The following is a 113,237-nucleotide window of genomic DNA, read 5'->3' as shown; positions in this document are numbered from 1 at the left end:
AACATCTGGGACCACGAGCCCGGCTCTGTGGCCGAGCGGTACGCCGCCATCGACGCCACCCACGAGGGCCGCTTCCTGCTGGGCCTCGGAGTGAGCCACGGTCAGCTGGTCGATCGGTACGCGCGCCCGTACTCCGCGATGAAGGACTACCTCACGGCGCTGGACTCGGCGCCGACCCCGGTCCCCGCCTCCCACCGCGTCCTGGCCGCCCTGGGCCCGAAGATGCTGGAGCTGTCCCGGGACCGCGCCGCCGGGGCGCATCCGTACCTCGTCACCCCCGAATTCACCGCCTCGGCGCGGGAGATCCTGGGGAACGAGGCACTGCTCGCGCCCGAACTCAAAGTGGTCCTGGACCCGGATCGGGAGCGTGCCCGCGCCACCGCCCGCAACTACCTCTCCTTCTACCTGGGGCTGCCCAACTACACCAACAACCTGCTGCGGCTGGGCTTCTCGGAGAAGGACTTCGCGGACGGCGGCAGCGACCATCTCATCGGGTCCGTCTTCGTCCTGGGCGACGCCGAGGCGGTGCGCCGCCGGGTGGACGAGTTCCTGGCCGCGGGCGCGGACCATCTGGCGATCCAGGTGGTGACGGCGAACGCGTTCGAGGACATGCCGCGGGCGGAGTGGCGCACCCTGGCCGAGGCGCTGCCGCTGCGCGGATGAGCGGCTGAGCCGACGCGGCGGGAGCCGTGGGGCCGGGCGAGCCGGGCGGACGATCCGACGGGCCCCACGGCTCCCCGACGCCCCACGGCACCTGAACGCCCTCGGTTTCCCGAAGGCGCCAGCTCCCGAACCGTGTCAGATCCCGAGCGGCGTCAGATCCCGAACAGCCGGGCCGCGTTGCCGTAGCAGACCGCGCGCAGCCACTCCTCGTCCTGGTCGAGCCGGGTCAGGACCTCCAGGGCATGCCCGTACGGATAAGGGAGGTTGGGGAAGTCGCTGCCGAAGAGGACCCGGTCGCCCAATGCCGCGAGCCGCCCCCGTTCCGCCGGCGGGAAGGGCCAGCGGGCCTCGATGAAGTCGGTGAAGACCATGGTGGTGTCCAGGTGCACACCGTCGTACCGTTCGGCCAGCGCCATGAAGTCCGTGTACTCCGGCAGCCCCATATGCGCGATGATCAGCCGCAGCCGGGGATGGCGGGCGAGCACCGCGGCCACCGGCTCGGGGCCGGTGTGCTTGCCCGGCGCCGGGCCCGAGCCGCAGTGGATGACCACGGGCGTACCGGTCTCGGCGAGCAGCCCCCACACCGGGTCGAGCAGCGGGTCGCCCGGATCGTAACCGCCCACCTGCACATGCGCCTTGAAGACACGGGCGCCGTTCTCCAGCGCCTCCCGCACATAGCCCTCGACGCCGGGCTCGGGGAAGAAGGTCGCGGTGTGCAGACAGTCGGGCGTACGCTCCGCGAACCCGGCCGCCCACTGGTTCAGCCACACCGCCATGTCCGGCTTGTGCGGATAGAGCATCGATGTGAAGGCCCGCACCCCGAACCCGCGCAGCGCCGCGAGCCGTTCGTCCTCCTCGTCGCGGTACATGACGGGCCAGGGCATGCCGACGAGCGGCCCCGCGTCGAAGTACGCCCAGACCTTGTCCAGTACACGCTGGGGCATGAAGTGCGTGTGCACATCGATGAGTCCGGGCAGCCCGAGCCCCTGCCAGAACCGCCGAACCGCGTCTGGTGCGTCCGCCATGTCTTCCGCGCCTGGATCACTCATACGGGTCACCGTACGGCTGTGCGTCCCACGCTCGCCCCGGCCCCGGCCCCGGCCCCGGCCCCGACGTCCGGTGTGCTACAGCCGCGTTTCAGCCCCGCTGCGGGACCATGACAGCCGTGACCAGGGATTTTGCCAAACGCATGAGGGAGTGGGGTACAAGATCCCTGAAGTGCCGGATCCCTGCGGGATCCTTGGGTAGGCCCGACCCGCGCCACCACCGGCCAACGGCGCCACCGCCACCACCGCCCGAGGGCAACGTCGCCCAACGGCCCACCGCCTGACGGCAGCACAGTCTGCTCTGACCACCACGGGGGACAGCCATGCACCACATACCGGTCCGCACGCGCACCGCAACCGCAGTCGCCTGCGCGATCGGCGCCCTCGGCATCGCCTCCCTCACCACCGGCTGCGCCGACGGCGGCCTGGCCGAGCGGGCGCGGCCCGCCGGTTCCGCGCACCAGGCGGCCGACGACGATGGCCGCAAACCGCTCGCCCTCGGCACCCCCACGTCCGTCACCTACCGGCGTGGGTCGGACCATCAGCGCGGTGTCCTGGAGGTGACGGCGGTGAGCGTACGGAAGGGCGCGGAGGCCGATCTGCGGAAGGCGGGGCCGCGGGCCGAGACGCGGACGGCACAGCCGTACTACGTCACCATGCGCTTCGAGAACACCGGTGACCGCTCCCTCCACTACCCCTTCCTCAACGCCCCCACCGGGCTGAGGGACAGCAGCGGTACCGACGACCAGCCGCTCGTCACCGACAACGAGGTGGCGGCGTGCCCGGGGAAGGACCCGGACGACTTCGCGGTGGGCGCGCGGATCACCCTGTGCAAGGTGTTCCTGGTGCCGAACGGGCTCAAGCCGACGGCAGTGACGTACAGCACAGGCGATGCGGCCAAGCGACCGGTGCGGTGGAAGATCAGCGAGGCGGACGCGGCGGGTTCGGCGGGGTCTACGGGCACGAGGCGCACGACGGATGTGGCGGGAGACACAGGAAGGACAAGGGCAACGGGCTGACGGCCCCGGGCCCCCGGCCCCCTGCCCTGGGCGCCAATGACCGAGGGCCCGGCACAGAAGCTGTGCCGGGCCCTCGATGAGGAGTAGCGGGGACAGGATTTGAACCTGCGACCTCTGGGTTATGAGCCCAGCGAGCTACCGAGCTGCTCCACCCCGCGTCGATGTCTGTAACCCTACGTCATTCCTTCCGCCGAGGGAAATCCATCAAGGACGGCCGGTTACTTTGCAACGGCCAGGTCCCAGCCCGGCTGCGAACGGATCCCCCCAGGCTGACCGGCACGTTTGTCGAGGCCATGATGATGTCCGGCATCACGCGTCACCGCCGCAACACCGTCACCACGACATAACTCACACTTCACAACGGGGAACCACACCATGCACAACCGATCCGCCCGCCGTACGCGGCGCACCGCCGCCGCCCTCCTCTGCGCCGCCGGTCTCGCGCTCGGCGCCACCGCCTGCAACGAGGACGCCGCCCAGGACGCGGGCAGCAGCGAATCCCCCGCCAAGGACAAGAAGCCGACCGCCCCGGCGAGCAAGGGGACGGACACGGGGGACAACGGCGACCAGGGGTCCGGCAGCAACGGTGGCAACGGCGTGGACGCCGATGCCAACAAGACCATCCCCCTCGGCCAGACGTCCGCCCTCACCTACAAGCGCTCCAACAAGACGGCCACCCTGGAGGTCACCGCGAAGAGCGTGGCCAAGGGCTCCCAGGCGGATCTGTCCGGGCTGAGGCTGGACTCCGAGGCCAAGGGGCTCCAGCCGTACTACGTCACGATGGCCTTCAAGAACATCGGCGACAACACCCTCAAGTACCCCTTCCTCATCACCCCCACCAACCTCCGCGACAGCAAGGGCAATGGGGCCAAGACCCTGATCGCCCCGGATGACGCCGTGAAGTCCTGCCCGGGCAAGGACCCGGACAACTTCGGCCCCGGCGCAAACGCCACCATCTGCAAGATCTTCCTGCTCCCCAAGGGCGAGAGCCCGTCCACGGTGCTCTACAACGGCGACTTCGACAAGGGCCCGGTCTACTGGAAGGCCACCAAGGACTGACGCCCTTCCCCTGACCACCGATGTGGCCGGTTCCCGCGGCGGAACCGGCCACATGGCTGTCAGCCCCCGTCCACATCGCACCCCCGACCTATAGAGTCCGTTCACACACGTTCACTCACGTTTACTCACTGGGTTGAGCTGGGGGAGCTCTGACATCCATGGAATCGACGCCCATCGTCCTCGTCCACGGGACACGCTTCAGCGCGGGCCAGTGGAGCTACCAACTCGACGCGCTCCGCCGTCACTTCCCGGTCACCGCCGTCGATCTCCCGGGCCACGGCGCCCGTTTCGCCGAGCCCTGGAGCCTGGGCGCCGCTACGGAGATCGTCGCGGCCGCCGTGGACTCCCTCGACCGCGGACCGGCCCTGGTCGTCGGGCATTCGCTGGGCGGCTATGTCGCGCTGGAGTTCGCGCGGCGCTTCCCGGAACGGCTGCGCGGACTGGTCCTCGCCGGAGCCAGTGCCACCACCCGCGGCCCGTTGACGGCCCCCTACCGCTTGGTCGCCGGCCTGGTCCCCCGTATCCCGGCCGACCGGCTGACCCGCTGGAACGACCGATTCCTGCGCCGCCTCCATCCCCCGGAAGTGGTGGGCGCCACGATCCGCTCCGGCTACGCCTTCCACACCCTCCCGGCCGCCTGGGGCGAGGTCCTCGGCCGCTTCGACGCGAGCGCGATGCGCCACGTCGCCGCCCCCGTGCTGATCCTCAACGGTGAGAAGGACCCGCTCTTCCGCGCCGGTGAGCGCGAGTTCGCCCGCGCCCACCCCAACGCCCGCATCGAGCTGATCCCCCGGGCCCGTCACCTCTCCAACTTCGACGCCCCGGCCGTCTTCACCGATGCCATCCGCCGCTTCGCCCGCGAACTCCCCGCAGACTGACGGAACTTCGGATGTCAGTGACTTCCCCTACCTTCGCCGTGTGACCGAACCCTCCTACCTCACCGCCGTCCGGGAGTCGTACAACACCGTCGCCACCGCCTACACCGAACGTGTCCCGCCCCCGGCCGAGCTGGATCCACTGTCCCGCGCGATGCTGGCCGCCTTCGCCGAACTCGTGCGGACCGCCGACCGCGGCCCGGTGGCCGACCTGGGCTGCGGCCCCGGCAAGGTCACCGCCCACCTCGCTCAGCGGGGCGTCCGGGCCTTCGGTATCGACCTGTCGCCCAAGATGGTCGAACTGGCCCGAGAGGCTTATCCGGGCCTGCGGTTCGCCGTCGGTTCCATGACCGCCCTCGACATCGAGAACGACCACCTCGGCGGCATCCTCGCCTACTACTCCACCCACCACACCCCGCCGGAGCTGCTACCCGTCGTCTTCGGCGAATTCCATCGCACCCTGGCACCCGGCGGACATCTGATGCTGTGCGGCTACGTCGGAGACAACGAGCGTCTGCGCCCCACCCGTGCCTACGGCGACCACCCCGTCTCCTTCGAGTCCCACCTGCTCCCACCCCATCACCTCGCCGGCCTCCTCACTCAGACCGGATTCGCGCTCACCGCCCAGCTGACCCAGTCCCCCGCCGAAGGCCGGAAGAGAACGGTGGCCTGCTTCCTGGCCCGTAAACCGGCATGACCCAGTGAGATCCATACCGATGTGGTCGGCCTCTGCCAGACCGACCGCAGTCTGTTTTCGGTGTGTGGCCGTGAAGACAGCGGCGGAATCGGCGCGTCCGGACGGGCAACGACACCCGTTGCCGCCCCGCGGGCGACCCCATATGACAACGCCACCAACCCCAGCCCCACCAGTGCACATCGCCGTTGCGGGCGCTGCCGAAATAGGTGAACTATGGACGCTGCGGTTGAGCACACCGCAAGGTCCACAAAGCTGTCCAGGTCAGTACAGACCCTATGAGAGGGGACATGGCATGAGCACCATGGCGGCCGACCTCATCGGCGAAAAGCTGGGACGAAAGTTCCAGGCACTGGACCGCAACAACGACGGCTACCTGGAGTGGGAGGACTGCCAGCTGCTCATCGACCGCTACCACCAGGTCTTTGACCTCGGCAAGGACGACACCCGTGGCGCGAGCCTTCAGGCGTTCTTACAGATGTACTGGCAGGAGCTGCTCCGCCACTCCGGAGCCAAGAACCAACGCCTGAGCCAGGAGGAGTTCGTCCAGGCCAGTCGGCTCGCCAGCGTCGACACCAGCCGGGTCAACATCGTCGACGGCAGCGCCCACGCCATCTTCGACTGCGTCGACGCCAACGGCGACAACCAGATCACCAAGGACGAGTTCGCCCACTACCTCAAGGAAGTCTGGCAGCTCACCGCGCCGGACGCGCTGGACACCTTCACCGTGCTCGACGCGGACGGAGACGGAGTCATCTCGCGCCAGGAGTTCGTCCGGGCGACCCGCGAGTACTTCTTCTCCGCCGACTCCAACGCCGCCGGCAGCCTGTTCTTCGGGCGCATCTAGCACCGGATCGAGTCGGCAGGTCCCACTCGGCCCCGACGCGATCACATGACCCCGTCGGGGCCGACCGTGTGCCCCCGTCGTCCCACCTGACCTGTCCGCCCAGCGGCTGACGTCAGTTGGGCTGTCACCACATACGCCAGTGGTCCCTTCCGGTGCTCGGAAGGGGCCACTGAGCTGCTGCGCGCTCGGCAGGATTCGAACCTGCAACCTCGTGAATGCGTAGGTTCGGGCAGCGCCCCGCACGGGCCGCCTCGGGCGCCGCGGGCGAACATCGCTCTCCCCGCTTGCGGGAGGAAGACACCTCGTACGTGAAAACCGTGAACAACCGAGACGCCAATTTTCTCGCTCGGCAGCCAAGCTTGTGGAACGTGAGACGAGGCAGGGAAGGCAAGCACCCTGCGAATATGAGGCGTACCAGCGAGTAGTCCTATCAACTTTCCACGTTTTTAAGCGGGTTGGACCTCGGAGGAAACTGCTAAATAACCCCTACTGGGAGGGATAAGGCGCGAGACCTCGCGCAAAATCCATGCCGCGAGGGGTTTTTCTGTCTACCCAGACTGTTACCTAGTCACTGCTGAAACGGCTTAGGAAAGGTCTCGCTCAGCATCGCCGGGCGACCCCCAGGGTGGCTCCCTCGGGGGCCCGGCACCTCACATGGCCTCGTCCCGATCGGGACGAGGCCATTGTTCTTCCTGGTCAGCAGCGCGTGCGCGAGGGCCGACAGGTGGTAGCGCACGGTGACCATTCCAGAGGTGGTGCCACCCATCGCCGTTATCGAGAAGCGCAGCGCAGTGCAAGTAACCACGCCGCTGAGCGCGCGTCGGGGAATGGGTCAGGATGTGAGGTGACGTTCCGTCGGAACCGGAATGATTCCCTCTGGATGGGCTTTAGTTGGACCTCTGTCTCTCGTCGGATACTCTCTGTCGATAACCGGTGGCGGAGGAGCCCTAGCCAGGTTCTCGCATGCGGCCGGCAGCAAGTGCAGAGACCTTTCCGTTCACCACGTCGTTGCGGTCGAGTTCTGGTCGCTGATCGGTGCTCGACCGCACGTTCGTCGACGCTCCTTGGAGAGCCGTTGTTCAGCATCAAGCCGCTCGACGCGGTGGTGTTGATCTTCATGATCGCACTGATATCCGCCTGCTACGCAATTCGCCGACTGGAAAACAAGCCCGCCCGCGTCGCCACCGTAATCCTTGCGCTCGCCGCGTTAGTAGGTGCGCTGGCGCCTGCCGTCAGGCTCCTGATCGGGGGGACGGGACCCGCTTCCACACACGTCGTTGTCCCCTCTGTACCCGACGAAGCCGCGTCCCCTGTGGCGTCGCCGTCGCGATCCGGTCCGGCAGCAGGGGTGGGGAAGTGACGAGTCCACCTTGGGGTGAAGCGGAGGCCATCGTGCGCTCCCCCGAGATGGAGATGATCCGGAACTACTTCGATCGATATGGCTTGCCGAAGGAGACGATGGCTGCTCTTGAGGATGCCTGTAGGGGGCGGAACTACCCCCGCGGCGGCAGCTTTTCCAACGGCGGGCGATACGTCCGCTTTGTCGTCCAGGGGTGCGTATCCGAGCACACGCCGTCGGGCGAGACACGTCTGTGGGGCAGGCATGCCGTCATCGGTGATCTCTACGTAGGTCGCCGGTTCGTGAAGAGTGGTCGGCTTCGGCCTCCTCGTGGGCGCGGCAAGTTCTTGTCTGATGCACAGGCGATCGTCATCGGCACTGGAGCTCTCCACACGATGGCGTTGCACGACCCCGCCGTGATGCGCGTGATCAACGCCCTCAACATGGAGCGGAACGCGGTGATGGAGGAGGTGTACGCCGCTAACCGAAGGTCCCCGACGGCCCGCGTGGCCACGCTCCTCGACTATCTACTCGACGATGGGGGCTCGTCCAGATTCAAGTTGGTCAGGAAGACGGAGCACGATGGAAAGGTCGTCGTGATGGGCTTCGACAGGTCTCTGGCCATTGAAGGCCCCTCGCAGTCTCAGATCGCCGAAGCCTTGGCTCTTGGGCGTGCCACCGTCGAGAAGGTCATCGCGTCTCTGCGTAAGGATGGTGTTCTCGCGACCCCAAGTCCCGGCCTGCGCACCAACCGCTACTACGAGGTCAAAGACCGTGACAGGCTGAAGGAGATCGCGCTGGGGGCATGACGCTGCCATCCGCCACCCGACGTTGACGCAACGGGGCGGTCCCGGTCCCGGTAATCGCCCGGCTCGCCCCGCTGCGTGAGACAGCTTCTGTGCGCCTACTTCGAGTCCTCAGCGCTCCGGCTCGAGTGGCAGGCTGGTCGCTGTCTGATCGGAACGCTCGGCGATGGCCGTCAATGACCGCCGTCAGCCAGAGGTCGCTTCAGCCAGGGGATTCTTGACTGTCGCAGTTCCTTGGCCCGCCGTGCTGTCCTACGGCCAAGCCCCACCATAAGCGGCTGGCGAGCGGTGGAGCAGTTGTCCGGTCCGGCCGGGTGACGCCGCGCGCGAACGGGTGATTCAGGTGCTTTTCCTTGTTTCCAGGTGGAAGGGAAAAAGTGGCATTCATGCGCGAAGAGCACGCATGAGCACCTGGGAGGAAATATGCCGATACAAGCGAGCACGCTCGTGCGCGGCTGCTCGGTGCTGGTCACCGCCGCGGCGACCGTCGCCATGCTGGCTGCCCCTGCCGAAACCACCGAAGCCAAAGCCCACGACGGGCGGCCACGCGACGGGCAGGCGGCCGAGACCAGGCAGATCGCGTCCTCGGTCCTGGACGCGGACGAGAACGTCAAGTTCACCCTGACCGCGATCCGGTCCACGGTCGACCCGCTGAGGGCCACCGTCCGCCTGAAGGCCTTCGCCCGGCAGCACGGCCGGTTCATGCTGTCGGACGAGGTACGGGTCGGTGCGGTGGACAGCTTTTTCTGGTTCCCGGTCACCGGGCGAGGCGCGATCTGCGAGTTCTCGACGGCGAGCACCAACCCCGCGCCCGTCACCGCGAGCCTGCTGATCACCCCAGCGATCGGCTGCTCGCTGCCCCAGCACTTCGAGCTGCGGGACGGGAAGTTCAAGGCCGACGGCCACAGTGCGCGGGCCCCGCACGGCGGAGTGAGCACCGGCGGTGGCGGCATGGCCCAACGGACCGCCACCCAGGGAACGCCGACCGGCGTCCAGGGCGTTGCACCCCGCACGGCCCGCCGGTCGCTTTCGTACTGACCGGAGCCAAGGCCGTTGAACCGAGGTCCGGCTCGGTAGCTTCGCCACCGAGCCGGACGTCGTCACCATCCGGCAGACGTGGGACGGTTCGGCCGTGTTGGTGCCGTTCGGTTACACAACAAGCATTCCGCGTACATCGTTCTGTACAAGGATTCCCGTCGTCGCCACACCGACCTGGTTCACGGGAATGTACGAGGGAATGCCATGCACCGTTCCATCGCGGCCGCCGCGGCGGTCGTCACACTCACCGCCACCCTTGTGGCATGCGGCGGTTCGGACGAGGGCAGCAAGGCGGGCCCCACGAAGAACACCGGTTCCAGCGGCGCCGCGAAACCCGGCGGTGAGCAGACGCCTGACGCCGGGCCCGGCAGCGCGCAGCCGCCGGTCGGCAAGCTCGGCGACACCCTCGCGCTGGAGGGAAGCCCCACCAACCTGGACTCCAAGGGCACGGGCCGGGCCGACTTCACGTTGAAGAGGTACGTGGACCGCGCCCAGGCGAAGGTCGACTACTTCAAGGCTCCCGCCGGGGAGCGCCTGGTCGCAGCGGAGTTCACGATCGTCAACACCGGCCAGGGCACCTACCACTACACCCCGTACAACGAGGCGAAGGTCGTCGACTCGACCGGTAAGAGCTACGTCGGCAAGCCCGGATCCCCCACCGCCGGCGAGTCCCTGGACATCCCTCTGATCCTCCGGCCGGGCAAGCAGGCTGCCGGTTGGGTGATCTTCAACGTGCCGGAGGACGTGAAGATCACGGCCCTGACATACCAGATGGACGCCAACGGGCTCGACGAGGAACGCATGGGCAAGTGGACCCTCGGCTAGTACTCCAGTCTGGGCTGACCACGGGTGGAGGTTGCCGCGCTACCCAACGGACCTGTCGGATGCCGAGTGGGCCGGGGTCCGGCCGTTGCTGCCGGCGCCGGGGTGGCAGCGTGGCCGGGGCGGGCAGCTGGAAGCGTGCTGCCACCGGGTGATGCGGCCTCATATGGTGTGGCGTCAGGTCCCGCAGCGTAGGCGGTGTGACGCCTGTCATGGGAACAATCCCCCATGGCCACGTCGCGCCGCGCGTTTAGCATCTGCGCAGAGAGACCACCGCTTCGTGGTCATTCAATTCAGAGAGAGCAACACGCATGCATAAGTCCATACGCCGGGCGCTGATCGCCGCCCCCGCTTCCGCCGCCGTTTGCCTCGGCCTCGCCTTCACGATCGGCGCGGGCACGAGTTCGGCCGCCACCAACAACGTGAGCGAGCGGTACGCCCAGGGCTCCATGTCGTACAACTCGGCCACCGACACTGTCACGGTCAAGGACCTCAAGGCTGACGGCCGCACCTTCGCCGTCAGTCTCTTCGGGCCCGCCTCGGACAATGTCCGCGTGTGCAAGGTGGGCGGCAAGGGCCATTCCAAGACCTGCGACTTCAACTTCAACAGCGGTCGGCTGAACGTCCTGGTCTTCACCGAGCGGGGCAACCAGCACTGGGACATCGACAAGTTCCACATGGACGCCTGATCCACGGATCCGCGGACCGGGCCGCCAGTCGCCCCGCTCCGCCTCCACCACCTCGCTCGTCGTACGAGAGCTTCCCCCACTCGTCCATCGTGGGCCGGATCTTCGTCGACTCCAGGTGGTCCGCATCGGAGAGGCGCGGCGGCTCGGGGCCGTCGCGGACACGGACTGGGACCAGGCAGAACCGGAGGATCGCAGTGCGCGATGCGCGCAGCCAACGCGGGCTCGGATGGAGCGGCGTCCCGACAGCGGTCTGACGGGCCGGGGCTGCGGCTGATGTCAGTTGCGCGGTCACCGTATACGCCAGAGGCCCCTTCCGATGATCGGAAGGGGCCTCTGAGCTGCTGCGCGCTCGGCAGGATTCGAACCTGCAACCTCTTGATCCGTAGTCAAGTGCTCTATCCGTTAAGCTACGAGCGCTTGGCTTTGCGGCGGTTTTTCTTGCCGGTCGGCGTTGCGGGGACAACATTACATGACCTGCGGCGTCACGCGAAATCCGTTTGCCGCACCCTCCCTGACCTGCGAAAACTCCATATTTGGGGGTCGGCGCGCCCGCCGTCGCGGCGCACCGTGGAGGCGAGAGGTGATCCAGGTCAGGGGCGCGATACCCCGCAGCGTTTTCACTCAACGCATTCGATCAGATACCAGCAGTCATGCCAGCTCATCGGCAGCGGCAGACCCCCGCAAACACAGGAGCCCCGGCCTATTTCGGCCGGGGCTCCTGGAGAAGCGGAGGCTGAGGGATTTGAACCCTCGATGGGCTTTAAGGCCCAAACCGCATTAGCAGTGCGGCGCCATAGACCAGACTAGGCGAAGCCTCCAGCACACCAGTCCCATCACGCGAGCGCGATGTGGTGTGTGCAGATGATGTCACAGCCCAGCGGGATGTCACCAATCGCGCCCTACGGTACTCGGCGGGCGGGCACCACCGCAAAGCCCTATTGGCGGCGCAACGCGCGCTTCGGCGGCGCGTTAGAGGAGGCAGGGGCAGCGCGCCCCGGATCGATCACTCCAGGAGTGCCCCCATGCCCCTGCTGCACCGCATCGCCGTCACCGCCGCTGTCACCGCCGCCGCCTCCGTCGCCACACTGGCCCCCGCATGGGGGACGCCGCTGCCGCTGCCGCTGCCGATCGACGGGGAGAGCGCCGACCGGCTGGCGATCACCGTGAGTGAGACCGGAGATCCCGCGGATGCCGCGCGATATGTGCTCTCCTGCCACCCGGCCGGCGGTACGCATCCGCGGGCGCGGGCGGCATGTGGGCAGCTCGACTCGCAGACGGAGTGGGGGCGGGACCCCTTCGCGCCGGTGCCGCCCGGGGCGATGTGCACGGGGATGTACGGGGGGCCGGCCACCGCGTGGGTGAGCGGGCGGTGGGCGGGGCGGCCCGTCAACGCTCGCTTCGACCGCACCAACGGGTGTGAAATCGCCCGATGGAACCGATTCTCCGTGGTTTTGCGAACCTCTGGTAGCTGATGGGTGGTGATGGGAGCGGACCGGGGGATTGGCCCAGGACGGAGAAGGGCCGACCCTCGGAGAGGTTTGTCCGGGCGTGCGTCGAGACGCGTACGTCGTGCTGCGAGCTCCCTCTCATCTACCGTCGCGCCCGCCGCAGGTGCCCGTAGACTCCCCTAGAGACACTCCGCAGACGGGGCGGCAGAATGACCGCGGGTGTCAGCAAGGTGCGGTAGTCAGGGAGGAAGCGTCGTCGTGAGCAGCAGGCCATCCCGAGGCGCTGCTCGCCTCGCAGCGATACTCGACGCCCTTCCCGACGCACTGCTGCTGGTCAACTGCAATGGCACGGTCGTCAACGCCAACCACATCGCGCTCCAGTCCTTCGAGACACCGGGAACCGCCCTCGTCGGTCGTGGTCTGCTCGATCTGCTCCCCTCCTTCGATCCCAACCGCATTCCCGGGTCGATGCGGCGCCCCGCGGACGCGGAGCGGACGAGCGGCACCAAGCCGACCCGGATGATGGCCCGGCGCACCGACGGGGCGCAGTTCCCCGTCGAGGTGACCAGCGCCAATCTGGAGGATGGCCGGACCCCCTACGCCGATCAGTACAGCTACACCGGCGATGAGCTGCTGATGCTCATCGTGCGCGACCTGACCGGGACGCTCGACACCGAGGCCGAACTCGCCCGCCAGCAGCGCCAGACCGAGATGATCCTGCGCGCGGCGGCGGAGGGCGTGGTCGGCGTGGACACCGAGGGCAAGGTGGTCCTCGTCAACCCGTCCGCGGCGCAGATCCTCGGCTACCGGGCCAGTGACTTGGGCGGTCAGGAGCTTCACTCTCTGGTACACCACTCGCGCCCGGACGGTTCCCCCTTCGCGTACGAGGAATCGCCGCTCGCCGACTCCCTGCGGTCCGGCCGCAAGCACCGGGTGCGCGGTCAGGTGCTGTGGGCCAAGGACGGCAGCCAGGTTCCGGTCGATCTGACGACCGCGCCCGTACGGGACGGCGAGCAACTCGTCGGCGCCGTGATGACCTTCACCGACCGGCGCGCCGAGCGGGACCTGGTCGCGGCTCACACCGAGGAGGTGGAGGGCCTCACCTCCCAGCACGCCGAGGAGCTGGAGAGCCTCACCGCCAAGCACACCGCGGAGCTGGAGGAGCTCACCACCCAGCACACCCAGGCGCTGGACGACCTCCGGGGGCAGTTGGCCGGGGAGCGCGAGCGGTACGCGGAGCAGCTGGAGTCCCTCACCGACCGGAACACCCAGTTGCTGGCCGTGCTCGACCAGTCGCTGCGCGGGCCGCTGCTGGAGCTCCGCCACGAGCTGGGCGTCCTGGCCGACGACCCGGCCGGACAGCTGTGGCCGGAGGCCAACCAGATCCTGCACCACCTCGCCGCCGGGTACACCCGGATGACCACGCTCGTGGACAACGTCCTGAGCTACCAGCGGCTCGACGCGGACGGCGAGGAGCTGGCCCGGCGCGCGGTCTCCATGGACGAGGTCGTGGCGGCGGGTGTCGAGGGCGCGGTCGAGCTGATCGGCCCGGGCCGGGCGCAGTTCGCCGTGCATGCGCCGCCGATCGAGGCCGAGGTGGACGCGGATCGGCTGGCTCAGGCGCTCGCCCATCTCGTCGCGGACGTGGCCGGTGTCGACTCGACCGGCAAGGCGGCCTCGGGCGGCGCGGCGTCCGGGGACTCCACGATCGTCGTCGCGGCGGCGCAGCGCGGGAACGTCATAAGGGTCGAGGTGCGCGGGCCCTACGCGGGCGGCGACCCGGTGCACGAGCCCATCGTGCGCGGGATCGTGCGCCGGCACGGGGGCGTGCTCCAGACCCATGAGATGCCGGGTATGGGCGGACACGCCTATGTCCTGGAGGTACCGATCTCGGCCGCCGCCGCGGACCTGGAGCGCGCGAACGCCGCGTCGAGCGCGGAGCGCGGCGACGGTACACAAGGGCAGGGCACCTCCGGCGGCGGCACCTCGGGGAGCAGCACCTCCGGCGGCGGCACCTCCGGCGGTGGCACGGCCGGGAACGGCACCGGCCATACGCCGACCGGGCGCCGCCGGGCACGTCCGCACCCCGACGAGACCCCGGCCCCCGGCACGGCCACCCAGGACACCGACGGCAGCGGAACGCAGAACGGCGAGCAGAGCGCGGGCGCACCGGCCGAACAGCCCGCCGTGGGTGGCGACGACACCGGCGCGCACCAGAACGAGCCGCGGCCGACCGGGCGTCGCCGGGCACGCCCGCACCCCGACGAGACCCCGGCCCCCGGCACGGCCACCCAGGACACCAACGGCAGCGGAAGCGGGCACCACCGCCACGCCCGCGCCGACGACGCACCGGAGGCAGCCGCTCCGCAGCCGGTCGGCCCCGCCGGTATGGGCGTGGTGCCGCCTCAGGGCATGGCCGGGCAGGCCCCCGGCGGGCGGCGCGCCCGGCGCGGCGCCCCGGCCCAGGAGAACGGCGCGGCCCCCCGGTCCGCCCTCGCGCTCCCCCCAGCGGCGGCCGATGCCACCGACCCGGCGCCGCAGCAGCAGGTTCAGCCTGGCGCCATGCCCGCGCTGCCCGCCGCCCGCAGCCCCGAGCACGAACAGCAGCAGCAAGAACAGCAGCCGCCGCACGAGCAGCAGGAGCGCGAGCAGCAGCAGGCGCAGTGGGGCGATGCTCCGCAGGGCACCAACGGCGGCCAGCCGCAGCAGGCTTCCGCGCCGACCGGACGGCGCCGGGCCCGCCGGGCGCTGGCCGAGGCCCCGGAACGGCCGCTGTCCGACGAGGAACAGGCCCAGCCCCAGGGGCAGCCCGCGGAGGAGCCCGGCGCCGCCCGGTCCCCCTTCGCGCTGCCGCCCGCCGCGGCCGACCGGACGCCGGAGCACGGCGGGCTGCCGCCGGAGCTGGGCCCGGCCGGGCTGGTCCCCGCGCAGCACGGTCCCCTCGGCGCCACTCAGCCACAGGGCGGTGGCGGTCTTGCCGTACGCGGCGAGCCCGTACGCCCCAACGGCGCCCCCGGGCAGGGTGAGTCGGCCATGGCAGCGCTGCCCGCCGCCCGCGGTCCCGAGCACGAACAACAGCAGGAGCAGCAGCCCACCGGGCGGCGCCGGGCGCGCCGACCGCTCTCCGAGGAGCAGCCGGGTCCGGCCGCCCAGCCCAGCGGTCCGCCGTCGGGCCAGTGGTCGGCCACACCCGCGCGGCCAGGCTCCCAGCCGCTGCCCGCCGAGGCGCCGCCGGGCGCGGACACCACAGGGCGCGCGATCAGCGTGCGCACGCTGGGACAAGGGGTGCCGTTCGCCCAGCAGGCCGGTGAGCATGCCACCGGGCAGCATCCGACGGGTCAGCACCCCATCGGTCAGCAGCCCACCGGAGTGCAGCGCCCGGGTCAGCCGCAGGGCGGCCGTCCGCAGGGGCAGCAGCCCCCGCCTCAGTCCCAGACGCCCTCCGGCGGCACGGCCACGGCGGGGTCGGGCCGACGTCGCAAGCTGGCCGCCCGACCCGATGTGCCGGGTCCGGACCAGGGCGGTCCGGCACCGGAAGCCGCGGCGGCCGCCGACCGGACCCCGCCGCCCCAGGCCGGGACACAGCCGGGAGCGCCGTCCGGCGCACAGCCCGCGACGCCGTCGCGACCGCAGCCCGGAGCGGGCGCACAGCCGCATCGCGCGCCGGGGCCGCAGAGCTCGGGCCGGGCGTTCGCGATCGGCGCGCCGGACGAGGGCGCCGAGGGTCCGGAACCGCTGGACGGGCCGAACGGCGCCATCGAGATCGTCGACGACCGCACCCCGCCCCTGGACGACGAACTGCCGCCGGAGCCGCTGGACAATCCGCGCCGCCTCCTCGTGTGGCCCGCGCCGGACATGTCCACGCAGCAGGCGCTGAGCGACCGCGGCTACCGCCCGGTGATCGTCAACTCCCGGGAGGAGGTGGACGCGCAGATCGCCGCGTATCCGGCGGCGCTCTTCGTCGACCCGCTGACCGGGCCGATCACCCGTACCGCGCTTCAGTCGCTGCGTACGGCGGCGGTCGCCGCCGAGGTGCCGGTGCTGGTGACGGCGGGGCTCGGCCAGGCGACACGGGAGGCGGCGTACGGCGCCGACCCGGCCGTCCTGCTCAAGGCGCTCGCCCCGCGCGACAGTGAGCAGCACCCGCCCCGCGTACTGCTGATCGAGGAGCACGAGCCGATCGCGGCGGCGCTGACGGAGACGCTGGAGCGGCGCGGGATGCAGGTCGCCCGCGCGGCGACGGACGCCGACGCGGTGTCGCTCGCCGGGCAGATGCGGCCGAACCTGGTGGTGATGGACCTGATGCAGGTACGCCGCCGCCGGGCCGGGATCGTGGACTGGCTGCGTGGCAACGGTCTGCTCAACCGCACCCCGCTGGTCGTCTACACCGCGGCGGACATCGACCCGGGGCAGCTGTCGCGGCTGACGTCGGGCGAGACCGTGCTGTTCCTCGCGGAGCGCTCGACGAGCGCGGAGGTACAGGCCCGGATCGTGGACCTGTTGGCGAAGATCGGCACCAACTGACGCGGTGCGTCGGCGGGCGAGGGGCGTGAGCGCGCCCCCGGCCCACCCCGGGAACAAAGGACGCGTCCGGCCCGGCCCTCGCCCCTCACCCCGCTCCCGAGTCCGGCTCCGGGCCGGGGCCGGGGGCCGGGTCAGTCGAGCTCGGTCACGTCCAGCTCCCCGTCCGCGTACTGCTTCCGCAGCAGCTTCTTGTCGAACTTGCCCACGCTCGTCTTCGGCACCGCCGGGATCAGCGTCCAGCGCTCGGGGAGCTGCCAGCGCGCGATCCGCTCGGCGAGGAAGGCCCGGAGGGCCTCGTAGTCGACGGTGGCGCCCTCCTTCAGCACCACGGCGGCGAGCGGACGCTCGCCCCACTTATCGTCCGGCACGGCCACAACCGCCGCCTCAGCGACCTCCGGATGGCCCATGAGCTGGTTCTCCAGCTCGACCGACGAGATCCACTCACCACCGGACTTGATGACGTCCTTGGCGCGGTCGGTCAGCGTCAGATAGCCGTCGGGCGTGATGGTGCCGACGTCACCGGTCTTCAGCCAGCCGTCCTCGGTGAACTTGTCGTCGGGGCGGAACGGCTCACCTGCCGCGCCTCCGTAGTACGCCCCGGCGATCCACGGGCCGCGCACCTCCAGCTCGCCCGCCGTCGTCCCGTCCCACGGCACCCGACCGCCGTCGGGCGCGGTCAGCCGGGCCTGCACGGAGGCCGGGAAACGGCCCTGGCTCACGCGGTACGGCCAGGCGTCCTCGTCCGGGACGCCGGCGGGCGGCTGGGCCAGGGTGCCCAGCGGCGAGGTCTCCGTCATGCCCCAGGCGTGCACCACACGGATGCCGTGGCGCTCCTCGAACTCCTTCATCAGGGCGGGCGGACAGGCAGCACCGCCGATGTAGACATTGCGCAGACAGGCCACGTCCCGCGGCTTCGCTTCCAACTCGGCCAGCAGCCCCTGCCAGATGGTCGGCACGGCGGCGGCGATGGTGGGGCGCACGCTCTCGATCATCTCGGCGAGCGGCTCGGGCTGGAGGAAGCGGTCGGGCATCACTATCGAGGCGCCCGCCATGAAGGCGGCGTGTGGGGTGCCCCAGGCGTTCGCATGGAACATCGGCACCACCGGCAGCAGGGTGTCGCGCCCGGAGATCGCGAACGACTCGGCGCTGTTGACCTGCATCGAGTGGAGATAGATCGAACGGTGGCTGTAGGCCACCCCCTTGGGGTCCCCGGTCGTCCCCGAGGTGTAGCAGAGCACGGCGGCCTCGCGCTCGTCGAGCTCCGGCCAGTCGTAGTGGGCGGGGCGGCCCTGGATCAGTGCCTCGTACTCATGGACCCGCGCACCGCATCCGTCCAGGAGGGAACGGTCGCCCGGACCGGTGACCACGATGTGCTCGACGGAGCCGAGGCCGGGGAGGAGCGGGGCGAGCAGCGGCAGCAGCGACCCATTGACGATGATCACGCGGTCGGCGGCGTGGTTCACGATCCAGGAGAGCTGCTCGGCCGGCAGCCGGAGGTTGAGGGTGTGCAGCACGGCGCCCATGGACGGCACCGCGAGATAGCACTCCAGATGCTCGCCGTTGTTCCACAGGAGCGTGCCCACGCGCTCACCGCGCTCGACCCCGAGCTCCTCGCGCAGCGCGTGGGCGAGCGCCGCGGATCGCCCGCCGACCTCCCGGAAGGTACGGCGCCGGGGCGCGCCCTCGCCGGTCCAGGTGGTCACCTGGGCCGTGCCGTGCACAACCGAACCATGCATGAGGATGCGGGTCACGGTCAGCGGTACATCCTGCATCGTGCTGAGCACCGGGGCCTCCAGGGGTTCCGGTTACGCGCGGGTAGAACTGCCGCTGATTTTGCTGCCGACCGGCTGTTATGTCATCCCCTGTGGATAACTCCGCTGTGGAAAACCCCGCCCCGCATGAACAGCCCTGGACTGCGGCGTGGACGTGACGATCGGGCCCGGAGCGCGCGACCGGGGAGGCCGTCAGGCCGCGCAGCAGAGGTCCGGGTCCTCGCGCAGCTTGCCGAGGGCGCGCGAGACCGCGCTCTTCACCGTGCCGACGGACACCCCGAGCACCTCAGCGGTCTGGGCCTCGCTCAGGTCCTCGTAGTACCTGAGGACGACCATGGCTCGCTGGCGGTCCGGCAGCCGGAGTACCGCGCGCCACATGGCGTCGCGGAGCACCTGCTGCTCGGCGGGGTCGGGAGCGGGGACCGGATCCGGCTCGGGCAGTTCCTCGCACACGAACTCGTCGACCTTGCGCTTGCGCCACTGCGAAGTGCGTGTGTTCACCAGCGCACGTCGCACATAGCCGTCCAGCGCCTTGTGGTCCTCTATGCGCTCCCACGAAAGGTACGTCTTCGCCAGGGCGGTCTGGAGCAAGTCCTCCGCGTCGAAGGCGTTGGCGGTCAGTGAGCGGGCGGTGCGCAGCAGAACCGGCCCCCGCGCCTTGACGTACGAGGAGAACGACGGGAACGCACCAGTGGAAGCGCCCGTGCACACGGTCGTGGTCATGTCTCAACGCTATGAGCGAGCAGCTCATCGCGGATCGGTCCCAGGTGCCGAAGCCGGGTCACTCTCAAGTTGTAGGGGTGGGGCCCGCATCACCTCCTGAGGGGGGATGGGGCAGGGCGAGGGTCGGGGATTCGCCGGAGGGGTGGGGTCATTCGACGATCGCGACCGGCGCGTCCACCTTGTTGCGGTCGATCCGCAGCGTCCGGCCGCCGTATGTGACATCGACGTTGCCCCTGTACTGGTGGACGCGGCGGTGCGGCTGCCAGGCGGCCCCGGCGAGGGCCGGTTCCCCGTTCAGCGACGCCTTCGTGGTCCAGCGGGCGAACCACATGACGGAGGGGAGGTCATCGACTCCGTCCTTCCGGGCCTGTTCCAGATGGCGCACCCCGGACTCGGCGCTGCTGTAGAAGCCGGGGAAGAAGCCCTGTGCGGCGACTTCGCGGTTCCAGGCACGGATGAAGGAGAGCGTGGTGGCGGCGCAGCCGGTGTGCGACTGGTCGTACGCCTCCATGTCGAGATAGAGCGCGCTGCGCTCCTTCATGCCCAGCGCCTTGGCGCGGGCCACCGCGTCCCTCGCCTCCGCACGCCCCTGCGACCAGGGGGAGCTGCCGATCGGTACATGTGTCTTGTCGATGTTGCGGACGCACGGCGACTGGGAGCCGACGTAGACGGGCAGCGCGTGCCATCCCAGGGCCGCGGCCCCGCGCATCCAGGAGGCGGTGAGATGGGGCTGACTCGGGCAGGCCCGGCCGCGGCCGCCGAAGTAGACGCCCAGGGCGCGGTAGCGGGAGCCGTGCCAGGCGCGCAGGGTGCTGAGGGGCGGGGTGCGGCAGGTGTCGAAGGCCCAGCCCGTGAAGACCTTGGCGCCCAGATCGCGGGGGTCGGGGAGGGCGGACTCCGCCGAGGAGAATCCACCGGTCTCGGACGGGGCAGGGAGCGCAGCCTTGGACGAGACAGGGGCGGCACCGGTGATCGAGGCCAGGGCTGTGACCAGACCCGCGGCCCAGCCCGTGATCGCCCAGCCACTCTGCTTCCTTCGGCTCATATGACAAATGAAGGAGGATGAGGGACGGCCGAAGCCGCAGACACGCGCGCGGTTCAGCCGTCTGCGCCGAGGAGAAGCCCGGATGTCGGTACCCCGGTGCCCGCGGTGACCAGGACGCGCGAGGCGTGCGGGACCTGGTTGACCGAGGTGCCGCGGATCTGCCGTACGCCCTCCGCGATGCCGTTCATCCCGTGCAGATACGCCTCGCCGAGCTGGCCCCCGTGCGTGTTGAGGGGCAGCGCGTCCTCGGCGACGAATCCGGCCGCCTCACCGCGCCCGCAGAAGCCGAACTCCTCCAGCTGCATCAGAACAAACGGGGTGAAGTGGTCGTAGAGAATGCCCACATCGATCGCGGCCGGGGCGAGACCGCTGTCGCGCCACAGCCGCCGCGCCACCACGGCCATCTCGGGCAGCCCGGTGAGATTGTCGCGGTAGAAGCTGGTCATCTGCTCCTGACCGCGCCCCGCACCCTGCGCCGCGGCCGTGATCACCGCGGGCGGATGGCGCAGGCCGCGGGCCCGCTCGACGCTGGTGACCACGATGGCCTGGCCGCCGTCCGTCTCCTGGCAGCAGTCGAGCAGCCGCAGCGGTTCGACGACCCAGCGGGAGGCGGCGTGATCGGCCGGGGTGATCGGCCGGCCGTAGAAGTACGCGGCCGGGTTGGTGGCGGCGTACCGCCGGTCGGTGACGGCCACATGGCCGAACACTTCGGGGGTCAGACCGTAGATGTGCAGATAGCGCTGTGCGGCCATGGCCACCCAGGACGCCGGGGTGAGCAGACCGAAGGGCAGCACCCAGCCGAGCGCGGTCCCCTCGGCCGAGGGTTCGCGGTGCTGCACCCCGGCCCCGAAGCGGCGCCCGGAACGCTCGTTGAACGCGCGGTAGCAGACGACCACATCGGCCACACCCGTCGCGACGGCGAGCGCGGCCTGCTGCACGGTCGCGCAGGCGGCGCCCCCGCCGTAGTGGACGCGTGAGAAGAACGACAGCTCGCCGATGCCGCACGCCTGGGCGACGGTGATCTCGGGGCTGGTGTCCATGGTGAAGGTGACCAGACCGTCGACATCGGCGGGGGTGAGCCCGGCGTCGTCCAGGGCGGCCCGGACGGCCTCGGCCGCGAGCCTCAGCTCACTGCGGCCGGAGTCCTTGGTGAAGGCGGTGGCGCCGATACCCACGACGGCCGCGGCGCCGCCCAGAGTGCCGCCCCCGCGGGCGCTCATCGGAGGTCCTCCTCGGCTCCGGGGCCCCCGGTCGGCCCGGTGGACTCCATCGGGGCGGCATCGATGGGCAGTTGCACGGTGACCGTGCCGGTCACATGGTTGCCGATGTGGTTCGCGCCGGTCACCGCGACCTCCGCGGCACCGTCGGCGACCGAGGTGACCTCACCTCTCAACACCATCTCATCGCCGGGGTAGTTGGGCGCCCCGAGCCGGATCGCGACCTTCCGCAGCCGTGCCCGCGGTCCGAAGTGGTCGGTGATGTAGCGCCCCACGAGACCATTGGTGGTCAGGATGTTCATGAAGATGTCCGGGGAGCCCTTCTCCTTGGCCGCCTCGGCGTCGTGGTGCACATCCTGGTAGTCCCGGGAGGCGAGGGCTCCGGAGACGATGAGGGTCCGGGTGATCGGGATGCGCAGCGGTGGCAGCGCGTCGCCCGCGCGGACGGTCATACGGCCTCCTCCGCCGTCGCCCGGAACACCGGGAGCTCCATGGTCCCCTTGGCGTCGTCGACCCGCAGGAACTCCAGCTCGACGGGCATACCGATGCGCACCTTGTCGTACGGCACCCCCGTGATGCCGCTGACCATCCGCACCCCCTCCGCGAGCTCGATCAGCCCCACGGCGTAGGGCGGGTCGAAGGCGGGGAAGGGCGGGTGGTGCATCACCACATGGCTGAACACCGTGCCGCGGCCGGACGCCTCGGCCGTCTCCCACTCCGGTGAGCCGCACCGGCCGCAGCCGGGCAGCCAGGGGAAGCGGAGGGTGCCGCAGTCGGTGCAGCGCTGGAGGAGCAGCCGGTGCTCGGCGACGCCCTCCCAGAAACCGGCGTTGTCCCGGTTGACGACGGGGCGGGGGCGCGCCGCTTCCGCCACGGGCTCGGGATGCGCCTTCGGCTTCGGCTTTGGATTCCGGTGGGCGGGGGCGTACGTGAGGACGCGGAAGCGGTGCGTCCCGACCAGCTCATCGCCCACATGGATATCCATCCGGGTGGTGACGAAGTGCCCGGACCCCAGCGCTGTGTTCTTCCGCGGGGAGACCGACTCGATCACCGCGTCGAAGCGGACGCGGTCACCGGGCCGCAGCGGACGCGGATACTCCTGCTCGCAGTCGGTGGCCACGATCGAGGTGCAGCCCGCGTCGTCGAGCAGCGCGAACAGCTCGTCGTACGCCCGCGTCCGGGTCGAACCGGCCGGGTGGCCCGCCAGTCCGCCCATGGTCCACGCCTGGAGCATCGTGGGCGGCGCGATGTCCGGATAGGCGGGGTTGGTGTCGCCCATCGCCTCGCACCAGTGCCTGATCATGGGCTCGTTGACGGGGTCCCGGCCCTCGCCGCCCTGTACGGCCGTCCGCCCCTCGAACGCCTTGAGGCGCTCGTACAGGTCGTCGGGCGCGGGTTTCCCGGCCGTCCTCTCACCGGTCATGGGCAGTGGACCCCCTTGACGGGACCTCGACGGGACGCCCCTGGGCGGGACGGGGATGCATGACTGACCTCAGCGAAAAGCTTTCTGACTATCCGTCAGATTATTCCGGACTGTCAAGCACGACGGCACGCACGGCCGCGCGGCGGCACCGATGTGCCACCGCGCGGCCGTACGACCTCACCCGTCCCCTTGGGTCAATGAATCACCACTGTTCGCTCTCGTCGGTCCGAACACCGTTCTCTGCCCCCCAGCGCCCCCCGGCGTCCCCCATTCCCCCGTTACGTCCCGCTCCTCGGTGGCGATCTGCCTCCGTGCGACCGGGGCACGACCCCGGACCTCCACCCGGTGGGGATGGTGCGGATCTCCGCCATCTCGCTTCCTCCGACGCTCGGGAACCATCGCGGAAGCAGAATTGCCCCACCGCATCCCGGAACAAGCGCACTGGACACCGCAATTACCACGCAAGCATGAGGAATGAGAGTTAAACGTGCCGAGCGCCTCCACTCCTTGGGAGCGCGCCCATGCGCCACCCGCTCCACCATCCACCGCACCGCGCGGGAGCGGCGGAGCACCGGTTCCGCACACTTTCGGCCATCCTTACCGCGTTCCCCGACCCCCTTCCCATTGCCGAACACTTGTCCGAAAATGGGGGTCATGGCGACCATCGCACTCGCCCACGCCCTCGCCGCCTCGGCGCGCGGCTTCCGTGTGATCCCGCTGACCCGCGCGAAGCTGCCCGCCGTGCGCTCCCCACACCACCGCGACCCCGAATCCCCGCCCTGCCGCGGCGCTTGCGGCCGGCTGGGCCACGGCATCCATGACGCCTCCGCGGACCCGGAGACGGTCCGCGCGCTGTTCGCCGCCGCCCCCTGGGCCACCGCGTACGGCATCGCGTGCGGATGCGCCCCGCACCACCTCATCGGCGTCGACCTCGACGTCCGGCCGAACGGCCCGACGGCACCACAGAACCCGCGGGGCCCCGGGGACGTCACCGGTCGGAACGGCACCGACGGCCCCGCCGCTCTCGCACGGCTCGCCCGCGAGCACGGCTTCACCGTCCCCCGCACCGTCACCGTGCTCACCCCGGGCGGCGGCCGTCACCTGTGGCTGAGCGGCCCGCCCGGCCTCACCGTCGCCAACTCCGCGGGCCGCCTCGCCCCCGGTATCGACATCCGCGGATCGGGCGGCTATCTCGTCGGCCCCGGTTCGGCCGCCGCACACGGCAGCTACCGCCTCGCCCCCGGCTCCCCCGTCTGGACCCCCGCCCCCGTCCCGCCCGCGCTGCTGCGGCTGCTGCGGCCGCCGTCTCCCGCCCGGCTGCGCGCATCGTCCGGGCGCCGCCCGTCCGAGCGGCCTCCCGCCGCGCTCACCGCCCTCGTACGGTTCGTCCGCGAGTCCCGCGAGGGCCAGCGCAACGACCGGCTGTTCTGGGCGGCCTGTCGCGCCTACGAGACGGGCGCTGGTGCACAGCTCGCACCCGACCTGGTCCAGGCCGCCGTCGACATCGGGCTGACCTGCCGCGAGGCCCGGGCCACGGTCGCCTCCGCCGCCCGCAGCGCGGCCCGCCACCTCCAGCCGCCGGCCGTCTGGCCACCACCCCTTGACGCGCGTGAAGGGCGGCGCGGGGGGCTCCCCGGCACGGCCCAGGGCGGCGCGATCCCGTGGTAAACGGAATGTGAGCCGTGCATTACGCGATCGAGGGGCACTATCGTGACCACGCGACGAGGCGCTCCGTGCACGCACCGCACACCACTCGCCGGTCCTTCCGCCCTCCGGGCGGACAGTGATGGGGCTCCCGCTCTCCCCGTGACCGGCCGCTCGCCTCCGGCGCACCGGCAGCGAGGCGCGAGCAGGGGGAGCATTGCACGAGCTCTATGCACAGGAGTGGTTCGCGCGGATCGCGTTACCCCTCGCCGCCTGCGCGCTGGTCACCTGGATCTCACTGATCCACCGTTTCGCCGACAAGGGCAGGCTGCTGGGCACCGCGCGGTCCACGGCGCTGTGCGTCGCGATCACCGGATGCACCTGCGCGGCGGCGCTGATCACCATCACGCTGCTGCTGCCCCACGCGGCCGATGTGCCGCCCGCCGTGGCCGCGGCCGCCGCGGGCGGGGCGCTCGCCCCGCGCGTACGTCAGCAGCAGAACCAGCAGTCCACACCGCCCTTCGTCGCGGTGATCACCCTGGGCATCGCGGTGCTTCTGGACCGGCTGGAGCGGCGGCTCGCCCATGACATGTACTGCCACTGCCACCGGCTGGTCCGGGACTTCGGAACGGTCGCCCAGCTGCGGATGTTCGCCTTCGACTCCCGTGGGTACCTGCGCGGCTCCACTCCGGTGACCAAGGAGCGGACGGCGATCAACACCTTGTACGAGGAGGTGGATCAGTACCTGGACGACGCCGCCAAGGTCGAGGCGGACATCGAGGCGAGCTGTCGGCAGCGTGAGCTCCAGGACTTCCCCGTCGAACTGCACAGCGCCACCCGGGAGGAGGCGGAGGACCGCCGTCAGGCGCTGGCCATGGCCAAGGAAGCCTGTGTGAAGATGCTGGAGTTCGGCTATCGGACGGGCAAGCGGAGCGCGGACCGCGACCTCGAACGGCTGCGGGACCAGGCGCTGACCGAAGAGCCACTGGCGGCAGCGGGCGCGTCGCACCCCTGATCCGCGCGCCCCGCACGGCCGTTCATGGATTCACGGGGCACAGACGAAGGAGTCGTCGCCGCGGCTAAGCGCGCGACGGCCGCCGTCGTCCTTGGGCTCAACGAAGCTGATCTTGACGTCCAGTTCAAGCGCTTCGGCCACCGCGGCCAGGCTTCTCAGGGTCAGATTCTCATCTCCGGACAGTATTTGGCTCACCCGCCCCGGACTGACGTCCATGAGCCTGGCCAGATCCGCTCTGCTCATATCCCGCTTGCCCAGCAACCCCGCCACTTCCACGGTGGCTTGACGGGCCAGCTGGGCCCCGGCGAGCTCCGCGGCCTCCCCCTTCGGTCCCTTGCCCTTCCACGGCATGCACATCACTCCCAGCCGCACCCTGTCGACGAATCTCGCTCGTCCCTCAGCCACAGGTTCCCACCTTTAGCTACAACTAAAAGCCCACTTCTCCGTGTCCCGCATCCCAACTGCCCGCCAGTCGGCCGATCCCATGGCCCTGACCTGCATCAACGACCCACACCATAGGTTTTCGGCCAGATCGCCGCCCAGCTTGGCGCCGTCCTGTGGACGCCAGGCCGGGCGGCGACGTGGTGCGCGGAGCCCACTGCCCCGTCGCGCCCAACGCGTCACAGGACAGCAACGGGGACTCGTATGTCTCTCGCTCCCCGTTCAACCCCGCCTCGCATTCCCTCGGAGAGCTGGTGGGCCGCGAGCGGACGATCGAAATCCGGAATTCCGGCACTGCCGGGAACGGCGTCCCTCCGAGCCGCATGGGGGAAGGGGCGATCGGACCCCGATTCCCCCTCAGCCTCCTTGTGAGTGGGAGTCGAGTGCCCGCAGATACCCATGGGGCGGAAGGCGGTTGGCGTCTTCGCGAAATGCAACAGGAGGTACATGATGCGTCGGATGGGAATCGTGGCGGCAGCGGTGATCGGTGCGCTGGGTCTCGCCCTCTCGTCAGCCGGAACAGCTGCCGCCGCCCAGGGCACCCTGATCGTCAGCGGCACGCCGCACAACAACCCCAGCGGCTGCTACAACACCGATCACTACCCGCTGAGTGTCGACAACCGCACCGACGAGGTGGCCCTGGTCTTCTCCGGCCCCGACTGCCAGGGAGCGCCGATCGCCCCGGTCCCGCCGGGTGAGAGCGGCATCTTCGAGTTCGGCCAGAGCGTCTACATCCCCTGACCTCCGGAATCTGCCGCGCACACAGGGTGCCTCTCCATCAGGGGCACCCCATGCGCAGTTACAGGGATTCCGTCCTCAGTGGGAACCCAGCGTGCTGCGCGCCGCCGCCATGAACGCGGACTTCCCCGCTTCGAGATGCTCGTTCACCTCGGTGTCACCGATGTTCCGCCACACCGCCTGATTGAGCGCATGCCCATAGACCCGGACCGGCTCGTGCAACGCCTCGTCGCACAGCAGCATCACATTCCCCGACGCGGTCCACAGCGCGGTCATGGCGGCCCCCGCCTGCGTCGTCCAGTCCTCGTCGTCGCCCCACTCCTCAGGACGGCTGTAAGCCGCCCGTTCGGCCATCTGCGCCTTCGCGATGAACTCCTTCAGGGCCTCGAGCTGTTCCGCCCGGCGGCTCTCCGCGGTGGCCACGACCTGGCGGGCTTCCTCGGCTCGCTCCGCGGACCGCTGAGTGGCGTGCTGGGCGAACGCCGTCAGCCCGCCCCCGAGCAACACACCCGTAAGCGACAGAACCGAAGCCCACACCTCCCCGCCCATTTCAACTCCCCGACCCTTACGTGATCACCTACGGTTTGGCGTTGTCGCTCACGGATCCGGCTTCGTCAGCGCTCAGCAGAATCGGAGCACATCTCATGACCATGTCCAACCCGCCGCCCGCATCGCACGTGCCCGCTGTATTCCCGCTTCTCTTCGGGTAGCCGCTTCTTCCGGATTCCAGTAACGGCCTGTCGCGGTGGTCTGATCAGGGTGCTTCCGGTAGAGGAGGCTCGGTTCGGCGATGAACTCACCAGGTGCGACGACCTCCGCGGCGAGAAGGAGAGCCACCCCTTCAGCTCCGGTCAGCGCATGCCAGCCCCCGAGTGCGAGCACCAGAGAACGGTGAGCGGCAAATGTGGTCGTCTGCACGGACAGACGGTTTTCCACCACTTCCTCATAAAACCGGCCGGGCTCCACCGGGCCGCCCAGAGGGTCGCGCGGTCCCGGTGAGGTACTGCCGTCCTGGAGGAGGTCAAGACATGCGGATACGCACCACGGAACTCGCTCCAACGTCTCGATGTCACGTTCGAGGGCTCCTGGCAACAGCACGTCGTCGGCGTCCAGAGTCCGGATCAACTCGCCGGTCGCACGGGTAAGCGCATGCGTTCGCGCCACCGCGACGCGCGCGGGCAGTCCGGATTCGATGGAAATCCGGGGATCCTCGGGGAGGACGGCGGCGGCGATCCCGGTGTGCCCGTCTTCTTGAACACACCATTGCCATTCCCAGTCACCGGGCAGTTTCTGCTCGCGCAGAGATTGGTAGGTCTCGTCGATGTAGTGATGGCCGCCGTTGTACACGGATGTGATGACGCTGATCGTTGGCACGCGAAATTTCCCCCTCAGAAGCCCGGGACGTGACCGCCAACGATCACGGTAGTAGGCAAAAGATGACCTGATACAGCGTCAATTTGTGCTCGGGCGCGCATACGTGTCGATCCATCGGCAGCAAAGGCCGGGGGAGGGTCGCCGGCCTCGGCGGAGGCTGAGGCATGTGGGCCCTCGGTGACATCGCTGCCACGACGGTTTCCAAAAGGGTCGCGGCCAGGACGATGGCTACAGCTCCCACCGGTGCAAACGGCCCCTCTGCCTACCCCGTAACGACGTTGGTGGTCCACCAGCGATCCACAGCGTCGAGCCAGCGGCTCAGACTCCGCACCCGCAGCCTGCGGCGGCCGTGGACTCCTCCGGGCCGGTCCGGCTCGTGCAGCAGGTGTCGGTGGCGTCGGCGGTTGCACCCTTGCCCAGGTTGTCCGCGTCGGCCTTCACCACATAGACCTCCCAGGGCTCCTTGCCGGGGCCGTGGACCCACACCTTGTCCTGGAGGGCGTAGCAGCACGAGGTGTCGTTCTCCTCGAAGGTGGCGAGTCCGGCGTCCTTGAGGCGGTCGGTGGCGGCATTGACCTGGTCGGTGGAGGTGACCTCCACACCGAGGTGATCGAGCCGTGTGTCCTGGCCTGCCTCGCCTTCGATCAACACCAGCTTCAGCGGCGGCTCGGTGATCGCGAAGTTGGCGTATCCGGGGCGGCGCTTGGCGGGCTCGACGCCGAAGAGCTTGGAGTAGAACGCCACCGAGGCATCAAGGTCGGGGACATTCAGGGCGAGCTGTACGCGGGACATGGCGGTCTCCCATCGGGCTGTATCGATGTCCTTCGATTCAAGCTTGCATCTTGGATCGAAGAACGTCAACATAGAAGAATGTCGAAACAAGACCTTGTGGTGCTCGGCCAGGACGGCGTTGACGGCTGCTGCCCCGGACTGCTGACCGCTCCGCTGGACGAAGCGCAGTCCGTCGAGCTGGCGAAGGTGTTCAAGGCGTTGGGCGACCCGATCCGGCTCCGGCTGCTGTCGATGATCGCCTCCCGGGCCGGGGGCGAGGTCTGCGTGTGCGATCTGACCCCCGCCTTCGACCTCTCTCAGCCGACGATCTCCCATCACCTGAAGCTGCTGCGGCAGGCTGGGCTGATCGACTGCGAGCGCCGTGGCACGTGGGTCTACTACTGGCTGCTGCGGAGATGACCGACCGGCTCGCGGGGATTCTCACCCGCCCCGCTGGTCAGCCGCTGCCCGAGCGCACCACGACAGCGGCTCACGCCTCGTGACCGCCGATTCCTACCCTGCTCCGGTCGCCGCCCGCCTGTCGTTCGTGGACCGCTTCCTTGCCGTGTGGATCCTGCTGGCCATGGCCGCCGGCCTCGGCCTGGGCCGACTCGTTCCCGGCCTCGGTGCCGCCCTGGCGAAGGTGACGGTCACCGGCGTCTCCTGCCGATCGCGCTCGGCCTGCTGGTGATGATGTACCCGGTCCTGGCCAAGGTCCGCTACGACCGCCTCGACACGGTCACCCGGGACCGCCGCCTGCTGGTCCCCTCACTCGTGCTGAACTGGGTCCTCGGTCCGGCGATCATGTTCGCGCTGGCCTGGCTCCTCCTGCCGGACCTGCCGGAGTACCGCACCGGCCTGATCATCGTCGGTCTGGCCCGCTGTATCGCGATGGTCATCATCTGGGACGACCTGGCCTGCGGCGACCGGGAAGCCGCCGCCGTCCTCGTCGCCCTGAACTCCGTCTTCCAGGTGATCGCCTTCTCCGCGCTCGGCTGGTTCTACCTCGACCCGCTGCCCGGTTGGCTCGGCCTGGAACAGACCGGTCTCGATGTCAGCGTGTGGGAGATCGCCCGCAGCGTGCTGATCTTCCTTGGTATCCCGCTGGTGGCGGGGTTCCTCACCCGGCGCCTGGGCGAGAACGCCAAGGGGCGGGCGTGGTACGAGACGAAGCTGATTCCGCGGGTCGGCCCGTTCGCCCTGTACGGGCTGCTGTTCACCATCGTCGTGCTGTTCGCGCTCCAAGGTGAGGCGATCACCTCGCAGCCCATGGACGTAGCCAGGATCGCGGTGCCGCTGCTGGTGTACTTCGCCGTGATGCGGGCCGGGCCCATGGCCCTGGGCAAGGCCGTGGGCCTGGACTATCCCCGCTCCACCACGCTGGCGTTCCCCGTGGCCGCCGAGCCCGCGCCCGCCCAGGAAGGCTCCACCCGTGTCTGAACCCACAACACGGTCCGTGCTGTTCGTCTGCGTCCACAACGCGGGCCGCTCCCAGATGGCGGCTGCGTTCCTCACCCACCTCGCGGGCGACCGCGTCGAAGTCCGCTCCGCGGGTTCGGCACCCGCCGAGCTCGTCAACCCCGCCGTCGTGGAAGCGATGGCGGAAGTCGGCATCGACATTGCGGCAGAGATCCCGAAGATGCTGACCGTCGCAGCCGTGCAAGCCTCGGACGTCGTCATCACCATGGGCTGCGGCGACGCCTGCCCGTACTTCCCCGGCAAGACCTACCTGGACTGGAAGCTCGAGGACCCGGCCGGTCAGGGCGTCGCGGCCGTCCGGCCGATCCGCGACGAGATCCGAGCCCGCGTCGAGAACCTGATCAGCGAACTCATCCCGGGAGACCGCGGGTGACCCTTCGCACCAAAACGATCCGGATCACCAGCCTGACGGCCGACCACACCGACGAGGTCTGGCCATCTACCAACTCGGCATCGACGAGGGCAACGCGACCTTCGAAACCACTGCGCCCGGCTGGGATGATTTCGACGCTGCCAAACTGCCCGACCATCGATATGTCGCTCTCGACCATAGCGGGCACGTCCTCGGCCGGGTGGCCGCCACCACGGCAGATGGCGTGACGTCGTCCTCATCACTCGTGCAAGAAGACAGCGGCATACACCAAGACATCGATCTGCTCGCGGGCCTCGGACAGCATGTCCACGAACGCGGACACCGGGATGTCCGCCCGCTGGTCGTAGAGCGCGCCAAGTTCAGGGCTCACCGCGAGGGCGGGTCGCTCCCTGCGCGGCGTACGCCCCGGATTTGCCCATCTCTCAACGGACTTGGGGTCTACGTCGACTTGGGAGTTGATCCAGTGGAGGTCGCCCGGTGGGCGGGGCACAGCTCGCCGTCCTGTTCCGCTTCTACGCCAAGATCCTTCGTAGCGGCCAGGACCATTCCACCAGGGGTGGGCGGCCGTTTTAGCCGCGATCATGGGGTTGCCAGGTGCGCTGGGAGGTGCCCTGGTCGGCGGGTACGCCGCGATCCGCGGGGCGCGCCAACAGCCCGGGAGGGCCCCATCATCCTGACTCCCTGCTCCTGAAGTGCCTGATCAAGGGCGTGCCTTGAGCGCGTGCGAGTACGCGGGCCGGTCAGAAGCTTGACCGGCCCGCGTAGCCCCGTCTTGGGTTACTGAGAACCGACGCAACGGGCCTGGCAGCCGTCGTAGCCGTACTCCAGCCGGTCGCCACACATGCGCTGTCTCATGTCGGCACTGTCTCGCGCTGGTCAGCGGTGCCAACCGCTCCAGCCACCACTGGAGGTTCCGCCACGGTTGTTGTACCACCAGTTGCCGTCTGTCCCGCGCACGCTCAGGGTGATGGCCCAACCGAAGCCCGTTGCGCCGACAGAGCTCCGGCCCTGACCACCTAGCGAGGTCCAGGAACTGAGGGTTCCGTTCGTCCGTGACCATCGTGTCCAGATCGCGCCGTCCGAGCCTATGCCGAAGACCTGAGCCTCACCGTTGGGAAGGTCGTAGTGAGTGCAACCGTACTGGCCTTGGATGTTTCCACCCCAGTTGCGGTCAGTGATACATGAGGCCATGACCGATGCAGTGCCAGCGGGCGCGGCGGCTGCCGTTCCCACGCCCATCAACGTGCCGGATAAGGCAAGGCCGGCGGTCGCAACGGCCGCCTTGCGCAACATGTTTGCCTTCATGGGGACCCTCCTCTGTGAGAACTGCGTCCGAAGTAGGACTGCCCCAACAGTGGCGAACGGGCATTGACCAAAACCTTGGACGAACCTTGAATAGGCCGGTCTCCCGCTTCCCGCCCGAGCGTTGTGGGCCCTGCGTCCTGACCAAGGTGGCGGAACGGGCGGATTGCCGCACCCGTCTCGATGATCGGCCGCGTTACCAGAGATCTGGTCCACGCCTGGTCCACACGCACTGGTCAACGGTGGGATTCGAGCGGCACAGGGTGAGACGGCGGACATGCGGAAGGGGTGCCCCCGAACCAGGGGCACCCCTTCTGACCAGCTAGTTCGCTGACCTCGGCGGAGGCTGAGGGATTTGAACCCTCGGTGACATCGCTGCCACGACGGTTTTCAAGACCGTTCCCTTAGGCCGCTCGGGCAAGCCTCCCCACGTCGCCCTCAGGGTGACGTGGGGATCAGCCTAGCGCGTCAACTGTCACCCTTGCGCTTCCCCAGGGTGACATCGACCGTGGACTGCTTGCCGTCCCGCTTATAGGTGAGGGTGACCTTGTCGCCGGGCTGGTGCGTCCAGATCTCGCTGATCAGGGTGGGGCCGCTGTCGATCACCATGTCGTCGAGTTTGGTGATCACGTCGCCGGACTTGAGGCCCGCCTTGTCGGCCGGGCCGCCGGGGACGATGGCGGGGGTGCCGCTGGCGCCGTTGGAGGCGATGGTGGCGCCCGCGCCGGTGTCCTTCATGTTCACCGTGGCCTCGATCACTGGGTAGACCGGCTGACCGGTTTTGATCAGCTGCTGGGCAACGTTCTTCGCCTGGTTGATCGGGATGGCGAAGCCGAGGCCGATACTGCCGGACTGCTGCGACTCGCCGAGGCCATTGCCGCTACCGGCCGACTGGATGGCGGAGTTGATGCCGATGACGCCGCCGTTGGCGTTCAGCAGGGGGCCGCCGGAGTTGCCCGGGTTGATGGAGGCGTCCGTCTGGAGGGCCGACATGTAGGAGGCGTTGCCTCCGCCGCCGTCGCTGGAGGCGACCGGACGGTTCTTGGCGCTCACGATGCCGGTGGTGACGGTGCCGGAGAGGCCGAAGGGGGCGCCGATGGCGACGGTGGCGTCGCCCACGGCGACCTTGTCGGAGTTGCCGAGGGGCAGCGGGTTCAGCTTGGCGCCCGAGGCGTTCTTCAGCTTGAGCACGGCGACGTCGTAGCCCTCGGCGCGGCCGATGACCTGGGCGGCGTACCGCTTGCCGTTGGAGAAGGTGGCGGTGAGCTTGCCCTGCTCGGCGGCGGAGGCGACTACGTGGTTGTTGGTGAGGATGTGGCCCTGCTTGTCGTAGACGAAGCCGGTGCCGGTGCCGCCCTCGCCGTTGCTGCCCTTGGCCTCGATGGTGACCACGCTGGGCAGGGTCTTGCCCGCGATGTTCGACACCGAGCCCGGCGCGCGGCTCGCGGACTTCGGATTGCCGAAGGCGGAGACGGTGGTGGTGTCGCTGTCGTCGTGGTCGGCGGCCAGATAGCCGATGCCCCCGCCGATACCGCCCGCGACCAGCACGGCGGCCAGCGCGGCGGCGATCAGACCGCGGGGCTTGCGCTCGGGTGCCCCGGACGGCGGTACCGGAGCGGTCCCCCACGGCCCGCCCGGTCCGCCGCCCGAGCCGCCCTGCGGCTGTCCGCCGCCGGCGGTCCACCACGAGGCGGACTGCCCCGCGGTGGTGTCGCCGCCCGGGCCGGAACCCGGAGTGTGGGGAGCCCCGCCACCGGGCTCGGTGCCCTCGCCGGCACCGCCGGAACCCGTACCGCCGGAGGCGGACGCGGCCGGCGGCTGGGCCGGGGGCGCGGCTATCGGTGCGTCCTGGGGGGCCGGAGCCGCGCCCGCGGTGGGCTCGAAGTCCGGCGCGGGAGGCACCGCGGGGTTCTGTTGCGGCGCCGGAGGAGCCGGGTGCGGTCCGGCCGCAGGCGGTACGGCAGCGCCCTCGTTCTCGGTGCTCACAGCTGTCTCCTCAGGTGCACGACAGTTCTTTCATGACGGCCCACGCTTACGCATTACCGTCGTCAGCTTTTCCCACGGCGCGTCAGACGGCCGTAAGGAGCGGTGGCCCGGTGGACTACCACCCTTTATCCCGGACAAATCGCCCTGCCGCCATTCCGGACAAGGATCGACGGGGCCACGTCCACCGGCTCACACCGGGCGGTGGCACCATAACGCGGTGACCTATGCGCGCCCTGCCCGGGACATCCGCCCCGGTCCGCACACCGTGTCCGTCGTCGCCCACCGCGGATCCTCCGAGGACGCACCGGAGCACACCCTGGCCGCGTACCGCCGAGCGATCGAGGACGGCGCCGACGCCCTGGAATGCGATGTCCGGCTGACCGCCGACGGCCATCTGGTCTGCGTGCACGACCGCCGCGTCAACCGCACCTCCAACGGCCGGGGCGCGGTCTCCGCGCTCGAGCTCTCCGATCTCGCCGCGCTGGACTTCGGCTCCTGGAAGGGCCAGGCCACCGACAAGGAGGCGCCGGACCGAGACCACCGCGACTCCACCTCGGTGCTCACCCTGGACCGGCTGCTGGCGCTGGTCCGGGACGCCGAGCGCCCGATCGAACTGGCGATCGAAACCAAACATCCCACCCGATGGGCCGGCCAGGTCGAGGAGCGGCTGCTCACCCTGCTGCGCCGGTACGGCCTGGACGCACCGCCGCCCGAGGGGCCCTCGCCCGTGCGGGTGATGAGCTTCTCGGCGCGTTCGCTGCACCGGGTACGGGCCGCGGCCCCCACCCTGCCCACCGTCTTCCTGATGCAGTTCATGCTGCCGCGCCACCGGGACGGGCAACTGCCGCCGGGGGTGCGGATCGCGGGGCCGAGCATCCGGATCGTGCGGAACCACCCGGGCTACGTGGAGCGCTTGCAGCGCATGGGGCACCGAGTGCACGTCTGGACCGTCGATCAGCCGGAGGATGTGAACCTGTGCGTCGAGCTCGGGGTCGATGCGGTGATTACCAATCGCCCCAAACAGGTTCTGTCTCAACTCGGCCGTACATAGTGGGCATGACACGGCGTGCACCGGCGCGTTCGGTACGCATTCGATCGTGACGAGTGCGTCACACGATGCCACTTGGCCTGTTTCCGCTCCAGCCCATTGGGGCATCCATCCCGTGGCGTGGGGCTAAGGAGGTCTCGGGGGTGGCGTTGGTGGTGGCACGGCAGGTGCCGACGTCGTCGACCATGGCCGTACCCCATGGTCCTGCGGGTGTCCGCGCGGCAAGACAATGGATGCGTGGCGATTTGGGCAGGACTGGGGTATCGGAATCGGTCATAGACGACGCTGTATTGATCCTTTCGGAATTGCTCAGCAACGCATGGCGTCATGGCCGCCCATGGCGTTCCGACCATGGTGACGACACGGTCCGGGCGGCCTGGAGCGTGGACGAGGACGAGCGGCTGACCGTCGAAGTCACGGATGGCGGCGGACCCACAAGACCTCTTCCGGCCAAACCCTCCATCACCGCGCGCGGTGGCCGTGGTCTCAACATCATCCGATCGCTGGCCGACGACTGGGGCGTCCGGGACGGCGTCGGCGAAGTCACGGTATGGGCGCTTCTTCCGGTTGACGACGGTTTTATGAAACGGGTCACGCTCCGGGCCGACCTGGACCCGCAGCTGACCGCGGGGCCGGCGAACGGCCTCGGCCCCGAGCTCGCTCCGGACATCGCTCCGGACATCGCGCCGGAGATCGAGCGGGCCGATCTCGAGCGGGCCACCGACGCGGACGTCGCTCCACGGGCGGACCTCGTTCCGCGGCCGGCCGCCCCGGGGGCGCCGCAAGCCGACATGGACATCGATCCCGATTTCGACCGCGAGCTGGGCTTCGCCGATCTGGACGAGCTCGCGTAACCGACGCGGCCCATCGCGCCGACGAGGTTCGGCCAAAGGGCTAGGCTCGCGCCCGTACGAGCAAGCCCTGCCGCACGATCGGGAGACAGCCACGCCATGGCCAAGAAGCGCCGCCCCCAGACGAAGGCCGCAGCCCCCCGGGCCACGACGGGCGACATCCCCGTGGTGGGCGCGCGCGAGCCCTGCCCCTGTGGCTCGGGCCGTCGTTACAAAGCCTGTCACGGCAGGGAAGCCGCCCACGCCGTCACCGAACTGGTGCAGCGCCCCTTCGAAGGACTCCCCGGCGAATGCGACTGGGTGGCCCTGCGCGAGCTGGTGCCCGCCGCCACCGTCGAACTGAGCCTGGCCGAGGGGCTGCCCGAGGGCGTACCGTCGGTCACCCTCGCGACCGTGCTGCCCATGGCCTGGCCGGCGCTGCGCCGCGACAGCGGCGCGGTGCTGATCGGCCTCCAGAACGACACCCCTTCCGGCGACATCAGCCGCGACCTCGCCGACACCCTGCGCCGCGCGCTGACCGCCGAACCCGGCACTCCGGTCTCCGCCGAGCGGGCGCCCGGCGACGGTCCGCGGCTTCAGGATCTGCTCGACCCGAAGGGCACTTTCACGCCGACCCTGCACGAGGGTTTCGAGTTCTGGGTCGAGGACGCCGCGAACGCGAGCGGGGAGGTCGCCGCGTCCCTGGAACGAGCCAATGCGGCCGCCATCCCGACCGCCCGGCTCTCCGGTGTGGACGCCGCCTACTGGTGCCGGACCCCGGAGAAGAACCACCTGCGCTGGGTGATGTCGCACTCGGAGGAGAAGCTGCTGGACGCACTCGCCCGGCTGCACGCCGCCGGCGCCTCCTCGCTCGGCGAGAACACCCGGCTGGTGGGCTCGTTCCGGGCCCACGGACTCACCGTCCCGGTGTGGGACCTGCCCACCGGGATGCGCGCCGAGGACACCGAGAAGCCCGCCCAGGAACTGGCCGAGCGGCTCGGTGAGGCACTCGCCTCCGACACCCCGCTGACACCCGAGCAGCGGCGTGCCCGCGGTGGTCTCACCAACCGTCAGGTGACGCTGAGCTGACCGTCACGGCCGGGCGGTGACACCCCCGTCCGGCACACGTGACCCTGCTCACAACTCACCGTTACGGCCTGGAAGTACGCGTCCGGAAATCCGCGATCGAATTTGCTAACGGCCGATCTCTTGTTACGGTTCTAAAAGCCCGGTCGCTGGTGCATCCCCCGTCGCCAGCGACCGGGCGCTTCCATGTCCGGAGCCGGACGCGACGGCAGACCGACGGCGGACATGACGCATGGCGGCGCGGACCCCGGTCGGCCGGTGCGGTCCCGACGGGCGATCAACACGCTATGGCGCCAGGGGAGTTGCCCCTCGCGGCGCAGTCGGCCTCCAGGGCCCACGGAGCCCCCGTCCACGCCCCTCGGGCGCACAAGGACACCACGACACACGAGGGCACTGACACAACGGCGACGCGGTGGGGCAGCCGCCCCACCGCGTTTGTCCTTCTGTGAATGTGCGGTTGCGCAGGGATGCGCACAGCTGCATCAGCGAACGTCCGCCGACAGGGCAGCCGTACCGCCGACGGCCCGGCCTCAGTAGGCCAGTCGGCTGCCCCCGTCGGGCGCGCTGCTACTCGCCTCCACCAGGGCGTCCACCACAGCGGACACCTCCGGCAGCCAGGGCCGCCCGCCGCGCCGCAGCGGCGCGCGCTCCCAGCGCACCCGCCCCGCGCCGACCTGGGACGGCGGCAGCACCAGATAGCCGCCCTCGCCGTGGAACCGCAGCGAGCTGGGCACCCAGTCCTGGCCGTTCAGCAGTTCGCCGAGCTCTTCGAGGGAGTACGGAGCCACCAGCAGCGACCAGCGGGTGGGTGTGGCGACCACCGGGCCGAGCCGTACCCCCGCCCGGTCGAAGTCGGCCAGCGCCCGCGCCCCGGCGACAGCGGGCAGGCTCACCGCGCAGGGGCCGCGCCCCCCGGTGGCCAGCAGCAGGGGAGCGGTGGGGCGGTTGGTCCACCACCAGCGCACCATGCGCGGGTCGGTGGTGGCGGCGAGGAGCACGGGGTCGAACGGGTGGCCGCCCGGCACCACGCAGTCCGGGTCGGGACAGCCGCACACCCGTGACCGTCCGCCACCGGGCTGGAGGCCGATGCCCGGCAGGACGGGCCACTGCCACTCGGTGGCGCAGGTGAGCGCCGCGCGGAGCAGCGGCGAGCGTGCGCCACGCCGCAGCGAGAACTTGCGTCGCCTTCCGAGGATCTCGCGCATGAGCGCTCGTTCCTTTCCGTTAACGCCGAGGGCTGTATCCGTCGCACTTCGCACTACATGGCACTACGTGGCGCTGTACGGCATCGTTCGGCCCGTCACAGCACGTGGATCACAAGTCACTGCGCGTACAAGGCAGCGCATCACGCCGCAGGCCGAGCGTGGAACGTGGCGAGGGGTGGCGCGCGCATGGCGCTTGCCGTCCTGGTGGTGCGTTTCCTCGCCACTCGGGGATGGGCGCGGCCGTTGTCGTCTATGACGCTTGGACCGGCCGCGGGGTTCCGGGGCGAAACGAACTGCCCCCCGCCCCTTCCCGATGTGTACCCGCCGCGGTGGAGACGACGCGCTGTCGATTGACGTCAGTCGACCCCAAATTGACAGCCTAACGACTTTTTTTCAGCCAAGTTCAATTCCCCCCAGACACCAACAAGACCACCCGGACAATGCTGGACATCGCCTCTTCGGTGCGTGTACATCTGGAGACAGTAGCGGCACAGTAGCGGCGCAGCACGACAGGGGGTTTGCGATGCTATTGAGCAAGCCGGACGCGGCGGGCGAAAGCAGCGGGCCATGAACTCCCCCCGCCTGCCGAAAGTGGCTGGAATCGATTCTTCCCTCCCGGCGCCCACGCAAACTGCCGACCCCATTGCGCCGCCTCCCGCCGCTCCGGACCCCGGTCCGGGTGTTCAGGACCGCCTCGCCGGCTGGGTGTCGGACCTCACCACCCTCCATGAGCTGACCGAGCGGCTGGCCCGCACCGACACGCTCGACGACGCGCTGCACGAGCTGCTGCGCGCGGGTGCCGCCCTGGTGGGTGCCCAGCGCGGGCTGGTGGCGCTCGAACCGGCCGACGGGCTCGGCCCGGTGACCACCGTCGGCCTCGGTCTCGGCCACGCCGACCTCGGCCAGATCGAGACGATCCCGCGCGGTTCCGCCTCCGCCGGCCATCTGCTCGACGGGCTCCCCGAGCCGGACGGTGAGCGGCACGCCGATGTCACCCATCCCGACATCGCGGGCGAGGCCGATCTCGACCCCCGCCACCGTGAAGTGGCGGCCCGCCTCGGCTTCGCCGCCAGCTACGCCGTACCACTGGACGCCTTCCCCGGCCCCGAAGACCCCGGCGCCGTCACGCCGCCGGGCAGGGTGATGCCCTCCCCCGCACCCGACGCGGGCACGGTCACCAGTGCGGTCGCCACCGCGGACCCGGGCGCTCCGGGCGACCCCGTGATGAGCGCGTCCGGTCCCGTCCGTCACCGCCTGGCCCGCGCCGCCGAGGGCGTACCGGGGATCGCGGCCGCCGTGGGCGCCGCCCGCCCCGCCGGACGGCTCGGCGCCGCCGCCTGGCTCTACGACGAACCCGCCGAACCCGGAGAGCGGCAGCGTCATCTGGTGGGCTTGTACTGCCGTTACGCCGCCGCCCATCTCGTCCGCCTCCTCGAGCTCGGCCGGGCCCGCGCCGCCGTGGCGACCGTCCAGGAGGAGCTGCTGCCCACCCGGCTGCCCCGGGTCCCCGGCGTCCGGCTCGCCGTCCGCCACCACCCCGGCCCGTACGGCGGCGGGGACTGGTACGACGCGCTGCCGCTGCCCGACGGCGCGCTCGGGCTCTCGGTCGGCGGGGTGACCGGCACCGGGCCGAGCGCCGTGGTCGCGATGGGGCGGCTGCGAGCCTCCCTGCGCGCGTACGCGGTGATGGAGGGCGAGGATCCGGTCGCCGTCCTCTCCGATCTCGAACTGCTGCTGCGCCTCACCGAACCCGCCCGCTCCGCGACCGCCCTGTTCGCGTACTGCGAGCCCGGGCCGCGCCGGGTGGTGCTGGCCGGGGCCGGACACTGCCCACCGCTGATCACCGGTGAGCGGCGCACCGAGTTCGTGGAGACCACGCTGTCCGCGCCGCTGGGGATGCTCTCCTGCTGGGAGGCTCCGAGTGTGGAGCTGGAACCCGCCTGTGGAGAAACGCTCCTCTTCTACAGCGACGGGCTGCTGCACCGCACCGGAGAGCCCATGGACCGCGCCTTCGCCCGGCTCCAGGCAGCCGCCGCGAGCGCGCCCAAGGCGGTCCGCGGCGACCCGGAGACGCTGCTGGACCATGTGCTGCGCGCGATGCTGCCCGGGGGTGTGGACGCCGGGGACGGTACGGAGGACCTGGTCCTGCTCGCCGCCCGCTTCGACTGAGCCGCTGCGACCGCGCCCCGCTTCGGCTGAGCCGTCCGCCGCGACGGGGCCCTCCGCCGCGACCGGGCCGCCGAAACCCCCGAACGCGTGCCGGGTGACGTCGGTGGCACCGGCGCGACGTGGCGTTCTCCGCCCTCCCGTCCGTCGGGTCCCCCCACCTACCATGGGAGAGGTCCAGTTCGAGGAGGATGTCGTGACCGAGGAGCACACTCCTGAAGCCCTGGAGACCCCGGAGGCCGAGGAGCAGCCCATCAAGCAGCGGAAGAACGGCCTTTACCCGGGCGTCTCCGATGAGCTCGCCGCGAACATGAAGTCCGGATGGGCGGACACCGAGCAGCACGACCTGGCGCCCGTCGAGCAGGCTCCGCACACCGCCCGCCGCCGGGCCGCGCTCTCCGCGCGCTTCCCCGGCGAGCGCCTGGTCATCCCCGCGGGCAACCTCCGCACCCGGTCCAATGACACGGAGTTCCGGTTCCGCGCCGCCACCGAGTACACCTACCTCACCGGCGACCAGACCGAGGACGGCGTCCTGGTCCTGGAGCCGGACGCGGGCGGCGAGGGCCACACCGCGACGCTGTATCTGCTGCCCCGCTCCGACAGGGAGAACGGCGAGTTCTGGCTGGACGGCCAGGGTGAGCTGTGGGTCGGCCGGCGCAACAGCCTCACCGAGGCCGAGCGGCTGTTCGGCGTGCCGGTGAAGGACGTGCGCACGGTCGCCGACGAGCTGAAGGCCGCCACCGGCCCGGTCCGTATCGTGCGCGGCCATGACGCCGGTCTCGAGGCCGCGCTGACCGACAAGGTCACCGGTGAGCGCGACGAGGAACTGCGCGTCTTCCTCAGCGAGCAGCGGCTGATCAAGGACGAGTTCGAGATCGGCCAGCTCCAGGCGGCCGTGGACTCGACGGTCCGCGGCTTCGAGGACGTCGTCAAGGTGCTGGACAAGGCCGAGGCCACGTCCGAGCGCTACATCGAGGGAACGTTCTTCCTCAGGGCCCGGGTGGAGGGCAACGATGTCGGCTACGGCTCCATCTGCGCCGCCGGGCCGCACGCCACCACCCTCCACTGGGTGCGCAACGACGGCCAGGTCCGCTCCGGCGATCTGCTGCTGCTGGACGCGGGCGTGGAGACCCACACCCTCTACACCGCCGATGTCACCCGCACCCTGCCCATCAACGGCACCTTCAGCCCGCTCCAGCGCACGATCTACGACGCGGTGTACGAGGCGCAGGAAGCGGGCATCGCCGCGGTCAAGCCGGGCGCCAAGTACCGCGACTTCCACGACGCCGCCCAGCGTGTGCTGGCCACCAAGCTGGTCGAATGGGGCCTGGTCGAGGGCCCGGTCGAGCGGGTGCTCGAGCTGGGTCTCCAGCGCCGCTGGACCCTCCACGGCACCGGCCACATGCTCGGCATGGACGTGCACGACTGCGCCGTGGCCCGCACCGAGACCTATGTCGACGGCACCCTGGAGCCCGGGATGTGCCTCACGGTCGAGCCGGGTCTGTACTTCCAGGCCGACGACCTGACCGTGCCCGAGGAGTACCGCGGCATCGGCATCCGGATCGAGGACGACATCCTGGTGACGGAGGACGGCAACCGCAATCTGTCGGCCGCGCTGCCGCGCCGGGCCGATGACGTCGAGACGTGGATGGCCCGCCTCACCGGCTGACCTCACGGCTCCGCGACGCCGTATCGCGAAGCCGGCGGGGGAGCGGCACCGCCGCTCCCCCGTTTTGCTGCCGTCAGCCCTTGCCGGGCACCTTGTGGGTGGTCACCGCGATCCGGTTCCAGGCGTTGATGGTGAAGATCAGCGCGATGAGCTGGGCGAGCTCGGCCTCCCCGAAGTGGCGGGCGGCCCGCTCGTAGACCTCGTCCGGGACACCGCCCGGCAGCAGGGTGACCGCCTCGGTGAGCGCGAGGGCGGCCTGCTCCTTCTCGGTGTAGAAGCCGGCCTCGCCCGCCTCCTCCCAGACCCCCACCAGGTTGATCCGCTCAAGTGCCTCGCCCGCCTTGTGGGCGTCGGTGGTGTGCATATGGAGGCAGTAGGCGCAGTGGTTCAGCTGTGAGGAACGGATCTGCACCAGCTCCACCAGGGCCGGGTCCAGGCCCTCCCGCGCGGCGGCGTCCAGACCGATGAGGGCTTTGAACGCCTTGGGCGCCGCCTTGGCGAAGTCGACCCGCGCGGGGCGGGTTCCGGTCGCCGTGGTCGCTGCTGTTGTCGCCGTCGTCGTTGATGTCATAGCGATGAATCTAAGCCTCGATGCGACAGGTTGTAGGGTGCATTTCCATGGCGGAATCGCGGGTCAATTCGGCGGAGATCCTCGGCAGTGACCTCCATCTGGAGCTGACCCGCGCGGGCAGCCGCCGCACCGCGCTGACGAGCGCGCTGCGCGAGGCGATCCGCGGCGGACGGCTGGCCCCCGGCACCCGGCTGCCGCCCTACCGCTCCCTCGCCGCCGATCTCGGCATCGCCCGCAACACGGTCGCCGACGCCTACGCCGAGCTGGTCGCTGAGGGCTGGCTCACCGCCCGCCAGGGCTCCGGGACCCGGGTGGCCCCCCGTATCGCACCGCCCCCGCCCCAGCGCGGCGGAGGCCGTGAGCGCGGCGGTCCTCGTGCGGCGGCAGCCCCCGGCACCCGCAGACGCCGGGCAGCGCCCGCCCCGCGCCCCACCCACCATCTGCTCCAGGGGCAGCCGGACGCCTCCGCCTTCCCCCGCACCGCCTGGCTCGCCTCCGCCCGCCGCGCCCTGACCGCCGCACCCAACGAGGCGTTCGGCCCCGGCGATCCGCACGGCCGCCCCGAGCTGCGCCGTGCCCTCGCCGACTACCTCGCCCGGGCCCGCGGGGTGCGCACCGACCCGGACCGGATCGTGGTCTGCTCGGGCTTCGCCCATGCCCTGCGGCTGCTCAGCGGCACCAAGGTGCTGCGCCCGGCGCTGGCCGTCGAGTCGTACGGGCTGGCCTTCCACCGCTCGCTGCTGTCCGCAGCCGGGGTGCGTACGGTCCCGCTGCCGCTGGACGCGCACGGCGCCCGCACCGAGGAGCTGGCCTCCCACCCGGGGCTGCGGCCCGTACGGGCCGCCCTGCTCACCCCCGCCCACCAATTCCCGACCGGCGGTCCGCTGCACCCCGAGCGGCGCGCCGCGGCCGTCGATTGGGCGCGCACCAGCGGGGGACTCGTCCTGGAGGACGACTACGACGGGGAGTTCCGCTACGACCGCCAGCCGGTCGGCGCCGTCCAGGGGCTCGATCCGGACCGGGTGCTCTATCTGGGCTCGGCCAGCAAGAGCCTCTCCCCGGCGCTGCGCCTGGGCTGGATGGTCCTCCCGGACCATCTCGTCGACGCCCTGCTGGCCGCCAAGGGTGAGCGGGAGGGCTGGGCGAGCGCGCTCGATCAGCTGACGCTCGCGGATTTCATCGAGTCCGGCGGCTACGACCGCCATGTGCGCCGGATGCGTCTGCGCTACCGGCGCCGTCGGGACGCGCTGGTGGCCACACTCGCCGAGCGCGCCCCGCACATCCGGGTCTCCGGCATCGCCGCCGGGCTGCACGCGGTGCTCGAACTCCCGCCCGGCACCGAGCAGTCCGCCGTCCAGGCCGCCTCCTGGCAGGGGCTGGCCCTCGACGGCCTGGCCGGCTACCGGCACCCGGACGCGACCACACCCCGGTGGGAAGGGCTGGTCGTGGGCTACGCCACCCCGCCCGAGCACGCCTTCCCGGCGGCCCTGGACGCCTTGTGCCGGGCACTGCCGCCCGAGCAGCCGCCCCCGAAGACCGGAGGCTGAACGACGGCCCACGCCATGGCGCCCCGCGCGGTCATGACGCTCTGAGCAGGGAGTCCTCGCGCCACTTGAGGATCAAACGTCCCCCAGGCATCGTGAGACGCCGTCGAGCATGCGGTGCGGCGCCCGGCGTCGACGGCGCATGGGGGTCACGCGGTGGCCGGCAAGTAGACGGACTTCAATTGGAAGTACGCCATCAGGCCTTCGGGGCCGAATTCCCGACCGAGACCGCTGGCCTTGACGCCGCCGAACGGTGCGCCGAGATCGGGCTGATAGCCGTTGATTCCCACGGTGCCGGTGTGAATACGGCGAGCCAGATCCGTGCCCCGTGCGACGTCGGAGGTCCACACGCTGCCCCCGAGGCCGTACTCGGAATCGTTGGCCAGAGAGACGGCCTCGTCCTCGTCCCGATAGGGGATGACGGCAACGACCGGGCCGAAGATCTCCTCGCGCGCGATGACCATGTCGTTGTGTACGTCGCCGAAGACCGTGGGCTCGACGAACCAGCCCTTCTTCAGGTGGGCGGGGCGCCCGCCCCCTGTGGTCAGCCTGGCACCCGCGTCGCGGCCCATGGTGACGTATCCCTCGATCCGCTCGCGCTGCCTGGCCGAGACCACCGGGCCGATGGCGGTCGCCGGGTCGAACGGGTCACCGACGGGCAGGGCCCGGGCCATGTCGGTGACCGCGTCGAGGACTTCCGCGTAGCGGAGTGCGGGAGCCAGGATGCGCGTGTTGGCGTAGCACGTCTGGCCGTTGTTCGGGAACGAGACCCGGGCCAGGCCCGCTACTGTCTCCGAGAGATCTGCGTCGTCCAGGACGATGGCAGCGGATTTGCCGCCGAGTTCGAGTGTGACGGGTCGCAACAGCCGACCGCAGACCTCTCCCACGGCACGTCCCGTGGCCGTCGAACCGGTAAAGGCGACCTTGTCGACACCGTGATGGGCCACCAGTGCCGTACTCGCCTCGACGCCACCGGGAACGACGTTGAGCACACCGGGCGGCAACCCGGCAGCGGAGGCCGCCTCAGCCATGATGTTGGCGTCGAGCGCCGTCTCCAGGGCGGGCTTGAGGACAACCGTGCACCCGGCTGCCAGCGCGGGGGCTATTTTGACCATGGCCAGGGACTGCGGATAGTTCCACGGCACGATGGCGGCCACCACACCCACAGGCTCCCGCCGCACCAAGGTGCGGCGCGCGGGCACACTCCGCCGCTCCTCTTCCAGTGGAAGTTCGCGGATCAGGCCCGCGTAGTAACGCAGCGCACCGGAGCCGCTGAAGCCGTTGAGCGGAACGGACAGGGAGAAGGGCATGCCGTTCTCGGCTGTGACGACCTCCGCCAGCAGCTTGGCTCGCTGCTCCAGCTCCTCGGCGAACCGCTCCATGACGTCTGCGCGTTCGGCAGCAGTGAGGTCGGACCAGCCGCTGCTGTCGAAGGCGCGGCGAGCCGCGTGAACAGCGGCCGCGGCATCCTCGGCATCGGCGAGCGGTGTCTGGCCGATGGCCTCCTCGGTGAACGCGGAGACGACTGTGTTGACTTCTGCGGAGTGGGGGGTCACCCACTGGCCGCCGATGAACAGAGAGCTGTAGTTGTGCTTCAAGATCGCTCCTGAGTGTGGCATGGACTGGCCCACCTGGGTCACGCTTCGGCGGGCATGCGGTAGGTGTTCCGCCCGGACTCTCCGGCGGCTTCAGCCCGGGACGGACTCGCGGATGGTGTTCGCGTAAGCCGTGCCACCCGGCACCAGGAACTCCACCAGCTCGGGGCTCAGACCGCCGCTCACGTTCTCCTCGATCGCGGCGGCGGCCGACTCGGGGGTGAACGTCTGCCAGCGCCTTGCCTGGCCGTTCAGCAGGCCTATGAGAGGCAGCAGATGCCCGGCGGCCGACTCCGGTACTCCCAGGTGGCCGGCGTGCTCGCTGCCCAACGTGAGCCGCAGCACGCCATGAGTGAGGTCGCGGTACTGCTCCTCATCCATCAGGGCGTCGGGGGCGGCGGCGAGGACCTGAGCCGTGGCATCGATCATCGCGGCCGTCAGGGCACGCGAGTTGTCGTCCGGCGGCGCGCTCGTCGAGTCCAGGAGGTCGAGCAGCCGACCGGCGCTCTCGTCGTCGGTGACGTCCTCGTAGAAGGACGGGTCCAGTCCCAGCAGGTAAGCGACGTAGGACCAGTACGCGTAGCGCTTCTGCTGCTCCTCAAGGCTGTAGACGATGCCGATGGCTGAGGTGGCACGGGAGTTGATGAGTGTGAAGTCGAGCCAGGTACGGGCCGTGTCGACCTGACCGATGGGCACACCCCAGACGGCCGGATCCCAGCCGTGCTTGAGGGCCGTGGCACGCACGCGGGCGTGCAGCAGGCGCACCTGAGCGGTGGCGACATAACCCGGTGCGCCTCGGTGCAGTCCACCGGGCTGGTTGATGGACCCCACCCACATACCCGTTTCGATCAGGCGTCGCGGAGCCATCTTCGTCAGCTGACCGGTCTGCACCAGCGTCCGGGCGATGGCCGGAGAGGAGTAGGTGTGCGACAGCGTGGTGGTGATCACGGCGATCCTGAACCACACCGGAGGCACGGAATGCGCCACAGCCTCGCCTCGGTCGAGCATCGCCGGATCAACCCAGGACGGCACGGTCTCCAACTGCTCAAGGAGGGCCTTGATGGCCTTCGGCGGCTCTTCCCCCAGCCGCTCCAGGCCCTCGGCGAGTCCTGCGTTGAGGATCCGCCGCCCCTCCTTCCCCAGTTCATCGAGTTCCGTGATCACAGCGTCCGCCAGCGGGTCCGCACCCATGACCATCTCGGCCATGTGGTCGGCCTTCGCTCCGTGGCGGAGCCGAGCCTCGTCCAGGTTGACCACCCGCTCGGGGATGGCGCCGGCATTGTTCGTGGGCAACTTCGTCAACTCCTTGAGATTGGGGGATTCGCCGCCAAGTGATGGCCCTCGGCGGGACGGGCGAGGAGCCGGTCCTCGGTGCCGCTCCATGGACCGCACGGATCGCGTCGTCAACGCCGAACCCGTTCATCCTGGCGGCGCCAACCCGATAACCGACACCTGTCAGTTTAATAGGCAAGCGATCCCCGTCAAGCCCCAAGCGGGGACAACTGAGCGGACGCCCTCACCGAGCGGAACCCTCAAAAGGCCCCTGAACAGGTACGATGCCGGGGCTCACCGACATGACCGACTGCGCTGTTCGGTGCAGGGCAGGTGGCCGTACGGCCTGGAAGACGGGAGAGGACTCGTGGCAGCCAAGCCGAGCACCACTCGGCGCCGGGGGCGCCCCAGTAGCGACACCGCCGCACTGCCCGACGAGCGGGACATCCTGCTCCGGGGACTGGAGACGTTCGCGGAGCTGGGCTACGACCGCGCCTCCGCGCGGGAGCTCGCACGTCGCCTCGGGGTCAGTCACACCTTCATCAACGACCGCTACGGATCCAAGGCGGCCTTCTGGCGCGCGGTGGTGGACGCCGCACTCGGGGCCAGGCTGAAGCGCATGGCACCTGTTGACCCCGAAGCCGACGACGAAGCCGCGGTACGGCAGTTCATCAGGGACTTCTACCGGACCGGCATCGACGAGCCGAACCTGCCTCGGCTGATCACAAACGAGTACTCACAGGACACCGAGCGGCTGGACTATCTCTACCAGCGCTATATCGAGCCGACGTTGTCCGTCATCCTGCCCAGAGTCGAGAGGTTGACGGCGTCCGGACGCATGGACCGGGTGCCGGTGGACATCCTGTTCTTCGCCCTCGTCGCCCCCATGTCAGGCCTGGTAAGTGACCCTCTTGCCCACCGTCTGGGCAATTCTTCCGGGCCGACAACGAAGGAGGAACGTCTGCGCAGGGCCGAGACCTTGGCCTGTCTGGTGGTGGACGGACTGCTGGCCCACCGGCATACGAACGGCCAGTAGCGGCAGCCGCCGGCCAAGGCGGCGGGCGCGGTACGGGGCTCGCCCACCCCCCGCCCAGGCTCGGGCGCCCGCCGGCGCCCGGACTCCTCCCCCCACCCAGCCCCGCCCCCTTACGTCGGTCAAGACGCCTTGAGCAGGGAGTCCTCGCGCCACTTGAGGATCTTGTCGAAGCTCACCACCACCCCGCCGCGGCCCGGCCGGTCGCGGTAGCGGACGTGGTCGGTGAGGGCCTCGATGAGAAACAGCCCCCGCCCGTGCTCGGCCTGCGCGGGAGCTGGGCCGTGCGGATGCTGCGGGCTGCGCGGAGTGGCGGGCCGTCGCTCACTGCGGGTGCGCTGTCCGCGACGGACGGTGCCGCGCTGGGTGAATCCGGGCCCCGAGTCGGTGACCTCGATACGGCAGGTGTCGCCGTCGATGAAGGCCGTGACCCGGTAGTCCCCGCCCGTGCCGTCGGCTCCCCCGTGCTCCACCGCATTCGCACATGCCTCGGAGAGGGCGACCGACAGGTCGTAGGAGATCTCCGGGTCCACCCCGGCCGTCTCCATCGTGCCGAGGAGTAGTCGTCGTGCGAGGGGAACGCTCGCCGCCTCGCGGGGCAAATGGAGTGACCACCAGATGCTCATGCTCCAGCCTCCCGGCCGCGGCTCGACATACCGTTACGTATTGCCTGGGTCCATGGTCCGTAAGCGTGCGATTGACGTGACTCCGCTCATTCGGCGGACGCGCACGGCAGGCGCACCGGTGTATGGGCCTGTCCCGGTGTGCGCCGGTACGCCCTACCCGCCGTAGGTAACGCATGGGCCCAGTGGGATGATGGCGCGGCCATGGCTTCCTCTGTCGCCCGTGCGGGCGCCGATCTGCGCATGCTGCGGGCCGCGGTGTTCACCGCGGTCTGCGTTGTGCTGTCCGCGGCCGGGCATGTGTTCGCCTCCTGCGCGACCGTGCCGCTGTGGACGGTGGGCGTGGGCGCGGCGACGCTGTTCTCGGTGGCGGTGCCGCTGGCCGGGCGGGAGCGGTCGCTGCCCGGGATCGCCGCGGTACTGGCCGTGGGCCAGCTGGTCCTGCACACCGTGTTCGGACTCGGCCAGCAGCAGGCGGCCGCCGCCCTGCGGGCCGACGGACACGAGGGCCGGGTGATCGGCCTGGCCGCCCATTTGCTGTGCGCCCCCGTACCCGGCCGGATGGACGCTGCCACCGCGCACCGGATCGTGGAGCGCGCGGGCATCGACCCGGCCTCGGTCCGCGACGTGCACGCCGCGCACACCATGCACTCCGCGCCCCTGGCCGCCGTACCGGGCGCCGAGCACGGCCCCGCTCTTGACAGCCTGCTGCCGTCGCTGCCCATGGTGCTGGGCCATCTGCTGGCCGCCGTCGCCATGGGCTGGCTGCTGCGCCGCGGCGAGGTGGCCGTGTGGCGGGCGGTGCGGCTCTCGGTCGACGGGGTGCGCGAGGTGGCCGAGGTGACGCTCGTCCGGGGTCTGCGCGCCGCGCTGCGGATGGTGCGGACCCTGCTCGCCGGGCTGGCCGGACTGCCCTCGGCCGGGCCCCGGCGGCCGCGTACGGCCGAGCGCGACGAGGGCGCCGTCACGGCCCTGGTACTCCAGCACAGCGTGATCAGACGGGGTCCGCCGCGCCACGACCTCGCGGCCTGACCGACGCGACGCTCCTCCAGCGGGTCCGGAGGGCGGCCGCGGCCTCGCCGCATGCGCGCCACCCACTGATCATCCGTATCCGGATCCCTGGAGTACTCCCATGAACGCCATGCGTCTTCGTCGTCTGCCGGTTCTCGGTGCCCTCACCGCGGGCAGCCTGGTGCTGCTCGCCGCGGGCCCCGCCTTCGCGCACGTCAGCGTGCAGCCCGGTGAGGCCGAGAAGGGCGGCTACAGCACCGTCAACTTCAAGGTGCCCAACGAGCGCGACGACTCCTCGACCACCAAGCTCGAGGTCACCCTCCCCACCGACCATCCACTCGCCTCGGTCATGCCACAGCCGGTGCCCGGCTGGAAGGTGAAGGTCACCAAGACCAAGCTGGCCAAGCCGATCGAGATGCACGGCGAGAAGATCACCGAGGCGGTCAGCAAGGTCACCTGGACCGGCGGAAAGATCGAGCCGGGCCAGTTCCAGCAGTTCCCGCTCTCCGTCGGCCAGCTTCCCGAGGACGCCGACCAGCTGGTCTTCAAGGCGCTCCAGACGTACGACGACAAGGAGGTCGTGCGCTGGATCGAGGAGCCCAAGGAGGGTGAGGCCGAGCCGGAGAACCCGGCGCCGGTCCTCAAGCTGGTCGCCCCGGCCGAGGGCTCGGACGGGCACGGCGGCGCTGCCTCCGATCACAAGGACGACGACAAGGGCGAGGACGGTGAGAAGAACGCCGCCGACTCCGACGGCGACAGCAGTGACACCACCGCCCGGGTGCTGGGCATCGCGGGCATCGTCATCGGCGCCGCCGGTGTCGCCTTCGGTGTTCTCGCGAGCCGCCGCCGCTCCGCCTGACCCACCAGCGTCCACGGCGTGACCGCGCGTCCTGACCCGACCGCGCGGTCCGCCGGGGCGGCGGGCCCCTCCGGCCCGCCGCCCGGACATCACCTACACAGCACCGATCCACACCTCTCACGGGAGAACGGCTCCATGCGCACCACCATCCTGGGCACCGCTGTTGTCGCCGCCGCGGCGCTCACCCTGACCGCCTGCGGCGGATCCGACAGCGACGGCGACAAGGGGAAAGCGAGCGCCGCCGAGGTCAAGGGCGGCCAGCAGTCGGGGAAGGCGATCTCGCTCGACAAGGGCAAGGAGAAGCCCAAGCCGGACCTGGTCCTGACCGACACCGATGGCAAGAAGTACGACCTGATCAAGGAGACCAAGGGCCGTCCCACCCTGCTCTTCTTCGGCTATACCCACTGCCCCGACGTCTGCCCGCTGTCCATGAGCAACCTCGGCATCGCCGAGAAGAAGCTCTCCAAGGCCGAGCGGGAGAAGCTCCGCGTCGTCTTCGTGTCCACCGACCCGAAGCGCGACACCCCCAAGCGGATCCGCACCTGGCTCAACGCCCAGGGCGGCACCGACTTCGTCGGTCTCACCGGCGACTTCGACACCATCCAGGCCGCCGCCCGGACGCTGGGCATCTACGTCGACAAGCCGAAGAAGGAGAAGGACGGCAGCATCACCGTCGGCCACGGCGCCGAGGTGCTCGGCTACGCGCCCCAGGACAACAAGGCGCACTGGATCTACACCACCGGCACCACCGCCGAGCAGTACACCAAGGACCTGCCGAAGATCGTCAAGGGGCAGAACCCGTGACCGGCGGCACACCTCTCCGCAGGACCGTCGCCGCGGCGCTCGCCCTCGGTCTGTCCGCGGCGATCGCCGCCTGCGGATCCGGTGACGGGGACGGCGGCGGGAACGGCGGCGGGAGCGGCGCGGAAGGAAAGGACGGCGGCGGCCGTCCGAAGCTGTCCGTCAGCGGTGCGTATCTCCCCCGGCCGTCGATGGACGACATGGCCGCGGGCTTCTTCACCGTACGGAACGCCGGCGCCGGCGCGGACAAGCTGACCTCCGTCACCACCCCGCTCGCCTACGACATCACGCTGCACCACACCGCGGACAACCGGATGAAGCAGGTGAGTTCGCTGGACGTCCCGGCGAACGGGCGGCTGGAGCTGGCCAGCGGCGGAGATCATCTGATGCTGACAAAACTGACCCACCGGCCCAAGGTCGGTGAGAAGGTCGAGTTCACGCTGCATTTCGCGAACTCCGACCCCATCGAGATCAAAGTCCCGGTCGAGCCGACGACGTACCGCCCCAAGGACTGACGCCCGATGCCCTCGCTGACCTTCCCGACCTCCGCAGGGGCCGCCAGGACCACCGTCTCCCTCACCGCCCGGCGGCTGACGGCGGTCTGCGCGACCCTGCTCGCCGCGCTGCTGTGCGCGCTGACCGTCGGCGCGAACACCGCGTCCGCGCACGCCACGCTCACCTCGACCGACCCGCGCGATGGATCGGTGGTGAAGGCCGCGCCCTCGGAGGTCACGCTGAACTTCTCGGAGGGTGTGCTGCTCTCCGACGACTCGGTGCGTGTGCTCGACCCCAAGGGCAAGCGCGTGGACACCGGGAAGCCCGGCCATGTGGACGGCAAGACCTCGACCGCCGCGATCAGGCTGCACTCCGGGCTGCCGGACGGCACGTTCACGGTGGCGTGGAAGGTGGTCTCGGAGGACAGCCACCCGGTCAACGGCGCGGTCACCTTCTCCATCGGCGCCCCGTCCAAGACCAACGTCAAGGTGTCCAAGGGCGGGGAGTCCGACACCACGGTCGGCACGCTGTACGGGATCGGGCGCTACGCGGCCTACGGCGGTTTCGCGGCCCTGCTCGGCGCGAGTGTATTCGCCGGGGTCTGCCGCTCCTCGCGGTCGGTCCGCAAGATCGCCGTCGGTGGCTGGGTGACGCTCTTCGCCGCCACCCTGGCGCTGTTGCTGCTGCGCGGCCCGTACACCGACGGCAAGGGGATCGGCGCGGTCTTCGACCTCGGCGGGCTCGGTGATGTGCTGGCGACCAAACCGGGCGCGGCGATGCTGTCGCGGCTGCTGCTGCTCGGCGCGGCGGCGGTCTTCCTGGCGGTGCTCTTCGGTACATACACCCGGCGCACCGAGGAGGCCGAGGCGGCGAAGGCGGCGGGCGATGACGAGAGTTACGCGGAGCTCGACCACGGGCGCCGTCAGGACCTGGCCTTCGGGCTCGGCTTCGGCGGCACGGTGGTCGCGGTCGGGCTGGCCGCGACCTGGGCGATGGCCGAACACGCCTCCGTCGGCCTCCAGAAGGAGCTGGCGATGCCGGTGGACGTGGTCCATCTGCTCGCGGTCGGGGTGTGGCTGGGCGGCCTGGCGTCACTGGCGGTGGCACTCCGCGCGGGCGAACCGGTCGGGCGGACGGCGGTGCGCCGCTTCTCCCGGCTGGCCTTCGGCTCGGTGGTGGCGCTGGTGCTCACCGGCCTCTACCAGTCGTGGCGCCAGGTGGGTTCGTGGAAGGCACTGACCGGCACCGAATACGGGAAGTGGCTGCTGGTCAAGGTCGGTCTGATGGCGGTACTGGTGGGAATCGCCGCGGTCTCGCGCCGCTGGACGCGCCGTCTGATGGACGCCGCGGAGAACGACGCCGAGACGGGCGACGAGGCAGCGGACGCCACGACCAAGGCGAAGGTCACGGCGGCCGCGTCGGCCGGACGGGCGGGCCGTACCGCCGACGCCGACTCCGGCTCCGCCGGGAAGGGCGACGCATCGGAGGACGGCACCGACACCGACGCCGCGGACGACCCCGTACGCACCGCCCAGCTCGCCCGCCAGCGCGCCGCCATCGACAAGACCGCCACCCAGCGCAAGCGGGACGCCGATCCGGTGCGCAGCGGACTGCGCCGCTCGGTGCTGGCCGAAACGGTCGTGGCCGTGGTGCTGCTCGCGGTGGCCACCGTGCTCAGCGGCACCCAGCCCGGCCGGGCCGAGACCGGGCAGCCCGCCGCCGCTGCCGCGCCCGATCCGCTGGGCGTCGACCCGGCGAGCGTGGAGATCCCGTACAACACCGGGAGCAAGAGCGGCAGCGGCAAGGCCGTGGTCATGCTCGACCCGGCGCTCGCCGGGGACAACACGCTCCATGTCTTCCTCCTCGACCGGGCCGACCGGCCCGTGGACGCCGAGGAGGTCAAGCTGTCCCTGACCCTCAAGGAGAAGGCCATCGGGCCGCTCCGGGTATCGCTGAACCACCTGTCCACCGGACACTGGAGCACCGCGAATGTGCGGCTGCCCCTGGGTGGCGACTGGCGGATCTCCCTGACCGTACGCACCTCCGACATCGACCAGGTGACGGAGACCAAGAACGTGAAGATCGCGCAATGAGCACTCAGCAGCCCACTCGGCGAGAGCCGGAAGACAACCCCGGGAAGGACGGCCGGACGGACTCCCCGCAGGACTCGTCGCCGAGCCCCGGCGCGCGGATCTCCCGGCGCCGTCTGCTGGGCACGGCGGGCGCCGCGGGCGCGGCCGGGCTGGTGGCGGGCGGCGCCGCCGGTGCGTACGCCGCCGAGGCCACGCGCTCGGATCCGGAGCCGCTCACCTCGGTGGGCAGCACCACCGTGTCCTTCCACGGCAGACACCAGGCGGGGATCACCACCCCGCTCCAGGCCCACGGCCATCTGGTGGCCTTCGACCTGGCCCCCGGCGCGGACCGCAAGGCGGCCGCCGCGCTGCTGCGCCGCTGGTCGAGGACGGCCGGACAGCTGACCGAGGGCGAGGCGCCGCCGGACGACACCGGGATCGCGCTCGACGCGGGCCCTTCCGCCCTCACCGTCACCTTCGGTTTCGGCCGGACCTTCTTCGGCCGGGCGGGGCTGAAGGAGCAGCTGCCGGAGGCGCTGGCTCCGCTGCCCGACTTCGCCTCGGACGCCCTGGAGGCGGGACGCAGCAACGGCGATCTGTGGATCCAGATCGGCGCCAACGACGGGCTCGTCGCCTTCCACGCGCTGCGCGCGCTCCAGCGCGAGGCGCGCGGCACGGCCAGGCTGCGCTGGCAGATGAACGGCTTCAACCGCACCCCCGGCGCCACCGGCCATCCCATGACGGCCCGCAATCTGATGGGCCAGATCGACGGCACCAACAACCCCAAGCCGTCGGACGAGGACTTCCAGCGGCGGATCTTCGTGCCCGCGACGGGCGAACCCGCCTGGATGGCACACGGCTCCTACGCGGTGGTCCGGCGGATCCGGATGCTGCTGGACTCCTGGGACCACCTCTCCCTGGAGCGCCAGGAGAAGGTGGTCGGACGCCGCAAGTCCGACGGCGCCCCGCTGTCCGGCGGTGCGGAGGACACTCCCGTCCGGCTGGACAAGGTGAACGGGGACGGCTCGCTGGCCATCGCCGGGGCGGCTCATGTCCGGGTGGCGGCGCCCGCGTCGAACCAGGGCGCGGCCATGCTGCGGCGGCCCTTCTCGTACCACGACGGATTCCGCGAGGACGGGGCGCCGGACGCCGGGCTGCTGTTCATCGCCTGGCAGGCGGATCCGATGAAGGGGTTCGTTCCGGTGCAGCGGAAGCTGGACCTGGGCGACGATCTCTCGCGCTTCCTGCGGCACGAGGCGAGCGCGCTGTTCGCGGTGCCGGGCGGCTGCGCTCCGGGAGAGTACGTCGGTCAGGCACTCTTGGAAGGATGAGCCGCCGAATCCGCCCGATCCGCGGGATCCCGCGGAACCGTTGGATCCCGCGGAACCGCCGGGCCTCCCGGCCCGCGGGCTGTCCCCGGTCGTGGGCGCCGTGCGGGTGCCGCTGGGTATCGTGGCAGTTCTCGTCAGATCACAGGGAGCCACCGTGATGTCGGCCAACCGCTATACGTACCTGGGCCCCGAGGGCACCTTCACCGAGGCCGCGCTGCGGTCCATGCCGGAGGCCGCCACGCGCGAGCTGGTCCCCATGGTCTCGGTCCCGGCCGCCCTGGACGCCGTGCGCACCGGCGCGGCGGCGGCCTCCCTGGTGCCGATCGAGAACTCGGTGGAGGGCGGGGTCAACGCGACCCTCGACGAGCTGGCCGCCGGCGAACCGCTGATGATCTACCGCGAGGTGCTGCTCTCGATCAGCTTCGCGCTGCTGGTCCGGCCGGGCACGGCGCTGACGGACGTCAAGACGGTGACCGGGCATCCGGTCGCCCAGCCGCAGGTGCGCAACTGGCTGGCGGGGAATCTGCCGGACGCCCAGTGGGAGTCCGCGGCCTCCAACGCGGACGGTGCCCGGCTGGTGCAGGAGGGGCGGTACGACGCGGCGTTCGCGGGCGAGTTCGCGGCGCCGAGGTACGCTCTGGAGCCGCTGGTCACCGACATCCATGACGCGCAGAACGCGATGACCCGCTTTGTGCTGGTCGGCCGTCCCGCGCGGCCCGCCGCCCGGACCGGCGCGGACAAGACGTCCGTGGTGATCTGGCTCGGCGACGACCACCCGGGTGCGCTGCTGGAGCTGCTCCAGGAGTACGCGGCGCGCGGGGTCAACCTGATGCGGATCGAATCCCGCCCGACCGGGGAGGGCATCGGCCGCTACTGCTTCTCGGTGGACTGCGAGGGGCACATCACCGACCGGCGGGTGGGCTCGGCGCTGATGGGGCTGAAGCGGATCTGCCCGAAGGTGCGCTTCCTGGGCTCGTATCCGCGGGCGGGCGTGGAGCCGGCGGAGATCGCGCCGCTGCGGCACGGCACCTCGGACGAGGCGTTCACGGAGGCGGCGGAGTGGCTGGCGCGCTGCCAGGACGGGCGGGCCTGAACTTCGCGGACGCCGGTTGACGGCGCCGTCCCCAGGGTGACGGGGAAAGTTATCCACAGGCTGCGCCCGTCCGCTGGGGATAAGTCGACAGACCAGTCCGACATTGTCGACAGATCGCCGCAGTCGACCCATTCCTCGCCATCACCGGACAGAGGGTATCCGTCACCACAATTCGATTGATCAACTCTTTGGAGTGAGCCATTCCCCTCTCAAAGAGTGTGTGAACGAGGTTTGATAGGGGAATCCATCGCCGAGCACTCGCCGGACCAAATGATCACCTCGACATCCACAGATCTCACACACAGGCTGTGGATAACTCATGGCACCCGGCCCGCCCCCTGTGGACAACCCGCGGTCAACTCGCCCCGCGCGCAAGGAAAACCGTCATCCCGAACCCTTCACTTTGCCCCTTTTCGGGGAATGCATACGTATTCCTTGACGACGGGCGTCACAGAAATTCCCCCGGTTTCCCACAGCCACTAAAAGGTGCAAATAAGGACACAAAGGAATATCGCGTCGAGGGCGCGAGGTCACACCGGTAACCTGGTGGGGTGATTGACCTTCGCCTGCTCCGTGAGGACCCCGATCGTGTGCGCGCCTCCCAGCGCGCTCGTGGAGAGGACGTCGGCCTCGTCGACGCGCTCCTGACCGCCGACGAGCGGCGCAGGTCCTCCAGTGTCCGCTTCGACGAGCTGCGCGCCGAGCAGAAGTCGCTCGGCAAGCTCATCCCCAAGGCCACCGGCGACGAAAAGGCCGAGCTGCTCAAGAAGGCGGGCGAGCTGTCCGCGGCGGTCAAGGCGGCCGACGCCGAGCAGGACGAGGCCGCCGAGGAGACCCAGCGGCTGCTGATCCAGCTGGGCAACCTCGTCCACCCGGAGGTCCCGGTGGGCGGCGAGGACGACTTCCGCGTCCTGGAGACGATCGGTACCCCGCGCGACTTCGCGGCCGAGGGCATCACCCCCAAGGACCACCTGGAGCTCGGCGAGCTGCTCGGCGCGATCGACACCGAGCGCGGCGCCAAGGTCTCCGGCTCCCGCTTCTACTACCTGACGGGCGTCGGCGCGCTGCTGGAGTTCGCCTTGGTGAACGCGGCGATGGCGCAGGCCACCGCGGCGGGCTTCACCCCGGTGCTCACCCCGGCGCTGGTCAAGCCGAAGGCCATGGAGGGCACCGGCTTCCTCGGCCAGGCCGCGGACGACGTCTACCACCTCGACAAGGACGACCTCTATCTGGTGGGCACCTCCGAGGTGCCGCTGGCCGCCTACCACATGGACGAGATCCTGGACGCGGGCGAACTGCCGCGGCGCTACGCCGGGTTCTCCTCCTGCTTCCGCCGCGAGGCCGGGTCGTACGGCAAGGACACCCGGGGCATCTTCCGGGTGCACCAGTTCGACAAGGTGGAGATGTTCGTCTACACCACCCCGGAGGAGGCCGAGGCCGAGCACCAGCGGCTGCTGGAGTGGGAGAAGCAGTGGCTGAGCTCGCTGGAGCTGCCGTTCCGGGTGATCGACCTGGCCTCGGGTGACCTGGGCTCCTCGGCCACGCGGAAGTTCGACTGCGAGGCGTGGATCCCGACCCAGGGCAAGTACCGCGAGCTGACCTCCACGTCCAACACCACCGAGTTCCAGTCGCGCCGGCTGTCGATCCGGATGCGCGAGGGCAAGAAGGTGCGCCCGCTGGCCACGCTCAACGGCACGCTGTGCGCGGTGACCCGGACGATCGTCGCGATCCTGGAGAACCACCAGCAGGCCGACGGCTCGGTGCGGGTGCCCGAGGTGCTGCGGCCGTTCCTGGGCGGACGCGAGGTGCTGGAACCGGTCACCCGGTGAGCGAGACGCTGCCGTACCGACTGATCGCCACCGACCTCGACGGGACCCTGCTGGGCCCCGCACACACCGTCTCGGCGCGTACGCGTGCCGCGCTCGCAGCAGCCACTGCCGCGGGTGCCGCGCACATCGTCGTCACCGGGCGGACCGTGCCGGTGGCCCGGCACATACTGGACGACCTCGGTTACCAGGGGCTCGCGGTGTGCTCGCAGGGCGCCCAGCTCTACCACGCGGGCGAGCACCGGCTGCTGACCTCCGTCACCCTGGACCGCAAGCTGGCGGTGCTGGCGCTGGAGAAGATCCAGGCGGAGATCGGCCCGCTGGCCCTGGCCGCGGCCCGTGACGGTCTCGACGGCGAGATACTGTTCGGCCCCGGTTACCGGATGGGTTACGACATGGAGCCCGCCTCCGTCACCGACCCGGACGCGTTCTGGACCGCGCCCATCAGCAAGCTCTACATCCAGCACCCCCGGCTGGACGACGACGCGCTCGCGGACGCCGCCCGGATCGCCGCCGGAGGGCTGGTCGGGGTGACGGTGGCGGGCACCGGTCTGGTGGAGCTGCTGCCGCTGGGGCTGACGAAGGCCACCGGGCTGTCGCTGGCCGCCCGGCGGCTGAAGGTGACGGCGGCCGACACCATCGCCTTCGGCGATATGCCCAACGACATCCCGATGCTGGAGTGGGCGCGGCACGGCGTCGCGATGGCCAACGCACACGACGGGCTCAAGACCGTGGCCGACGAGATCACCGCCTCCAACGCGGAGGACGGGATCGCGGTGGTCCTGGAGCGGCTCTTCCCCATCGCGTCACGCTGACCGGGTGGCCCACGGGGGTGGGCCACCCGGCGTCGGTACGGCGCTGGGCTCAGCCGCTGCGCTGGGCTCAGCCCAGGATCTTCACCGCCTGGTAGTACGTCCACGCGGTGCTGTTGCAGGCGGCCTTGGTGGCACCGCCGTAGTTGTTGCAGACGCGCTTGAGGTCCTCGTAGAAGGCGCTGTCGATCCGGGCCTTGTTGGCGTCGAAGATCCCCATCGCCTTGTGGTTGCGATAGCCGAAGTCATGGCGGGCACAGGCGGTCTGGAAGGGGAAGCCGAACGGGTTGTCGGGCGATGAGCTGCAATAGTCGGTCGACCAGTCGAAGGCGTAGGTGGCCCAGGCCCCTTGGTTGTTGCGGGCCGAGAGCCAGGCGTTGTAGCTGTCGGCGCTGGTCTGGGTCCAACTGGCGAGCACCTGCTGTTTGTCCGCGGGTACGGCCTGGGCGGGAGAGGCGAGGGCGACGGTGGCGGCCGCGGTGACCGCGGTGGCGGCAAGACTCATGGCAAGACGACGCATATGAGGGGTTACCTCCGTCTTTTGCTTGGTGACGCGCCATCACTGTCCCTGTGGATGAGGGGCGATGGCGCGAAGTGGGGGGAGTACCTGCCTTCAGAGTTCGGCAGGTCCCTGACAAGCGTCAAGATCTGTACGGTCGTCTGGATGAACAGAATTCAACCATTCAGGATTCAGAGCTTTCTACCAACTCGCCCTGCCACCAAGGACATTGGCGTCTGAACCCCCGCTCAGGCGGGACGCCGAGCCGCACCGCGTGGAGCGACCGGCAGCGGCCCCGGTCCCTTGACCCTCCGGATCATGGGGGAGCTCTCCATATGCCGTATGGCAGGCAGTGCGGCGATCCGCGTCGTCAGATAGCGGTAGAACGCCGGGGCATCCGCGCAGACCACGATGGCCAGCAGATTGTTGGGGCCGGTGGTCGCAGAGGCGAACGCCACCTCCGGATGGTCCGCGAGCGCCCGGCCGGTGGCCTCCAGCTCCGACGGTGGCACCGACAGCCACAGGGCGGTGACGATGCCCGTCCGGAACGCCCGGTGATCGTAGTCGACATCGAAGTAGAGAGTGCCGTCCGCGCGCAGATCGGCGAGCCGACGGCGGACGGTCGACTGCGACCAGCCGGTGGCGGCGGCCAGTTGGGCCAGTGGCGCCCGCCCGTCCTGCGCGAGCACCTTCAGCATCGTGCGGTCGTCGGCGGCGAGCGGCCCGCGGGGGCCCCGCGAACGGTCCGGCTCGGGCAGCCGCAGCCGCTCGGCCTGCTCGTCGGTGAGCGCTCCGGACTTGGTGATCAGACCCTGCGGGCCGCCGTAGAACTCATGCAGCACGCAGTGTGCGCTCACGCCCACCACCCGGGGCGTCTGGGGCAGCTTGCGCAGCAGCAGTGTGTCGCTGTCCGCTTCGGTGGCCGCCCGCGTCAGCGCGACCACCTCGGTGCCCTCGGACATCAGGCTGACCCATGAGGTGTCCTCGCGGCGGGCCAGTGCCTCGGCCACCGCCTCCGCGGTGTCCGGCATGCACTGCACCCGCACCAGCCAGACCAGTTCACCGAGCGCGGCGGGATCGGTGAGTCCCAGCACCCGGATCGTCCGTGTGGTGCGCAGCCGGGTGTAGCGGCGCGCCACGGTCTGGTCGGACACGCCCAGCACCTCGGCGATCCGGGAGAACGGAGCCCGCCCGTCGAGCTGGAGGGCGTACACCAGCGCCCGGTCCAGGTCGTCGATGCTGTCGGATTCCATCGCAGCACGCTAGCCGGTGTCGGATAGCGCCGTGTTCCCGGGGCGGGCTGGAGCATATCCGGAGCCCCGGCGACGGTGAGGAGCACGGGGGGTGCGGCGTACGGGCCGGGCCCCGGCCCGACGTCCCGGAGTACCTCATGCGCAGCCCTTGGTGGCCACTGGCCGCCATCACCCTCGGCAATTTCATGTTGCTGATAGACGTCACGATCGTGAACACGGCGCTGCCGGAGATGGCGCACGGCCTTGATGCCTCCTTCACCTCTCTCCAGTGGGTGATGGACATCTACGCGCTGGCGCTCGCCGCGCTGCTGATGACGGCCGGTTCGGCCGCCGATCTCTTCGGCCGTCGGCGGCTGTACCTGGCGGGGCTCACCGTCTTCGCCCTCTCCTCGCTGGCCTGTGGGCTGGCGCCGGACGCGGGGGTGCTGATCGCCGCCCGCGCGGTGCAGGGAGTGGGAGCGGCGGCCATGTTCGCCACCAACACCCCGCTGCTGATGGCCACCTACAGCGGCCGCGCCCGCGGAATCGCCTTCGGGGTCTGGGGCGGCACCAGCGGGGCGGCCGTGGCGGCCGGGCCGGTGCTGGGCGGTGTGCTGACCGAGTACGCCGACTGGCGGGCGATCTTCCTGGTCAATCTGCCGCTGACGGCGGTGGCGGTGTGGATCACGCTCCGTACGGTCGGCGAGTCGCGCGGTGCGCCGGGGGCGCGGATCGACTGGCCGGGCGCCGCCGCCTTCACCCTGTGCGCCGGGTCCCTCACCTACGGGCTGATGCGGGGCGGTGAGGAGGGCTGGGCCGACACCGGCACGGTCGTCTCGCTGGTCGCCGCGGCCGTCGCGCTGATCGTGTTCATCGCGGTGGAGCGCGGGGTGCGGCAGCCGCTGCTGGATCTGCGGCTGCTGCGCCGTCCCTCCTTCGCGGTGCTGATGGCCGCGGCTCTGCTGCTCCAGGCCGCCGCGTTCCCCTATCTCACCTATGCGGGGCTGTGGCTCCAGTCGGTGCTGGAGCTGAGCCCGGTGCGGGCGGGGCTCGCGGTGACCCCGATGGCCGGGGCCGCGCTGGTCGTCGGCGCGGCGGGCGGACGGCTGCTGGAGAAGGTCGCCCCGGGGCGGGCACTGGGCGGCGGACTGCTGCTGATCGGTGCGGGCGCGCTGCTCAACGCCGCGCTGCTGGAGCCCGGTTCGGGCTGGGAGGTGCTGGTCCCGGGGATGATCACGGCCGGTCTGGGGGTCGGGCTCGCCATGCCGGTCCTGGTCTCCGCCGCCCTCGACGCCGCCCCGCCGGAGCGCGCGGGAATGGCCAGCGGCGCGGTCAACACCTTCCGGCAGCTGGGGTACGCACTCGGCATCGCCGTCCTGGGCACGGTGTTCGCGTCGCGGGTCCGCGAGGTGGTCGATGCCGACGGAACCGTTCCGCCCCGGTCTGCCGGACAGGCGGCCGAGGCGATCAGCGGCGGCCACGCCGACGCGGTGATCGCCGCGGCGCCCCCGGGGCAGCGGGACGCCGCACGGACCCTGGTCCACGAATCGTTTGTGACCGGGCTCGACCGCATCTGCCTGATTTCCGGAATCACCGCCCTGGCCGCGGGTCTGCTGGTCCTGGCGGTGGTCCGAGGCCGCCCCGCCCCCGCGCACCCCACATCACCGGACACCAAGACCCCCACCGAAACGGTTCCCGCGTAGCCGCCGCGGCCGGGCCGATAGGCCCGGGTCCGCCCCGGTGCGGCGCGGCGTGCGTCGGCGGCTTGCGCCGAACCGGCGCCCGGCTCAACGGCGTTGCATCGCCGTCGGGGTGCGGGCGCCGGGCCGCGGCGGGGGCCCGGCGGTAAAGGGGCGGGTCGGCACCCGCCCTCGGGCGCACGCCGTACGGTCCGGATCCGGTCGGGCGTGGCCGGGAGCGGGTTGCCGCCCTGGGCGCCGCATAGATCGTCGTCCTGGTCCCAACTCCAAGTCAATCCTCAGGATTTCTTCCAAACCCCTTAGCGGTAGCTTGGGTTGATGACCTTGGACGATCTCAGGGCTTTCACGGCCGTCTGCGACTCCGGCAGCCTCAGTGCCGTCGCCCGTGATCTGGGCTGTACCCAGTCGGCGGTGAGCCAGCGCGTCAAACGGCTCGAACGCGAGTTGGGAATCGTCCTGTTGGAGCGCCGTCCGCGCGGAGTGGCGCCCACCCAGGCGGGGTTGATCCTGCACCGGGCGGCGGCCGACGGACTGGTCGGCCTCGATCACGCACTGCGGCGGCTGCGCGACCTGCGGCGGGGCGGCGGCGGTACGGTGCGCGTCACCACCGGGGCGACGACCGTACGGCACTTCATGTCGGCCGGGGTGGTGGCCTTCCGGCGGCGCCATCCGCGGGTGAACCTGGAGTTCCAGACCGAGAACTCCAGCCGTCGCTGCTTCGAGGCGCTGGCCGCCGGCACCGCCGATCTGGCCTGGATCACCATCGGTTCCCCGGCACGCGGTATCGAACTGCGGCCGGTGCTGGAGCTGCCGTGGGTGCTGGCCGTCCACGCCGGTGATCCGCTCGCCGAGCGCACCGAGATCGGGCCCGGGGAGCTGGCGTCCATCCGGCACATCCGGCTGCCGGAGAACTCCGTCTCCCGGCACCGGCTGGAGGAGCACCTCACCCGCCAGGGCACCGAACCGGTCTCGACCACCAGCGTGGCCGACTGGGACACCGCGATCCTGCTGGCCGAACTGGGGCTGGGGCACGCCGTGGTGCCCGCGCTGCCGGGGTGGCGGGAGCCGGTCGCCCATCCGGCGCTGCGGCTGATCCCGATCCCCTCACTGCCGCCGCTGGCCACCGGTTGGGCGGCGCGGCGGTGGGACGCGCTCAGCCCGGTCGCCGTGGAGTTCGCCGAGACGGTCGCGGCCGAGCTGACGGCGGACGGCCCACGGCCGCGACCGGGGGCCGGGCCGGAGCCGGACCCCGGCGTCACCCGTACAGCGCGGTGACCGAGGCCGCCGCGGCGGCCAGTTCGGCGCGGACCTCCGGCGGCTCCAGCACCTCCACCTCCGCCCCGAACTGGAGCAGGTGACGCGTCGCGGCCAGCTGCGGATAGGCGAGGTCCACCTCGGCCCACTCCGCGTCGCCCCCGATCTCCTGGGGCTGTGCCACCAGCGAGCCGACGATCCGCAGGAAGCGGTCGAGCCCGGTGCGCCGCACCCGCGCCCGTACCCGCAGCGGCATCGGCCGCTCCTCGATCCCGCGCCGCAGCTCCTCCCACACCTCCTTCAGCTCGGCACCGGGGCGGCGGCGCACCGGTGCGTCGTCGAGCGACGCGGCGGCGACACGGTCGGCGCGGAACAGCCGCGCGGTGCCGTCGCGGTCGGCGACCAGGTACCAGACCCCGGCCTTGGCGACGAGCCCGTAGGGGTCGACGGTGTAGTCGTTCAGCGCGGTCTGCCCGCCGTGGCGGTAGCGGATGCGCAGTCTGCGGTCGGTCAGTACGGCGGTCTGGAGTACGGCGAGATCGGCCTCCGGCGCGGGGTGGGACCACCAGCGGCCGGGGTCGACGAGGATCCGGCGGCTGGTGAGTTCGGCGGCGGGCCGGTGCGCGGCCGGGAGCGCGGCCATCACCTTGCGCAGGGCGGAGCCGAGGGCGCTGTCGAGGCCGAGCGCGGCATGGGTGCTCTGCGCGACCAGGACGAACAGCGCCCTGGCCTCATCGGAGGTGAGTCCGGTGACATCCGTGCGGAAGCCGGGGAGCAGGGTGATTCCGCCGTGCCGACCGCGTTCGGCGTACACCGGCACCCCGGCGGCGGACAGGGACTCCACATCGCGGTAGATGGTGCGGGTCGAGACCTCCAGCCGCTCGGCGAGTTCCACGGCGGTGACCCGGCCACGGGTCTGGAGGAGCAGCAGGATCGAGAGCAGCCGGTCGGATTTCACGGGAGTGAGCCAAGGAAACGCCGGGGCCCGGTGTCAACACCGATGGCAACAACACCGGTGGCGGCGGCCGTCTCCACGACCGCCGCCACCGGCGACAACAGGGGTGCGTCCGAACGGCTCACTCCTCACCGGCGACGGTGAGCGTGCGCAGCTTGCTGCCCGCGTACCAGGTCGCGGCCACGGTCACGGCGACCAGCAGCACCACGGCGGCGGGCAGTCCGACGTCCGAGGTGATCAGATCGCCCTCGCCGATCTTCTGGGCGAGGGCCAGCGCCCACTGCTGGACGCTGAGCGTACGCGCCCCGGAGATCAAGCTGCCGAACAGCGCCTCCCACACCAGGGCGTAGACCAGGCCCGCGACCACCGCATGCCGGGTGACGGTGCCCAGCAGCAGGAAGATCGCGCTGTAGGCGACGGAGGCCACGGCGGCGGCGACGGCGTAGGCGACCGCGAGCTGATGGCCGTTGCCGTTCAGGATGAAGCCGGCGAGCAGGGTGGGGATCGCGGAGAAGGCGGCCGTGACGCCGATCGCGACGATCAGCTTGGTGACGATGATCGTGGGCCGCTTCACCGGCTTGGCCAGCAGATAGAGGACCGAACCGTCGTCGATCTCCGGGCCGATCGCACCGGTACCGGCGATCACGCCGATCAGCGGAACCATGGTGGCGATCGCGAAGCCGCCGAGGATGCCATCGGCCGTGCTGTCGTCGGCACTGGTCAGTACCCGTACCGCCAACGCGATGATCAGCAGCAGTGCGGGCAGGGAGAACAGGATCAGCGCACGGCGGCGGCCGAGCAGGGCCCGGTAGGTGAGCCGGGCGACGGTCGGATGGTAGAGCGAGGACATCGCTGTGGGCTCCTTTCAGGCCGCGACGAGGTAGGAGAAGACGCTCTCCAGGGACTCGTCGGAGGGCGAGACCGTGAGGAGCCGGATGCCCTGGTCGCGGGCGACCCGGGGCAGCAGTTCGGTGAAGCGGGTGAAGTCGACGGCCTGGATGTGCAGTCCGCCGTCCACCCCGCCGCCGGCGTCGACCTGGATACCGGTGGTCGACGGATCGGCGATGAGGGCCGCCGCGAGTGCCCGGTCGTCGCTGGAGCGCACCAGATAGCGGTGCGGACGGTCGGTCATCAGACGGCGGATCTTGCGGAAGTCACCGGAGGCGGCGTGCCGTCCGGCGACGATCACCTCGATATGGGCGGCGAGTTGCTCGACCTCCTCCAGGATGTGCGAGGAGAACAGCACGGTGCGGCCCTCGGCGCCCATCCGCCGCAGCAGCTCCATCAGCTGCATGCGCTGGCGCGGGTCCATCCCGTTGAACGGCTCGTCGAGCAGCAGCACCGACGGTTCGTGGACCAGGGCGGAGGCCATCTTCACCCGCTGGCGCATGCCCTTGCTGTAGGTGGAGATCTTCCGCGATCCGGCGTAGTCCATCTCGACGGTGTCCAGCGCCTTGCGCGCGGCGGCGCGCGGATCGGGCAGCCCGTGCAGTTCGGCGTTGGCGATGACAAATTCGCGGCCGGTGAGGAAGTCGTACATCCCCTCCCGCTCGGGGACGAGCCCGATGTGGCGGTACACCTGCTCATTGCGCCAGATCGGGGCGCCGTCGAGGGTGACGGTCCCGGTGGAGGGCGCCAGGAACCCGGCCATCATGTTGATCAGGGTGGACTTGCCCGCGCCGTTGGGTCCGAGAAGGCCGGTGACCCCGGGGCCGATCGTCATGGTCACGTCGTTGACGGCCACGACGTTCCCGAACCAGCGGGAGACATTGTCGATGGCGATCGTGGTCACAGCCCGACCTTTCGGTAGCGGCGCATCAGCAGGCCGTACGAGCCGGCGGTCAGGCCGAGGAGGACGACGAGGTAGACGAGGCCGGTCCCGGTGTCGGGGCCGAACTCGCCGGGGAAGGCGGAGGTGGCACCGAGGAACGCGGTCTGCACCCCGTCGACGAGGGTGATCGGCGAGAAGAGGCCGAGCCAGCTGACCGCGTCGGTGTTGCCCTGGTCCCAGGCGATGGCCTGAACGGTGCTCACCGCGCCGTAGGAGATGGTCAGTACGGCGATGACGGCGGCGACACCGAAGCCGCGGCGCGGTGTCATGGCGGCGATGACCAGGCCGATACCGGCGAAGAGGAGCGAGAGCAGAGCCACGGAGACCAGTCCTTGTGCGAAGCCCTTCGTCTGGTCGGCGAAGTCCAGCTTGGCGAGCAGGGCCCCGATGTAGAGGATCAGCAGGGGCATCGCGGTGAGGAAGAAGAGCGCGGACGCGAGGGCGGCGAACTTGGCTCCCACATAGTCCCCGGTCTTGATGGGCCGGGAGAAGTAGAGCGGGATCGTCTTGAAGCGCAGATCGCGCGAGACGGACTGCGGTGCCTGGGCCGCGGTGTAGAGGCCGATGACGGCCTGGAGCATGATCGCGTAGCCGGTGTACTCCACGGGGAGCTTGTTCGCCTGGGTGGCGACGGCCACCGCGACGATGATCGCGGCGGGCACGCACATCACGGCGAGCATCAGCATCGGCCCGACCTTGGACTTCGCCGAGCGGCCGAGGCCGTAGGCGCCGCGCAGGCTCTGGGAGAAGAGCGAGCGGCGGGCGTAGGCGCGGCCCAGGCGGGCGCCCTCGTAGTGCCGGTAGCCGATGTTGTGGATGACGTCGGTGCGCTGCTGGGGCACGGTCTCAGGCGGCATCGACGGCACCTCCCTTCCCGTGGGCGCCGGTTCCGTCCGCGCCGGAGGTCCCCGTGGTGTGGTCAGCGGTGTGGTCGGAGGCGTTCGCGGCGGCGTTTGCGGAGTCGTCGTCGGAGCGGAAGATCTCCGCGATGCGGTGGCGGCGCTGTTCCATGCGGACCAGGCCGAGGCCGAGTTCGGCGATGGCGTCGCGGACCGTGTCGTAGGTCCCCTCCCCGGCCACGTCGACCAGCAGCACATGGTCGGAGGCGGGCGCCCCGTCGGCGCCGCGTCCGGCGGGCTGGACGGTGAGCCCCGCGCGGTCGAGCGCGGCGCGCAGCACACCGGTGCCGTCCGGGTGCTCGGCAGTGTCGGTGACCTCGACCGCGAGGGAGGCCGTGGCCTGGGTGAAGTCGCTGGTGGAGCTGGAGCGGAGCAGCTTGCCGCCGTCGATGACCACCACGTGGTCGCAGGTGCGCTCCAGCTCGCCGAGCAGATGCGAAGTGACCAGGACCGAAATGCCGAAGTCGGTGTAGACGCGGCGGATGAGGGCGAGCATGTCGTCCCGGCCGACCGGGTCGAGACCGTTGGTCGGCTCGTCCAGCAGCACCAGCCGCGGGTCGTGCACCAGCGCCTGAGCCAGCTTGACCCGCTGCTTCATACCGGTCGAGTAGCCGCCGATGGGTCGGTACCGCTCCTCGTACAGGCCCACATGGCGCAGGGTGTCGGCCGTGCGCTCCCGGGCGGCGGACGGTGGCAGCCCGGACATGCGCGCCATGTGGACGACGAACTCGGTGGCCGAGACATCGGGCGGCAGACAGTCGTGCTCGGGCATATAGCCGACGCTCTCGCGGATGGTGCTGCCGTCCTTGGTCACGTCGAGGCCGAGCACGGTGGCACGCCCCTCGGTGGCGGGAGAGAGACCGAGCAGGATCTTGATCAGGGTGGACTTACCGGCACCGTTGGCACCCACCAGGCCGGTGACGCCCGGTGTGATGTCGACGGAGAGCCGGTCGAGAGCGGTGACCCTGGGGAACCGCTTGCTCAGGCTTTCGGTGGCGATCACAGTCACGTGTTCGACAGTAGTGGGCTGAGCCACACCCGGCGTCAGTCCTGACGGCTGGATTTCCCTAGTCCTCGGGTCGCACGTGCCCGTAGGGGAACGGCACCCCCAGGAGGGGGTTACCCCGGGTATCCACAGGGGCGAACGGCCCTCTTGACGGCGATTTCGAACGCCGAGCATGGTCGTCCTGGCACGGTTCGCCGGGTTCATGCGTGGAAGACGCGGTGAAGACGCCGTTCATGCGGGGACGCCACCGGATTCATGCGCGGAAGCCGATGTCCGCGCGGAAGGGGAGGACAGTGTGACGGACGGGATCGCGGCAGCGGCCGAACGCACGATCCGTACGGGAGAGGTGGAGCTGTGCGTCGCCGAGCTCGGTGATCCCGCGCGGCCCACGGTGGTGCTGCTGCACGGCTATCCGGACAGCAAGGAGGTGTGGGCGGAGGTCGCCACCCGCCTCGCCTCCGACGGCGCGGGCTTCCATGTCGTGCTGTACGACGTGCGGGGCTGCGGCCGCTCCACGGCCCCGAAGCCGCTGCGCGGCGGCTTCACCCTGGAGAAGCTCACCGATGACTTCCTGGCCGTGATCGACGCGGTCGCCCCGGGCCGGCCGGTCCATCTGGTGGGCCACGACTGGGGCTCGGTGCAGTCCTGGGAGTTCGTCACGGTCCCGCGCGTCCAGGGGCGGATCGCCTCGTTCACCTCGCTGTCGGGTCCCTGCCTGGACCACTTCAGCCACTGGATCAGAAAGCGGCTGACCCGGCCGACCCCGCGCCGTATCGCCCAGCTCCTGGGCCAGTCCGCCCGCTCCTGGTATGTGGGCGCGCTGCATACGCCCCGGCTTCCGGAGGCGCTGTGGCGCGGTCCGCTCGGCCGGTCCTGGCCGGGCGTCCTGGAGCGCATCGAGCGGGTGCCGAACGACAGCTATCCGACCGCGTCGTTCCCCGATGACGCCGCCCACGGTGCCTGGCTCTACCGGGACAACGTCCGCGAGCGGCTCCTCCGGCCCCGTCCGGACGCCTATGCCCACGCCCCGGTCCAGCTGATCGTCCCGACCCAGGACCCCTTTCTCTCCCAGCGGCTCTACGACGATCTGGAGAGCTGGGTGCCGGATCTGACGCGGCGCACCCTCGCCGCCCGCCACGGCATGCCCCGCTCCCGGCCGGACCAGCTCACCGCGTGGATCGCCGAGTTCATCACCTCGGTGGAGGAGGGCGCTCCGCGCCCCGGGGCGGCCTCGCCCGGTCCGTACGCCCAGCGGTTCGGCGGCCGGCTGGTGCTGGTGACGGGCGCGGCGGGCGCCGTCGGCCGGGCCACCTGCCTCGCCTTCGCCGCGGCGGGAGCCCGGGTGATCGCCGTGGACCAGGACGCGGAGGCCGCGGCGCACACCGCCTCGCTGGCGCGCTCGGCCGGTGCGCCGCACGCCTGGGCCGAGGCCGTGGACATCGCGGACGAGCGGGCCGTGGAGAAGCTGGCCCACAAGGTCCGCGCCGAGTACGGCGTGGTCGATGTGCTGGTCAACGATGCCGAAGTGGGGCTCTCCGGCGCCTTCCTGGACACCTCGGCGGACGCCTGGCGCCGGGTGCTGGACACCAATCTGTGGGGCGTCATCCACAGCTGCCGGGCTTTCGGCGGCCAGATGGCCGACCGTGGCCAGGGCGGCCATATCGTCAACACGGCGTCGGCCGCCGCCTTCCGCCCGTCGCGGACGCTGTCCGCCTACGGCGCCTCCCAGGCCGCCGTGGTGCGGCTGAGCGAATCCCTGCGGGCCGAGCTGGCGGGCCGGGACATCGGCGTCTCGGTGATCTGCCCCGGCTATGCCCGCACCCGGGACGACCGGCCCGCCCGGCTGCTGGCGCCCCGTGCCTACCCGCCGGAGAAGGTCGCGGACGCGATCCTGCGGGCCGTGCTGCGCAATGCCGCGGTGGTTCCGGTGACGCCGGAGGCGAAGGCCGCGGCGGTGCTGTCCCGGGTCGCCCCGGTGTCGCTGCGCGCGGCCGCGCGGCTGGGCCGGCGGCCGAGGTGAGGCGGTGAAGCGGTAAGGCATCACGGGGGTGAGGCCGTGAGGCGTCGCGGGGGTGAGGCGGTGCGGGGGTGAGGCGTCGCGGGGATGAGGCGGTGCGGGGGCGGCGCCGGGTGGTGGCCTACAGGCCCGGCGCACCCCAGACCGGGAACCAGCGGCTCAGGTCCTCCTCGATCCGCAGATCGTCCCCGAGCATCGCCCGCACCTGGAGTTCAAGTCCGTTGTCCCGCTTCTCACCGCCGCCCGGCAGCGGTGCGAAGGGGTAGAACGTGCCCCGCTTGTAGAGGTACACCAGCGCCAGCGAACGGCCGTCGGCCGCGTTCCGGAAGCCGAGCAGGGAGCACAGCAGCTGCGGACCGAACCCCCCGTCCTGGAGCAGGGTGTTGACCGCGTGCAGATCGTTCACCAGGGCGGCCACATCGTCCGGCGGCTGCCGGGCCAGCAGCCAGGTGTAGCCGTATCCGTCCCGGCTGAACTCCACCGGCACCCCGCCCCGTTCGGTGTCGGTATCCGAGTCCAGCAGCTCCGATACATCGCGCCGGAGCTGCGCGAAGGCACCACCCTCCACACTGGCGAAGCACACCGACCCCAGCCCGGTGGGGGTGAACCCCGCCCCCGCCTCCAGCGTGACCGCGGCCCCCGGCAGCCCGAAGAGCCGGTCGAGATCGGGGCGTACGGGCTTGCTGCGGCCGAGGACGGCGTCCCAGAACCCCACGCCCCTCAGCCCCTTCCCGCCTGGCCGAGCTGCGCCGAGATCCGGCCGAGCTGGTCGATCCGCTGCTCCAGCGTCGGATGCGAGGACAGCAGCCGGCTCATGCTCCCCCCGGAGAGCGCCGGGGCGAACCAGAACGCGTTGTACGGCTCGGCCTTGCGCAGATCCCGCGTGGGGATCCGGGCCATCTGCCCCGTCACCTTGGTCAGCGCGGCGGCGAGTGCCGAGGGCCGCCCGGTCAGCAGGGCGGCGGCCCGGTCGGCGCTCAGCTCGCGGTAGCGGGACAGCAGCCGGGTCAGCAGAAAGCTGATCGCGTAGACCACGGCACTGACCAGCGGGATGAGCAGGACGGCGATGGCGGTGTTGTTGTCGCGGCTACCGCCGCGGGTGAGCCCGCCCCACAGCGCGACCCGGGTCATCATCCCGGCCAGCACCCCGAGGAACGAGGCGATGGTCATGACCGCCACATCGCGATGGGCCACATGCGACAGCTCATGGGCGAGCACCCCCTCCAGCTCGTCCGGCTCCAGCCGCCGCAGCAGACCGGTGGTCGCGCACACCAGGGCGCTGCGCTGGTTACGGCCGGTGGCGAAGGCGTTGGGCACATCCGTATCCGCGATCGCCACCCGCGGCTTGGGCATATCGGCGAGGGCGCACAGCCGGTCCACCGCGCCGTGCAGCTCGGGCGCCTGCTCCGGAGTGACCTCCCGCGCGCCCATGCTGTAGGCCGCGATCCGGTCACTGAACCAGAACTGCGCCACGAACAGCCCGCCCGCGAGGATCAGGATCAGCGGCCAGGCACCCCTCACCAGCGCCAGCAGCACACCGACGAAGACCACGTAGAGCAGACCGATGAAGAACATCGTGGTCACCATGCGGGTGGTCAGCCCTCGGTCCGGGGCGTACCGGGTACGCGCCATGGGTGCCTCCACAGGGACTGCGGCAGCGAAAACCTCTATACCCGATTCTGCCCCTTATGTCGGTCTTTACCGCTTGTGGCGGCCCTCACCGCCGTGCGGGGCCCTGTCACCGCGGGGACCGCCCCTCACCCGGTGCCGAGCTGCGCCGCGCCCTCCATGGCGATCTTCTCGAAGACCCGCAGGTCCGCCGCGAAGATGGAGTCCGGGATCGGCCAGTGCAGCACGATCTCGTCGAAGCCCAGCGCCGCATGCCGCCCGGCGAAGTCGACGAAGGCGTCCACCGAGGCCAGCGGCCCCGCGCCGTCCGGGGTGAAGCCGGTGAGCAGAATCTTGTGGAGATCGCCCGCGTCCCGCCCGGCCTCGGCGCACGCCTTGTCCAGCCCCTCGACCTGGCGGGCGATGGCCTCCACCGAATCGGCCGGGGTGCCGGTGGCGGACACCTTCGGATCCCCCGTGGTCACCCACGCCTGGCCGTGCCGCGCGGCCAGCCGCAGCCCGCGCGGACCGGTCGCGGCCACCGCGAACGGCAGCCGGGGGCGCTGCACACAGCCCGGGATGTTGCGCGCCTCCTGAGCGCTGTAGTGCTCGCCCTCGTACGTCACCGCGTCATGGGTCAGCAGCCGGTCGAGCAACTCGACGAACTCCGCGAACCGGTCCGCCCGCTCCCGCGGGGTCCACCCCTCCTCACCGCCGCGGCGCAGCGCCGTCGCGTCGAAACCGGAGCCGCCCGCCCCGATCCCGAGCGTGATCCGCCCACCGGAGACATCGTCGAGGGTGATCAGCTCCTTGGCGAGCGTCACCGGATGCCGGAAGTTGGGGGAGGTCACCAGGGTGCCGAGGCGCAGCCGCGAGGTGGCCGCCGCGGCAGCCGTCAGCGTGGGCACGGCCCCGAACCAGGGGCCGTCGCGGAACGGCACCCGCCAGGACAGGTGGTCATAGGTGTACGCGCTGTGGAAGCCCAGCTCCTCGGCGCGCCGCCACAGCTCCCGGCCGCCTTCGGACCAGCGCTGGACGGGAAGGATCACGGTGCTCAGTCGCATACGACCGAGCCTAAGCGGTCCGGACGACAGCGACGGACGGCAGCGACGGACGGCAGCGGCTGACGCGTGGTGGCCGACGGGTGGTGGCCGACGGGTGGTGGCCGACGGGTGGTGGCCGACGGGGGTGGCCGACAGCGGCTGACGGCGGCCGCGAAGAGAGCGGCCGGGAAAGGCGGCGTAGGGCCCGGCGCACCGGGCATACGTACGCTCCCGATCCCCTTCGCACACCGATGAGCGGCATATGCGGGAGGATGGTTGCCGTGACTCCAGCAACCGAGCGGCCCGGGACCCCGGCCACAGACCGTTCCGGCACCGGCTCACCCCGGCCCCGGCTGATCGCCACCGACCTCGACGGCACCCTGCTGCGGGACGACAAGACGGTCTCCGACCGCACCGTCGAGGCGCTCGCCGCGGCCGAGCGGGCAGGCATCGAGGTCTTCTTCGTCACCGGTCGCCCGGCCCGCTGGATGGATGTGGTCAGCGCCCATGTGCACGGCCACGGCCTGGCGATCTGCGCCAACGGCGCCGCCGTGGTCGATCTCCACCAGGGCGGTCGGCTGATCAAGGTCCGCCCGCTGGATCCCGCCCCGGCCCTCGCCGTCGTCGAGGCGCTGCGCGCGGCGGCTCCGGGCACCTCGTTCGCCGTCGAGCGGACCGAGGGCATCTTTTACGAGCCCGACTACCCGCCCTTCCACCTCGACCCGGGCGCGATCCACGCCCCCGCCGAGAAGCTGCTCGCCGACGGCTTCGCCCACGCCGACCAGCCGATCATCAAGCTGCTCGCCCACCACCCGGAACTGGCCCCCGACGCCTTCCTCGAGCTGGGCCGCTCGGCCGCCGGCGAGCACGGCTCCTTCACCCGCTCCAGCCCGACGGCCCTGCTGGAGATCAGCGGCCCCGGTGTCAGCAAGGCCAGCACCCTGGAGCAGTGCTGCGCCGAGCGCGGTATCAGCGCCGAGGAGGTCGTGGCGTTCGGCGATATGCCCAACGACCTGGAGATGCTGACCTGGGCGGGCACCTCGTACGCGATGGCCAACGCCCACCCGGAGGTACTGGCCGCGACCACCCACCGCACCGCCGCCAACACCGAGGACGGCGTCGCCGCCGTCATCGAGCGGATCCTGGCGGGATAGCCGGATCGGTAACCCGAACTGCCCCCGGCCGTGTGGCCAGGGGCAGTTCGGGTACGGCGGCGGACCGGGAGACCCCGGCCTACCAGAAGACGACGAGATAGCCGTTGCCGCCGTCCTGACCGTCGCCGCCCATGCCACCGCTGACCACACCACCGCCGCCGCCCTGGCCGCCGTCGCCGCCCTCGCTGTTGTTCGTCGGCGGCAGCTGGACGATGCCGTCCACCGCCTCGCCCCCCGCAACCCCCTGCCCGTTGTTGCCGGGCACGTTCACACCGCCGGTGGAGCAGCTGCCGTTGCCGCCGACCCCGGGCGTACCGTCAGCACCGTCGGTGGCGCCACCGCCACCACCACCGCCGCCACCCGTGCCGCCCGTGGCGGCAAGCTGAACGACGGCGGTGGGTGAGGTCAAGGAGGTCGCGGTACCGGCCGTACCGGCGGTGCCGTCCGAACCGCCGCTGCCGGCGGACCCACCGGGGCCACCGCTGCCGTTGCCACCGCCGTCCCCGGTGTCCACGACATAGTTCTGGCCGGGAGTGACCGGGATGACGCACCAGGTGAAGCCGCCGGAGCCACCGCCGCCACCGGTGCCGCCGTCACCGTCGTTCGGCGCGCTGCCGCCGCCACCGCCACCACCGCCGCCACCACCGGCGCCCCACGCCTGGACGTGCACCGAGGTGACGCCCGGGGGAGGCGTGAAGATGCCGTCCGCGGTGAACTGCCGCAACCCGTGCAGAACGGGCGGCATGGTGGGCGGATAGGTGGGCGGGTGGATGGGCGGGCGTGGGTGGGGGTGGGGGTAGGGGTGGCCGCCCCCGCGCGCCCCGTCGTCGGCCTGTGCGGCGGGCGCAAGGATCCCGCCGGAGGCGGCGAGCACCGCGGCGGCGGTGGCGAAGAGGACCCGGCGGCAGGTCCGGGAACGCTGGGGAGTTGAGCTCTGACTCTTCACGTCGATGACTTCCTTCCCCGCGCCGGACCGGCGGCGCTCTCACGGCCGTCGGCTGTCACGGAGTGCGATGGATTACGCGAGGACCGGACGGCCCGCGAGCCTCATCCCACAGTCGCCCGCGGGGCACCGCATTCTGACGGAGCGATAGTTGCGCCTCACAGGTGAGGGGTTCCACTGGCCGGACCAGCGGACCCGCGCCGACGGTGCCGCTCCCGCCGCTACAGCGGCACCTCCCACACCACCGCCGTGCCGCGGCCGCCTTCACCGAGCCCCGGCCCCAACTCGCTCGATCCGTCGAGCGACTCGGCCCGGCGCACCAGGTTGGCCAGACCGCTGCGCCGTCCGTCCGCCGGAACGCCCACCCCGTCGTCCGCGACCGTCAGCCGCACCCCCGCACGCCCCCGCGTCAGCCGCGCGGTCGCGTCCACGACCACCTCGACGCGCCCCGCGCGGGCATGCCGCACCACATTGGACAGCGCCTCGCGCAGCGCCGCGATCAGATTCGCCCCGGCCAGTTCGCCGACCCGTGCGTCGACCTCGCCCACGAAGCTCAGCGACGGCTGGAAGCCCAGCGGCACCGCCGCCGCCCCCACCTCCCGCAGCACCCGGGCGCGCAGTCCGGCGGGGGGCTGCGCCGGGCCCTGCCGCAGCGTGAAGATTGCCGTCCGTACCTCCTGGATGGCCGCGCCCAGCTCCTCCACGGCCCGCTCGATCTGCTCCCGTACCTCCGGCGCGTCCGACCGGCGCTGAGCGCTCTCCAGCATCATCCCGGTCGCGAACAGCCGCTGGATCACGAGGTCGTGCAGATCGCGCGCGATCCGCTCACGCTCCTCCAGCACCGCGAGCCGCTCACGGTCCCGCTGCGCCTCGGCGAGCACCAGCGCCACCGCGGCCTGCGCCGCGAACTGACCGGCGAGGGTGCGCTCAGCGGCGGTGAACGGACGGGCGCCGGGCGCCCGTGGGGTGGCCAGCACCCCCAGCACCCGGTCCCCGCCGCTCAGCGGCAGCAACATGCTCGGCCCGAAGCGGCCGAGCACCCCGGTGATCAGCCGCGGGCGGGCGGCCGGATCGTCGAGGAACACCGGTTTCCCGGCCAGCAGGCGTGGGACGGCCGGGGAGCGGGCCGGGACGACAGTGCCGAGCAGCGCCGACGGATCCTCGGCGTCCGCCGCCACGATCCGCAGGCCCCCGGACGGCTCGGGCAGCAGCACCAACCCCGCCGCGGAGCGGGCGAGCTGACGGGCTTTCTCGGCCACGACGGCCAACGCGTTCTCGGCATCGCCGGAGAGCAGGGAGTGGGTGACCGCCACCGAGCCCTCGATCCACCGCTCGCGCTGCCGAGTGGCCTCGTGGAAGCGGGCGTTGCCGATGGCGATCCCGGCCTCGGTCGCGAGCACCTTGACCATGTGCAGGTCCGAGACGGTGAATTCGCCGCCGTCCCGCTTCTCGGCGAGGCACAGATGGCCGAAGGTCTCCTCCCCGACCCGGATCGGCACCCCGATGAACGAGTGCGGCAGCGGATGGTCCAGCAGGAACTCGGCCGGATGCGCTCCGGACGGCAGCCCGGCGAACAGCGCCCCGCACCGCTCCCGGTCCGCCTCGGTCGCCCCGTAGCTGACCACCCCGGCCGGCCCCTGGCCCGCCGCGTCGTTCACCCCGATCACGGCGCAGCGCGCACCCGCCAGCTCGGCGGCGGTCTCCGCGATCCGGTCGAGCACGGTGCGCAGCTCCAGCCCGGTACCGATGGAGCGCATCGCCTCCAGCAGCCGCGGCAGCCGCGCGGTCAGCTCGGTGGACAGCCCCCGCAGCCCGCGGGTCGCCTCCGCGGCGACTTCCAGGGGATCCGGAGTGGGGGCTGCGGCCACCATGGCATCGAGCGTAATGAATACCGCCCCGGCATGCCCTGTCGCCGAACACGGCGGGTCAGCCGGACGAGCACCGCCGCGCCCCGTCGCGCCGAGCGTCTGCCGCCGGAACCTGTCCGGGTGCGCGCCCCGGCCGCGTGCCACCGGCGGTGCTAGGCCACGCCGCTGCCCACGGGCTTCCGGTCCGCCGCCGCGCCCGAGCCCGCGGACAGGCGGCCCTCCGCGGCCTCGCGGTCCAGCAGGCGGCGGTAGGGGCCGTCGGCGGTGGCCAGCTCCTGGGGGGTGCCACTCTGGACGGCGCGGCCGCCGTCCAGCACGATCACCTCGTCGACCGCCTCCAGACCCGTCAGCCGGTGCGTGATCAGCACCGTGGTCCGGCCGCGGGTGGCGGAGAGCAGGTCGGCGGTCAGCGCGTCGGCCGTCGGCAGGTCCAGATGCTCGGCGGGCTCGTCCAGCACCAGGACGGGGAAGTCCGCCAGCAGCGCACGCGCCAGGGCCAGCCGCTGTCGCTGGCCGCCGGAGAGCCGGGCGCCCAGCTCACCGGCCATCGTGTCGAGGCCGTCCGGCAGTCCGTCCACCCACTCCAGCAGCCGGGCCGCGGCCAGCGCGGCCCGCAGCTCGTCGTCGCCCGCGCCGGGACGTGCCAGCCGCAGGTTCTCCCGCAGCGAGCTGTCGAAGACATGGGCGTCCTGGGCGCAGAGTCCGACCAGCCGCCGTACCGCGTCCCCGTCCAGGGCCGTGGCGTCCCGGCCTGCCAGGGCGTACGCACCGCCCTCGGTGTCCAGGAAGCGCAGCAGCACCTGGGCGAGCGTGGTCTTGCCCGCACCGGACGGACCGACGACGGCGACCCGGCGGCCCGGGGTCAGCTCCAGGTCGAAGCCGTCCAGGGCGGGTGTCGACCGCCCCGGGTGGCGGGCGGTGACCCCGCGCAGCACCAGCGGGAACGGAGCCTCCGGCGCCTTCTCCCGGGCCCCCTCACCGGGCTCCCGCACCGGCGGCGGCGCGTCCGTCACCTCGTACACCCGCTCCGCGGCCCGCCGCGTCCGCTGCCGGTGCCGCACCGCGAGCGGCAGGCCCGCGACCGCCTCGAAGGCGGCGAGCGGGGTGAGGACGACCGCGGCCAGCCACACCCCGTGGATCCGCCCGTCCGCCACGGCCGCCACCCCGGCCCAGGCCGCGGCGGCGACGGTCAGCCCGCAGGCCAGCGCCGAGAGCCCGGCGCCCACGCCCGTGGCGGCGGCCCCGCGCCGGGCGATCCGGGTCAGCGCCCCGTCGGTCCGCCGCACCGCGTCCAGGCGGCGCGGCAGCGCGCCCGCGATCGTCAACTCCGGGGTTCCGGCGAGCAGATCCACCACCTCGGCGGACAGCGCTCCACGCGCCGGTGCCAGCCGCCGCTCCGCGCGCCGGGTGAGCGCCCCGGACAGCACGGGCACCCCGACCCCGGCCACCAGCAGCCCGGCCGCCAGGGCCGCCCCCGCCTCGGGCAGCACCCACGCGGTGAACCCGACCGAGGCCGCGGCCACCGTCACCGCGGTGCCCACGGGCAGCAGCCAGCGCAGGAAGTAGTCCTGTACGGCATCCACATCGGCCACCAGCCGGGAGAGCAGATCACCGCGCCGGGCCCGGCCGAGTCCGGTGGGCGCCAGCCGCTCCAGCCGCCGGTAGACGGCGACCCGCAGATCGGCCAGCAGCCGCAGCACGGCATCGTGCGAGACCAGGCGCTCGGCATAGCGGAAGACGGCGCGGGCGATCCCGAAGGTCCGGGTCGCGGTGACCGCCACCATCAGATGGAGCACGGGTGGCTGCTGTGCGGCGCGCGAGATCAGCCAGCCCGAGACGGCCATCAGGCCCACGGCGCTGGCCAGGGCCAGGCTGCCGAGCAGCAGCGCGAGGGCGAACCGGCCGCGGCGGCCGCGCGCGGTCGCCCGCACCCGCGCGAGCACGCTTCGGCCGCTGCCAGTCGGCACCGCACCGGGCGCCACCGGCACCGCGCACCCCTCGCCGTGGGTCCGCACATCAGCCCGCACGCCGGACACCTCAGCCGCACCCGGCAGCACGCACGCGTCCGGCCACGCGGCGGGCGCGGCGTCCGCGCCGCCCTCCGCACCCGCGCCGGGCCCGGTCGACCGCTCCCCGCCCGGAAGACTCAGCACCCGGTCGGCGAGCGGCAGCAGCGCCGGGCGGTGTACCACCATCAGCACCGTGCGGCCGACAGCCAGCCGCCGGACCGCTTCGACGACCGCCGCCTCGGTCTCGCCGTCCAGGTTCGCCGTCGGCTCGTCCAGCAGCAGCACCGGCCGGTCGGCCAGGAACGCCCGCGCCAGCGCGATCCGTTGCCGCTGCCCCGCGGACAGGCCCGCGCCCAGTTCGCCGAGGCGGGTCGCGGTTCCCTCCGGCAACGCGGAGACGAAGCCGAGCGCGCCGGCGTCCCGCAGCGCGGCCCGTACGGCCGCGTCATCGGCATCCGGCCGAGCCAGCCGGACGTTCTCGGCGATCGTCCCGGCGAAGAGATACGGCCGCTGGGGTACCCAGGCGATCTGCCGTCGCCAGCTCTCCGGGTCGAACGACGCCAGTTCCTGTCCACCGAGCAGAATCCGGCCCGCGGCCGGCTCCACGAAGCCGAGCACGGCGTTCAGCAGGGTGGTCTTCCCGGCCCCGCTGGGACCGACCACGGCCACCGTCTCCCCGGGCCGGATCCGGCACGATGTCGCCGCCAAGGACGGTTCGGTGCGCCCGGGGTGGCGCACCACCAGTCCCTCGACGGTCAGCGCGGCCTCCCGGGCGTCGGGGGCGTTCGCCGTCCCCGTGGCCGAGGGCTCACGCTCCAGCACCGCGAACACCTCGTCCGCCGCCGACAGCCCCTCGGCGGCCGCGTGATACTGCGCACCCACCTGCCGCAGCGGCAGATACGCCTCGGGCGCCAGCACCAGCACCACCAGCCCGGTGTACAGATCCATCTCGCCATGGACGAGCCGCATCCCGATACCGACCGCGACCAGCGCGACCGAGACGGTGGAGAGCAACTCCAGGGCGAAGGAGGAGAGAAAGGCGAGCCGCAGGGTCTTCAGAGTGGCTCGCCGGTAGTCGGCCGTGATCGCGCGGATCGACTCGGCCTGAGCCTTGGCCCGTCCGAACACCTTGAGCGTCGGCAGTCCGGCGACCACATCGAGGAAGTGCCCGGAGAGCCGGGACAGCAGCCGCCACTGACGATCCATCCGCCCTTGGGTGGCCCAGCCGATGAGCACCATGAACAGCGGGATCAGCGGCAGGGTGACCACGATGACCAGCGCGGAGATCCAGTCGGCGGTGACGATACGGGCGAGCACCGCCACCGGCACCACCACCGCGAGCCCCAACTGCGGGAGATAGCGCGCGAAGTAGTCGTCGAGCGCGTCGATGCCGCGGGTGGCCAGGGTGGTGAGCTCACCGGTCCGCCGTGAGTCCAGCCAGCCCGGACCCAGCCGGACCGCCCGCTCCAGCAGCCGCAGCCGCAGCTCCGACTTGACCGCCGCACTCGCCCGGTGGGCGGTCAGCTCGGTGAGCCAGGAGACGGCCGACCGGCCGAGAGCGACCAGGGCCAGCAGGATCAGCGGGCGCGTCAGCGCGTCCACGCCCTCGCCGTGCTGGAACGAACCGACCACCACCTCGGCGATCAGCATCGCCTGGGCGATGACCAGACCCGCCCCGACCAGGCCCAGCGCCACGGACGCGGCGAGGAAGAACCGGGTGGCCCGGGCGTACCGCAGCAGCCGGGGGTCGATTGGTTTCACGTGAAACACGCCCTCCCGCGAGACTCAGTGAGCACTCGGCTCGGGGATGTGCTGGGTACCGATGCGCTTGCGGAACACCCAGTACGTCCACGCCTGGTACGCCATGATCAGCGGCGTCATGATGACCGCGACCCACGTCATGATCTTGAGCGTGTAGGGGCTGGAAGCCGCGTTGGCCGCCGTCAGACTCCATCGCGGATCGAGCGAGGACGGCATGACGTCCGGGAAGAGCGCGAGGAAGAGCATGGCCACCGCCGCCGCGACGGCCACCCCGGACAGGGCGAACGCCCAGCCCTCACGCCCGCGTTGGTTCATCACCAGGGCCACGGCCAGTGCCAGGGCCGCGATCACCACGGCCACCAGGCTGCGCCCGTTGCCGCTGTTGTGCTGGGTCCAGATCAGGAAGGGCAGCGCGAGAGCGATGGTGGCAAGGCCGAGCCGGCCCGCGAAGCGCCGCGCCCTCCCCCGGATGTCACCGGTCGTCTTCAGGGCGGCGAAGACGGCGCCATGGAAGGTGAAGAGCACCAGCGTCACCATCCCGCCGAGCACGGCGTACGGGGAGATCAGATCCGACAGACCGCCGGTGTAGTTCTTGTCCGAGCCGATCGGCACCCCGCGCACCAGATTGGCGAAGAGGGCGCCCCAGAGGAACGCGGGCAGCAGCGAGCACCAGAAGATCGCGTTTTCCCAGTTGCGCTGCCAGCGCTCCTCGAGCCGCTTGTGCCGGTACTCGAAGGCGACACCGCGCAGGATCAGACAGACCAGAACGGCCAGCAGCGGCAGATAGAAGCCGCTGAAGAGCGTGGCGTACCAGTCGGGGAAGGCGGCGAAGGTCGCCCCGCCCGCGGTGATCAGCCACACCTCGTTGCCGTCCCAGACCGGGCCGATGGTGTTGATCAGCACCCGGCGCTCGGTGCGGTCGCGCGCCAGCAGCTTGGTCAGTACTCCGATGCCGAAGTCGAACCCCTCGAGGAAGAAGTAGCCCGTCCAGAGGAAGGCGATCAGCACAAACCAGATGTCGTGCAGGTCCGGTGACATGGCTCTCTCAGCTCTCTTCCACTCGTCTCTTCCGCTCGGTCCGTCAGTACGCGAAGGTCAGCGGCTTGTCGGCATCGGCGTCAGCCTCAGCACCGGCGGGCCCGCCGCCCGGACCGCCGGAGGGCAGCCGGAGCGTGGGGTCCTTCGCGGGCGGCTTCTCGTCGGTGTCCGGCCCGGCCTTGGCGTACTTGGCCAGCAGCCGGATCTCGACCACCGCGAGCACGCCGTAGAGCAGGGTGAAGACGCCCAGCGAGATCAGCACCTCGGTCTGGCTGACTCCGGGGGAGACCGCGTCGGCGGTCTTCATCAGGCCGTAGACCACCCAGGGCTGGCGGCCCATCTCGGTGAAGATCCAGCCGAAGGAGTTGGCGATCAGCGGAAAGCCCATGGTGAGGATGCCGATCCGCCAGGACCAGGTGGTGAGCAGCGGGCTCATCTCGCGCTTCTTGGTGAGCATCAGCCGCGGGACCTCGTACTCGCCGGTGCGGAAGGCGGGGTCCAGCCATCGCTTGCGGCGGGTCGTCCACAGCCCGATCAGCCCGGCGGCGAACGAGGTCATCCCGAAGCCGATCATCAGCCGGAAGCCCCAGAAGGTCATGAAGATGCTGGGGATGTAGTCCTGGGGATCCCCGCCGTAGGCGGCGGCCTCCTTCTGCGCGATGTCGTTGATCCCGGGCACCGCGTCGGTGAAGTTGCTGTGGGCGAGGAAGGAGAGCGCCGCGGGGACCTCCAGCTCCACGCTGTTGTGCCCCTTGCCGACGTCGCCGACGGCGAAGACCGAGAAGGGGGCGGGCGCCTGGGTCTCCCACAGCGCCTCGGCCGCGGCCATCTTCATCGGCTGCTGCTCGAACATCACCTTGCCGAGCTGATCACCGCTGATCGCCGTGCCAAGACCCGCGATGACGGCCACGACCAGACCCACCCGCAGCGAGCTCCGCATGGCGCCGATCTGCTTGGTGCGCTTCTCGCCCAGCTCCTCGCCGCGCAGCGTCGCGCGCTTGGCCCGCCACAGATGGAAGGAGGCGATACCGACGACGAAGGCACCACCGGTGAGGAAGGCCGCGGTGAGCGTGTGGAAGACGACGACCAGGGTGGTGTTCTGGGTGAGCACCGCCCAGATGTCGGTGAGCTGTGCCTTTCCGGTGGCCTTGTCGATCGTGTAGCCGGTCGGATGCTGCATCCAGGAGTTGGCCGCCAGGATGAAGTACGAGGACAGCACGGTGCCGAGTGAGACGATCCAGATGCAGGCGCAGTGGATCTTCTTCGGCAGCTTGTCCCAGCCGAAGATCCACAGCCCGATGAAGGTGGACTCGAAGAAGAAGGCGAGCAGCGCCTCCATCGCCAGCGGGGCGCCGAAGACATCACCGACGAAGCGGGAGTAGTCCGACCAGTTCATACCGAACTGGAACTCCTGCACGATGCCGGTGACGACCCCCATCGCGATGTTGATCAGGAAGAGCTTTCCCCAGAACTTGGTGGCGTGGAAGTACTTCTCCTTGCCCGTGCGGACCCAGGCGGTTTCCAGACCCGCGGTGATCGCGGCGAGAGAGATCGTCAGCGGAACGAAGAGGAAGTGGTAGACGGTGGTGATTCCGAACTGCCATCGCGCAAGCGACTCCGGCGCCAGAGCCAGATTCACGTGGATCTCTCCTTACGGTCTTGCCTGCGCCCCCGCGGGAGCTTGTGAACGTATTCACATTCACAAGCAATGATACGCATATGCCTTCGACCCCTCCCACCTGGGGGTGGTAGGGGTCGAAGGGGGTACGTATGGGTATCCTTTGCGCTTCGACGAGGGACCGGTGGACCCCTTGACAGCGCGGGGGCGGTGTCCCCGGGGGTGGCTCAGAGCTCCTTGCGGAACCGCTCGGCGACCTTCAGGAAGATGTCGTTGGCTTCCTGCTCGCCGATGGTCGCGCGCATCCCCTCGCCCGGGAACGGCCGCACCACCACACCCGCCGTCTCGCACGCCGCCGCGAAGTCGGCCGTACGCTCCCCCAGCCGCAGCCAGACGAAGTTCGCCTGCGAGTCCGGGACCGTCCAGCCCTGACCGATCAGCGCCTCCCGCACCCGCGTACGCTCGGCGACCAGCGCCTCCACCCGCTCACGCAGCGCGTCCTCACTGCGCAGCGAGGCCACCGCCGCGTCCTGGGCGAGCTGGCTGACGCCGAAGGGCACGGCGGTCTTGCGCAGCGCCGCGGCGACCGGCTCATGGGCAATCGCGAAGCCCACCCGCAGCCCGGCCAGGCCGTACGCCTTGGAGAAGGTGCGCAGCACACACACATGTGGCCGGTCCCGGTAGAGCTCGATGCCGTTGGGCACCCGGTCGTCCCGGATGAACTCGATGTACGCCTCGTCCAGCACCACGAGCACATCGGACGGCACCCGGTCCAGGAAGCGCTCCAGCTCGGCCCGGCGCACCACCGTGCTGGTCGGGTTGTTGGGGTTACAGACGAAAATCAGCCGGGTGCGGTCGGTGATCGCGTCGGCCATCGCGTCCAGATCGTGCTCCTCGGTATCGGTCAGCGGAACCCGCACCGATGTCGCCCCCGCGATCTGCGTGATGATCGGATATGCCTCGAAGGACCGCCAGGCGTAGATCACCTCATCGCCCGGTCCGGCCGTGGACTGGACCAGCTGCTGGGCCACGCCGACCGAGCCGGTCCCGGTGGCCAGATGGTCCAGCGGTACGTCGAAGCGGCTCGCCAGCTCGGCCATCAGACCGGTGCATGCCAGGTCGGGGTAGCGGTTGAAGGAGGCGGCGGCGTTGGCCACCGACTCCAGCACCCCGGCCAGCGGCGGATAGGGGTTCTCGTTGGAAGACAGTTTGAAGGCGAGCGGGCCGCCCGCGGCGGCCGGCTTGCCGGGCTTGTACGTCGGAACGTCATCCAGCGCGGCGCGCAGCTTGGGGCTCTTCTCGGTCACCGACAGTCCTCCTCGACCCATCCCGTCACGTCCCGTGCGCAGCGGTCCCACACGGCAATACTGCACACCTTATGAGGATTCCCCCGTCTCGCGTACCCGCCGGAGCGGACCGCGTAGCCGCCGCCCGAGCCCGCGTACCCACCGGGGGAGCGCCCCGTTTTTTGATGCGCGCCGGTGGCGAGCGCCGTGGCGCGCGTCACCCGTGAAGGTGAGTTGAGACCTCTTCGAGACATGTGCCAATCAGCAGGCGTGGATATGCCAGAGGCGATGAGAAAACCTCCGAATCCCCCAACTGGCTTCAGTTCCAAGGGGATTGAGGAATGCGCTCATGCAGAAACGTGCCTTCCGAATACCGATGGCGAATTCGCGCAGACTCCCCGCGTGCGCCCTACTATCGGCTGGCCATGACAGCAGCAGGGAAGCACCAGGTGGGCCGGTCGACCGGCCGCCGGTTAGGGCGGGCGGGTATCCGGGACGTGGCCGCCGCCGCCGGGGTCTCCATCACGACCGTCTCCGACGCGCTCAACGGCAAGGGGCGGCTCCCGGACGCCACCCGCCGCCATGTCCGCGAGGTCGCCGAGCGGCTGGGCTACCGCCCGTCCGCCGCGGCCCGCACGCTCCGTACCGGCAAGTCCGGCCTCATCGGCCTGACCGTGACCACGTACGGGGATGAACCTTTCACCTTCACCGAGTTCGCCTACTTCGCCGAGATGGCGCGGGCCGCCACCTCCGCCGCGCTCGCCCGCGGCTACGCCCTCGTCATCCTCCCCGCCACCTCCCGTCACGACGTGTGGTCCAACGTCGCCCTCGACGGCACGGTGGTGATCGACCCCTCCGACCACGATCCGGTCGTCACCGAGCTGCTCCGCCAGGGCATCCCCGTGGTCAGCGACGGCCGCCCGGCCGGCACCCTCCCCGTCACCGCCTGGGTGGACAACGACCACGAGGCCGCCGTGCTCAGCCTGCTCGACCATCTCTCCGAGGCCGGCGCCCGCCGGATCGGGCTGCTCACCGGGACCTCCACCGACACCTACACCCGGCTCTCCACCACCGCCTATCTGGACTGGTGCGAGCGCGTGGGCCAGGACCCGGTCTACGAGGAGTACCCCGCGCACGACCCCTGTGCCGGGGCCGTGGCGGCCGACCGGCTGCTCACCCGCCCCGACCGCCCGGACGCGGTCTACGGCCTCTTCGACCCCAACGGCACCGATCTGCTGACCGCCGCCCGCCGCTACGGACTGCGTGTCCCCGAGGACCTGCTGCTGGTGTGCTGCAGCGAATCGGCGGTCTACCGGACCACCGAGCCGCCCGTCACGACCCTCTCACTCAAACCGCGCCGGATCGGCACCGCGGCCGTACAGTTGCTGATCGACGCCATCGAGGGAGTCGACACCGACCACCCCGTGGAGCAGGTCATACCCACGGAATTGATGGTGCGGGCGTCGTCACAGCGCCGTCCGCCGCGTACGACGGTCAGCGCGCCGCGCAGCCGTGCCGGAGGCTGATCTGAGAGCGACTCAAGAATGACCCGAGCAGGACCTGGGGCCGATGGACTTCCCCTACCGGGCCAATCCGGGATAAAAGTCCGTCCAAGCAGGATCGAGCACCGATTGACAGCCCCCTGGTGCGTCACAAGCCCTCACCGTCATTCCTATGATGGGCGGACGACACCGCGGACCGCCGTCGACCAGGCAAGGTCCACAAGGTGGCACGGCGGCGCGATGGTGGAGGGGTCGATGACTCAGGGGGCCGGTCTGGAAGCCACGGCAGGGACCACGGCAGCGAACCCGCCCGTGCCCGCGTACGGGGCGTCCACGCCGCCCGGAACGGTTCCATCCGCGCCATCCGTGCCCTCGGCGCCCACCCCGTCGGTGCCCGTGGCACAGGCGCGGGTGCCGCGTGGTGAGTCACCGGCGCCCACGGCACCCTCCGCGCCCGCCTCCCCGGCGCCCGCGCCGTCCGCGCCGGAGCCCACCCCGGCAGCGCCCGCCCAGGCGCCGCCGCGGGAGTACACACCGACCGAGCGGCTGCCCGTCATGGGCCCGGGCCACACCATCCCGGACACTCCGCTGGTTCCCCCGCAGGACCGCCCCACCGTGGCGCTCACCCAGGTGCCCGAGCCCGAGGAGGGACCGCTCGCCGAGAGCGAGGGGCCCGGCCCGCTGTACGTCGTGGGCGATGTCCACGGCTACTACGACGAGTTGCGCGAGGCGCTCGCCGCCGAGGGCCTGATCGACGCCAAGGGCAACTGGTCCGCGGGCAACACCCGGCTGTGGTTCCTCGGCGACTTCACCGACCGCGGCCCGGACGGCATCGGGGTCATCGACCTCGTCATGCAGCTCTCCGCCGAAGCAGCCGCCGCCGGGGGCTACTGCAAGGCCCTGATGGGCAATCACGAACTGCTGCTGATCGGCGCCAAACGGTTCGGGGACACCCCCGTCAACTCCGGTGCGGGCACCGCCTCCTTCCAGGCCGCCTGGCTGCTCAACGGCGGCCAGCGCAGCGATATGGAGCGGCTGGAGGACCACCACCTGCAGTGGATGTCCCGGCTGGACGCGATGGCCGAGGAGGACGGCCATTTGCTGGTCCACTCCGACACCACCGCCTATCTGGAGTACGGCGACTCGATCGAGGCGGTCAACGACACCGTGACCGAGACACTCCAGCGCGCCGACGCCGACGAGTGCTGGGACCTGTTCCGCAAGTTCACCAAGCGGTTCGCCTTCCGGGACGAGGACTCCGGTCCGATGGCGGTCCGCGAACTGCTCGACGCCTACGGCGGGCAGCGCATCGTCCACGGCCACAGCCCGATTCCGTATCTGCTCGGCGAGGTCGGTTCCGAGGACGACGAGGATGGCGGCGCACCGGTGGTCGAAGGGCCGCATGTCTATGCCGACCAGCTCGCCGTGGCCATGGACGGCGGTGTCACAATGGCCGGAAAGCTGCTGGTCGTGCAACTTCCGCTGGACGACTGAGGGTTCAGCGAGCGCTTCAGTGGGCAGGTAGTGGGTTTCATCGGCGTGGGAGCAATTCGCGAAACTTGCTGTCACCTCGCGCCGGATCGGCTCTACCATCGGCTTATCCGTCGCAGGCTCTCCTCCGTTTCCGCCCGACTGCCCGGTGAAAGCCAGGCTTCAAGGCCCTACGGAGTATCGGGGGATGCACCATGAAAAGCGCTCCGCACCTGCTGACCGAGGACCGCCCGGAATTCGAGCGCGTTCTCGACGAGGCGCTGCGTACCGCGGACCTTCATCCGGACCTCACCGGCGCGGGGCGGCTGACCGCCGACCAGCTGCGCACGATGGCGCTCGGCGCCACGACCGCCATAGCGGCATGCGCCGGGCCGGAGTACCAGGACTTCGTGGAGGCGCGTGCCCGGCTGCGCGAGCCCGACCCGCCCCGCCCCCTCTCCGGAGGGCCGGGCGCGGCGGAAGGGGACGCTCCGGCGGGCCTCGCCGGGGCGGTGCAGGACGCCGCGGGGGCGGGGCTGGTGGCGATGCTCGCCGTGCTGGCCCCGGTGCTCGCGGGGACGGCCGCGATCATCTTCCTGCTCGTCGGCTATGTGCTGAGCGTCCTGGACCCCGCACCCTCCATCGCCCACCCCATGGTCACCGCGGGCTGGTTCTTCGCCGCGCTCGCCGCCGCTGCCATGCTGATCGCCGCCATCGGTCTGCTGCTCACCGCCCTGCGCAACGGCTCCAGCGCCATCAGGGGCGGGGCGCGCAGTGAGCAGATGGAGGAGATGGACCGGGCGAAGGAGGTGTGGCGGCAGGCCCTGATGGAGCGCGGTGTGCTGCCGTTCCTGCGCGAGGCGCTGGCGAATCCGTCCGCCCCCGCCCAGGCGCCTGGGGCCTATGTCCCCAGCAGGTCGGAGGCGGTCGGCCGGACCCCGCACCTGGGGTACAGCCGCCCCGGTTTCAGCACGGACGACGAGGGCCCCAGGGCCCGCCCGCGCTACAGCAGCCCGGACTACACCAGCCCGGACTACGGCGGGCCGGAGCACCAGCCCGACTGAGCGGATGTGGACACGGTTCCAGCATGACCCCGTACCACCGCACCGGCCACCCGGCCGCGTTGCCGCCCGAATCCGCCCGGTCTAGGCTCGAATTGACCAAAGGTGCACCTCGATCGATGACATCGGCAAGAGGGGCAGTGGGATGCCTGCGACGAAGAAGATCCTGGTCGTCGTCACCAATGTCGACGAGTACGAGAACGCCGGGATGCGGACGGGGCTCTGGCTCGGCGAGCTGACGCACTTCTGGGACGTCGCCGAGCGGGGCGGCTACAGCATGGACCTCGCGAGCCCGTCCGGCGGCAAGGTGCCGATCGACCCGGAGAGCCTCTCCCACGACGTGCTGGCCGAACTGGGCACCGGCAAGCGCTATGCGGACCGGGCGTTCATGGATCTTCTGGAGGACACCAAGAAGATCTCCCAGGTGAACCTGGAGGACTACGACGCCATCTACCTCACCGGCGGCCACGGGGTGATGTACGACTTCCCGCAGAGCCAGGACCTGGAGGACCTGATGGCGCGGTTCTACGAGACCGGCCGAGTGGTCTCGACCGTCTGCCACGGCGCGACCGGGCTGCTCAATGTGACGCTCAGCGATGGGGAACCCCTGGTCAAGGGGAAGCGGGTGACCGGGTTCTCCTGGCCGGAGGAGGAGCTGGCGCAGCGGGCGGACGCGGTGCCCTACAGCCTCCAGGAGGAGCTGAAGAAGCTCGGCGCCGACTACAGCACGGCCGCCAAACCGTTCGACACCTATGTGGTCGAGGACCAGCGGCTGATCACCGGCCAGAACCCGGGCAGCGCACGGGCGGTGGCCGAGGCCGTCGTCAATCGGCTGGCGGCCGCCTGACCGGTGGCGGGCCGGGGGGTGCCTCGGTGGCGGTGAGCCGCAGCAGCGCCTCTCCGGTGGCGTACAGCTCGATCAGCAGCGGGCGCAGCGCCAGGCCCGCTTCGGTCAGCGCGTAGCGGGTGCGCACCGGGAAGCCGCGCTGTCGCTCGACCGTCACCAGACCGCGCTCCCGCAGCGAGCGGAGCCGTTCACTGAGCACCTTGGCGGACAGCTCCGGCAGCAGGGCGCGCAGCTCGGTGAAGCCGCGCGGCCCGCCCATCAGCTCGCGGAGCAGCAGGGTCGTCCAGCGCCCCGAGATCGCGGCGAGCGCGGCCTCGACCGGGCAGTCCGGTTCGGGCCGACGGGTGCGGCCGGACCGGCTCGGCACCAGGTCCTCGTCCCAGTCCTGGCGGGGCTCCCGGTCCTGGGGGTGAGTTTCCGTTTGGTGACCCACATCGGCGGACGCTTGGCTGGCCGTATGACGCATTCCCCCAGTGTGCGGCTTGCGACCGAGGCCGCCGGTCATCCCCATGCCTTCGCCGCGGCCTTCAACACCTTCGACCCCGAGGCCCTCGACCAGGTCTACGAGACCGACGCGGCCTTCGTCCCCGAGCCGGGCCGGATGGTTACCGGGGCCGAACGGCTGCGCGCCAACGCGGAGTTCCAGCGGTTGCGGGTGCCGATCCGGGTCATGCCCCGCCATACCTACACCGTCGGCGATCTGGCCCTGCTGATCGTGGACTGGATCGTGGCGGGCACCGCGGCCGACGGCAGCGAGGTCCGCATCGAGGGCACGGCGACCGATGTCGCCCGCCGCGGTCCCGACGGCCTCTGGCGCTACGCCATCGACGTCCCCTTCGGCACGGCCCCCGCCACACCCGCCTGACACCGAGGCCCACCGTTGAGCGGCCCCGGCTCGGAACGGACCCGCTCAACGGTGGACAAGGACAGCGTCGGGCCGGGGACGGCTGCCGCGGTCAGTCCGCGATCGGCAGATAGACGCGGTTGCCCGCCTCGGCGAACTCCTTCGACTTCTGGAGCATCCCGGCCTCGATCTCGTCGCTCGAGGCGCCGTCCGTGCCGAAGCGCTCGCTGATGTCTCTGCTGATCTTCATCGAGCAGAGCATTACTTGATGCCACACATGGCGCTACAGTCGTCCCCACAACCCGCCATGAAGCGAAGGGGAACAGCTGTGGGCAAGCGCGACGAGGTCATCAGCCGGTTACGAGGAGTTCCCGAGGGGGTACCGTCCGTCGAGGAAGTCCGGGCCATGCTGGCTGCGGACCCCACGCTCAAGTGCGTCACCTGCTACGCACGGATCTCATTCGACGGCCGGGTGAAAGACGCTCACGGCATCGAAGACCAGCACCGTGGCATGACCGAGGAAGCCCGCAAGCTGGGGTGGCTGGTCGTCTACCGCTACACGGACAACGACAAGAGCGCCAGCAAGGAGAGCGTGGTCCGTGACGACTTCGAACAACTCCTAGCCGACCTCGCCACAGGCACCACACCCGAGGGCTACCCCATCCACGGCGTCATGGCTGTGAATGATGACCGCCTCTATCGACGACCGAGCGACTGGGAGCGCTACCTGAAGGCGTTCACCTCACACGAAGGGCGCGTCTACCACGACTCGAACGGCGTCCAGGACCTGTACGCCGAGGGGTTCGAGATAAAGGGGCTCGTGGGCGTCGCCATGTCGCTCAGCGAGACCAGGAAGAAGCAGCGGCGCACCCGTAACAGTCACCGCAGCCGGGCACTCCGAGGCCAGTCCGTCGCAGCGTGGCGCCCCTTCGGATGGGAAGACGACAAGATCACGCTACGTCCGGAGGAGGCAGAGGCCATCCGGCAAGCAGTGAAGGACGTGATCGCTGGAGCCTCCATCTCGGAGATCACGAGGAGGTGGCAGAAAGCAGGGTTCATCACCAGTCGTGGCAACCCCTTCCAGTACCAGACCGTCAAACAGGTGCTCCAAAACGCACGACTCTGCGGCTACCGAGCGATCAAGGGTGAGTTGGTCCGTGACGGTGACGACCAGCCGATCGTGGGCGAGTGGGATGCCGTCATCACCCCTAAGCAGTGGTTCGCCGTCACGGCAAAGATCAGGGAAAGGGGAGGTAGTGGGGCCGGGGTGCCCCGCGGTGGACTCGTCCACAAGTACCTACTGACCGGAATTCTCCGCTGCGGCAACGTGCTGGAGGACGGCACGACCTGCAACGGCAAGATGGTCGGCATCAAGGCGAATGACTGGCTGAGGTACGAGCACGCGTACACATGTAAGGGAACAGTGGACGGCGGTTGCCATAAGACGTACAAGCGCGGCGACAAAACGGACGACATCATTGAGAAGTTGGTGATCAAGAAGCTGAAGAAGGAGGCAGCGAGCAAGGCCAAAGACGTACCGGACTGGGACAAGGCCGAGGCACTTAAGCGGGCCGTCAACAGCCGAAACGAGCTGGAGCGTCGTTGGCACGACGACGAGGACACGGAAATCGACGACGAGACGTTCTTCCGCAACCTGCCTGTGCTGGAGCGACGCCTCAAGGACCTTCGCGCTGATCGGCGCAACCACGAGGCGTTGAAGGCCGAGGCAGAAGCCGCCAAGGAGGACATCGAGAAGTCTTGGGACTCCAAGACGCTGACGCAGAAGCGCACGGCCATCAAGAAGGTGCTGATTGCGGTCGTTGCCCAGCCAGGTGGCAAGGGCAACAAGGCTTTTGACCCGGAACTACTCAAGCCCGTGTGGAAGACTTCCGAGTGAGCTGAAGGCCGAGGATCTCCCCCAGACTCCGCAACTGATCATCGGAGAGTGGGGGAGATTCACGCAGTTGCCGTTCAATCCATGCGTTGACGGCAGCCGCCTCACGCTCTGTCTTTGCATCATTCGTCTCTTGGCCACTCAGACGCCATCACCGACCCAGCGGTCATGGTCTTCATTTGCCAACTCGCTTGGGCCTCCTTGGCCGTCCAGTAGTCACACGTCACTTGTCATCACTCGTACTTACGAGTGATGACTATGCATGTCTTGACGACAGGAGGCAACTACTTATGCTTACGAGTGACATCAGGTCACGTCAGGACCCGCCGACCCACAGGTGACGAGGAGAGCCCGGCATGGGAGAGATCCAGCGACCCGGAGCGCTGTACCAGCAGGTTGCCGCCGAGATCCGCAGCAGCATCGCGGCAGGCGAGTACAAGCCCGGGGCCCCGCTCCCCTCAGAGGCCCAGCTCATCGAGCGCTACAAGGTCAGCCGACCCACCGTCCGCAAGGCCATCGCCGCACTCCGCGCCGAAGGGCTGATCGAGGTCATCCACGGCAAGGGCAGCTACGTCCGTGCCTTGCCTGCCCCTGCGGTCACCATCGAGCGGACCATCACCCGCAGCGGGAAGACCTTCCGCACCGGCCACCACGCGTGGCAGCAGGTCGAGGAACCGGCCATCTACCGCACCAAGACCACGGCGGCCACGGGCGCTTTGCTCGGACTCGGCGAAGGGGAAGCGCTCTTCGGTGTCGACCGGCTGCTGACCGATCCCGACACCGGCACTCGCGCGCTCCATCGCGTACTGATCCCGTTCGCCACCGCCGACCAGGCCGAGCAGCTAGCCCAGGCGCCGGACACCGAGCCGGAACAGATCTATGCGATCCTCACCGCCGCCGGGCACAAGCTCACCTGGCACGAGAGCGTCAGTGCCCGCATGCCGCTCCCCGATGAGCGCAGCACGCTGGACACCCCGGACGCGACCCCGATCCTCCACACCGCCCGCGTCACACTCGGCAACGAAGACTGCCCGCTAATCCTTGAAGAGCTTCGCGCCAGCGCCGACCGCGCCCAACTTGGCTACCGGATCACCGCTGACAGCCCCCGCCAACTCCGCGCCGTCTGAGCCCCGGTCCGGCGAACTGTCGAAATCTGTCTTCACTTACTCAAGGGCGCGCCTTGCGGCGCGCCGGGCGGTCTGGCCGCCCCGCCGGGCTGCGGCGTGGCCGCCGGTCCCGTTGGGCGCCCACCGCCCACACACCACCGCGCCATGAGTGTGCAGGCACGGCCGACCGCCGTCGGGGCTGGGGCGTTGTGGCTGGTGGCCGACGGCCTCCGATGCTTTAGGCAGCCACCACGGGGCGAGCCTCTAAGAACAGGGGGCCAATCGGTCGCAAACGCGGGCAGGATCACAGACCCGCCCGATTCGCCGGGCCAGCGTAAGGCCCCCTGTTCTCTCGCCCCGTGGCAGCTCCCGCCCAAAGCCTCTACGGCCGGCGGCGTGCCCACAGCGCACCACTCAGGCACCGCGCGCCCACCACCGGCCGCCCCGCTCAACTCGCCCTGCCCAGCCTGGCCGCCGTCACCCGAGCCAGCATCGCTATCTCTCGCGCCGTCGCCGCCGACAACTCCAGCCGCACCACCCCCGCCCCATCTGTCCCGGCGGAGGCGCGCAGCCGCACCCCGCTCGTGTCCACTCCGACAAGCCGCAGCGCGTCGCCCAGCTCGGAAGCCGCCTCCCTGGCCTCCCGCCAACCACTCACGTAGTCCACCCCAGGCACCCACAGCACCGCGTCAAGGTCCGACTCGTCTCCGGCGAATTCCCCGTCCCCCATACCGCACATCGTGTGTTCAAGTCCCCTTCCACGCATGCTCGCTGACATCTGGCATGCCGAGCCCACCGCGTCCGAACACGCCAGCGGCCCCGGTACCATCGGCACCGGGGTTTGTGATCAATCCCCTGCCGGACCACCCCGAGCTGTCCAGGCGAAGGGGGTGGTCCGGCGTTGCTTCTTCGGTTGTTGCGCGTGATCCAGACCGGAGCTGTCTCAGTACTGCTGGCGACCACCGGGGTAGCGGACCGACTTCCGGCACTCGGGGGCATCCACCGGCGGAGTATCCGGAGCGAGCGCGAAGCACAGGCCCGCGTGGAGCTGCTCCGCCTCATCCACGGACAGCACCAGCGGAGCAAGCGCCACATGCTTGCCCAGCCGGACGATCCCGAATGGCACCGTGAGACAGCCGTCCAGATCACGCCGTACGCGCAGTCCCGCAGGGGTGGCCTCCAGCCGCCACCCGGACGTAATCCGCCGGTCCGGGCTCACTCGTCCACCTCGCTCGCTCCAACCGGTCCATCGTCGTCGGACACCGGCAGACGCCTGCCACGACTCTCCGCAACCCGGAGAGCATCACGCAGCGCCTCGACCAGACGGCTGGAGAGAAAGCGCAGCTCTCCGGGCTCAGCCTTCGGATTACCGAGCAGCGCACCAGCGTGATCAAGGAGTTCAGAGCCCATGCGGAGCTGCACCGCTTCCATATCGTCCGCAAGCTGCGACAAGAACCCCTCGCCGTCCGCATCGGACACCAGGTAGCACGGCTTGCCAGCAGGCCCCGACCACGGCAGCAGACGCGGTTGCGCACTCATCCGATCACCGCCCCATGTAGAGCACTGACCGACTCCACGCGACAGCGAACCTCCCGGCGGTCTTCCTGACGGCGCTCATGCGCGACCACATACGGCCGGACCAGACCAGTGCCCGGGACGTCCACACCAGGCGGCATCCATACGTGAGCCGGGGGAACACGCATCAGACGAACTGTCGGAGTGTCCAGGCACCGGGCGGCTACCCCGATTCGGACGTCGCGATGACGTCCCGGAGCAGGTAGCAGCAGCTGTAACAGCCATTCCACGAATCGAGCGGTACTCTTCCGCACGTTGACGCTCCTCTACAGCGTTGGCCGTGCCCCGGACGGCTCACCCCCGTCGCGGGGTCTTCCCTTAGGCAACATCGAGACAGCGTCAGCGGGTACCGTTCTCAGGGGTGTTGAAGGGTGTTGATTTCACCGTCGCTTGTGAACGAAGGCCGTGAGTCATGAAGACGCCAAACGAAGACCTCGCCGAATGGCTTGAGCGATCGCACATGAGCCAAGGCGAATTAGCCCGACGAACCAAGGCGAAGGCCAAGGAATGGGGCCAGCCGCATATTTCGTCTGATACGAGCAGCGTTAGACGATGGTTGCAAGGAGAGCGCCCCCGCCCGCCTGTGCCCGACATCCTGGCTGACGTGTTCTCAGCAGCCGTCGGACACCGCGTCACGACATACGACTTGGGGTTCGGAGACAACCCCCCGTCAGACCGGGGGCTTGTGTACAGCCCATCCTTCACGGCTACCGTGGAAGCCGTCGCCGACTTGGGGAGGGCCGACGTGGATCGCCGGAAGTTCCTAGCCGCCACACCGTTTGCTGCGGTGGCAGGCATCGGTCCATCACGTGACTGGCTACTCAGCACTTTTGATCAGCAACCCGGGCCCGGTCCAAAGGTGAGGCTCGAAGACGTGAGCGCCGTCCGAAACATGTTCGGCGTGTTCCAAGAAATGGACATCTTCCAGGGCGGGGGGTCGGGCCGCCTCACCCTTGCCGCCTACATGAACACTCACGTGTTTCCCTTGCTTCGACGTACGCACACCGAGCAGGTTCGCCGTGCTCTGTGCGAGGCCGCCGCAGAGCAGACCTATTTGCTTGGATGGATGGCCTACGACAACGGGGAGCACGGAACGGCTCAGCGGTACTTGATCCAGTCGCTTCGACTGGCCGAGGAGTCACACAACGCTGCCCTGGGCGCTCACGTGCTGGCAGGGATGGCGGATCAGGCAACTCTCCTCGGACACCCCGAGGAAGGGCGCAGGTTGGCACAGGCAGGCCGCGCCGGACTGGCCAAGGCTTCATCTCCCGCCTGTCTGGCCGACCTATGGGCCCTGGAGGCCCGAGCATGGGCGAGGCTCGGAGACAAGCGAGCAGCGGCCTCCGCAGTCGCCAAGTCCGAAGCTACCTATGCAGGCGCACGGCCCGAGGAAGAGCAGGAGTGGGCGACGTTCATCGATCCGGCCTACTTGCACGGCGAGCACGCCAACACCTTCCGCGATCTCGGCCAGGCCGACCATGCCGAGGAACACGCCCGGCAGTCCATCGAGCATGCCCGTAAGCAGAAGCGCGCCCGCCGTGGCGCCATGTCGCAGGCAGCACTGGCTGTGTCACACCTCCAGCGGAAAGACTTGGAGGCAGCGCACTCGGCAGGTCTGCGGACACTGTCCCTGTCGCGGCAGGTCAAGTCGTCCCGAGCGGTGGAGGCTGTGCAAGACCTACAGCGACGCATGAAGCCATTCGGCAAGCACCGGCTCGTAGCCGACTTCAACGAACGGGCACGCGAGCTTACAGCCGCCTGACAGACCCAGTGCAGAACCCGCTAGCCCCCTGACGAAGGTCAGGGGGCTTCGGTTTGAAAGAGGCCCGGGTCAGCTGTCCACGGCAAGCCATCGCTTCGACCGGGGCGAGGGTCAGTCAGCGATGGGGAGGTACACGCGGTTGCCTGACTCGGCGAACTCCTTGGACTTGGCCAGCATGCCCGCCTCAAGCTCTTCGTCGCTGAGCGCGTCAGGCTGGCCGGGCCCGAACCTATCTATCACTGCTTTACTAATTTTCATCGAGCAGAACTTCGGACCGCACATCGAGCAGAAGTGCGCCGTCTTGGCGGGCTCGGCCGGGAGGGTCTCGTCGTGGAAGGAGCGTGCGGTGTCCGGGTCGAGGGCCAGGTTGAACTGGTCCTCCCAGCGGAACTCGAACCGCGCGTCGGACAGCGCGTCGTCCCACTCCTGGGCGCCCGGGTGGCCCTTGGCCAGATCGGCGGCATGAGCGGCGATCTTGTAGGTGATCACGCCGGTCTTGACGTCGTCGCGGTCCGGCAGGCCCAGGTGCTCCTTGGGGGTGACGTAGCAGAGCATCGCCGTGCCCCACCAGGCGATCATCGCCGCGCCGATGCCCGAGGTGATGTGGTCGTAGGCGGGGGCGATATCCGTGGTGAGCGGGCCCAGTGTGTAGAAGGGCGCCTCCTCGCAGATCTCCTGCTGGAGGTCGACATTCTCCTTGATCTTGTGCATCGGGACATGGCCCGGCCCCTCGATCATGGTCTGGACGCCGCGCTCCTTGGCGATCCGGTTGAGCTCGCCGAGGGTGCGCAACTCGGCGAACTGCGCCTCGTCGTTGGCATCCGCGATCGAGCCCGGCCGCAGTCCGTCACCCAGCGAGTAGGTGACGTCGTAGGCCGCGAGGATCTCGCAGAGCTCCTCGAAGTGCGTGTAGAGGAAGCTCTCCGTGTGGTGGGCCAGACACCACGCCGCCATGATCGACCCGCCGCGCGAGACGATGCCGGTCTTGCGGCGGGCGGTCAGGGGTACGTACGGCAGCCGGACGCCGGCGTGCACCGTCATGTAGTCGACGCCCTGCTCGGCCTGTTCGATGACCGTGTCCTTGTAGATCTCCCAGGTCAGCTCCTCGGCCTTGCCATCCACCTTCTCCAGGGCCTGGTAGAGGGGCACGGTGCCGATGGGAACGGGGGAGTTGCGCAGCACCCACTCACGGGTGGTGTGGATGTTGCGGCCGGTGGACAGGTCCATGACCGTGTCGGCGCCCCAGCGGGTCGCCCAGGTCATCTTCTCCACCTCCTCCTCGATGGAGGACGTCACGGCGGAGTTGCCGATGTTGGCGTTGACCTTCACCAGGAATCGCTTGCCGATGATCATCGGCTCGATCTCCGGGTGGTTGACGTTGGCGGGGAGGACGGCCCGGCCCGCCGCGATCTCCTCCCGGACGACCTCGGGGGAGACGTTCTCGCGGACCGCCACGTACTCCATCTCGGCCGTGATCTCGCCCCGCCGGGCATAGGCGAGTTGCGTCACCGGGGCGCCCTCCCGGCCGCGGCGCGGCTGGCGCGGACGGCCGGGGAAGACCGCGTCGAGATTGCGCAACCCGCCCCGGGGCGAGGTGTGTTTGAGCCCGTCGTCCTCGGGCTGGACCGGACGGCCCGGGTACTCCTCGGTATCGCCTCGGGCGATGATCCAGTTCTGCCGCAGCGGGGCCAGCCCACGGCGGACGTCGGTGTCGATCTGGGGGTCGGTGTACGGGCCGGAGGTGTCGTACAGCGTCACATCGCGGCCATTGGTGAGGTGCACTCGGCGGACCGGGACCTGGATGTCCGGGCGCGCACCCGTGACATATCCCTTGTGCCACCCGATGTCGGCGGCGTTCTCGCGCATGCGTGCATCCTGCTGAGTCATGAGACCCACTCCCTACGCCGGCATTACCCGGTAACAGGTTCAGCGGTCGGCGCAGCTGTCGCGTCAGCGCCCTCTCAGCCCGGTGCTCCGAGCTCCCGCGTTTGCAAAGGTGCCCCCACGCTAACGGTTCTCCGGCGGAACTGAACAGGGGGCCCGTCCCTCTCCCGGCGAGTTGCGATGATGCGGGCGTGACCCCGACGCCACAGCACCCCCAGGCCGGACGGGACGGCACGCCCGGCCCGCCGCCCGCCCACGACCACCACAACGACGGCCACGGCCATGCGCACGGCGCTGGTCACGGCCACAGCCATGCGCACGCCCATGGCCCGGCCACTCCCGTCTCCGCCCGCCTCCGCAAGGTCATCGCGGCGGTGCTCATCCCCTTCGCGGCGGCCGTGGCCGCCGGGCTGATCGTGCTCTGGCCGGGCGGTACCCCCGACCATGCGGCGGGGCAGCGCAGCGGGCTGGGCTTCGACCAGCAGACCGTCTCCGGACGGGTGGTGAAGGTCGAGGAGGTCAACTGCGCGGACGCGGGCGCCCAGCCGCAGCAGCCCGCCGAACCGGGTCAGGGCGGCGCGGCGCAGAACGGGAGCGGCGGCGGCGCGGGCGGTGCGAAGGGACGCTGTGAGAAAGCCACCATCGAGGTCACCTCGGGCAAGGACAAAGGCCGCCAATTCCCCGAAATCATCCAGCCCGACGCTTCACGGAAGCTCACGTCCGGGCAGGAGCTGAAACTGGCGTACTCACCCAAGGCACCGGAGAACCTCCAGTACTCCGTCTCCGATGTCGAGCGGTCGATGCCGATGGCACTGCTCGCCGGGCTCTTCGCGCTCGCCGTGGTGGCGGTCGGACGGCTGCGCGGGGTCTTCGCGCTGGTGGCGCTGGCCATCAGCTTCGGGGTGCTGACGCTGTTCATCCTCCCGGCGATCCTCCAGGGCTCCAATCCGCTGATGGTCGCGGTCATCGGGGGCAGCGCGATCATGCTGCTCGCGCTGTACATGTGCCACGGGCTGACGGCCCGGACCTCCGTGGCCGTCCTCGGCACCCTGGTCTCCCTGCTGCTGATCGGCGTGCTGGGCTCGGTGTTCATCGGCTGGGCGAGCCTGACCGGCAATACCGACGACCAGACCGGTCTGGTGCACGGCCTCTACCCGGACATCGAGATAAGGGGACTGCTGCTGGCGGGCGTGATCATCGGCTCACTCGGGGTGCTGGACGATGTGACGGTCACCCAGACCTCGGCGGTGTGGGAGCTGCGGGAGGCGGATCCGACGGCGAGCCGTCGGAAGCTCTACGCGGCGGCGATGCGGATCGGGCGGGATCACATCGCCTCCGTCGTCAACACGCTGGTGCTGGCGTACGCGGGCGCGTCGCTTCCGCTGCTGCTGCTGTTCTCGATCGCGGACAGCGGTGTGGGCACGGTGGCGACGAGCGAGATCGTCGCGGAGGAGATCGTACGGACGCTCGTGGGCAGCATCGGGCTCGTCGCCTCGGTGCCGGTGACCACGGCGCTGGCCGTGCTCGTGGTCTCCGCGGACCGCACACCGCAGGCCGCGGCGGGGCGCGGAAGGACCACGGATCAGGCGGACGTCCCGGGGCAGCCGGGACCGCGCGGTGGCCGGGGCGGACGCGGCAAGCGCCGCCGGGCGCGGGCACGTTGAGCCATGGACACCGGCACGGGCGCGGCAACGCCCGTGCCCCCCGCGGGGCTTACCGGTCTCCGGCTGCCCCGCTATCCCGCGTACCGGTCCTCGGCGAGGATGCGGTCCAGCTCCGCGTCGAGGTCACCGACCGGATCGCAGGCCTTGGGCTCCTCGCCGAACGGGACCAGCCGGTCCGTACGGTCCAGGAAGGCCACCAGCGGTGCGGCTCCGGCCCGGAACAGGGCCCGCTCACTGCCCACTTGGAGTCTGATGAAGACGTCGGAGAGACCCTCGGGCGCGGCGGGGGCGATCCGCACATCTCCCTCGCCGGTGGGTCTGCTCAGCCCGTCCAGTAGCAGCTCACGGGCGAACGCCCAGCTCACCGGGGCATCACCGGGCAGATGGAAGGTGATCTCCACCGCGTACGGATCGCTGCTGTCGTAGGACAGCTCCACCGGGATCCGGAAGGAGAGGTCCTGCGAGACCAGGAAGGTCATCGTCACTTCCGCCTGGACTGTGTCACGCATGTCACGCATCGTTCGCCGCCCCGAGTTGTTTGCGAGTGGCCAGGTGTGAGCCGATCGGCAGGGAGTTGAAGGCTTGGCCGACTCTGGAGCGTAGCGACTCGATTGCGGGGCGGAGTCGGTTTGCCTCATGTGAGGGAATGGAAATCGCCAGAGTTGCCATGGCGGAGGCGGTGTGCGGGCCTGCGGAATCGGACGGCCGGAGCGGTGCGGGCGGGCGATCGCGCTTGTCACGCCGATCCGGGCAGTACCGGGCCGGAGCGCGGGAGTTCGGGGCCGGCTCACCGGCCGTATCGATGTTCGCTGTCGTCAACAGGCACCCCCGGGGTGTGTTGCGAGGCAGACGCCGAGTAGAAGTACGCCGAGGACTCGCACTCTAACGGGAGGGGTGCCACGGGGCCGGTGTCCGCTCCGCGGTGTCCCTCGCGCGGCGTACCCGCGCGGGAACCGGGGCCGCTCACCGGCCGCGCGCTCAGCGGCGGAAGCGCACGCGGTGGCTCACCAGTCGCCGCGGGAGGACGAGGAGGAGCTGAACTTCCGCACCAGGTAGATCAGACCGGCGACCAACGCCACCAGCAGCAGCGCCTTGAAGACCAGCCAGACGACGAACCCGACCACAGCCATGATCAATCCGCCGAACACGGCCAGGACGAGGACCGGTATCGCGATCCAGGTCACCCACCACGGCAAGCCCTGGAATATGCCCTTCGTGGCCACGCTGATCCCTGCTTTCGTCGTGAGCCCGGTCGGTCCTCGGTCCGATCGCCGACGGCCGGGTCTCCCCTGCCATCGATGCTAGGGCGGGACGGAAGCCCGCGGAGGGCCCGCGACCCCCGTCCTCCCCTGACCGAACCCCTACGGGACCCTGGGCCCCGCCTCAGCTCTCCGGTGGAGAGAACACCACCATGACCCGCAGGTCCTCGGTGATGTGGTGGAACTTGTGGGCCACACCCGCCGGTACGTACACCACGCTGCCGCGCGCCACCTGGGTCGTCTCCATCCCGACCGTGATCGACGCCCGGCCGCTCAGCACGAGGTACACCTCGTCCTGGCCGTGCGGCGACTGCGGATCGCTCTGGCCCGCCTCCAGCGCGTACAACCCCACGGACATGTTCCGCTCCCGCAGGAACTGCAGATACGCGCCGTCGTTCGCGGCCCGCTCCGCCTCCAGCTCATCCAGCCGGAACGCCTTCATCTTCCACTCCACCCCTGCCTGCCGGACCCCTGACTGTTGCGGGGCCTGTCTGCGACGATCTCAACCATGAAGAATTTTTTCGTCAAGACACTCGCGAACGCCGGAGCCCTCGGCGTCGCCATCTGGCTGCTCAAGGACATCACGCTCACCGGTGAGAACACCGGCCGCAAGACGATCACGCTCATTCTTGTCGCCCTGGTCTTCGGCGTGGTGAACGTGGTGGTGAAGCCGATCGTCAAGGTGCTGGCGTTCCCGCTGTTCATCCTGACCCTCGGGCTGATCACCCTGGTGATCAACGCCCTGATGCTGCTGCTGACCTCCTGGGTGGCCGGAAAACTGGATCTGGCCTTCCATGTCGAAGGCTTCGGCACCGCCGTGCTCGGTGGCCTGATCATTTCCATAGTCGCCTGGGCGCTCCACATGGTGCTGCCCGACGACGACTGATCACCGCCGGGGATGATGGGAGGCATGAGAGTTCCGCTGCCCTACCGTGTCTGCTTTGTCTGCACTGGCAACATATGTCGCTCCCCGATGGCCGAATCCGTTGTCCGCGCCCATGCCCGGGAGGCCGGGCTCGACGGCCGGGTCGAGGTGGACAGCGCGGGCACCGGCCCCTGGCACGAGGGCGACGGGGCCGACCACCGCACCGTCGCGGTGCTCACCGCCCACGGCTATGAGCAGGACCACATCGCTCGGCAGTTCCGGGCCGAGTGGTTCGACCGCCTCGACCTGGTGATCGCCCTGGACAGCGGCCATCTGCACGAGCTGCGCGCGCTGGCCCCGACCCCGCGCGACGCCGCCAAGGTGCGGCTGCTGCGCGGCTACGACCCGGACGCCGACCCGGACACGCCGGGCGGCCTCGATGTGCCGGACCCCTACTTCGGCGGGACGGACGACTTCGAGCAGTGCCTGGAGATGGTCGAGGCCGCCAGCGGCGGACTGCTGGAGGCGGTCGAAAGGGCCCTCGCCGCCGCGGAGACAGCGGAGACGACCGCGGCCCCGAGCACGACCGAGAGGGGCGGCGAGCCAGCCGCCGGGAAGGAAGCCGTATGACCGGCGACGGCACCCGCGCGGTACGCGCCGGACTGCCCGAGGCCGAGCCCCACGAGCCGACACTGCCGGGCCCGGTCTTCGCCGCCCACTACCACCTGCCCGGGGACGCCACCGGCCCGTACACCTACGGCCGGGACGCCAACCCCACCTGGACCCTGCTGGAGCGGGCGATCACCGAGCTGGAGTCCCCGGACTCCGGTGCCGAGACGATCGTCTTCGCCTCCGGTATGGGCGCGATCTCGGCCGTCCTGCTGTCCCGGCTGCGCCAGGGCGACACGGCCGTCCTGCCCTCCGACGCCTATCAACTGCTGCCCGCGCTCATCGAGCGCCTGGAGGGCTACGGCGTCACGGTGCGCACCGCGCCCACCGCGAACGACGCCCAGCTCGCCGCCCTGGACGACAGCGTGAAGCTGCTGTGGCTGGAAACCCCGTCCAACCCGGGCCTGGACGTCTGCGACATCCGCCGCCTCGCCGACGCGGCCCATGCGCGCGGTGCGCTGGTGGCCGTGGACAACACCCTCGCCACCCCGCTCGGCCAGCGCCCCCTGGAGCTCGGCGCGGACTTCTCCGTCGCCAGCGGCACCAAGGCGCTCACCGGCCACGGCGATGTGCTGCTCGGCTATGTCACCTGCCGTGACCCGGAGTCGGCCGCCTCGGTGCGCGCCTGGCGCAAGACGGTCGGCGCGATCCCGGGCCCCATGGAGGCATGGCTCGCGCACCGCTCGCTGGCCACCCTCCAGCTGCGCATCGACCGGCAGTCCGTGACCGCCCTGGCCCTCGCCGAGGCGCTCACCGGTCGGCCCGAGATCACCGGGCTGCGTCACCCCGGACTGCCGGACGACCCTGCGCACCGGTTGGCGGCGGCGCAGATGCGCGGTGGGCGCTTCGGCTGTGTGGTCTCCTTCACCCTCCCGGACAAGAAGCACGCGGAGCGCTTTCTGACCGGGCTGCGGCTGGTGGACAACGCCACCAGCTTCGGCGGGGTGCGCTCCACGGCGGAGCGGCGCGGACGGTGGGGCGGCGACGCGGTCCCGGAGGGCTTCATCCGCTTCTCGGTGGGCGTGGAGGACCCGGACGATCTGATCGCCGATGTGCTGCGCGCACTCGACGGGGCCCGCACCCCGGCGGATGGCTGAATGCCGATGGGTACGCATGCGCGGGCGGGCGTCTCAAGCCTCCCCCCTCGTGGCTCGAGACGCCCCGGTGCTCCGCATGGAGAACCGCTCGATTAAGGCTAGTTGACTCAGCGTCAGTGTCCAATCACAGTAGCGACATGGACCTATCGGCATATTTATAGTTGTCCTGCGGCGGAGGTGCGTCGAGGCGAGGGGAACGCATGGATCTGGCCCTCTTACGCACCTTCGTCATGGTGCACCGAGCCGGGTCGTTCACCCGTGCCGCCGGACTGCTCGGGCTCTCCCAGCCCGCCGTCACCGGCCAGATCCGCACCCTGGAGAGACAGCTCGGCCGCCCCCTCTTCCGCCGCACCGCGCGCGGCGTGGTCGCCACCACCGTCGGCGATGAACTGGCCCACAAGGTCGCCCCGCATCTGGACGCGCTCCTGGAGATCGCCGAGGCGGGCCTCGACAACACCTCTCCCCTGCGCACCCTGCATCTCGCGGGACCACCGGAGTTCACCGCGCTGCGCGCCCTGCCCGCGCTCACCGCGCTCGTCGCCCAGGGGCTCGCCGTGCGGTGTGCCTTCGGCAGCACCGAGGAGCTGTTCGAGGGGCTGAGCGCCGGCCACCACGATCTGGCCATCGCCACCTCCCGGCCGCGCGGACGGCTGCTGGAGGCAGCGCCGCTGTGCGACGAGGAGCATGTCCTGATCGCGTCCCCGCGCTGGGCCGCCCGGCTCGGCGGCCCCGCCGTGATCCAGGTCAAGGGCGCCGGTGTGCTGGAGGCGCTGCCCGTCGTGGAGGTGCACGAAAGCCTGCCGCTGGTCACCCGCTACTGGTCGGCCGTCTTCGACAGCCAACCGGTCACCTCCGGCACGGTCATCGCGCCCGATCTGCGGGCCGTGCTCACCTGCGTCGCGCGCGGCGCCGGACTCGGCGTGCTCCCGCGCTATCTGTGCATGGACGCGCTGGACGCCGGGGAGGTCGTGGCGCTGCTCAACCCGCCGGTGCCCCCGCTGAGGACCTATTTCCTGGCGGTACGGACCGGAGCGCTCGCGCTGCCGCATATCGCCAAGGCGTACGACTGGCTGCTGCGCTCCGCTGTGGACTGGTGAGTACCTGGTTTCATCGGCGGACGGCTGCGGCAGATGTCCTGCATGACCGAACGACCCGTGGTCAAGCGCACCGCCCGTGCCATCCTGCTCGACGGCGAGACCGACCCCCGGATGGTTCTGATCAAGCGGACCAAGCCCGGTCGGGCGCCGTACTGGATCACTCCCGGCGGCGGGGTGGAGCCCGAGGACAGCACCGTCGTCGACGCCCTGCACCGCGAGGTGGACGAGGAACTGGGCGCGAAGGTGACGGATGTGGTGCCCGCCTTCGTCGACACGGTCCCGTACCCCGGTGAGGGCGAGGAGGGGCCGGAGGGCGTGAAGGTGCAGCACTTCTTCGTCTGTCGGCTGGCCTCGATGGACCTGTCGCGGCGGCACGGCCCGGAAGTGGACGAGCCCCGCGGGGAGTACGAGGTGGTGCGCCTCCCCTTCACCCGCGAGGGCATCGCCTCGGTCGAGGTGGTGCCGCCGTCGCTGCGCGCCTATCTCGACGCCAACATCGAAGGGGTGCTCGCGCTGCTCGCCGACGACCTCGGCTGAGCCCCCGGCTACGCCGGCCCGGCCGTGCTCAGCGGAACCAGCCGCCGAAGGGCTGCTGACCGCCCGCGTGCGCCGCCCGCTGCCGCGCCTCCGCGAGCACCCGCTCGGCCTCCTGGCGCCATGCCTCGGGGCGCGACGGCTCCGGCGTTCCGTCCGCCGGCCGCTCCCCGGCCGACCGGGTCGCCGGGCTGCGGCGTCCCTCGCGCGCCTCGGCCGCGGCACCGAAGAAATCGCCGCCCTTGCGCTTGACGTCGTCCGTGCCCCAGGCCCGCTCCTGGCCGTGGCCCTGGTCATGGACGCCGCCGCGCCGCTGGGCGGGCACCTTCTGGAGATGGGGGATGTGTTTGGCGCAGTGGATGTACGCCTCCTCCACCGTCACCTCGACCCACACCGCCGCCCGCCGCCCCGGCACCGGGTCGACCGGAAGGCCGGGGTGGGCCGCGCGCATCTCGGCGTCCTCCACCACCCGGGCCCGGCCGTTGACATGGAGACCGATCCGGTACCGGAGAAAGTCGATCATGAGGATGCCGAGGTGCGGGTTCTCCTCGATGTTGCCCAGGCTGGCGAGCACACCGTTCCCCCGGTATTCGGGGTAGGCCACGGTGTGCTCGTCGATCACCCGCAGGAACCCGGGCGGCCCGGCCCGGAAGGTGCTGTCGCACTCACCGTGCCGGTCGGCGGTGGCCAGGAAGAACATCTCCTGGCTGCCGATGAACTCCCGCATCCGGACGTTGAGGTGGTCGAGCACCTGCTCGTCGTAGAAGCGGTCGGCGCGGTCGGCCGTGCCCAGACGCGCCTGTAGCAGGTGTTCACCATCGCTGCCCGGACGTCCGGTGCGTACTTGGTGCTCCTCGCTGTCCACCGTCTCTCGTCCCCGTTCCCGATCGCCATTGATCGTGCTGACCCTTGGAAGTTGCTGACCGCTGGTTCCTGACCGCTGATGGTTCCTGACCGCTGATGCTGTTGGTAGCTGGGTGTTGGTATCCGGCTGTTGGGTTCCCGGCCGTCGTTCCGGCCCGTTCCTAACCTCCCGCCGCCACCAGTTCCTCGAGCGAGTCGTGCCGTATCCGGTCGGGCGGGATGCCGGCGCCCCGCAACGCGTCGACACCGCTGCGGATCATCCCGGGCGGCCCGGAGAGATACGCGTCGAACGCGCCCCACGGGCCGTACTGCCGCACGGCGTCCGGGAGTCTGCCGCTCAGTCCGTTGGTCGGTCCGTCGGAGACGACCGGGCGGACCGAGAGCCAGGGGTGTGCCTGCGACAGCCGCAGCATGGTGTCGATGTCATAGAGATCGTGATCGTTGCGTGCGCCGTAGAAGACCTCGACCGTCCGCTGGCGGCCGTGCTCGGCGACGTCCTCGACCATCGCCTTGATCGGCGCGATCCCGGTGCCGCCACCGAGGCAGAGCAGTCCGTTGTCGCTGGAGTGGTCCACCGTCATCGAACCGGTGGGCGGGCCGAGCCGGATCACATCGCCGGGACGGGCCCGGTTCACCAGCGCGGACGACACCCACCCGGCCGGAATCGCCTTGATGTGGAAGGAGAGCAGTCCGTCGGAGCGCGGCGCGGCGGCGAACGAGTAGTGCCGCCACACCCGCGGCCACCACGGCGTCTCCACCGAGGTGTACTGGCCCGCGAGAAAGGGGTACGGCTGGTCCGGCCGGACGGTCACCACGGCGATGTCGGAGGTGCGCCGCTCATGCTCGACCACCTCGGCGTGCCACCACGCCGGTGCCTTCCGCTCGTCCTCGGCCGCCGCGTCGATCATGATCTGGGAGATCGCGGTGTAGGCGCGCACCCACGCCGCCTCGGTCTCCGCGCTCCAGGAATTCACGGCGTAGTGGGTGAGCGCGCCGATCAGGCACTCGCCGACCGCCGGGTAGTGCTCGGGCTGGGTGCCGTACTTACGGTGCCCGCGGCCGAGCCCGGCGAGGTACTCGGAGAGCACATCGGGGTCGTCGACGAGCTTGGCGGAGGTCAGCAGCGCCTTGAAGAGCCGGTCGCGCTGGGCGTCCATGGCGGCGGGGAACAGCGGCCGCAGTTCGGGGTGCTGGACGAAGAGCAGCGCGTAGAAGTAGGCGGTGACCTTGTCGCTCACCGGCTCGATCTCGGCCATCGTGCGGCGCACCAGGATCGCGTCGGGAGAGGCGTTCCCGGGTGCGGTGAAGGCGGCGCCGGAGGCTGGTGATTCGGGTGCCGGGGTTCCGGGTGCCGGGGTTCCGCGTGCCGGGCGGACGTTCTCGGAGGTGGCCGCCTCGTCGGAGCGCTGATGCTCCTCACGCCGGGCGGCGGGCGGAACGGTCCCGGCCGGTGGGGCGGAGTGGGCCGGGGCCGCGGGGGCTGGGGCCGCGGGGGCGGATCGCGCCGCGGAGTTGCCGGGCCGCGCGGGAGGCGGCGGCGGGGCCTGGGGGCGGCGTTCGGCTCCCGTACCGACCGGCCGTATCGGGTTCACCGGCCGCCGTGGCGCTCGCTCCCCGGCCTCCCGGTCCGGAGCGCCGCGGCCTGGGGTAGGGGACTGGTCCTCGGCCGGTTTCCTGCTCGGGGTGAACCAGCCCCATTCGCCACTGTTTCCGCCGGAACCGTCGTTACCGGCCGACGACGTGGTGGTCGGAGCGTCCATGGTTGCCTCGCCTCGAACATCTTTCTGTCGGTCTTCGCACTTTCACAGACGGAAAGCGCCCGCAATTCACCGCTCTGGCGCGCTGGTTCATGTGAGATCGATCCTGGCGTCCCGCTCCATAACTCGCTGTCCACGCAGCTTGCCACGCGTGTTCTCGGCACCGGCAACATGCCCGAAGTCCAGGAAACAGGGGCTGCGCTCCCGTTACGCTGGTTGGCCGGGCTGGCCGCTTGAGGCCGGTCCCGCCACAGCGTCCTGGGCAGAACCGGACTCGACCCTACCGGGCGCCGTTAAATGCACAAGCCCCACACAGGGGGCCCTCCATTACACCCGACAACTCTGGTAAAACCCGTAGTTACCGACGGTTGCCTGTCAATTCGTAAGCACCCCGAAGATCGTGTCCGCTATACGCACACGATGCGATATCGCTCACATGGTGGTCGGCGTTCACCGCGACTGAGTACGGAACTACGGCGAACAGCTCGGCGTCCGACATCGAATCGCCGTAGGCCACACAGTCGGCTCTGGTCAACCCGAACGTCGCGCACAGTTCATCGGCGATGCGCACCTTCGAGGCCGGTGTGAGGATGCCCGCCGGATCCAGCGGCTCCCGGAACGGCACCGACGGCCAGGCCGAACCGTGCGTGGCGTCCGCACCCCACTCCAGCAGCCGTTCCACGAAGAAGCCCGGCGAGAGCGAGATCACCGCACAGCGCTCACCGCGCGCCCGGATGTCCGCCCACACCTCGCGTATCCCGGTCAGCCACGGCGCCCCCTCGAAGGCCGCCGTCACCTGCTTCTCCGTCAGCTCCGCCCACAGCGCGACGGCCTTCTCCGCGAACTGCGCGGTGCTCAGCCGCCGCTCCGCGAAGGCCCGTTCCAGCTCGTCGATCTCCCGCTCCAGGCCGAGCTGACGGGAGATCTCGATGGCCGCGGCCGAACCGCGGATCAGCGTCCCGTCCAGATCGAACAGATGCAGTCTCGTCATGGCAGCCGAGCGTAGGGGCATATGCGGCGAGACCGCCTCCCGAAGTAGCCGGGGATACTCCCGCCGTCAGACGCCCCAACCGCCGCGCCGCGCGACCGTGAGGGGCATGCAGCAGCTCAAACGCCCCGTCCGCCGGGCCCTCCTCGTTGTCCATGTCGTCGTCTCCGTCGGCTGGCTGGGACTGTCCCTGGGGCTGCTGGCCCTGGGCATCACCGGTGCCACGGCCGGATCGGCCGAGTCCGCCGGAGCGGCGTACCGGTCGATGAACGTCATCGGCGACTGGCTCCTCATTCCCATCAGTCTGCTGGCCCTGGTCAGCGGGGTGGTCCTGTCCCTGGGCACGCCCTGGGGGCTGGTCCGGCACCGCTGGGTCGCCGTGAAGCTCTGGCTGACGCTGATCACCACCGGCGCCACGGCCTTCGCCCTGCGCCCGACCATCAACGACGCCGTGGCCGATGTCGCGGCGGGCCGGGAGGTGGGTGACGCCGCGAGCCTGGTGGCGGCCCCGGCGGTCAGTCTGAGCGTCTATGTCTTCCTCACCGCGATCTCGGTGGTGAAGCCGTGGGGGCTCACCGCGCGGGGACGGCGGCTGCGCGCCGCCCGGCGCCGATGACACGGTCCGTCGGTGCGGCGGTGATCCGGGGCAATATTTGCAAACGCGGTCAATTTCGCCGCTGGACTATCCTGGAACCCGGCTCACGGTCGAGCCCCGGCCCATCGGGGCCGTCGAGCCAGCGAAGGAGGGGTCCCATGCCGGACGTATCGCACGGCACCACCGCCCCGGCGTCCACCCCCGCATCGGCCGGCGGACAGGCCCTCGCCCAGGGCTGGTGTGCCCTGTCCTCCCTGCACAGCCGCATCGAGGCGCATATCGAGCGTGCCCTCCAGGCCCGGCACGGGCTGAGCGTCCGCGAGTTCTCCGTGCTCAACGTGCTCAGCGGCCAGCACGACGGTGAGGGCGGCCATCTCCAGATGAAGCAGGTCGCCGACTCCGTCGCGCTCAGCCAGAGCGCCACCACCCGCCTGGTGACCCGGCTGGAGGACCGCGATCTGCTCTCCCGCTACATCTGCCCGACCGACCGCCGCGGGATCTACACCAACGTCAGCCCCGAGGGGCTGAAGCTGCTGGAGGAGGCGCGGCCGACGAACGACACCGCGCTGCGCGAGGCGCTCGAGGACGCCGCCCGGCGGCCCGAGCTCGCACCCTTGGTCGCCGCCGTCGAAGGGCTGTGGCCCCCGGCGCCCGCGTAGCGGCTGCTGACATCCGGCGGAGGGCGCCGCGCGCGGTGGCCGTAGGCTCACGGCCGTGAGCGACTTCCGGATCCGGCGCGCGACCGCCGACGACATACCCGACATCGTGGCGATGCTGGCCGACGATCCGCTCGGCGCCCGGCGCGAGTCCCCCGACGACCCCGCGCCCTACCGCGCCGCCTTCGAGACGCTGGACCGGGACCCGAAACAGCGGCTGGTCGTCGCGGTCCGGGACGGCCGGACCATCGGCACCCTCCAACTGACCTTGATCCCTGGGCTGTCGCGGCGCGGCGCCACCCGCTCGATCATCGAGGCCGTCCGGATCCATGCCGACGAGCGCGGCAGCGGGCTCGGCACCCGGCTGATCGAGTGGGCCGTCGAGGAGTCCCGCCGCGAGGGGTGCGTCCTGGTGCAACTGACCTCGGACGCCACCCGCACCGACGCCCACCGCTTCTACGAGCGGCTCGGCTTCGAGGCCAGCCACGTCGGCTTCAAGCTCCCGCTGGTATGAGGGGCAGGGCCGCCGGCCAAGGGCTGCTGAGCAGTCAGAGCGCGGTGAGGTCGACGGCCTCGGCCATCCGCCGGTAGCCCGCGGCGTTCGGGTGCTTGGCGTCCCCCGAGTCGTACGCCGGGTCGAGCGCCAACGGATCGGACGGCGAGGCCATGACCTCCGCGAAGTCCACGACCGCGTCGAACGCGCCGGAGGTGCGGATCCACTCGTTGACCGCCGCGCGCTTCGCCTCGGAGCGCGCGGTGTGGTACTCGGCGCCCTTGAACGGCAGGATCGTCCCACCGATGACTCTGATGCCGCGTGCGTGGGCCCGCCCGATCAACTCCCGGTACGAGGCGATCACCTCGTCGGCCGAGATCTGCGGATTCGGCTGGTAGGTGGGCAGGTCCACCTCGCTGAAGCCGATGTCGTTGAGCCCTTCGAGGATGATCACCGACCGTACTCCCGGCTTGTCCAGCACATCGCGCGGGAAGCGGGCGCCCGCGCGCTCGCCGTACCAGCGCGAGTCGTGCCGCAGCAGATTGCCGCCGATACCGGAGTTGAGGACGGGGCGCGGGGTGCCCGCGGCGGCGAGGCGTTCGGCCAGCAGATCCGGCCAGCGCTGATCGGTGTCATTGCCGGAGCCGAAGCCGTCGGTGATCGAGTCGCCGAAGGCCACCACGGTGTCGCGAGCCTTCCCGTCCCCCTGCCCACCGCCCGTGACCTCGACGTCGGAGAGGTGGTACCAGGAGTGGGTCCGCTCGGTGAAGGCCGCTCCGGTGCGGTCGCCGCGGTGGTCGCCATCGGCTCGGTAGCTGCCGGCGTACGCCTGCGCGTGGAAGGTGGCCGGACCGGTCGGACGCCGGAAGTACAGCGTCACCGTCACCGACTCGAACGGCGCCAGTCGCAGCGGCGCCGCGTCGCTCGCCGTCTCACCGCCCGCCGGGATCTCCACCGACCGCCGGTGGCCGAAGGTGAGTCCGCGCAGGGTCGCGGGGTGGACGGAGGCGCCGTGCGCGGTGCGGGCGATGGTCGCGCCCGCGATCCGCAGCGGTGCGGTGCCGTAGCGGTTGGAGAGCCTGATGCGGGCCGCGGTGCCGCCGCCGGTGACCCGGACCACCTGGCGCACGGTCTGGTCGGCGAAACCGGTCTCGGCCCAGTTGGGTTCGAACCCCGCGCTGGGGCGCTGGACGGGGGCGGCCCATCCGGCCGACCAGCCGGTGCGCGGCCGCTCGCGGTCGGCGGCCGGACCGCCGGGCCGGGCGGTGGCCACCCCGGAGGCAGCCACGACGGCGGAGAGCGCGAGCAGGGACGTACTGAGCCGGAGCAGAGAGGAGCGCACGGCGGATCTCCTTGGAGGGGAGCTCGGGAGAGAGGGAGACGGGCCAGGCGGCCCCGTTCGGGAACCAGCCTGCGCCGCCGCGCGCGGCCCACCCAGCCCTCCGCCGTACGTACCACCGGCAGGGTCAGGCTACGGAGTTGCGGGGGGCGGAGGGGTGTCAGAGGGCGCGCCAGCCACCCGGGTCGACACCGCCGGGCACCGCGCCGTCCGGGGCGTACGGCTCCCGCGTGAACACGAAGGTACCGAGGTCGAGATGGGCGGGAGCGCCGTCCTCGCCCGCCACCACACGCAGGGTCTCCCCCGCGTGGTAACCGTCGAGCCCGGTCCAGGTGCCGTCCGGTTCGGCGCGGAAGCGTGATCCGCGGCCCTTCCCGCCGACCGGGGACAGCTCCAGCGCGCGGCCGGCGCGCAGCCGCAGCACATAGGGGGTGGCGCCCCAGTACCAGGGTCCGGTGAGCGCCAGCAGCGCCGGATCGGCCTCCGGCAGCGGCCGCCAGGGGGCGGGGATCCGCGGCTCGTGCCGCGCCACGATCCGCACCAGGTCGTCGGCGACGGCGTTGACGGCCGGCCCGGCGGT

General features: G+C 70.5%; 103 protein-coding genes, 4 tRNA genes and 3 pseudogenes (2 of these 110 only partly in view). 56 read left to right on the top strand and 54 right to left on the bottom strand.

Going from position 1 to position 113,237, the window contains the following annotated elements; all coding sequences use genetic code 11:
- A protein-coding gene (locus JK363_RS06795; protein ID WP_201872449.1) for an LLM class F420-dependent oxidoreductase crosses the window boundary here: on the top strand, nt 1-663 show its 3' portion. Its footprint begins 213 nt before the window's first position; 663 of the gene's 876 nt are visible here — the last part of the coding sequence; its start codon lies beyond the left edge, outside the window; its stop codon occupies nt 661-663.
- A gap of 152 nt (nt 664-815) precedes the next feature.
- Here JK363_RS06795 and JK363_RS06790 read toward each other — a convergent pair whose 3' ends face one another.
- Nucleotides 816-1,712: an amidohydrolase family protein gene (locus tag JK363_RS06790; RefSeq protein ID WP_372444722.1), complete on the bottom strand. Its 897-nt coding sequence runs from the start codon at nt 1,710-1,712 to the stop codon at nt 816-818.
- A gap of 320 nt (nt 1,713-2,032) precedes the next feature.
- Between JK363_RS06790 and JK363_RS06785 the strand changes: the two genes are divergently transcribed.
- Complete coding sequence (locus JK363_RS06785; RefSeq protein ID WP_201872448.1) at nt 2,033-2,728, top strand: hypothetical protein; 696 nt, start codon at nt 2,033-2,035, stop codon at nt 2,726-2,728.
- Between the two features lie 84 nt (nt 2,729-2,812).
- On the opposite strand, the gene JK363_RS06780 is transcribed toward JK363_RS06785, so the two are convergent.
- Nucleotides 2,813-2,886: transfer RNA gene (locus tag JK363_RS06780), tRNA-Met, on the bottom strand.
- A gap of 217 nt (nt 2,887-3,103) precedes the next feature.
- On the opposite strand from JK363_RS06780, the gene JK363_RS06775 reads away from it, so the two are divergent.
- The 9 genes from JK363_RS06775 to JK363_RS06735 all read left to right on the top strand — a co-directional run bounded on the left by JK363_RS06775 (nt 3,104) and on the right by JK363_RS06735 (nt 10,897).
- Nucleotides 3,104-3,787 carry a hypothetical protein gene (locus JK363_RS06775; RefSeq protein ID WP_201872447.1) on the top strand — a complete coding sequence of 228 codons (684 nt, stop codon included), beginning with the start codon at nt 3,104-3,106 and terminating at the stop codon, nt 3,785-3,787.
- Between the two features lie 158 nt (nt 3,788-3,945).
- Nucleotides 3,946-4,665, top strand: coding sequence for an alpha/beta fold hydrolase (locus tag JK363_RS06770; RefSeq protein ID WP_201872445.1), 720 nt, complete (start codon nt 3,946-3,948; stop codon nt 4,663-4,665).
- Between the two features lie 40 nt (nt 4,666-4,705).
- Nucleotides 4,706-5,359, top strand: a complete 654-nt coding sequence (locus tag JK363_RS06765; RefSeq protein ID WP_201872443.1) for a class I SAM-dependent methyltransferase — start codon at nt 4,706-4,708, stop codon at nt 5,357-5,359.
- 292 nt (nt 5,360-5,651) lie between these two features.
- Nucleotides 5,652-6,203, top strand: coding sequence for an EF-hand domain-containing protein (locus JK363_RS06760; protein ID WP_201872441.1), 552 nt, complete (start codon nt 5,652-5,654; stop codon nt 6,201-6,203).
- Nucleotides 6,204-7,278: 1,075 nt separating this feature from the next.
- Nucleotides 7,279-7,563 (top strand): hypothetical protein, encoded by a 285-nt coding sequence (locus tag JK363_RS06755; RefSeq protein ID WP_201872440.1) that lies wholly within the window; start codon nt 7,279-7,281, stop codon nt 7,561-7,563.
- A 32-nt stretch (nt 7,564-7,595) separates the two neighbouring features.
- The gene (locus JK363_RS06750; RefSeq protein WP_201872438.1) at nt 7,596-8,351 is read left to right on the top strand and encodes a Crp/Fnr family transcriptional regulator; all 756 of its coding nucleotides are present in this window, start codon (nt 7,596-7,598) and stop codon (nt 8,349-8,351) included.
- A 420-nt stretch (nt 8,352-8,771) separates the two neighbouring features.
- Nucleotides 8,772-9,386 carry a hypothetical protein gene (locus JK363_RS06745; protein ID WP_201872436.1) on the top strand — a complete coding sequence of 205 codons (615 nt, stop codon included), beginning with the start codon at nt 8,772-8,774 and terminating at the stop codon, nt 9,384-9,386.
- Nucleotides 9,387-9,590: 204 nt separating this feature from the next.
- The gene (locus tag JK363_RS06740) at nt 9,591-10,211 is read left to right on the top strand and encodes a DUF4352 domain-containing protein (RefSeq protein WP_201872434.1); all 621 of its coding nucleotides are present in this window, start codon (nt 9,591-9,593) and stop codon (nt 10,209-10,211) included.
- A gap of 308 nt (nt 10,212-10,519) precedes the next feature.
- Nucleotides 10,520-10,897, top strand: a complete 378-nt coding sequence (locus JK363_RS06735) for a hypothetical protein (RefSeq protein WP_201872431.1) — start codon at nt 10,520-10,522, stop codon at nt 10,895-10,897.
- 344 nt (nt 10,898-11,241) lie between these two features.
- Here the strand turns inward: JK363_RS06735 and JK363_RS06730 are convergent.
- Together JK363_RS06730 and JK363_RS06725 are read right to left on the bottom strand one after the other, a co-directional pair.
- Nucleotides 11,242-11,314 (bottom strand) — tRNA-Arg (locus JK363_RS06730).
- A gap of 310 nt (nt 11,315-11,624) precedes the next feature.
- Nucleotides 11,625-11,715: transfer RNA gene (locus tag JK363_RS06725), tRNA-Ser, on the bottom strand.
- Between the two features lie 204 nt (nt 11,716-11,919).
- Between JK363_RS06725 and JK363_RS06720 the strand changes: the two genes are divergently transcribed.
- Both JK363_RS06720 and JK363_RS43710 read left to right on the top strand, forming a co-directional pair.
- Nucleotides 11,920-12,369 carry an SSI family serine proteinase inhibitor gene (locus JK363_RS06720; RefSeq protein ID WP_201872429.1) on the top strand — a complete coding sequence of 150 codons (450 nt, stop codon included), beginning with the start codon at nt 11,920-11,922 and terminating at the stop codon, nt 12,367-12,369.
- A 234-nt stretch (nt 12,370-12,603) separates the two neighbouring features.
- Nucleotides 12,604-16,869, top strand: a complete 4,266-nt coding sequence (locus tag JK363_RS43710; protein ID WP_201872427.1) for a hybrid sensor histidine kinase/response regulator — start codon at nt 12,604-12,606, stop codon at nt 16,867-16,869.
- Between the two features lie 131 nt (nt 16,870-17,000).
- Here JK363_RS43710 and JK363_RS06710 read toward each other — a convergent pair whose 3' ends face one another.
- The 6 genes from JK363_RS06710 to JK363_RS06685 all read right to left on the bottom strand — a co-directional run bounded on the left by JK363_RS06710 (nt 17,001) and on the right by JK363_RS06685 (nt 23,049).
- A complete protein-coding gene (locus JK363_RS06710; RefSeq protein WP_201872420.1) occupies nt 17,001-18,653 on the bottom strand; it encodes a long-chain fatty acid--CoA ligase in 1,653 nt (550 codons plus the stop codon).
- A gap of 180 nt (nt 18,654-18,833) precedes the next feature.
- Complete coding sequence (locus tag JK363_RS06705; protein ID WP_201872418.1) at nt 18,834-19,364, bottom strand: SigE family RNA polymerase sigma factor; 531 nt, start codon at nt 19,362-19,364, stop codon at nt 18,834-18,836.
- Nucleotides 19,365-19,512: 148 nt separating this feature from the next.
- Nucleotides 19,513-20,409 (bottom strand): DUF1906 domain-containing protein, encoded by an 897-nt coding sequence (locus JK363_RS06700; RefSeq protein ID WP_201872416.1) that lies wholly within the window; start codon nt 20,407-20,409, stop codon nt 19,513-19,515.
- Between the two features lie 53 nt (nt 20,410-20,462).
- Complete coding sequence (locus JK363_RS06695; RefSeq protein WP_201872415.1) at nt 20,463-21,629, bottom strand: lipid-transfer protein; 1,167 nt, start codon at nt 21,627-21,629, stop codon at nt 20,463-20,465.
- On the bottom strand, nt 21,626-22,078 hold the full coding sequence (locus JK363_RS06690; RefSeq protein WP_201872414.1) for a MaoC family dehydratase: 453 nt from the start codon (nt 22,076-22,078) through the stop codon (nt 21,626-21,628). The genes JK363_RS06695 and JK363_RS06690 overlap by 4 nt, the downstream gene beginning before the upstream one ends.
- Nucleotides 22,075-23,049, bottom strand: a complete 975-nt coding sequence (locus JK363_RS06685; RefSeq protein ID WP_201872412.1) for a bifunctional MaoC family dehydratase N-terminal/OB-fold nucleic acid binding domain-containing protein — start codon at nt 23,047-23,049, stop codon at nt 22,075-22,077. The genes JK363_RS06690 and JK363_RS06685 overlap by 4 nt, the downstream gene beginning before the upstream one ends.
- Nucleotides 23,050-23,694: 645 nt before the next feature.
- On the opposite strand from JK363_RS06685, the gene JK363_RS06680 reads away from it, so the two are divergent.
- Together JK363_RS06680 and JK363_RS06675 are read left to right on the top strand one after the other, a co-directional pair.
- Nucleotides 23,695-24,717 (top strand): bifunctional DNA primase/polymerase, encoded by a 1,023-nt coding sequence (locus tag JK363_RS06680; protein ID WP_201872411.1) that lies wholly within the window; start codon nt 23,695-23,697, stop codon nt 24,715-24,717.
- Between the two features lie 193 nt (nt 24,718-24,910).
- A complete protein-coding gene (locus JK363_RS06675; RefSeq protein ID WP_201872410.1) occupies nt 24,911-25,708 on the top strand; it encodes a hypothetical protein in 798 nt (265 codons plus the stop codon).
- A 30-nt stretch (nt 25,709-25,738) separates the two neighbouring features.
- Here JK363_RS06675 and JK363_RS06670 read toward each other — a convergent pair whose 3' ends face one another.
- On the bottom strand, nt 25,739-26,113 hold the full coding sequence (locus JK363_RS06670) for a helix-turn-helix domain-containing protein (protein ID WP_307821635.1): 375 nt from the start codon (nt 26,111-26,113) through the stop codon (nt 25,739-25,741).
- A gap of 495 nt (nt 26,114-26,608) precedes the next feature.
- Between JK363_RS06670 and JK363_RS06665 the strand changes: the two genes are divergently transcribed.
- Entirely contained in the window at nt 26,609-26,890 is a 282-nt protein-coding gene (locus JK363_RS06665) for a hypothetical protein (RefSeq protein WP_201872408.1), read from the top strand.
- A 75-nt stretch (nt 26,891-26,965) separates the two neighbouring features.
- On the opposite strand, the gene JK363_RS06660 is transcribed toward JK363_RS06665, so the two are convergent.
- From JK363_RS06660 to JK363_RS06650, 3 genes are all read right to left on the bottom strand, one after another.
- The gene (locus tag JK363_RS06660; protein ID WP_201872406.1) at nt 26,966-27,436 is read right to left on the bottom strand and encodes a hypothetical protein; all 471 of its coding nucleotides are present in this window, start codon (nt 27,434-27,436) and stop codon (nt 26,966-26,968) included.
- Nucleotides 27,437-27,529: 93 nt separating this feature from the next.
- Nucleotides 27,530-28,261 (bottom strand): glycosyltransferase family 2 protein, encoded by a 732-nt coding sequence (locus JK363_RS06655; RefSeq protein WP_201872404.1) that lies wholly within the window; start codon nt 28,259-28,261, stop codon nt 27,530-27,532.
- Between the two features lie 318 nt (nt 28,262-28,579).
- On the bottom strand, nt 28,580-29,053 hold the full coding sequence (locus JK363_RS06650) for an ArsI/CadI family heavy metal resistance metalloenzyme (protein WP_201872402.1): 474 nt from the start codon (nt 29,051-29,053) through the stop codon (nt 28,580-28,582).
- Between the two features lie 78 nt (nt 29,054-29,131).
- Between JK363_RS06650 and JK363_RS06645 the strand changes: the two are divergent.
- The 3 genes and pseudogenes from JK363_RS06645 to JK363_RS06635 all read left to right on the top strand — a co-directional run bounded on the left by JK363_RS06645 (nt 29,132) and on the right by JK363_RS06635 (nt 30,884).
- Nucleotides 29,132-29,535 (top strand): annotated as a pseudogene (locus JK363_RS06645) (ArsR/SmtB family transcription factor).
- A gap of 80 nt (nt 29,536-29,615) precedes the next feature.
- Nucleotides 29,616-30,430 (top strand): annotated as a pseudogene (gene arsB, locus JK363_RS06640) (ACR3 family arsenite efflux transporter); the annotation flags it as partial.
- 34 nt (nt 30,431-30,464) lie between these two features.
- Nucleotides 30,465-30,884, top strand: coding sequence for an arsenate reductase ArsC (locus JK363_RS06635; protein ID WP_201872394.1), 420 nt, complete (start codon nt 30,465-30,467; stop codon nt 30,882-30,884).
- Here JK363_RS06635 and JK363_RS44595 read toward each other — a convergent pair.
- From JK363_RS44595 to JK363_RS06610, 5 genes and pseudogenes are all read right to left on the bottom strand, one after another.
- The gene (locus tag JK363_RS44595; RefSeq protein ID WP_201872392.1) at nt 30,862-31,062 is read right to left on the bottom strand and encodes a hypothetical protein; all 201 of its coding nucleotides are present in this window, start codon (nt 31,060-31,062) and stop codon (nt 30,862-30,864) included. The two genes, JK363_RS06635 and JK363_RS44595, sit on opposite strands and share 23 nt — an antisense overlap.
- A gap of 63 nt (nt 31,063-31,125) precedes the next feature.
- Nucleotides 31,126-31,374, bottom strand: a pseudogene (locus JK363_RS06625) (hypothetical protein); the annotation flags it as partial.
- 386 nt (nt 31,375-31,760) lie between these two features.
- Complete coding sequence (locus JK363_RS06620) at nt 31,761-32,189, bottom strand: hypothetical protein (protein ID WP_201872390.1); 429 nt, start codon at nt 32,187-32,189, stop codon at nt 31,761-31,763.
- A 337-nt stretch (nt 32,190-32,526) separates the two neighbouring features.
- Nucleotides 32,527-32,613, bottom strand: a tRNA-Ser gene (locus tag JK363_RS06615).
- Nucleotides 32,614-32,654: 41 nt separating this feature from the next.
- Nucleotides 32,655-34,172, bottom strand: a complete 1,518-nt coding sequence (locus JK363_RS06610; RefSeq protein ID WP_201872388.1) for a S1C family serine protease — start codon at nt 34,170-34,172, stop codon at nt 32,655-32,657.
- A 217-nt stretch (nt 34,173-34,389) separates the two neighbouring features.
- Between JK363_RS06610 and JK363_RS06605 the strand changes: the two genes are divergently transcribed.
- From JK363_RS06605 to JK363_RS06595, 3 genes are all read left to right on the top strand, one after another.
- The gene (locus tag JK363_RS06605; protein ID WP_201872386.1) at nt 34,390-35,223 is read left to right on the top strand and encodes a glycerophosphodiester phosphodiesterase; all 834 of its coding nucleotides are present in this window, start codon (nt 34,390-34,392) and stop codon (nt 35,221-35,223) included.
- Nucleotides 35,224-35,363: 140 nt separating this feature from the next.
- Nucleotides 35,364-36,074, top strand: a complete 711-nt coding sequence (locus tag JK363_RS44590) for an ATP-binding protein (RefSeq protein ID WP_372444719.1) — start codon at nt 35,364-35,366, stop codon at nt 36,072-36,074.
- 96 nt (nt 36,075-36,170) lie between these two features.
- Nucleotides 36,171-37,139, top strand: coding sequence for a DUF5926 family protein (locus JK363_RS06595; RefSeq protein ID WP_201872384.1), 969 nt, complete (start codon nt 36,171-36,173; stop codon nt 37,137-37,139).
- A gap of 527 nt (nt 37,140-37,666) precedes the next feature.
- Here the strand turns inward: JK363_RS06595 and JK363_RS06590 are convergent.
- Entirely contained in the window at nt 37,667-38,341 is a 675-nt protein-coding gene (locus JK363_RS06590; protein ID WP_201872383.1) for a bifunctional DNA primase/polymerase, read from the bottom strand.
- A 591-nt stretch (nt 38,342-38,932) separates the two neighbouring features.
- Here JK363_RS06590 and JK363_RS06585 point away from each other — a divergent pair.
- The gene (locus tag JK363_RS06585; RefSeq protein ID WP_201872601.1) at nt 38,933-40,510 is read left to right on the top strand and encodes a PP2C family protein-serine/threonine phosphatase; all 1,578 of its coding nucleotides are present in this window, start codon (nt 38,933-38,935) and stop codon (nt 40,508-40,510) included.
- A gap of 163 nt (nt 40,511-40,673) precedes the next feature.
- The gene (locus JK363_RS06580; protein WP_201872381.1) at nt 40,674-42,176 is read left to right on the top strand and encodes an aminopeptidase P family protein; all 1,503 of its coding nucleotides are present in this window, start codon (nt 40,674-40,676) and stop codon (nt 42,174-42,176) included.
- A 73-nt stretch (nt 42,177-42,249) separates the two neighbouring features.
- Here the strand turns inward: JK363_RS06580 and JK363_RS06575 are convergent, their stop codons facing one another.
- Entirely contained in the window at nt 42,250-42,747 is a 498-nt protein-coding gene (locus JK363_RS06575; RefSeq protein WP_201872380.1) for a carboxymuconolactone decarboxylase family protein, read from the bottom strand.
- A 47-nt stretch (nt 42,748-42,794) separates the two neighbouring features.
- On the opposite strand from JK363_RS06575, the gene pdxR reads away from it, so the two are divergent.
- Nucleotides 42,795-44,294, top strand: coding sequence for a MocR-like pyridoxine biosynthesis transcription factor PdxR (pdxR, locus tag JK363_RS06570; RefSeq protein ID WP_201872378.1), 1,500 nt, complete (start codon nt 42,795-42,797; stop codon nt 44,292-44,294).
- Between the two features lie 146 nt (nt 44,295-44,440).
- On the opposite strand, the gene JK363_RS06565 is transcribed toward pdxR, so the two are convergent.
- Both JK363_RS06565 and JK363_RS06560 read right to left on the bottom strand, forming a co-directional pair.
- Complete coding sequence (locus JK363_RS06565) at nt 44,441-45,889, bottom strand: aldehyde dehydrogenase (RefSeq protein ID WP_236075590.1); 1,449 nt, start codon at nt 45,887-45,889, stop codon at nt 44,441-44,443.
- A gap of 90 nt (nt 45,890-45,979) precedes the next feature.
- Nucleotides 45,980-47,179: an oxygenase MpaB family protein gene (locus JK363_RS06560; protein WP_201872375.1), complete on the bottom strand. Its 1,200-nt coding sequence runs from the start codon at nt 47,177-47,179 to the stop codon at nt 45,980-45,982.
- A gap of 346 nt (nt 47,180-47,525) precedes the next feature.
- Between JK363_RS06560 and JK363_RS06555 the strand changes: the two genes are divergently transcribed.
- Complete coding sequence (locus JK363_RS06555; RefSeq protein WP_307821634.1) at nt 47,526-48,194, top strand: TetR/AcrR family transcriptional regulator; 669 nt, start codon at nt 47,526-47,528, stop codon at nt 48,192-48,194.
- A 119-nt stretch (nt 48,195-48,313) separates the two neighbouring features.
- On the opposite strand, the gene JK363_RS06550 is transcribed toward JK363_RS06555, so the two are convergent.
- Nucleotides 48,314-48,817: an ATP-binding protein gene (locus JK363_RS06550; protein ID WP_201872374.1), complete on the bottom strand. Its 504-nt coding sequence runs from the start codon at nt 48,815-48,817 to the stop codon at nt 48,314-48,316.
- Between the two features lie 201 nt (nt 48,818-49,018).
- On the opposite strand from JK363_RS06550, the gene JK363_RS06545 reads away from it, so the two are divergent.
- The 9 genes from JK363_RS06545 to JK363_RS06505 all read left to right on the top strand — a co-directional run bounded on the left by JK363_RS06545 (nt 49,019) and on the right by JK363_RS06505 (nt 59,117).
- On the top strand, nt 49,019-49,846 hold the full coding sequence (locus JK363_RS06545; RefSeq protein ID WP_201872373.1) for a hypothetical protein: 828 nt from the start codon (nt 49,019-49,021) through the stop codon (nt 49,844-49,846).
- A 109-nt stretch (nt 49,847-49,955) separates the two neighbouring features.
- Nucleotides 49,956-50,684: a YcnI family copper-binding membrane protein gene (locus JK363_RS06540; protein ID WP_201872597.1), complete on the top strand. Its 729-nt coding sequence runs from the start codon at nt 49,956-49,958 to the stop codon at nt 50,682-50,684.
- 135 nt (nt 50,685-50,819) lie between these two features.
- Nucleotides 50,820-51,488 carry an SCO family protein gene (locus JK363_RS06535; protein ID WP_201872372.1) on the top strand — a complete coding sequence of 223 codons (669 nt, stop codon included), beginning with the start codon at nt 50,820-50,822 and terminating at the stop codon, nt 51,486-51,488.
- On the top strand, nt 51,485-52,000 hold the full coding sequence (locus JK363_RS06530; protein WP_201872371.1) for a copper chaperone PCu(A)C: 516 nt from the start codon (nt 51,485-51,487) through the stop codon (nt 51,998-52,000). The genes JK363_RS06535 and JK363_RS06530 overlap by 4 nt, the downstream gene beginning before the upstream one ends.
- Before the next feature lie 6 nt (nt 52,001-52,006).
- Complete coding sequence (locus JK363_RS06525) at nt 52,007-54,073, top strand: copper resistance CopC/CopD family protein (protein ID WP_201872369.1); 2,067 nt, start codon at nt 52,007-52,009, stop codon at nt 54,071-54,073.
- Nucleotides 54,070-55,383, top strand: coding sequence for an iron uptake transporter deferrochelatase/peroxidase subunit (gene efeB / locus JK363_RS06520; protein WP_201872366.1), 1,314 nt, complete (start codon nt 54,070-54,072; stop codon nt 55,381-55,383). The genes JK363_RS06525 and efeB overlap by 4 nt, the downstream gene beginning before the upstream one ends.
- Before the next feature lie 157 nt (nt 55,384-55,540).
- Nucleotides 55,541-56,476 (top strand): prephenate dehydratase, encoded by a 936-nt coding sequence (gene pheA, locus JK363_RS06515; protein WP_201872365.1) that lies wholly within the window; start codon nt 55,541-55,543, stop codon nt 56,474-56,476.
- A 551-nt stretch (nt 56,477-57,027) separates the two neighbouring features.
- Nucleotides 57,028-58,305: a serine--tRNA ligase gene (gene serS, locus JK363_RS06510; RefSeq protein ID WP_201872362.1), complete on the top strand. Its 1,278-nt coding sequence runs from the start codon at nt 57,028-57,030 to the stop codon at nt 58,303-58,305.
- Nucleotides 58,302-59,117, top strand: a complete 816-nt coding sequence (locus JK363_RS06505; protein ID WP_201872360.1) for an HAD family hydrolase — start codon at nt 58,302-58,304, stop codon at nt 59,115-59,117. Before serS ends, JK363_RS06505 begins: the two co-directional genes overlap by 4 nt.
- A 67-nt stretch (nt 59,118-59,184) precedes the next feature.
- On the opposite strand, the gene JK363_RS06500 is transcribed toward JK363_RS06505, so the two are convergent.
- Together JK363_RS06500 and JK363_RS06495 are read right to left on the bottom strand one after the other, a co-directional pair.
- Entirely contained in the window at nt 59,185-59,634 is a 450-nt protein-coding gene (locus JK363_RS06500; RefSeq protein ID WP_201872358.1) for a phospholipase, read from the bottom strand.
- Between the two features lie 227 nt (nt 59,635-59,861).
- Nucleotides 59,862-60,866 carry an Lrp/AsnC family transcriptional regulator gene (locus JK363_RS06495; protein ID WP_201872356.1) on the bottom strand — a complete coding sequence of 335 codons (1,005 nt, stop codon included), beginning with the start codon at nt 60,864-60,866 and terminating at the stop codon, nt 59,862-59,864.
- Between the two features lie 137 nt (nt 60,867-61,003).
- On the opposite strand from JK363_RS06495, the gene JK363_RS06490 reads away from it, so the two are divergent.
- Both JK363_RS06490 and JK363_RS06485 read left to right on the top strand, forming a co-directional pair.
- Nucleotides 61,004-62,548: an MFS transporter gene (locus JK363_RS06490; protein ID WP_201872354.1), complete on the top strand. Its 1,545-nt coding sequence runs from the start codon at nt 61,004-61,006 to the stop codon at nt 62,546-62,548.
- Nucleotides 62,549-62,863: 315 nt separating this feature from the next.
- The gene (locus JK363_RS06485; protein ID WP_201872352.1) at nt 62,864-63,820 is read left to right on the top strand and encodes a LysR family transcriptional regulator; all 957 of its coding nucleotides are present in this window, start codon (nt 62,864-62,866) and stop codon (nt 63,818-63,820) included.
- Here the strand turns inward: JK363_RS06485 and JK363_RS06480 are convergent.
- The 5 genes from JK363_RS06480 to JK363_RS06460 form a co-directional block, all read right to left on the bottom strand.
- Nucleotides 63,801-64,757, bottom strand: coding sequence for a helix-turn-helix transcriptional regulator (locus JK363_RS06480; RefSeq protein WP_201872350.1), 957 nt, complete (start codon nt 64,755-64,757; stop codon nt 63,801-63,803). The genes JK363_RS06485 and JK363_RS06480 overlap by 20 nt on opposite strands.
- 118 nt (nt 64,758-64,875) lie before the next feature.
- Nucleotides 64,876-65,604, bottom strand: coding sequence for an ABC transporter permease subunit (locus tag JK363_RS06475; RefSeq protein ID WP_201872348.1), 729 nt, complete (start codon nt 65,602-65,604; stop codon nt 64,876-64,878).
- A 15-nt stretch (nt 65,605-65,619) separates the two neighbouring features.
- Nucleotides 65,620-66,546, bottom strand: a complete 927-nt coding sequence (locus JK363_RS06470) for an ABC transporter ATP-binding protein (RefSeq protein ID WP_201872344.1) — start codon at nt 66,544-66,546, stop codon at nt 65,620-65,622.
- Nucleotides 66,543-67,442, bottom strand: a complete 900-nt coding sequence (locus JK363_RS06465; RefSeq protein WP_201872343.1) for an ABC transporter permease — start codon at nt 67,440-67,442, stop codon at nt 66,543-66,545. Before JK363_RS06465 ends, JK363_RS06470 begins: the two co-directional genes overlap by 4 nt.
- Complete coding sequence (locus tag JK363_RS06460; protein WP_307821633.1) at nt 67,432-68,520, bottom strand: ABC transporter ATP-binding protein; 1,089 nt, start codon at nt 68,518-68,520, stop codon at nt 67,432-67,434. The genes JK363_RS06465 and JK363_RS06460 overlap by 11 nt, the downstream gene beginning before the upstream one ends.
- Before the next feature lie 172 nt (nt 68,521-68,692).
- On the opposite strand from JK363_RS06460, the gene JK363_RS06455 reads away from it, so the two are divergent.
- Nucleotides 68,693-70,510 (top strand): SDR family oxidoreductase, encoded by a 1,818-nt coding sequence (locus JK363_RS06455; protein WP_201872336.1) that lies wholly within the window; start codon nt 68,693-68,695, stop codon nt 70,508-70,510.
- Between the two features lie 118 nt (nt 70,511-70,628).
- Here JK363_RS06455 and pspAB read toward each other — a convergent pair whose 3' ends face one another.
- From pspAB to JK363_RS06440, 3 genes are all read right to left on the bottom strand, one after another.
- Complete coding sequence (pspAB, locus tag JK363_RS06450) at nt 70,629-71,222, bottom strand: PspA-associated protein PspAB (protein ID WP_201872330.1); 594 nt, start codon at nt 71,220-71,222, stop codon at nt 70,629-70,631.
- A 5-nt stretch (nt 71,223-71,227) separates the two neighbouring features.
- Nucleotides 71,228-72,139, bottom strand: a complete 912-nt coding sequence (gene htpX / locus JK363_RS06445; RefSeq protein WP_201872328.1) for a zinc metalloprotease HtpX — start codon at nt 72,137-72,139, stop codon at nt 71,228-71,230.
- Nucleotides 72,140-72,264: 125 nt separating this feature from the next.
- Nucleotides 72,265-73,179, bottom strand: coding sequence for an LLM class flavin-dependent oxidoreductase (locus JK363_RS06440; protein WP_201872326.1), 915 nt, complete (start codon nt 73,177-73,179; stop codon nt 72,265-72,267).
- Between the two features lie 251 nt (nt 73,180-73,430).
- Here JK363_RS06440 and JK363_RS06435 point away from each other — a divergent pair, with 251 nt between their 5' ends.
- A complete protein-coding gene (locus JK363_RS06435; RefSeq protein ID WP_201872325.1) occupies nt 73,431-74,312 on the top strand; it encodes a Cof-type HAD-IIB family hydrolase in 882 nt (293 codons plus the stop codon).
- Between the two features lie 79 nt (nt 74,313-74,391).
- Here JK363_RS06435 and JK363_RS43705 read toward each other — a convergent pair whose 3' ends face one another.
- The 6 genes from JK363_RS43705 to hisC all read right to left on the bottom strand — a co-directional run bounded on the left by JK363_RS43705 (nt 74,392) and on the right by hisC (nt 84,856).
- Nucleotides 74,392-75,258 carry a hypothetical protein gene (locus JK363_RS43705; RefSeq protein WP_201872324.1) on the bottom strand — a complete coding sequence of 289 codons (867 nt, stop codon included), beginning with the start codon at nt 75,256-75,258 and terminating at the stop codon, nt 74,392-74,394.
- Nucleotides 75,259-75,476: 218 nt separating this feature from the next.
- On the bottom strand, nt 75,477-77,126 hold the full coding sequence (locus JK363_RS06425; protein ID WP_201872323.1) for a sensor histidine kinase: 1,650 nt from the start codon (nt 77,124-77,126) through the stop codon (nt 75,477-75,479).
- Nucleotides 77,127-77,275: 149 nt separating this feature from the next.
- Nucleotides 77,276-80,893 (bottom strand): thiol reductant ABC exporter subunit CydD, encoded by a 3,618-nt coding sequence (gene cydD, locus JK363_RS06420; RefSeq protein ID WP_201872321.1) that lies wholly within the window; start codon nt 80,891-80,893, stop codon nt 77,276-77,278.
- A 24-nt stretch (nt 80,894-80,917) separates the two neighbouring features.
- A complete protein-coding gene (gene cydB / locus JK363_RS06415; RefSeq protein WP_201872317.1) occupies nt 80,918-81,931 on the bottom strand; it encodes a cytochrome d ubiquinol oxidase subunit II in 1,014 nt (337 codons plus the stop codon).
- Nucleotides 81,932-81,974: 43 nt separating this feature from the next.
- The gene (locus JK363_RS06410) at nt 81,975-83,570 is read right to left on the bottom strand and encodes a cytochrome ubiquinol oxidase subunit I (protein ID WP_201872316.1); all 1,596 of its coding nucleotides are present in this window, start codon (nt 83,568-83,570) and stop codon (nt 81,975-81,977) included.
- A 206-nt stretch (nt 83,571-83,776) separates the two neighbouring features.
- A complete protein-coding gene (gene hisC, locus JK363_RS06405; RefSeq protein ID WP_201872315.1) occupies nt 83,777-84,856 on the bottom strand; it encodes a histidinol-phosphate transaminase in 1,080 nt (359 codons plus the stop codon).
- Between the two features lie 404 nt (nt 84,857-85,260).
- On the opposite strand from hisC, the gene JK363_RS06400 reads away from it, so the two are divergent.
- The 4 genes from JK363_RS06400 (at nt 85,261) to JK363_RS06385 (ending at nt 89,715) form a co-directional block, all read left to right on the top strand.
- On the top strand, nt 85,261-86,361 hold the full coding sequence (locus JK363_RS06400; protein ID WP_201872314.1) for a LacI family DNA-binding transcriptional regulator: 1,101 nt from the start codon (nt 85,261-85,263) through the stop codon (nt 86,359-86,361).
- 216 nt (nt 86,362-86,577) lie between these two features.
- Nucleotides 86,578-87,831, top strand: coding sequence for a metallophosphoesterase (locus JK363_RS06395; protein WP_236075588.1), 1,254 nt, complete (start codon nt 86,578-86,580; stop codon nt 87,829-87,831).
- A gap of 191 nt (nt 87,832-88,022) precedes the next feature.
- Nucleotides 88,023-88,871 (top strand): hypothetical protein, encoded by an 849-nt coding sequence (locus JK363_RS06390; RefSeq protein WP_201872311.1) that lies wholly within the window; start codon nt 88,023-88,025, stop codon nt 88,869-88,871.
- A 142-nt stretch (nt 88,872-89,013) separates the two neighbouring features.
- The gene (locus tag JK363_RS06385) at nt 89,014-89,715 is read left to right on the top strand and encodes a type 1 glutamine amidotransferase domain-containing protein (RefSeq protein ID WP_201872310.1); all 702 of its coding nucleotides are present in this window, start codon (nt 89,014-89,016) and stop codon (nt 89,713-89,715) included.
- On the opposite strand, the gene JK363_RS06380 is transcribed toward JK363_RS06385, so the two are convergent.
- Entirely contained in the window at nt 89,693-90,181 is a 489-nt protein-coding gene (locus tag JK363_RS06380; protein WP_201872309.1) for a winged helix-turn-helix transcriptional regulator, read from the bottom strand. The genes JK363_RS06385 and JK363_RS06380 overlap by 23 nt on opposite strands.
- On the opposite strand from JK363_RS06380, the gene JK363_RS06375 reads away from it, so the two are divergent.
- A complete protein-coding gene (locus tag JK363_RS06375; protein ID WP_201872308.1) occupies nt 90,173-90,580 on the top strand; it encodes a YybH family protein in 408 nt (135 codons plus the stop codon). The two genes, JK363_RS06380 and JK363_RS06375, sit on opposite strands and share 9 nt — an antisense overlap.
- Nucleotides 90,581-90,671: 91 nt before the next feature.
- Here the strand turns inward: JK363_RS06375 and JK363_RS06370 are convergent, their stop codons facing one another.
- On the bottom strand, nt 90,672-90,809 hold the full coding sequence (locus JK363_RS06370; RefSeq protein ID WP_201872628.1) for a hypothetical protein: 138 nt from the start codon (nt 90,807-90,809) through the stop codon (nt 90,672-90,674).
- Between the two features lie 78 nt (nt 90,810-90,887).
- Between JK363_RS06370 and JK363_RS06365 the strand changes: the two genes are divergently transcribed.
- Entirely contained in the window at nt 90,888-92,456 is a 1,569-nt protein-coding gene (locus tag JK363_RS06365; RefSeq protein ID WP_307821630.1) for a recombinase family protein, read from the top strand.
- Between the two features lie 353 nt (nt 92,457-92,809).
- A complete protein-coding gene (locus JK363_RS06360; RefSeq protein ID WP_201872306.1) occupies nt 92,810-93,580 on the top strand; it encodes a GntR family transcriptional regulator in 771 nt (256 codons plus the stop codon).
- Nucleotides 93,581-94,007: 427 nt separating this feature from the next.
- Here the strand turns inward: JK363_RS06360 and JK363_RS06355 are convergent, their stop codons facing one another.
- From JK363_RS06355 to JK363_RS06345, 3 genes are all read right to left on the bottom strand, one after another.
- On the bottom strand, nt 94,008-94,289 hold the full coding sequence (locus JK363_RS06355) for a hypothetical protein (RefSeq protein ID WP_236075587.1): 282 nt from the start codon (nt 94,287-94,289) through the stop codon (nt 94,008-94,010).
- Nucleotides 94,290-94,502: 213 nt separating this feature from the next.
- Nucleotides 94,503-94,778 carry a hypothetical protein gene (locus JK363_RS06350; protein WP_307821629.1) on the bottom strand — a complete coding sequence of 92 codons (276 nt, stop codon included), beginning with the start codon at nt 94,776-94,778 and terminating at the stop codon, nt 94,503-94,505.
- Nucleotides 94,775-95,098: a hypothetical protein gene (locus JK363_RS06345; RefSeq protein WP_201872303.1), complete on the bottom strand. Its 324-nt coding sequence runs from the start codon at nt 95,096-95,098 to the stop codon at nt 94,775-94,777. The genes JK363_RS06350 and JK363_RS06345 overlap by 4 nt, the downstream gene beginning before the upstream one ends.
- A gap of 448 nt (nt 95,099-95,546) precedes the next feature.
- Here JK363_RS06345 and JK363_RS06340 point away from each other — a divergent pair, with 448 nt between their 5' ends.
- Nucleotides 95,547-96,896, top strand: a complete 1,350-nt coding sequence (locus JK363_RS06340) for an NsdA family TPR-like regulatory protein (RefSeq protein ID WP_201872302.1) — start codon at nt 95,547-95,549, stop codon at nt 96,894-96,896.
- A 111-nt stretch (nt 96,897-97,007) separates the two neighbouring features.
- Here the strand turns inward: JK363_RS06340 and thiC are convergent, their stop codons facing one another.
- Nucleotides 97,008-98,783: a phosphomethylpyrimidine synthase ThiC gene (thiC, locus tag JK363_RS06335; RefSeq protein ID WP_201872301.1), complete on the bottom strand. Its 1,776-nt coding sequence runs from the start codon at nt 98,781-98,783 to the stop codon at nt 97,008-97,010.
- Nucleotides 98,784-98,971: 188 nt separating this feature from the next.
- On the opposite strand from thiC, the gene JK363_RS06330 reads away from it, so the two are divergent.
- Nucleotides 98,972-100,444 carry a YibE/F family protein gene (locus tag JK363_RS06330; RefSeq protein WP_201872300.1) on the top strand — a complete coding sequence of 491 codons (1,473 nt, stop codon included), beginning with the start codon at nt 98,972-98,974 and terminating at the stop codon, nt 100,442-100,444.
- Between the two features lie 71 nt (nt 100,445-100,515).
- Here the strand turns inward: JK363_RS06330 and JK363_RS06325 are convergent, their stop codons facing one another.
- The 3 genes from JK363_RS06325 to JK363_RS06315 form a co-directional block, all read right to left on the bottom strand.
- Nucleotides 100,516-100,953: an SsgA family sporulation/cell division regulator gene (locus JK363_RS06325; protein ID WP_201872299.1), complete on the bottom strand. Its 438-nt coding sequence runs from the start codon at nt 100,951-100,953 to the stop codon at nt 100,516-100,518.
- Nucleotides 100,954-101,448: 495 nt separating this feature from the next.
- A complete protein-coding gene (locus tag JK363_RS06320; protein ID WP_201872298.1) occupies nt 101,449-101,667 on the bottom strand; it encodes a DUF5326 family protein in 219 nt (72 codons plus the stop codon).
- Nucleotides 101,668-101,827: 160 nt separating this feature from the next.
- Nucleotides 101,828-102,145, bottom strand: a complete 318-nt coding sequence (locus tag JK363_RS06315; protein WP_201872296.1) for a cupin domain-containing protein — start codon at nt 102,143-102,145, stop codon at nt 101,828-101,830.
- 66 nt (nt 102,146-102,211) lie between these two features.
- On the opposite strand from JK363_RS06315, the gene JK363_RS06310 reads away from it, so the two are divergent.
- The 5 genes from JK363_RS06310 to JK363_RS06290 all read left to right on the top strand — a co-directional run bounded on the left by JK363_RS06310 (nt 102,212) and on the right by JK363_RS06290 (nt 105,968).
- On the top strand, nt 102,212-102,589 hold the full coding sequence (locus JK363_RS06310) for a phage holin family protein (protein ID WP_201872288.1): 378 nt from the start codon (nt 102,212-102,214) through the stop codon (nt 102,587-102,589).
- An 87-nt stretch (nt 102,590-102,676) separates the two neighbouring features.
- Nucleotides 102,677-103,198 (top strand): low molecular weight protein-tyrosine-phosphatase, encoded by a 522-nt coding sequence (locus JK363_RS06305; RefSeq protein WP_236075586.1) that lies wholly within the window; start codon nt 102,677-102,679, stop codon nt 103,196-103,198.
- Nucleotides 103,195-104,334 carry a cystathionine gamma-lyase gene (locus JK363_RS06300; RefSeq protein WP_201872285.1) on the top strand — a complete coding sequence of 380 codons (1,140 nt, stop codon included), beginning with the start codon at nt 103,195-103,197 and terminating at the stop codon, nt 104,332-104,334. Before JK363_RS06305 ends, JK363_RS06300 begins: the two co-directional genes overlap by 4 nt.
- A 200-nt stretch (nt 104,335-104,534) precedes the next feature.
- Nucleotides 104,535-105,431 (top strand): LysR family transcriptional regulator, encoded by an 897-nt coding sequence (locus JK363_RS06295; protein ID WP_201872284.1) that lies wholly within the window; start codon nt 104,535-104,537, stop codon nt 105,429-105,431.
- 42 nt (nt 105,432-105,473) lie between these two features.
- The gene (locus JK363_RS06290) at nt 105,474-105,968 is read left to right on the top strand and encodes an NUDIX domain-containing protein (protein WP_201872283.1); all 495 of its coding nucleotides are present in this window, start codon (nt 105,474-105,476) and stop codon (nt 105,966-105,968) included.
- Nucleotides 105,969-105,996: 28 nt separating this feature from the next.
- Here JK363_RS06290 and JK363_RS06285 read toward each other — a convergent pair whose 3' ends face one another.
- The 3 genes from JK363_RS06285 to JK363_RS06275 form a co-directional block, all read right to left on the bottom strand.
- Nucleotides 105,997-106,830 (bottom strand): pyridoxamine 5'-phosphate oxidase family protein, encoded by an 834-nt coding sequence (locus JK363_RS06285; RefSeq protein WP_307821628.1) that lies wholly within the window; start codon nt 106,828-106,830, stop codon nt 105,997-105,999.
- Nucleotides 106,831-106,990: 160 nt separating this feature from the next.
- On the bottom strand, nt 106,991-108,589 hold the full coding sequence (locus tag JK363_RS06280) for a globin domain-containing protein (protein ID WP_201872281.1): 1,599 nt from the start codon (nt 108,587-108,589) through the stop codon (nt 106,991-106,993).
- Between the two features lie 355 nt (nt 108,590-108,944).
- Nucleotides 108,945-109,577, bottom strand: coding sequence for an HAD family hydrolase (locus tag JK363_RS06275; RefSeq protein WP_201872280.1), 633 nt, complete (start codon nt 109,575-109,577; stop codon nt 108,945-108,947).
- 106 nt (nt 109,578-109,683) lie between these two features.
- On the opposite strand from JK363_RS06275, the gene JK363_RS06270 reads away from it, so the two are divergent.
- The 3 genes from JK363_RS06270 to JK363_RS06260 all read left to right on the top strand — a co-directional run bounded on the left by JK363_RS06270 (nt 109,684) and on the right by JK363_RS06260 (nt 111,339).
- Nucleotides 109,684-110,190 carry a DUF2269 domain-containing protein gene (locus tag JK363_RS06270; RefSeq protein ID WP_201872278.1) on the top strand — a complete coding sequence of 169 codons (507 nt, stop codon included), beginning with the start codon at nt 109,684-109,686 and terminating at the stop codon, nt 110,188-110,190.
- Between the two features lie 137 nt (nt 110,191-110,327).
- The gene (locus JK363_RS06265; RefSeq protein ID WP_201872276.1) at nt 110,328-110,828 is read left to right on the top strand and encodes a MarR family winged helix-turn-helix transcriptional regulator; all 501 of its coding nucleotides are present in this window, start codon (nt 110,328-110,330) and stop codon (nt 110,826-110,828) included.
- A 55-nt stretch (nt 110,829-110,883) separates the two neighbouring features.
- A complete protein-coding gene (locus JK363_RS06260) occupies nt 110,884-111,339 on the top strand; it encodes a GNAT family N-acetyltransferase (RefSeq protein ID WP_201872273.1) in 456 nt (151 codons plus the stop codon).
- A 34-nt stretch (nt 111,340-111,373) separates the two neighbouring features.
- Here JK363_RS06260 and JK363_RS06255 read toward each other — a convergent pair whose 3' ends face one another.
- Together JK363_RS06255 and JK363_RS06250 are read right to left on the bottom strand one after the other, a co-directional pair.
- Nucleotides 111,374-112,660 (bottom strand): SGNH/GDSL hydrolase family protein, encoded by a 1,287-nt coding sequence (locus tag JK363_RS06255; protein WP_201872271.1) that lies wholly within the window; start codon nt 112,658-112,660, stop codon nt 111,374-111,376.
- Nucleotides 112,661-112,817: 157 nt separating this feature from the next.
- A protein-coding gene (locus JK363_RS06250) for a serine hydrolase domain-containing protein (RefSeq protein WP_201872269.1) crosses the window boundary here: on the bottom strand, nt 112,818-113,237 show its end. Its footprint extends 972 nt past the window's final position; only the last 420 of its 1,392 coding nucleotides appear in the window; the start codon falls outside the window, past its right edge — the gene reads right to left on this strand; its stop codon occupies nt 112,818-112,820.

The organism is Streptomyces coffeae, from assembly GCF_016741875.1.
GTDB lineage: Bacteria > Actinomycetota > Actinomycetes > Streptomycetales > Streptomycetaceae > Streptomyces > Streptomyces coffeae.
Note: the sequence above shows the minus strand (reverse complement) of the source record. Positions and strands in the feature narration are given on the sequence as shown.

Excerpts from the sequence above, each read along its gene's own strand:
- JK363_RS06360 (WP_201872306.1), top strand. The coding sequence starts at position 92,810 with ATGGGAGAGATCCAGCGACCCGGAGCGCTGTACCAGCAGGTTGCCGCC.
- JK363_RS06270 (WP_201872278.1), top strand. The coding sequence starts at position 109,684 with ATGCAGCAGCTCAAACGCCCCGTCCGCCGGGCCCTCCTCGTTGTCCAT.
- JK363_RS06760 (WP_201872441.1), top strand. The coding sequence starts at position 5,652 with ATGAGCACCATGGCGGCCGACCTCATCGGCGAAAAGCTGGGACGAAAG.
- JK363_RS06550 (WP_201872374.1), bottom strand. The coding sequence starts at position 48,817 with ATGAGCATCTGGTGGTCACTCCATTTGCCCCGCGAGGCGGCGAGCGTT.
- JK363_RS06290 (WP_201872283.1), top strand. The coding sequence starts at position 105,474 with ATGACCGAACGACCCGTGGTCAAGCGCACCGCCCGTGCCATCCTGCTC.
- JK363_RS06465 (WP_201872343.1), bottom strand. The coding sequence starts at position 67,442 with ATGCCGCCTGAGACCGTGCCCCAGCAGCGCACCGACGTCATCCACAAC.
- JK363_RS06355 (WP_236075587.1), bottom strand. The coding sequence starts at position 94,289 with ATGGGGGACGGGGAATTCGCCGGAGACGAGTCGGACCTTGACGCGGTG.
- JK363_RS06740 (WP_201872434.1), top strand. The coding sequence starts at position 9,591 with ATGCACCGTTCCATCGCGGCCGCCGCGGCGGTCGTCACACTCACCGCC.
- JK363_RS06700 (WP_201872416.1), bottom strand. The coding sequence starts at position 20,409 with ATGAGCCGAAGGAAGCAGAGTGGCTGGGCGATCACGGGCTGGGCCGCG.
- JK363_RS06400 (WP_201872314.1), top strand. The coding sequence starts at position 85,261 with ATGACAGCAGCAGGGAAGCACCAGGTGGGCCGGTCGACCGGCCGCCGG.
- JK363_RS06345 (WP_201872303.1), bottom strand. The coding sequence starts at position 95,098 with ATGAGTGCGCAACCGCGTCTGCTGCCGTGGTCGGGGCCTGCTGGCAAG.
- JK363_RS06690 (WP_201872414.1), bottom strand. The coding sequence starts at position 22,078 with ATGACCGTCCGCGCGGGCGACGCGCTGCCACCGCTGCGCATCCCGATC.
- pheA (WP_201872365.1), top strand. The coding sequence starts at position 55,541 with ATGTCGGCCAACCGCTATACGTACCTGGGCCCCGAGGGCACCTTCACC.
- JK363_RS06685 (WP_201872412.1), bottom strand. The coding sequence starts at position 23,049 with ATGACCGGTGAGAGGACGGCCGGGAAACCCGCGCCCGACGACCTGTAC.
- JK363_RS06545 (WP_201872373.1), top strand. The coding sequence starts at position 49,019 with ATGGCTTCCTCTGTCGCCCGTGCGGGCGCCGATCTGCGCATGCTGCGG.
- JK363_RS06435 (WP_201872325.1), top strand. The coding sequence starts at position 73,431 with ATGGTTGCCGTGACTCCAGCAACCGAGCGGCCCGGGACCCCGGCCACA.
- JK363_RS06295 (WP_201872284.1), top strand. The coding sequence starts at position 104,535 with ATGGATCTGGCCCTCTTACGCACCTTCGTCATGGTGCACCGAGCCGGG.
- JK363_RS06650 (WP_201872402.1), bottom strand. The coding sequence starts at position 29,053 with ATGTCCCGCGTACAGCTCGCCCTGAATGTCCCCGACCTTGATGCCTCG.
- JK363_RS06705 (WP_201872418.1), bottom strand. The coding sequence starts at position 19,364 with ATGACCACGACCGTGTGCACGGGCGCTTCCACTGGTGCGTTCCCGTCG.
- JK363_RS06695 (WP_201872415.1), bottom strand. The coding sequence starts at position 21,629 with ATGAGCGCCCGCGGGGGCGGCACTCTGGGCGGCGCCGCGGCCGTCGTG.
- JK363_RS06265 (WP_201872276.1), top strand. The coding sequence starts at position 110,328 with ATGCCGGACGTATCGCACGGCACCACCGCCCCGGCGTCCACCCCCGCA.
- JK363_RS06595 (WP_201872384.1), top strand. The coding sequence starts at position 36,171 with ATGGCCAAGAAGCGCCGCCCCCAGACGAAGGCCGCAGCCCCCCGGGCC.
- JK363_RS06485 (WP_201872352.1), top strand. The coding sequence starts at position 62,864 with ATGACCTTGGACGATCTCAGGGCTTTCACGGCCGTCTGCGACTCCGGC.
- JK363_RS06380 (WP_201872309.1), bottom strand. The coding sequence starts at position 90,181 with ATGCGTCATACGGCCAGCCAAGCGTCCGCCGATGTGGGTCACCAAACG.
- JK363_RS06500 (WP_201872358.1), bottom strand. The coding sequence starts at position 59,634 with ATGCGTCGTCTTGCCATGAGTCTTGCCGCCACCGCGGTCACCGCGGCC.
- JK363_RS06310 (WP_201872288.1), top strand. The coding sequence starts at position 102,212 with ATGAAGAATTTTTTCGTCAAGACACTCGCGAACGCCGGAGCCCTCGGC.
- JK363_RS06390 (WP_201872311.1), top strand. The coding sequence starts at position 88,023 with ATGAAAAGCGCTCCGCACCTGCTGACCGAGGACCGCCCGGAATTCGAG.
- JK363_RS06370 (WP_201872628.1), bottom strand. The coding sequence starts at position 90,809 with ATGAAGATCAGCAGAGACATCAGCGAGCGCTTCGGCACGGACGGCGCC.
- JK363_RS06665 (WP_201872408.1), top strand. The coding sequence starts at position 26,609 with ATGGGAATCGTGGCGGCAGCGGTGATCGGTGCGCTGGGTCTCGCCCTC.
- cydB (WP_201872317.1), bottom strand. The coding sequence starts at position 81,931 with ATGTCACCGGACCTGCACGACATCTGGTTTGTGCTGATCGCCTTCCTC.
- JK363_RS06490 (WP_201872354.1), top strand. The coding sequence starts at position 61,004 with ATGCGCAGCCCTTGGTGGCCACTGGCCGCCATCACCCTCGGCAATTTC.
- JK363_RS06375 (WP_201872308.1), top strand. The coding sequence starts at position 90,173 with ATGACGCATTCCCCCAGTGTGCGGCTTGCGACCGAGGCCGCCGGTCAT.
- JK363_RS06540 (WP_201872597.1), top strand. The coding sequence starts at position 49,956 with ATGCGTCTTCGTCGTCTGCCGGTTCTCGGTGCCCTCACCGCGGGCAGC.
- JK363_RS06325 (WP_201872299.1), bottom strand. The coding sequence starts at position 100,953 with ATGCGTGACACAGTCCAGGCGGAAGTGACGATGACCTTCCTGGTCTCG.
- JK363_RS06340 (WP_201872302.1), top strand. The coding sequence starts at position 95,547 with ATGAAGACGCCAAACGAAGACCTCGCCGAATGGCTTGAGCGATCGCAC.
- JK363_RS06525 (WP_201872369.1), top strand. The coding sequence starts at position 52,007 with ATGCCCTCGCTGACCTTCCCGACCTCCGCAGGGGCCGCCAGGACCACC.
- JK363_RS06590 (WP_201872383.1), bottom strand. The coding sequence starts at position 38,341 with ATGCGCGAGATCCTCGGAAGGCGACGCAAGTTCTCGCTGCGGCGTGGC.
- JK363_RS06315 (WP_201872296.1), bottom strand. The coding sequence starts at position 102,145 with ATGAAGGCGTTCCGGCTGGATGAGCTGGAGGCGGAGCGGGCCGCGAAC.
- JK363_RS06300 (WP_201872285.1), top strand. The coding sequence starts at position 103,195 with ATGACCGGCGACGGCACCCGCGCGGTACGCGCCGGACTGCCCGAGGCC.
- JK363_RS06790 (WP_372444722.1), bottom strand. The coding sequence starts at position 1,712 with ATGAGTGATCCAGGCGCGGAAGACATGGCGGACGCACCAGACGCGGTT.
- JK363_RS06440 (WP_201872326.1), bottom strand. The coding sequence starts at position 73,179 with ATGCGACTGAGCACCGTGATCCTTCCCGTCCAGCGCTGGTCCGAAGGC.
- JK363_RS06495 (WP_201872356.1), bottom strand. The coding sequence starts at position 60,866 with ATGGAATCCGACAGCATCGACGACCTGGACCGGGCGCTGGTGTACGCC.
- JK363_RS06385 (WP_201872310.1), top strand. The coding sequence starts at position 89,014 with ATGCCTGCGACGAAGAAGATCCTGGTCGTCGTCACCAATGTCGACGAG.
- JK363_RS06775 (WP_201872447.1), top strand. The coding sequence starts at position 3,104 with ATGCACAACCGATCCGCCCGCCGTACGCGGCGCACCGCCGCCGCCCTC.
- JK363_RS06785 (WP_201872448.1), top strand. The coding sequence starts at position 2,033 with ATGCACCACATACCGGTCCGCACGCGCACCGCAACCGCAGTCGCCTGC.
- htpX (WP_201872328.1), bottom strand. The coding sequence starts at position 72,139 with ATGGCGCGTACCCGGTACGCCCCGGACCGAGGGCTGACCACCCGCATG.
- JK363_RS06720 (WP_201872429.1), top strand. The coding sequence starts at position 11,920 with ATGCCCCTGCTGCACCGCATCGCCGTCACCGCCGCTGTCACCGCCGCC.
- JK363_RS06620 (WP_201872390.1), bottom strand. The coding sequence starts at position 32,189 with ATGAAGGCAAACATGTTGCGCAAGGCGGCCGTTGCGACCGCCGGCCTT.
- JK363_RS06395 (WP_236075588.1), top strand. The coding sequence starts at position 86,578 with ATGGTGGAGGGGTCGATGACTCAGGGGGCCGGTCTGGAAGCCACGGCA.
- JK363_RS06770 (WP_201872445.1), top strand. The coding sequence starts at position 3,946 with ATGGAATCGACGCCCATCGTCCTCGTCCACGGGACACGCTTCAGCGCG.
- thiC (WP_201872301.1), bottom strand. The coding sequence starts at position 98,783 with ATGACTCAGCAGGATGCACGCATGCGCGAGAACGCCGCCGACATCGGG.
- JK363_RS06475 (WP_201872348.1), bottom strand. The coding sequence starts at position 65,604 with ATGTCCTCGCTCTACCATCCGACCGTCGCCCGGCTCACCTACCGGGCC.
- JK363_RS06735 (WP_201872431.1), top strand. The coding sequence starts at position 10,520 with ATGCATAAGTCCATACGCCGGGCGCTGATCGCCGCCCCCGCTTCCGCC.
- JK363_RS06660 (WP_201872406.1), bottom strand. The coding sequence starts at position 27,436 with ATGGGCGGGGAGGTGTGGGCTTCGGTTCTGTCGCTTACGGGTGTGTTG.
- JK363_RS06535 (WP_201872372.1), top strand. The coding sequence starts at position 50,820 with ATGCGCACCACCATCCTGGGCACCGCTGTTGTCGCCGCCGCGGCGCTC.
- JK363_RS06745 (WP_201872436.1), top strand. The coding sequence starts at position 8,772 with ATGCCGATACAAGCGAGCACGCTCGTGCGCGGCTGCTCGGTGCTGGTC.
- JK363_RS06425 (WP_201872323.1), bottom strand. The coding sequence starts at position 77,126 with ATGGTGGCCGCAGCCCCCACTCCGGATCCCCTGGAAGTCGCCGCGGAG.
- pdxR (WP_201872378.1), top strand. The coding sequence starts at position 42,795 with ATGGCGGAATCGCGGGTCAATTCGGCGGAGATCCTCGGCAGTGACCTC.
- JK363_RS06455 (WP_201872336.1), top strand. The coding sequence starts at position 68,693 with ATGCGTGGAAGACGCGGTGAAGACGCCGTTCATGCGGGGACGCCACCG.
- JK363_RS06580 (WP_201872381.1), top strand. The coding sequence starts at position 40,674 with ATGGGAGAGGTCCAGTTCGAGGAGGATGTCGTGACCGAGGAGCACACT.
- JK363_RS06680 (WP_201872411.1), top strand. The coding sequence starts at position 23,695 with ATGGGGGTCATGGCGACCATCGCACTCGCCCACGCCCTCGCCGCCTCG.
- JK363_RS44595 (WP_201872392.1), bottom strand. The coding sequence starts at position 31,062 with ATGGTCGAGAGCGACATATCGATGGTCGGGCAGTTTGGCAGCGTCGAA.
- JK363_RS06575 (WP_201872380.1), bottom strand. The coding sequence starts at position 42,747 with ATGACATCAACGACGACGGCGACAACAGCAGCGACCACGGCGACCGGA.
- efeB (WP_201872366.1), top strand. The coding sequence starts at position 54,070 with ATGAGCACTCAGCAGCCCACTCGGCGAGAGCCGGAAGACAACCCCGGG.
- JK363_RS06275 (WP_201872280.1), bottom strand. The coding sequence starts at position 109,577 with ATGACGAGACTGCATCTGTTCGATCTGGACGGGACGCTGATCCGCGGT.
- JK363_RS06280 (WP_201872281.1), bottom strand. The coding sequence starts at position 108,589 with ATGGACGCTCCGACCACCACGTCGTCGGCCGGTAACGACGGTTCCGGC.
- JK363_RS06305 (WP_236075586.1), top strand. The coding sequence starts at position 102,677 with ATGGCCGAATCCGTTGTCCGCGCCCATGCCCGGGAGGCCGGGCTCGAC.